The organism is Stenotrophomonas sp. Steno-Z10-BAI, assembly GCF_056393115.1.
This window is the reverse complement of the sequence record NZ_JBWJOZ010000003.1, coordinates 228,943-340,649: the sequence shown is the minus strand read 5'-3', so window position 1 is coordinate 340,649 and position 111,707 is coordinate 228,943. Positions and strand designations below refer to the sequence as shown.

The window sequence follows — 111,707 nt, the reverse complement described above, 5'->3', positions numbered from 1 at the left end:
GCGGTGGCACCCCGCAGGTACTGGCGATGCGCCCGGCCCCGGTGCAGATCAACTGGCTGGCCTACCCGGGTACCTCCGGCGCGCCGTGGATCGATCATGTGCTGGCCGATGCCTTCGTGCTGCCCGACGCGCTGGCACCGGCCTTCAGCGAGAACGTGCGGCGCCTGCCGCGCGCGTTCCAGCCCTCGGACAACACCCGCGTGCTGGAGCCGGTGCCCTCGCGCGGGGACTGCGGCCTGCCTGCGCAGGGCGTGGTGCTGTGCTGCTTCAACAACAGCTACAAGCTCAATCCGCGCAGCATGCAGCGGCTGTTCGCAGTGCTGCACGGCGTGCCCGGCAGCGTGCTGTGGCTGCTCTCCGGCCCGGGCAACGCCGACGCGCGCCTGCGCAGCGCGGCACGCCAGGCGCAGCTGGATCCGGCGCGACTGGTGTTCATGCCACGCCTGCCGCACCCGCAGTACCTGGCGCGTTACCAGCACGCCGACCTGTTTCTGGACACGCATCCGTACAACGCCCACACCACCGCCTCCGATGCGCTGTGGGCCGGCTGCCCGGTGCTCACCTGCCCGGGCGCGACGTTCGCCTCGCGCGTGGCCGGCAGCCTCAATCATCACCTGGGCATGCACGCGTTCAACGTGGCCGATGACGCGGCGTTCGTGGCCGCCGCCATCCGGCTCGGCAACGACCCGGCCGCGCTGCAGGCCGCGCGCGCCACGCTGGCGCAACGGCGCGAGGACAGCGGCCTGTTCGACATGGCCGGTTTCGCGCGCGACATCGCCGAGGTGATCCAAACGCTTGCGCGCGAACGCGGCTGGCAGGGCCCACACATCGCCTGAGCATCGGCTGCGCTAGGCTCGAGCTTCCCTGTGAATCACCGAGGCACGCCGATGGGCAAGCTCAAGCGCAAGGACTACCAGGCCCTGCTGGAACCGATGCAACTGGAACTGGCGGCGATGGCGCGCTGGGTGCAGCACACCGGGCAGCGCGTGCTGGTGCTGTTCGAAGGCCGCGACACCGCGGGCAAGGGCGGTGCGATCCAGGCGATCGCCGAGCATCTCAATCCGCGCCAGTGCAAGGTGGTCGCGCTGCCCAAGCCGACCGACCGCGAAAGCACGCAGTGGTATTTCCAGCGCTATGTCTCCCACCTGCCTGCGGCCGGCGAGATCGTGCTGATGGACCGCAGCTGGTACAACCGCGCGGGCGTCGAGCATGTCATGGGCTATTGCACCGAAGCGCAGTACCGCAGCTTCCTGGCGCAGACGCCGGTGTTCGAGAAGCTGCTGATCGACGATGGCATCGTGCTGTTCAAGTACTGGCTCAGCGTGGACCAGGCACAGCAGGAAAAGCGCTTTGCCGAGCGCCACCTCGATCCGCTCAAGGGCTGGAAGCTGTCGCCGGTGGACCTGAAATCACGCAGCAAGTACAGCGCCTATACCGAGAGCCGCGAAGCGATGCTGCGCGCCACGCATAACGATGATGCCCCGTGGACGCTGGTGGACTTCAACGACCAGAAGCGCGGGCGGCTGGGCCTGATCCGCAACCTGCTCGATCGTCTGCCCGATACCCGCGTGGACGAACCGGTACTGGCGCTGCCGCCGTTGAAGGGCAAGCTGCACAAGGAGCACTTCGGGGTCTTGAAGCCGATCGAACCCTTCGTCGTCGGGTAGATCCACGCATGGCGTGGATTTACCGGGCACAGCGAGGCACAGGCATGCCGGGTATCAGCCGGCACGCCCGTGAGGCTCAGCCTTCCTTGATCCGCGCTTCGATGTCATGCGCGGTGACCGGGCCGAGGAATTCCTTGGCGACCTTGCCGTCCGGCGCGATCAGGTAGGTCATCGGCAGGCCGCGCGGGATCGCGAAGTCTTCCGGCGGGTTGTACGTATCCACGATCACGATCGGATAGGTGACCGGACGCTTCTCCAGGAAGGCCTTCATCTCGGCCGGTTCGATGTCCTCGAAAGCCAGCCCGACCACCTCGATTTCATTGCGCATCGCGTGCAGCGCGGAGAGCTCGGGCATTTCCTTGCGGCACGGGGCGCACCAGGTCGCCCAGAAGTTCACCACCACCCACTTGCCGCGGTGCGCCGCCAGATCGTAGTCGGTGCCGTCCAGCGCCTTGGCTTTCAGCGTCGGCTGTTCGACGGTCTTGCGCTCGGTGGCCGGCACGGCGTCGGTCGGCGGCGCGGCGGGTTCGTTGATCGGGGCCGGGGCGGCAGGCGCGGTGGCCTCGCTCTGTGCGGCGGGCTTGTTGCAGGCGGCCAGCGTCAGCAGGCCAAGGGCCAGCAGCAGGGGCTTGGCGGTCATGGTTTGTCTCCGGGGGTCGAGTAGATGTCGCTGACGCGGCGTTTGAGCAGTTCGCGCAGCGGCAGGCGCAAGGTGTCCAGCGCGGCCACCGAGGCCGTGCCCAGGCTGTCGTCGCGATACGGCAGGTAGGCCTCCTTGATCGGGATCCGCATCTGCGTGGTCTCGTACAGGTCGGCCAGGGTGAGTTTGTCCAGGTCGCGCGCGAGCAGCCATTCGCCCTGCTCGTCGCGGCGCACCACGCGGATCGCTTCCAGATCGCAGAGCAGCGTCTGCAGCAGCGAATCGGTCAGCATCGGCTCCAGCCGCAGGATCTCGTCGTCATCCAGGCTGCGCCCTTCGGCACGCGCCTGGTGGAAGCGGCCGATAAGGCGCAGCAGGCCATAGATCTCATAGCCCACCGGCAGGCGCAGGTCGGCTGGCTGGTAGCGGAACGCGGCGATCGAGGAGGCGAGCGATGCACCGAGCAGCACCGAGACCCAGCACAGGTAGATCCACAGCAGCAGGATCGGCACGAAGGCGACGGTGCCGTAGAGCTTCTGGTAGGACTGGAAGCTCCCCAGGTAAGCGCCCATGCCCCACTTCACCAGCTCCAGCATGATCGCAGCCAGGATCGCGCCGGGGACGGCATGGCGCCATTTGACCGTGTGGTGCGGCACTACGCGGTAGACCAGCATGATGCAGACGAACTCGATCAGGATCGGCGCGACCGTCAGTGAGACGTTGGCCAGCCAGCGGCCTTCGCTGGTGCCGAAAAGCGGCAGCGCGAACACCCGCGCCGAGACCGCCAGCGAGGCCGCAGCGAGCATCGCGCCGAGGGTGAGCACGGTCCAGTACACGAGGAAGCGGGTCAGCTTCGGCCGGGTCGAACTCACCCGCCAGATCTGGTTGAAGGTTTCTTCCACGCTGTTGAGCGTGATCAGCAGCGAGACCACCAGGGCGATGAAGCCAGCGGCGGTCAATTGCCCGGCACTGGCCGAGAACTGTCGCAGGTAGCCTTCGGCGGCGCGCGCGGCGTTGGGCACGAAGTTGGAGAACACGTAGTCGCTGAGGGTGTCGCTCCAGCGGTCGAACACCGGGAACGCCGAGAGCACCCCGAACACCACGATGGCCAGCGGCACCAGCGCGAACACGGTGGTGTAGGCCAGCGAGGCGGCCGCCTGGAACAGGCGGTCATCCAGGAAGCGGCGCCACAGGAAGCGGCCGAAGCTGATCGTGCGCGCTCGGTCCCGGACGCGTTCGATCCACAGGTTGATCGTATCGAGAGGTTCCATCGGCGCAAGGGTACCCGATGACGGGTGTGGGGCATGCACGGACCTCGCCCTGAGCGGGCTGCGTTGCCATACTGCCCGCATCGGACGCAATGAGATGAAAGCGAAATGGCGGAGATCCTGGTGCTGTACTACAGCCGTGGCGGTTCAGTGGCACGGCTTGCCCGCCAGATTGCGCGCGGCATCGGCGAGGTGCCGGGCATGAGCGCGCGGCTGCGCACCGTGCCCCCGGTGGCGGCGGTGACGCAGACCGCGCTGCCCCCGGTGCCCGAGGATGGCGCACCGTATGTGAGCGTGGCTGACCTGGCCGAATGCACCGGGCTGCTGCTGGGCAGCCCGACCCGCTTCGGCAACATGGCCGCGCCGGTGAAGCACTTCCTGGACGGCCTGGGCGCGGAATGGGTCAACGGGACATTGGCCGGCAAGCCGGCGGGCGTGTTCACCTCGACGGCCTCACTGCACGGTGGGCAGGAGTCGACGCTGCTGTCGATGCAGGTGCCGCTGCTGCACCACGGCTGCCTGATCGTGGGTATCCCATTCACCGAGCCGGCGCTGAGCCATACCACCACCGGCGGCACGCCGTATGGCGCCAGCCATGTGGCCGGGGCGGACGACAACCCGGTGCCGAGCGAGGATGAGAGCATCCTGGCGCGGGCGCTGGGGCGGCGGGTGGCCGATATCGCACGGCGGCTGGCGTGAGTACGCGCGCCCAGGAGATCGTGCTGGCCCTGCTGCTGGTGGCGCTGGCGGTGCTGTTCGCGGTCTGGTTCGCGCAGGACAAGCATTGGCTGGCCACCCAGCTGGTGTTCACCCTGCCGCCGCTGCTGCTGGCGCTGGGCGTGCTGGTGCGGCGTGGAAAGGCGATGTTCTGGGCCGGCGTGCTGGCGCTGTTCTGGTTCAGCCACGGGGTGATGAGCGCCTGGAGCCATCCGGAGGTGGCGCTGTGGGCCTGGCTCGAGCTGGGGCTGGCCCTGGCGGTGATCGGGGTGGCCAGCACGCCAGGGCTGCGGCGCCGCTTCGGGCGCAGGACGCCGGCCGGCTGAGGCCGCTGCGGCGCGCGCCTGCATCGGGCGGGCGGCAGCCGTATCATCTACCGGTCGGCGCGGCGGTTCCGTGCCCTTCTGTCTGGTACCCAGGATGCTTGCAATGGAAGAACTACTGATCATCACCACCGGTGGCACGATCGACAAGATCTACTTCGACGACAAGTCGGACTATCAGATCGGTGATCCGCAGATCGGGATGATCCTGCGCGAACTGGGCGTGACCTTCCGTTTCAATGTGATCCCGATCCTGCGCAAGGATTCGCTGCACATCACCGACGATGACCGTGAGTTGATCCGGGCGACGATCGCCGCGCAGCCGACGCGCCATGTGCTGGTCACGCACGGCACCGATTCGATGGTGCAGACGGGCCAGGTGTTGAAGTCGATCACCGACAAGACGATCGTGATGACCGGTGCGTTGAGCCCGGCGCGCTTCCGCGGCTCGGATGCGGAGTTCAACATCGGGTGTGCGATCGGTGCGGTGCAGTCGTTGCCGAGCGGTGTGTACATCGCGATGAACGGCCGGATCTGGAATCCGGAACAGGTGCGCAAGAACGTGGCGGCCAACCGGTTCGAAGCGGCGTAATCACTGTTGATTGAACGAACGCCCCGGCATGCCGGGGCGTTCTGCGTTGGTGCGACAAAAAGCGATCAGTACTGCGCGGTGAGGGTGACCCCGGAGAAGGTCGAGTAGGCCTTCACCCGCACGTGCCAGGTGCCGGCCGCCGGTGAGGTGATCGTGCAGGTCTCGTTGTTGCCGCTGAGGTAGGGGCGGCAGGTGTAGACGGTGTCGGTCGGGGCGCTGCCGGAACGGACGTAGAGATCGGCATCGCCACTGCCGCCGGCGAGGGTGACCTTCAGCTGGCTGCGGCCGGACGGCACGGTCACGGTATAGGCCAGCGACGCACCGCTGGCGGCGCCAAGCCCGGTGACCGGGACGTTGTTCTGCAGCACGTTGCCGGTGCCCGGGTTCGGATTGGTCCCGCCCAGGGCGGCCGTCACCGCCGCGTCGGCATCGACGATGCCCGCGCCGCAGCCGCCGGAGCAGGCGCCCGGCAACGGCCGTGCGGTGCTCTTGAGCAGGCTTTCGATGGCCGCCGGGCTCAGCGCGGTGGGGGCGACGGACTGGATCAGCGCGACCACGCCGGCCACGTGCGGGGCCGCCATCGAAGTGCCGTTGTAGGAGGCATACGATGCGCTGCCCGGCACCGTGGTGCCGCTGTTGAGGGTGGAGAGGATGCCCTGCCCCGGGGCCGAGATGTCGATGCCGGTGCCGTAGTTGGAGAAGCTGGCGCGGGCGCCGGCCGAGGTCGTCGCGGCGACCGCGATGACGTTGGCGCAGTTGGCCGGCACCGAAGAGGACACGTTGGTATTGCTGTTGCCGGCCGCGACGACCACGGTAGTGCCGCGCGAGACGGCGCCGTTGATCGCGGTCTGGTAGGTGGTGGAGCAGCTGCCACCGCCGCCGAGCGACATGTTGATCACTTCGGCCGGGTTCGCGTTGGCCGGGACGCCACTGACGGTCCCGCCGGACGCCCAGACGATCGCATCGGCGATGTCGGAGGTGTAGCCGCCGCACTTGCCGAGCACGCGCACCGGGACCACCTTGGCGTTGAACGCGGTGCCGGCCACGCCGGTGCTGTTGTTGGTCACCGCCGCAACGGTGCCGGCCACATGCGTGCCGTGCCAGCTGGAATTGGAGGCCGGAATGCCCGCGCCACACTCGTTGGCGGCGTACCAGTCGCCTTCGTCGTTGGGGTTGTTGTCGCGGCCACCGCCGTCGCGCGCCATCGCCGCATCGCTGATGAAGTCATAGCCGGGCAGGATGTTGGCGTTGAGGTCGGGGTGGTTGGTGATGCCGGTGTCGATCACCGCGACCACCACGCCGGTGCCGGTGGCCTTGTCCCAGGCAGGGCGCACGTTGATCGAGGCGTTGCTGGTGCCGAAGCCCCACTGCTCGGAGAAGCGGGTGTCGTTGGGCACCAGGGTGGCCTGCATCAGCTGATCGACTTCGACGTATTCCACGCCCGGGTCGGCGGCCAGGCGACGCATCAGCAGCTCGGCTTCAGCACGGTCCAGTGGCCGGTCGGCCTTGACCACGGTCGGGCCGATCGCCAGCTGGCGCAGCTTCTGCAGGCCCAGCGCGCGGCCCTGGGCCGCCGGCACGGCAGCGGCGGCGGCCTTCAGCGAACTGGCCAGTGCAGTCGGGGTGGCGACCTCGCTGCTGCCATCCTTGTATTTCACGATGAAGCGCTGGTGGGTCGGCGCCGAGGACAGGCCGCTCAACTGCACATCGCCGGCGAACGCCGGCGTGGCCAGCAGCAGGGTCGACAGAACAGAGGCGCCCAGTACAACCAATGCACGCTGACGCAAACGGTGTTGCGAGACATGAGACATCGGATTTCCTTTCAGACAGTGAATGCCGTCGTCGCGGCTGAGAATCCAGGTCCGGTCCGGGGGCTGCTGAAGCGATGGCGCGGATCGGCCCGGTGAGTGAGTCGACGCTAATAGCTTGCTGGCGGATGAACAATGTTTCAGCCGTGCTTCCATGACATGAAATGTCGGATCTGTGACTTTCCGGGTCGAGGGTTTGTGAAAGTGAAGGCGCGCCGGCCATTTTGAACGGTCGAGTTACGTCAACGAATGTCCGAAATGGCTGTCACTGTCCCCGACACCCGGACAACGCTTGCGCATCAATGGCTTGCGACGTTGCCACCGCAGGACAGGCAATAAAAAACCCGCCTGTCGCCAGGCGGGTTTCTTTGCTGCGCTCGGATCGGCAGGGATCAGGCGTCCAGGCGGACCAGCCAGCCGTGGCGGTCCGGCAGGCGGCCGTACTGGATGTCGGTCAGTTCCTTGCGCAGGGACATCGTCACTTCGCCGGCCGGGGCGTTGATGTCGCCCACCGAGAAGCCCTCGCCCTTGAGCTGGCCGATCGGGGTGACCACTGCCGCGGTGCCGCAGGCGAACGCTTCCACGATCTCGCCGGAGGTCACGCCGTCCTTCCACTCCTCCAGGGTGACCTTGCGCTCTTCGACCTTCATGCCGCGGTCGCGCGCCAGCTGCAGGATGCTTTCGCGGGTGATGCCTTCCAGGATGCTGCCCGACAGCGACGGGGTCACCAGGGTGCCGTCCTTGTAGACCAGGAACACATTCATGCCACCCAGTTCTTCCAGGTACTTGCCCTCGACCGGATCCAGGAACAGCACCTGCGAGCAGCCCTGCGCCTGCGCCTTCTGCTGTGGCAGCAGCGAGGCGGCGTAGTTGCCACCGCACTTGGCCGCGCCGGTGCCGCCCTTGCCTGCGCGGGCGTAGTCGGTGGACAACCAGATCGCCACCGGGGCCACGCCCTTGGCGAAGTACGGGCCGGCCGGGCTGGCGATCACGTAGTAGCCGGCCTTGTGCGCGCCACGCACGCCGAGGAAGGCTTCATCGCCGATCATGAAGGGACGGAAATACAGGCTGGATTCGTCGGCCGACGGCACCCAGCTGGCGTCCACGGCGATCATCTGCTTGAGCGATTCGACGAAGATATCCACCGGCAGTTCCGGCAGCGCCAGGCGCTGGGCCGAACGCTGCAGGCGGCGGCCGTTGGCCTCCGGGCGGAAGGTCCAGATCGAGCCGTCGGCGTGGCGGTAGGCCTTGATGCCTTCGAAGATTTCCTGACCGTAATGCAGCACCGCGGCGGCCGGATCCAGCTGCAGCGGGCCATACGGGCGCACCACGGCATCGTGCCAGCCGGTGTCCTTGTCCCAACGCACTTCCACCATGTGATCGGTGAAGTGCAGACCAAAACCGGGGGCGGCCAGGATGCGCTCACGCTCCTCGCTGCTGCGCGGCTGGGCGGAACGGGTGGTGTTGAAGCTCACGGAAGACTGGGACACCGGATATTTCCTGTTCTGGTTACGGGGAACGCCGTGACGCCGGCTGGCGATGGGCGGTTACAGCATGCCGGTTTCGAGCCGGGCGGCCTCGGACATCATGTGACGGCCCCACGGCGGGTCGAACACCAGCTCGACGTCGGCCTCGGCCACCGTCGGGATCATTTCCAGCTTGCTGCGCACGTCATCGACGAGGATCTCGCCCATGCCGCAGCCGGGCGCGGTCAGGGTCATCTTGATGTCGACCTCGCGCTGGCCATCGTCCAGGTGCTTGAGGTCCACTTCATAGACCAGGCCCAGATCGACGATGTTGAACGGGATTTCCGGATCGAAACAGGTGCGCAGCTGCTGCCACACCAGTTTTTCGACCTCCTCGTCGGAGGCATCGGCGGGCAGCTCCAGCGCCGGGGGCGCCTCCTTGCCGATGGCATCGCCATCCTTGCCGGCGATGCGGAACAGATTGCCTTCGACAAAGACGGTATAGCTGCCACCCAGGGCCTGGGTGATATAGCCATAGCTGCCAGCGGGCAGCGTGACCGTTTCGCCCTGCGGGACCATGACGGCCTCGCAGTCGCGTTCGAAGTGGACAGGTTCACTGCTACGGGAATACATGTGGATCGATATGGGGGTCGCGGCCAATTCCCGCAAGGCGACCATTTTAGCCCAGTGGCCGCCCACGCGCCGGTCACCGCGCAAGCCGGTATCCTGTGGGGACTTACAGGAAGATTGCATGTCGCCCACGTCCGTGCCTGTCCGGAGCCGCCACTGGCTCTGGCCCCCGCTGTTTCTGCTTGGTGTCGTCACGGCCGTGCTGGCCTGGTTGTTCATCGCCCTGCTCACCGGCCGCCAGGCCGGCTGGATGGCGGTTCTGGCGGCGTTGGAGATTGCCTTCATGCTGCGTCTGGGCACCCTGCGCGCCGGTACCGCCCGGGTGGTGCTGACCCTGCTGGCCACCGTGCTGGTGGCGCTGGCAGCCAACTGGGGGATCGCTTCGGCCTACCTCGGCGGCGCGATGGGGCTTACCCCGTGGGAATCAGCGTTGCGCATGGGGCCCTATCTGGCCTGGACCCTGAGCGGCCTGGCCAACGGCGCGGTCGAATGGCTGTGGCTGGGCGTGGCGCTGGTCGTGGGTTGGTGGGTGGCGAGGTAATCGCCCCCTGCACGCTGCCGCCGAATGCGATCGGTAGTGGCGGCCCGCTGGCCGGCTCCTCATGACGTCGGTACGGCCACGCGCTGGCATTCACGTATCGCATTGAGCCGGCCAGCGGCCGGCACTACCGCAGATCCGGTTTCGCCGTAAATCCGGTTTCGCCGCAGGTCCGGTGCTGCTGCAGGTCACGACCGTTGGTCGTGACCGCTGCCTCCCGCCTCAGTGCCCGCCGTCGAGCGCCTTGAGCTCACTGACCAGCGCGCTCGCCGCACCCGCACCATCGCCGTACAGCATGCGGGCGTTGTCGGCATAGAACAGCGCATTCTCGATGCCGGCAAACCCGGTACCCTTGCCGCGCTTGATCACCACCACGTTGCGGGCGTTGACCACGTCCAGGATCGGCATGCCGTAGATCGGGCTGGCCGGGTCGGTGCGCGCGACCGGATTGACCACGTCGTTGGCGCCGATCACCAGCACCACGTCGGTGTTCGGGAATTCCGGGTTGATGTCGTCCATGTCGGCGATCAGGTCGTAGGGCACGCCCGCTTCGGCCAGCAGCACGTTCATGTGCCCCGGCATACGCCCGGCCACCGGATGGATCGCGAACTTCACCTTGATGCCGCGTTCGATCAACCGCTGCGCCAGCTCCCACACCTTGTGCTGCGCCTGGGCCACGGCCATACCGTAGCCGGGCACGATCACCACGCGCTCGGCGAAGGCCAGCATCGCAGCGACGTCGCTGGCCTCGATGGGCTTCTGCGCGCCGCTGATCTCCTGCGCGACACCGCCGCCGCCGAAGTTGGAGAACAACACGCCGCTGATCGGGCGGTTCATCGCCTTGGCCATCAGGCGGGTCAGCAGGATGCCCGCCGCGCCGACCATCATGCCGGCGATGATCAGCGCCTCGTTGCCGAGCACATAGCCTTCGAAGGCCACGGCCAGGCCGGTGAACGCGTTGTACAGCGAGATCACCACCGGCATGTCGGCGCCACCGATCGGCAGCGTCATCAGTACGCCCAGCGCGAGTGCGACCACGAAGAAGCTGATGATCGCCACCGGGCTCAGGGTGACCGCTGCCCAGATGCCCAGCACCACCATCGCCAGCGCGACCAGCAGGTTGAACACCTGTTGCCCCGGGAAGGTGACGCGGCGGTCGAGCCGACCATCGAGCTTGGCCCAGGCGATGATCGAGCCGGACAGCGAGACCGCACCGATCGCCGAACCGATCACGGCCAGCGCCAGCACGGTGGCCGACGGCTGGCGCGCGGCGAGATCGGCCAGTGCCTGCTCGCTCCAGTGCGTGGTATCGCGGTTGGTCAGGAACGAGAAGCGCAGTAGTTCGACCGCACCGATCGCCGCCGCCGAGCCGCCGCCCATGCCGTTGTAGAGCGCCACCATCTGCGGCATGTCGGTGATCGCCACGCGCTTGGCCGACCACCACGCCACGCCGGTGCCGATCGCCACCGCCGCCAGGATCAGCGGGATGTTGTGCAGCTCGGGCAGGAAGAACGTCGCCACCGTGGCGATCAGCATGCCCAGCCCGGCCCAGCGGATGCCGCTGCGCGCGGTCATCGGCGAGGCCATGCGCTGCAGGCCGAGCAGGAACAGGGTGGCGGCCACCAGATAGCTCACCTGGACCAGCCACTGCAGCAGTTGCGCGGTGGTCACGTTCAAGGCGTCTTCTCCCCGGCGTCGCGCTTGGCGCTGGGCTTGAACATGTCGAGCATGCGTTCGGTCACCACGTAGCCACCGGCCGCGTTGCCCGCGCCGAGCACCACCGCGATGAAGCCGATGATCTTCTCCAGCGGGGTCTGCGCGTGTCCCAGCACCACCATCGCGCCGATCAGCACGATGCCGTGGATGAAGTTGGAGCCGGACATCAAAGGGGTATGCAGGATCACCGGCACCCGCGAAATGATCACGTGGCCGGCAATGGCGGCCAGCATGAAGATATACAACGCCACGAACCCGTCGCTCATTGCAGTCAGTCTCCCAGGCGGTCATCCCGTCCCCTGCATCATAACCATGCGCTGAACCAATCGGGCGGGCCGGTCAACCGCGGCCGCCCTGGGGCGTTCTCACGGTATCCCCCTGCCGGACCGCTACCCTGTGCTGGTGAGCTCTCCCCTACCGTCGATGGATGCTGAACTGCCCGCCCCTGCCGAAGCGGCGCTGCCGGTGTCGCTGGATGCCTTCCTGGCCGGCATCGGCCCGCGCGCGTTCCGCTTCGCCGAGGCCGGCCTGCGCCAGCGCGACGACGCGCTGGATGCGGTGCAGGACAGCATGTTGAAGATGCTCGGCTACCGCGACAAACCCGCCGCCGAATGGGCACCGCTGTTCTGGAGCATCCTGCGCCGCCGCGTCGTGGATCTGCAGCGGCGCCGTGGCTTCCGCCTCAAGTTCTGGCGCAGCAGCGACGAGGCCGGCGGCGAGCATGACATCGACTGGGCCGACCACGCGCCCGGCCCGGCCCAGGCCCATGAGCAGCGCGATCAGTACGCACAACTGGTGCAGGCGCTGCGGGAGCTGCCCGCGCGCCAGCGCGAGGCCTTTACCCTGCGCGTACTGCAGGACCTGGACGGCGCCACCACGGCCAAGGCCATGGGCTGCAGCGAAGGCGCGGTCAAAACCCATCTTTCGCGCGCCCGCCAGGCGCTGCAGCAGTCTTTGGAGATCGCCCTGTGAACCGCCCCCTGCCCCCTTCGATGCATGACGATGCCGCCCTGCGGCAGCTGCATGCGCAGGCGTTGGATACGCTATCGCCGGCCACGCTGGCGCGGCTGCGCAGCGCGCGTCATGGCGCCTCGCCCGCCAAGCGACATGCGCCGTCCTGGTGGATGGCCACCGCCTGTTCGGCGGTGGTCGCGCTCGCGTTGGGCTACAGTTTCCTCCTCGGCGAATCGACCGCCCCGCCGACACCGGTGGTGGCGAGCGCGGCCGATGACGGCAGCGACGTTCTCGACGAAAATCCCGATCTGTATGTGTGGCTGGGCAGTACCGACCTGGCAATGGAGTGATGATGAAACTGCGACTGTCCCTGGGGCTGATGTTGCTGACGCTGAGTGCGGCCGGCTGGGCGCAGACCGCCCCGCTGCCGGACTGGGACACACTCAGCCCGCAGCAGCGCGAAGCGTTGATCGCGCCCGTGCGTGACCGCTGGAACGACGCGCCGGCGCCGCAACGCGAGCGCATGCTGCAGCACGGCCAGCGCTGGCTGGCCATGACCCCGGAGCAGCGCGCGCAGGCGCACCGGGGCCGCCATCGCTTCGAGAACATGACGCCGGAGCAGCGCGAGCAGGCGCGCGCACTGTTCGGCCAGATGCGCAGCATGACGCCGGAGCAGCGGCAGGCGCTGCGCGACCGCTGGGCGCGGATGACCCCGGACGAACGCAAGGCCTGGCTCAAGGCCAACCCTGCGCCGACGCCGCCACCGCCGCCGAAGCGCTGAGCCGTTAACGGGGACAGCCGTTAACGGGGACCGTTAACGGGGACGGAGGGGATTATTAACTACCTCCGTCCCTGTTATTTCAGGCGGCGACCCAGCGGGTTTTGGCGAGCAGTTCGTCGTCCCAGTCGAAGGTGACCGCGCCGTCTTTCAGGAACAGCGCAACGAAGTTGTAAACGTTGCGGGCGTACATCTCGCTGGCATGCACTGCGCCCTGGCTGGCCAGGTTGAGCGGGCCATCGATGAGCACGCCGTCCAGATCCACTACCTCGCCCGGTTGGGTGGCTTCGCAGTTGCCGCCGGTTTCGGCGGCGAGGTCGACGATCACGCTGCCCGGCTTCATCCCCCGCGCCATCGCGGTACTGACGATTTTCGGCGCTGGCCGCCCGGGCACCGCGGCGGTGCAGATCACCACGTCCACGGTGCGCAGGTGCTCGCCAAGGCGACGCTGCTGCTCGGCACGCTCTTCATCGGTCAACGGCCGCGCGTAGCCACCTTCGCCGACCGCGCTCACGCCCAGATCCAGGAATTTGCCGCCCAGCGATTCGATCTGCTCGCGGGTTTCCGGGCGCACATCGAAGCCTTCCACCTGCGCACCAAGACGACGGGCGGTAGCAATCGCCTGCAGGCCGGCCACACCGGCACCGACCACCAGCACCTTGGAAGGACGGATCGTGCCGGCGGCGGTGGTGAGCATCGGGAAGAAGCGCGGCGCGCGCTGGGCCGCGATCAGGGTGGCCTTGTAACCGGCCATGCCGGCCTGCGAACTGAGGACATCCATCGATTGGGCGCGCGTGGTGCGCGGCAGACGCTCCAGCGGGAACGCCTGCAGGCCACGTGACTGGATCAGGCCCGCGCGTTCGGCATCGGCCTGCGGGTGCAGCATGCCGATCAGGCTGGCACCGGATTTCAGCCGGGCAAGGCGGTCATTGGACGGTGGCTGCACGCACAGCACAATGTCGGCCTGGGCCAGGCGGGTGTCATCGGCGGGCTGGGCGCCCACGTCCTGATAGACCGCATCAGGGAAGCCCGCCGCCAGCCCGGCACCGGGTTCGAATGCGACGCTCGCCCCCAGCGCGATCAACTTGCGCGCCGTTTCCGGCGTCATCGCCACGCGCCGTTCCCCCGGCGCATGTTCCTTTACCACCAACACCTCGACAGCCATGCCTGTCCCCGACGATCAGCGGAATGTGGGCTGATCGTAACCTGATCGTCCGGCCAGAGTGGCCCCCGGGGTCAATGCACGGTGGCGTTCTTGGTATCCAGGCGATCGATCACACCCTGCATGGCACTGTCGAAGGCGCCATCGTCGATATGCGCGCGCAGGCGGCCCAGGCGCACCATCACGGCCAGTTCTTCCGGCGAGGCGACGCAGAACCGCACCCCGCGCCGGTTGACGAACAGCAGGCGCTGCGAAATCGGGCTCACCCAGGACAGCTTGCCGGCCTGGACCTTGCCGTCCTTGTCGACGAAATCCAGCCAGCTGCCGATCTCCAGGCCGCGGAAGCGGTCGGCATCGGCATTGTCGAAATCGCTGACATCCACCTTGCTGCCCAGCTGCACCGCCGCCGATTCCTGCGCCGGCGGCGAAGGCAACGCCACCTGCGGCAGCTCGGGCAGCGCGCGTTCCAGTTCGGGGCGCGATTCGGCGATGCCCTGCAGGGTGTCGTGCAGCGCGTCGATGGCACTGGTGGCCGCGTCGGCATGCACACCGACACTGGCGAAGACCTTGCGCAGCGCGGGGTGCCAGGCCTGCAGCCACGGCTTGCCGACGATATGCCGGCGCGCCTCGGCCACCTCATCCAGCATCCCATCGGCCAGGCCCAGTGCCTCACCGACCGAGGCGCCGTCTTCGCCTTCGCGCAGCACGGTCAGGGTCAGGTGGTGCTGCCAGGGCTGGCGCAGGAATTCACCGATCGCCTGCGGCAAGGTGGTGTCGCCAATCCGCCGGTCCAGCTCGGTGCTGGCCCGCTGGCGCGCCATTTCGAGCTTTTCCTGGCCGCGCTGGGTCTCGGCGGCACGGCGCTCGGCGATCTCGATCCGGCGCCGGTGCTGGGTCAGGAACTCGCGGAATTCTTCTTCCAGGGTCAGGAAGATCGCCAGGTTCTCGTTGAACTCGGCCACCAGGCGCTCGATGATCTCCTCGACCTTGCCCATCAGCACGCGCTCGGCCTGGCTTTCGCCGGTGTTGCCTTCGCAGGCCTCGGCCAGCGAGTTGAGCAGCTTGCGCGCCGGGTGGGTCTTCTGCACGAACATGCGGCGGTCGAGCATGGCCACCTTGACGAAGGGTACCACCAGCCGGCCGATCAGCTCGCGCGAGCGGCCCTCCAGGTCGCGCTCATCGAGCATCACGTCGAACAGCATGCCGACCAGATCGATCGCGTCTTCATCCTGCGGGTCCAGCCGCGCCTGCGCGGGATCGACCCCGAGCCGGGTCGCGCCGGACAGCACTTCACTCTTCAACCGCTGTGCCAGCGACTCACCGTCTTCACCGATCGCCGCGCGCAGGGTCGCACTGGGCGTGGCCTGCAGCAGCGACAGCACCGACATCATTTCGCGCTGGCTCAGCGGGCGTTGCTGGCCGACCGCGACGCTGGCCGCCGAGGTGGCGTCCTCGCGTACATGACGGGTCTGCTGCAGCAATTCGTGCAGGGCATCAAGCAGCATGCCCTGGTTGCCGCCGAGGCTGTCACCGCCCTCGCCCGGGCCTTCATGTGCTGCATGCGGTCCGCCCTGGAGGCGGCCACGGCTCTCGGCCCAGCGGTCGGCGAAGCGACGGGCCCAGGCCGGTGCCTGGCCCTCTTCGCCCGCCGATCCCATGCTGCTCTCGGGCTCAAAACCCTCGAAGGCATCGCGGTCCTCGCGCGGCGGCGATGGCGCGCGCGCGGCAGGCCGGCGCGCGGCCATCTGCGGCATCACGCCCGCTGCGGCCAGTTGTTCATCCAGGTACTCGTAACGCTTGCCGATCGGCTGCTGCAGATCGCGCTCGCACAACTTGATGAGCACCAGCCGCACTTCCGGGGCCAATTCACAATCGGCGAAAGCCTCGTGGATCGCCACACCGAGGTGCTCGGGGCTGATCGGATTGGTATCGGCCTGCAGTTCCAGCCCCCCGGCGATCATGCCCAGGCGGCGGTCCAGACGCGACAGTACCGGCTTGAAGTCACGCAGCAGCACGGTGGCGAAATTGCGCACCGCCAGCCGGGACTCCAGTACGTGTTCGGGCACCAGGCTCAGCCCATCCTCGATCTGGCCGGCCAGGGTGGCCTCGGCAGACAGCGGCTCGCCCCGCTCCAGCGCCTCCCAGGCCTGGGCCAGGTGGGCGCGGAAGCCAGCCACGATGTCGTCCCGGCGGCGGCGCAGCTCGCGCATGCCATCCAGGAACAGCAACTGCGACGCGCCGGCGGTACCGGCACGGTCAAACAGCACGTCATCGAAGCGCGCCAGCACCGTCGAGAACGACTCGACCAGCCCCGGCAGCACGGCCTCACGGGCCATCGTCAACAACGCCGGGTCACGGCCCGGGTGCCCCCCTACATTGGGCGTGGCAATCATGCGAAAAGGCTCCCCACCCTCGCAGGCACTGAGTACAACATGGATACAACGAACGCCGGCGCACCCCATGCGCCCACGTTCGGATGGTAGGCCGGCCGACCGGTCAGAGACAGTGAAACAGTCGACACTTTAAACCTCGTTACCGGTGGCCCGGCAGGCTTTGTATCGTAAGCGGAGCAGGCCGTGGAAGCGAGTACAGCCACGTGAAGGAAGTCCGCTGATTAGGTGATGTTCATCACGTTTTGTCGCAAATTGCACCGAGATCGCCCAAGGCCGTGTCACAAACGGGCGCGACTATAATCGGGGCACCGTGAAGCCAGATTGAGAGCCCATGTCCGTCCCCCCCGCTCTGCACGCCCTGGACGCCCGCCGTTCGGTCCCCGCCAAGCAACTGGGTGAACCCGGGCCCGACCCGGTGACCCTGATGCGGATGCTGGGCTCGGCCGTACGCGTGCCGGACCACGGCAAGCTGGTGCCGTACCGCTTCCTGCGGATTGCCGGCGATGCACGTCACAGTCTGGGCGCCTTCCTGGCCCAGCGCGCCGTCCAGCGCGACCCCCAGGTCTCACCGGCCCAGTTGGACAAAGACCGCCAACGCTTCTCCCACGCCCCGCTGATCATCACCGTCATCGCCAGCCCGCGCCCGAACCCCAAGGTGCCGGAGGCCGAGCAGCTGATGACCGCCGGCTGCGTCTGCTTCGCCCTGCTGCAGGCCGCGCAGGCGCTTGGCTTCGGCGCGCAGTGGCTGACCGCCTGGATGGCCTTCGACCCGGCGGTGCACGCCCACCTGGGCCTGGCCGAGGGTGAGCAGATCGCCGGCTTCATCCATATCGGCACGCCGAAGACCGCGGTCCCCGAACGCGAGCGCCCCGACCCGGCCGCGCTGCTGCAGGACTGGGAGGGCTGAGATGTCCGCCCTTCCCGCCGGCCCCGGCATGGCGCCGCCGCCGCTGCGTGCGCCGCTGTACCTGGTCGATGCCAGTCTGTACGTGTTCCGCGCGTGGCATTCGATGCCCGATGAGTTCCAGGATCAGCAGGGCTGGCCGACCAATGCCGTGCACGGCTTCGCGCGCTTCCTGCTCGACCTGCTCGAGCGCGAACGCCCCGCCAACATCGCCATCGCCTTCGATGAAGCCCTGGACAGCTGCTTCCGGCACCGGATCTACGCGGCCTACAAGGCCAACCGCGATCCCGCGCCGGACGCGCTGCGCCGCCAGTTCGCCCACTGCAAGGCGTTGTGCACCGCGCTCGGCCTGGCGGTGCTGGCCCACCACGAGTACGAGGCCGATGACCTGATCGGCAGCGCCCTGCATGCACGCCGCGATGCCGGCATGCGCGGGGTGATCATCTCCGCCGACAAGGATCTGTCGCAGTTGCTGTTCGAGCATGACGAACAGTGGGATTACGCGCGCAACCAGCGCTGGGGCATGGCCGGTGTCAAAGCCCGCCACGGCGTGCATGCGCACCAGATCGCCGATTACCTGGCCCTGTGCGGTGATGCGGTCGACAACATCCCGGGCGTGACCGGGGTGGGGGCTAAATCCGCTGCGGTGCTGCTGGCCCATTTCGGCAGCCTGGACGTGCTGTACGAGCGCCTGGATGAAGTGCCCTTCCTGCGCCTGCGCGGCGCGGCGCAGATGGCAGTGCGACTGCGCGAACAGCGCGAGCATGCGCTGCTGTGGCGCCAGCTGACCACCATCGCGCTGGATGCGCCGCTGGACGGTGCCGCCGTCGATTTCAGCCGGGGCGTGGCCGATGCACAGATGCTGCAGGGCCTGTGCGATGCACTGCGGTTCGGGCCGTTGACCCGCCGCCGCCTGTTCACCGCCGCCGGCCTGTCCGATTCCTCTTCCGTTGCCAGCGAGTTCGCATGAGCCCCAATACGCAAGCCCCGAAGGTCGTTTTTGAAGGCAAGTACCAGCGCATGGTGGTGCGCGGCACGTGGGAGTACAGCGAGCGCACCCACGCCGGCGGCCTGGCCGCGATCATCATCGCAGTCACCCCGGACGACACGGTGCTGTTCGTCGAACAGTTCCGCGTGCCGCTGCAGGCCAGGACCATCGAAATGCCGGCCGGCCTGGTCGGCGACATCGATGCCGGCGAGTCGATCGAGGTCTCGGCCGTGCGCGAGCTGGAGGAAGAAACCGGCTGGACCGCCGATCACGCCGAGGTGCTGATGATCGGCCCGACCTCCTCCGGTGCCAGCAGCGAAAAGATCGCCTTCGTGCGTGCCACCGGCCTGCGCAAGGTCGGCGAGGGCGGTGGCGATGCCAGCGAAGACATCACCGTGCACGCGATTCCGCGCACCCGCGCCGCCGCCTGGCTGGTCGAGAAGATGGGCCAGGGCTATGAGCTGGACGCCAAGCTGTGGGCCGGCCTGTGGATGATCGAACATCACCTGGACGGCACCCCGCGTGGCTGATGCGTTCACCCCTCCGCACACCGGGGCATCACTGCTGGGGCCGGCCGACCCGGCGCCGTTCACCGTGCATCAGGCGCAGGGCCGCTCGCCCTATCTGCTGATCGCCGACCATGCCGGCCAGCAGGTGCCGGCGTCACTGGCCGGCCTCGGCCTGCCGCAGCACGAGCTGGACCGCCACATCGGCTGGGACATCGGCATCGCCGGGGTCACGGTTGAACTGGCGCGCCTGCTCGATGCGTGGGCGATCACGCAGACCTACTCGCGGCTGGTGATCGATTGCAACCGGCCGTTGGCGTCGCCCACGCTGATGCCGGCGGTCAGTGACCTCACCGTCGTACCCGGCAACCAGCGCCTGTCAGCGCTGCAGCGCCAGCAGCGCATCGAGGAGATCCATGCGCCCTACCATGCACGCATCGATGCCGAGCTGGACACCCGCCAGGCGCAGGCCCGGCCAACGCTGCTGGTGATGATGCACAGCTTCACCCCGGCGATGAATGATGCCGCGCGGCCCTGGCATGCCGGCGTGCTGTACCACCGGGACACGCGCTTTGCGCTTGCGCTGCTGCAGGCGCTGCGCGAAGAAGGCGACCTCGTGGTGGGCGACAACCAGCCCTACGCGGTCAGCAGCACCAGCGACTATGCCGTGCCGGTGCATGGCGAAGGCCGCGGGCTGGTGCACGTGGAGCTGGAGATCCGCCAGGACCTGATTGCCGATGCCGCCGGCCAGTTGGCCTGGGCGCAGCGCTTGGCCCGCATCTTCACCGCCCTGCAGCCGCAGCTGGTCGCCTTGCCGCCTGGGTGATGCCGGCCGTCAGCCGGCGGCGCATCGAGGCGAGCCAAGGCGTATCCACGCATGGCGTGGATCTACGGGTGGGCCGCACGAACGCGCCCACCCGCGCGGGTTCATTCGAGGCACGGCCTGACAGGCACGGCCTCCGGCTGCGGCCGCAGCCACAGCGCCACGGCCACACCCAGCAGCGCGAACAACGCTGCACCGTACTGCGCATGGATCATGCCCTGCAGCGCCGCCTCACTGCTGGCGCCGGCACTGCCACGACCGGCATTGGCCACCATCACCAGCAGCGCCAGGCCCAGCGCGCCGCCAATCTGCTGCGCCGTGGCAGCCATGCCCGAAGCCACGCCCTGCTGCGCGGCGGGCACGCCCTGCCCGGCCACGATCCACATCGCCGTCCAGGTGATGCCCTGGCCAAGGCTGAGCACCACGATGCCCGGCAGCAGCGCCCAGTAGGTCGCGCCGTACGGCAGCGCGACGGCGACCGCGGCGATGCCGATCGCGCCGGCCAGCATGCCCACCGTCAGCACCTGGCGCGGCGAACGCTGCGCGAGCATGCGCTCGGCGATGCGGATGCCGAAGGTGCACACCAGGGTCGGCGGCAGGAACGCCAGGCCCGCCTGCAGCGCGCTCCAGCCGTAGCCATCCTGGTAGTACAGCGCCAGGAAGTAGTACTGCACGCCGTAGCTGCTCATGAACAGCATCGTCAGCAGCATCGCCGCACGCAGGCTGCGCAGGCGCAGCAGCGAGAACTGCATCAGCGGGTCGCGGCTGCGGCGTTCGATCTGCACGAAGGCGGCCAGCATCACTGCCGACACGAGCAGGCAGATCAGCGTGAGCGGCGCCGACCAGCCCCATTCCGGGCCCTGCACCAGGGTGGTCACCAGCAGGCTGCCGCCGAGGGTCACGGTGACGCAGCCAGCCAGATCGAACGAGCGGCCCGCCAGCGGCGCAGGATCGCGCGGCAGCCACCAGCCGCCCAGCAGCGCGCAGCCACCGGCGAACGGCACGATCACCAGCAGTACCGAGGCCCACCCGAAGCTCTGGGTCAGCACGCCGCCGAGCAGCGTGCCCAAGGCCAGGCCGCCGGCGCTGGCCATCGACCAGATCGCCAGCGCGCGATTGCGCGGCGCGCCTTCGGCGTAGATCGTGTTGATCAGCGCCAGCGTGGCCGGGAACAGCAACGCCGCGCCGATGCCCTGCACCGCGCGGGCCGCGATCAGCAGCCACGCACTGTTGCTGAAACCACCGACCAGCGAGGCCAGCGCGAACAGCGCCATGCCCAGCCGATAGACCCGGCGGCGACCGAGCAGATCAGCCGCCCGGCCGCCCAGCAGCAGGCACCCGCCGAAGGCCACCGTGTAGCCGCTGACGATCCACTGCAGCTGCTGGGCATTGATGCGCAGCTGCGCGCCCATCTCGTGCAGGGCGACGAAGATGATCGTGGAATCCAGCGCGATGATCAGCTGGGCGGTGGCCAGCAACGCCAGGGCCAGGCGAGGAAATGCGGGCGCCGGCGCGCCAGCGGGAGACAGGGGGGAGGTCATGCCGACTCGGTACTGCGTAAGAAGGTGGGCAGTCTCATTGATGACGCTGCAGAAATAAACCCGGATACTTCGATATCTGTCATGCATATCCGCATGAATCGGAGACATCCATGGACCTCAATGCCGTGCGCATGCTGGTGCAGGTGGCCGACGCGCGCAGCTTCACCGTCGCCGCCGGGCAGCTGGGGATCAGCCAATCCGGGCTGTCACGGGCGATCAGCCGGCTGGAGAGTGCCCTGGGTGTGCGGCTGCTTCACCGCAATACCCGCAACGTCAGCCTGACCCCGGATGGCCGCCAGTTCGTCGAGCACTGCGCGCCGCTGCTGAGTGGGCTGGAGGATGCCGAGCGCCGGCTGGGTGATCGCCCCTCCACACCCTCGGGCGTGTTGAAGCTGACGGCGCCCTCGATGTTCGGGCGCAAAGTGCTGGTGCCGCTGGCCGGGCAGTTGATGGCGGCGCACCCGCAGCTGCAGTTCGAGCTGGTGCTCAACGACCGGCTGGTCGATCTGGTCGAAGAAGGCTTCGATGCCGCACTGCGCACCGGGCCGATCAGCGACGTGCGGATGGTGGCCCGCCCCCTGCGGCCGTTGAACTGGGTCACGGTCGCCTCCCCGGCTTACATCGCGCAGCACGGGGAACCGGCCACGGTGGATGCGCTGCACGATCACGCCTGCCTGGCGGTGCGCAATCTGCGCAGCGGGCGGCTGGTGGATTGGCAGTTCCGCGAGGCAGAGGGCCAGCTGCGCGAGTTCACCCCGCCGGCGCGGACGGTGTTCGACAGCGGCGACCCGCTGGTGGAAGGGGCGCTGGCCGGGATCGGCATCGTGCAGGTGATGGATTTCGCGGTGGCCGATGCGCTGGCCGACGGGCGGCTGCAGCGGGTGCTGCAGCCCTTCGAGGGCCGCAGCCGGGTGCTGTCACTGGTGTATCCCCCCTCGCGGCAGGCCTCGCCGAAGCTGCAGGTGCTGGCGGAGGCGTTGTTGGCGGGGAACTGGTGATCTACCGCGCGACGCCAAGGTTGGCAGGGCGCCACCGCGCCGCGAGGGAACGCAGGACAAGTGCCGGCCGTTGGCCGGCACCCTCTTCCATCAACCCGCGAAACGATCCGTCGCCCGCACCAGCGCGTCGACATTCTCCGCTTCGAAGGCAGAGTGACCCGAGGCCGGGCTGATCTCCAGCGTCGAGTTCGGCCACGCCTTGTGCAGCTCCCACGCGCTCTGCAGCGGGCAGACCACGTCGTAGCGGCCATGCACGATCACGCCCGGGATATCGGCGATGCGGTGCGCGTCGCGCAGCAGCTGTTCTTCCACCTCGAAGAAGCCACCGTTGACGAAGTAGTGGTTCTCGATGCGGGCGAAGGCCAGCGCGAACTGCGGATCCTGATGGCTGTTCACGAAGTCGTCGTCCACGTGCAGGAAGCTGGTGGCGCCTTCCCACACACTCCACGCCTTGGCCGCGGCCAGGCGGGTGGCTTCATCGTCGCTGGTCAGGCGGCGGTGGAAGGCCGAGATCAGATCGTGGCGCTCCACGGCCGGGATCGGCTGGAGGTAGTACTCCCACGCATCCGGGAACAGGCGGTTGGCGCCTTCCTGGTAGAACCACTCCAGCTCCCAGCGGCGCAGCATGAAGATGCCGCGCAGGACCAGTTCGGTCACGCGCTGCGGGTGGGTCTGCGCGTAGGCCAGCGCCAGGGTCGAGCCCCAGCTGCCGCCGAAGACCTGCCAGCGGTCCACCTTCAGGTGCACGCGCAGTTTCTCGATGTCGGCGACCAGGTCCCAGGTGGTGTTGTCGACCAGGTCCGCATGCGGCGTGGAACGGCCGGCACCGCGCTGGTCGAACAGGATGATCCGGTACTTGGCCGGGTCGTGGAACTGGCGCATTTTGTCGCTGCAGCCGCCGCCCGGGCCACCGTGCAGCATCACCACCGGCTTGCCGTCGGGATTGCCGCACTGCTCGAAGTACAGCGTATGGCGGTCATCGACCTTCAGGGTGCCGACGTCGTAAGGGGTGATGGCGGGATACAGCGTACGCATGACAGGAACTCCATGTGGAATGACAGTCGCCGCATCACGCTGCGCGGCGGCCCGGTGGACAGGCCATTCTAGCCTCGGGGTCGCCGCAGGGCCGGCACGCACTCAGGCGGGCAGACAGCCCAGGCTCACCCGGTCGCGCTGTTCCAGATCGTGCTCAGTGGCGACCGACTGGAAACCGGCGTCCCGCAGCAGCGCGCGGATCGCCTCGCCCTGGTCCCAGCCGTGTTCGATCAGCAGCCAGCCGCCGGGAAGCAGGTGTGCTGCTGCACCGGCGATGATCAGCCGGATGTCGTCCAGCCCATCAAGACCGGCGGCCAGCGCGGTGGCCGGTTCGAAGCGCAGATCGCCCTGCGCCAGGTGCGGGTCGTCGCTGGCGATGTACGGGGGATTAGTGGCGATCAGATCGAAGCGCTCACCCGCCAGCGGCGCGTACCACGCACCCTGCCGGAACTGGACGTTGCCCAGTGCGTGGCGCTGCGCGTTGCGTGCCGCCACCGCCAGGGCCGCCTCGCTGAGGTCGGTCGCCACTACCCCGGCCTGCGGCCGTTCGCTGGCCAGCGCCAGCGCGATCGCGCCACTGCCGGTGCCAAGGTCGGCGACCCGCAAGGCGGTAGCGTCGGGCAACCGTGCCAGCGCCAGCTCGACCAGCAGCTCGGTCTCCGGGCGCGGGATCAGGGTGGCCGGGCTGACCTCAAGATCCAGGGTCCAGAAGCCGCGGCGGCCCAGCAGGTACGCCACCGGCTCGCCGGCCAGGCGTTTGGCCAGCAGCGCCTCGAACGCCGCCACCTGCGCCGGCTCGACCGGATCGGTGGCATGCGCGAACAGCCAGCTGCGCTCGCGTTCCAGCACGTGCAGCAGCAGCAGTTCGGCCTCATGGCGGCCTTCCACGCCGGGCAGGCGGGTGGCGGCGTCGGCGAGCAGCTGGCGGACAGGTGGCGGGGTGGCGGTCATGGCGGGACGGAGCAACATCGGGGCGCGCAGTGTAGTGCACCGGCCCTTGCGCCCCGAGTGCGCGCGCCGGCCGTCCGCGACCGGCAGCTTGATTGAATCCAAGCATGGCAACTCACATATACATGCATGTGCACTATCGGTTTCCGCCTGACATCGGGCCGGATCGGCACCGCGTCGCCTGCGATCGTTCAGCTTTCCCCCACAACGAATATGCAGAAGCTATTGCACTGATCACACGTTCCGGCGCCCTGGTCATTGCGCTGCAACGGTTCTGACGGATCTGGCCCTCATCATTCATCGCAGGATCAGACCACTTTGATAGCCTATGACTATCGCATAGATGCAATCAATGGATTGTTCTTATGGGAACGGAGCCGCTAACCTGTGTTGGTCGCTTCACCCACCCCCTTCACCAAGAGGAACAACGATGTCGCTCATCAACACCCAGATCCAGCCGTTCGAAGCCAACGCCTACCAGAACGGCGAGTTCATCAAGGTCTCCGACAGCACCCTGAAGGGTCACTGGTCCGTGCTGATCTTCATGCCGGCCGCGTTCACCTTCAACTGCCCGACCGAGATTGAAGACGCCGCCGATCATTACGCCGAGTTCCAGAAGGCCGGCGCCGAGGTCTACATCGTCACCACCGACACGCACTTCTCGCACAAGGTGTGGCACGAAACCTCGCCGGCCGTCGGCAAGGCCCAGTTCCCGCTGGTCGGCGATCCGACCCACCAGCTGACCAACGCCTTCGGCGTGCACATTCCGGAAGAAGGCCTGGCCCTGCGCGGCACCTTCATCATCAACCCGGAAGGCGTGATCAAGACCCTGGAGATCCACTCCAACGAGATCGCCCGTGACGTCTCCGAGACCCTGCGCAAGCTGAAGGCTGCCCAGTTCACCGCCGCCAACCCGAACCAGGTGTGCCCGGCGAAGTGGAAGGAAGGCGAAAAGACCCTGACCCCGTCGCTGGACCTGGTCGGCAAGATCTAAGCCGCTCCTCATCCCCATCCCCGCCCGCCGGGGATGGGGGTGAACCCAAGCCGGTGCCCCACGCGCCGGTTTCGGTTCACCCCCATGTCGCGCAGATGCACCCGCGGGGTGCGTCGACGCTGCCCCCTTGCCTGATTCAAGGAGTTTTTCGATGTTGGATGCCAACCTCCAGTCCCAGCTGAAGACCTATCTGGAACGTGTCACCCGTCCGATCCAGATCACGGCGCACGTGGATGACGGCGCCAAGTCGCAGGAAATGCTCGAGCTGCTGAACACGCTGACCACGCTCTCCACGCAGATCCGCCTGGACGTGCGTCGCGACAGCAACGAGCGCACGCCCTCCTTCGCACTGACCACGCCGGGCCAGGACATCCATCTGGTGTTCGCGGGCCTGCCGATGGGCCATGAGTTCACCTCGCTGGTGTTGGCGCTGCTGCAGGTCGGTGGTCACCCGTCCAAGGCCACCGCCGAGCTGATCGAGCAGGTGCGCAATCTGGAGGGCGAGTACCGCTTCGAAACCTATTTCTCGCTGTCCTGCCAGAACTGCCCGGACGTGGTCCAGGCACTGAACCTGGCAGCGGTGTTGAACCCGCGCATCCAGCACGTGGCGATCGATGGCGGCCTGTTCCCAGCCGAGGTCGAAGCGCGCCAGATCATGTCCGTGCCGACCGTGTACCTCAACGGCGAGGTGTTCGATCAAGGCCGCATGACGCTGGAGCAGATCGTGGCCAAGCTGGACACCGGCGCTGGCAAACGCGATGCCGAAAAGCTGAGCGCCAAGGCCCCGTTCGATGTGCTGGTGGTGGGCGGTGGTCCGGCCGGTGCAGCCGCGGCGATCTATGCCGCACGCAAGGGCATCCGCACCGGTGTGGCCGCTGAACGTTTCGGTGGCCAGGTGCTGGATACGATGGCGATCGAGAACTTCATTTCCGTCAAGGGAACCGAAGGTCCGAAGCTGGCCGCGGCGCTGGAACAGCATGTGCGCGAGTACGACGTGGACATCATGAACCTGCAGCGCGCCACCGCGCTGGTGCCCGCCGGCGATGACGGCCTGGTCGAGATCAAACTGGAGAATGGCGCGTCGCTGAAGTCGCGCTCGGTCATCTTGTCCACCGGTGCGCGCTGGCGCCAGATGAACGTGCCGGGCGAAGATCAGTACCGTAACAAGGGCGTGGCGTACTGCCCGCATTGCGACGGTCCGTTGTTCAAGGGCAAGCGCGTGGCGGTGATCGGCGGTGGCAACTCCGGCGTGGAAGCGGCGATCGATCTGGCGGGTCTTGTGACGCATGTGACCCTTCTGGAATTTGATGACAAACTGCGGGCCGATGAAGTACTGCAGAAGAAGCTGCGCAGTCTGGGCAACGTCACCATCATCACCAGCGCCCTGACCCAGGAAGTGCTGGGCGATGGCCAGAAAGTGACGGGCCTGGTCTACCAGGACCGCGTCGGTGGCGATTCGCACCGGGTGGAACTGGAAGGCATCTTCGTGCAGATCGGTCTTCTGCCGAATACCGAGTGGTTGAAGGACACGGTGGCCCTGTCACCGCGTGGCGAGATCCTGATCGACGACCGCGGCCAGACCAGCGTGCCGGGTGTCTTCGCCGCAGGCGATTGCACGACCGTTCCGTACAAGCAGATCGTCATCGCGATGGGCGCCGGTTCCACTGCGGCACTGAGCGCCTTTGATCACCTGATCCGCACCTCCGTTCCCAAGAGCAGCGGCGCTGTCGCCGAAGCTGCCTGAAACGTCCGGTTCCCGGTTCGCCGGGAACCTTGTCTGTCTGCTGGGTAAGCCACGCCATCACCCGGTCCATTACCGTTAGAGGTCCAAGGAAATGAACCTACGTGATTTGAAGTATCTGGTGGCGCTGGCCGACCACCGCCATTTCGGCAAGGCGGCCGCCGCCTGCTTCGTCAGCCAACCCACCCTGTCCACCCAGATCCGCAAGCTCGAGGACGAGCTGGGGTTGCCGCTGGTGGAGCGTGCACCGCGCAAGGTCATGCTCACCCCGGCCGGGGTGGAAGCGGCCGCGCGTGCCCGCACCATCGTGGCCGAGGTGGAGCAGATGAAAGAAGCCGCGCGGCGCAGTCGCGATCCGGAAGCCGGCACGGTGCGGCTGGGGATCTTCCCCACGCTGGGGCCGTACCTGCTGCCGCACGTGATCCCCAACATCCGCGAACGCTTCCCGCAACTGGAACTGCTGCTGGTCGAGGAAAAGAGCGACGAGCTGCTGACCCGCCTGCGCGAAGGCAAGCTGGATGCCGCCCTGTTGGCCCTGCCGCTGGATGATGACCAGCTGCACGCCGAGTTCCTGTTCGAAGAGCCCTTCCTGCTGGCGGTCTCCCAGCAGCACCCGCTGGCACGCCGCCAGCATCTGGATGTACAGGAACTGTCCTCGCAGAAGCTGTTGCTGCTGGAAGACGGGCACTGCCTGCGCGACCAGGCGCTGGCGGTCTGCCGGTTGTTCGGTGCCAACGAAAAATCGGAGTTCCGCGCGACCAGCCTGGAGACGCTGCGGCAGATGGTGGCCGCCGATGTGGGCATCACCCTGCTGCCGACGCTCTCGGTCAAGCCGCCGGTGCCGCGCTCGGACAACATCCGCCTGCTGGATTTCAGTGGCGATGACCGTCCCAGCCGCCGCATCGCGATGGCCTGGCGCCGCAGTTCGGCGATGACCGGCTTCCTGGAGCAACTGGCCCAGCAGTTCAAACGGCTGCCGCAGGGCCTGTTCGCACTGGAGACGACCGATGTCCCGGCGGTCGCGGCCACGCCGCTTCCACGCGCCGGCTGAGCCTGGCTGAACCGGCCGGCGGGGCCGATATGCCGGACGGGTCGCATCCGTCTACGATTGTCAGCACAATAGAACGAGGCGGTGCCAGCAGGCGCCGCCTTTTTGCATGGGTCTTCCACAAACGCAAGGAGCTACACCATGTCCACTTCCAGCGGACTGCCCCCTTCGATCATCGTTTCAAGCCACGACATGGACCGCCTGGATGCCATGCTCGAGTCTCCCGCCGTCAGCCAGACCCCGGCCGGGATCGCCCTGGCCGAGGAACTCAACCGCGCGACCGTTGTGGCGCCGGACCAGGTTCCCGAGGGCACCGTCATGATGCATTCGCGCGTAGAGTGCGAAGATGAGCTGCAGAACGAAAAGCACGTTCTGACGCTGGTCTATCCGCGTGAAGCCGATGTTGAACAGGGCAAGGTATCGATCCTGGCACCGGTGGGCACCGCCCTGCTCGGCCTGTCGATCGGCCAGACCATGGATTGGGTGGCACCGGGCGGGCGCAAGCTGCGCCTGCGGGTGACCGCCGTCCATCACCAGCCCCACGCCTGACCCTGCCTGCTGCGATCCGCGCAGGTTCCACCGTTTCGTCCCAGGAGTTGCAATGAGCACCGTTTCGCTGTCCAAACTCTCCCAGCTGCGTGATCTGTCCGTGGTGGTTGCCGATACCGGCGACTACGAGGCGATCAAGCGCTTGAAGCCGGTCGACTGCACGACCAACCCCACCCTGGTGAAGAAAGCGCTGGACCTGCCGGTGTATGCCGATCTCATCGAGAGCGCGCTGGCCTGGGGCCGCGAGCAGACGGGTGAGCGCGAGACCATCGTGCACGCGGTGGCCGATCGCCTGACCGTGGGCGTGGGCACCCTGCTCAGCACGCTGGTGCCGGGCCGGGTCTCGACCGAGGTCGATGCCGACCAGGCACATGACACCGCGGCCACGGTGGCCAAGGCGCGCCAGTTCATCGCCATGTACGAAGCGGCCGGCGTGCCGCGCAGCAAGGTGCTGATCAAGATCGCGGCAACCTGGGAAGGCGTGGAAGCGGCGCGCCAGCTGCAGGCCGAAGGGATCGACTGCAACCTGACGCTGATCTTCAATCCGACCCAGGCGCTGGCCTGCAGCGAGGCCGGGGCGTTCCTGATCTCGCCGTTCGTGGGCCGCATCCTGGATTGGTACGTGGCCAACGGCCAGGCGCCGGCCAGCATCGATGAAGACCCGGGCGTGGTGTTCGTGCGCGGCGTGTATGCCGAGTTCAAGCGCCGCGGTTCGCCGACGGTGGTGATGGGCGCGTCGTTCCGTTCGACGGCGCAGATCGAGGCGCTGGCAGGCTGCGATCGCCTGACGATTTCACCGGATCTGCTGGAAAAGCTGGACGCCGATCACGGTGAGTTGCCGCGCAGGCTGGTGGCCGGTGCGGCCGAGTCTGTGCAGGTGACGCCGATCGATGGTGCGCGGTTTGCGGCGGATCTGGCGGCCGATCCGATGGCGACGGAGAAGCTGGCGAGCGGTATCGATGCGTTCGCCAAGGATCTGGACGCGTTGCGGCAGACGATCCGCGAGCGGCTGTAAGCGCTGGCGGTTGGATGGCTGCACGACAAAAGGCCCCGCTCATGCGGGGTCTTTTGTTTTTGGCGCGTATGGCAACGGCAACGGCAACGGCAACGGCTCACTCTCGTTGGGGTTGGCGCGGTGTGGGTGGGTTTGCTGGACGCGCCGTCGACACATGGCTGGTGCGTTGGGGAGAGCAGTAGCGCGCGAGCCTAGGGCTGTCTGCTGGACCTGGTAGAGCCGACCGTTGGTCGGCTCTGGGGGTATCAGGCGTCCACGCCGATGGGGCAGCTGACGCCAGTGCCGCCGATGCCGCAGTAGCCGTTGGGGTTCTTGGCCAGGTACTGCTGGTGGTAGTCCTCGGCGTAGTAGTACGCGGGCGCGGGGAAAACGATATCGGTGGTGATGGGGCCGTAACCGCTGTCGTTGAGGCGCTGCTGGTAGGCGTCGCGGCTGGTCAGAGCGGCGTCGTGCTGGGCCTGGGTGGTGGCGTGGATCGCGGAGCGGTACTGGGTGCCGGTGTCGTTGCCCTGGCGCATGCCCTGGGTGGGGTCGTGGCTTTCCCAGAAGACCTGGAGAAGGCGTTCGAGGGTGACGATGGCGGGGTCGTAGACGACCTCGACGATTTCGGTGTGCCCGGTGAGGCCGGAGCAGACTTCTTCGTAGGTGGGGTTCGGGGTGACGCCGCCGGCGTAGCCGACCGAGGTCGAGTAGACGCCCGGGATGGTCCAGAATTTGCGCTCCGCGCCCCAGAAACAGCCCATGGCGAAGCGGATGCGCTCCAGGCCGGTGAAGCTGTCTTTCAGCGGGTGGCTGTTGACGTAATGCTGGTTGTGCAGCAACGGCAGGGGCTGCTCGCGGCCGGGCAACGCTTCTTCCGGGCGCGGCAGGCGCTGCTTGAAGGCGCCGATGCCCAACAGACCGTTTCCAAGACCCAACATGGCGTTCTCCTAGGCCGGCAACAGGCCGGCGCTTTCGTCTCCGTCGAATATGGGGTCGTCCGGGGCCGCGCCCAAGTCCAGCCGGGCGACGATGTCTTCCGCTTCGGGACGGGCCAGATCGGGGACACACACGCGCAGGACGCCGAACAGCGGGAGCTCGCCCATGCCACCCAGCAGCGATTCGCCGAAGACGAAGGCGGGGATGCCGGCGTCCTCCAGGGCGTGTTTGACCAGATGGGCGTCGAACAGGTTGTCGGCCTGGTAGATCACGTGCATGGGTGGGCTCCGGAGGGCATGGGCCCAGCATACGCCCGGGGGCTGAAGGCGTGCCGACCCAGCGAAGGAGCCGGGTGGTGCCGGCCTGCGAAAGGCGTGCCGACCAACGGTCGGCACCTACCCGTTTAGCCTGTCGCCTTGCGACAGGCTAAACTGTTGGTCTTTCTGCCTTTTAACTGCGACCGCGCATCATGTCCGAGCCTACCGCCGCCCCCACCGACGCCCTTCCGGAAGCCCAGGAAAAACGGGATTTCATCCGTCAGATCGTCCGCGAGGACCTGGCCGCCGGCAAGCATGCCGCGATCAAGACGCGCTTCCCGCCCGAGCCCAACGGCTACCTGCACATCGGCCACGCCAAGTCGATCTGCCTGAACTTCGGCATCGCCGGTGAGTTCAACGGCGTGTGCAACCTGCGCTTCGACGACACCAACCCGGCCAAGGAAGATCCGGAGTACGTGGCCGCGATCCAGGATGACGTGCGCTGGCTGGGTTTTGAATGGAACGAGCTGCGCCATGCCTCGGATTACTTCGATGCCTACTACCTGGCCGCGCAGAAGCTGATCACCGATGGCAAGGCGTATGTGTGCGACCTGTCGGCCGAGGAAGTGCGTGCCTACCGCGGCACGCTCACCGAGCCGGGCCGTCCGTCGCCGTTCCGCGACCGTAGCGTCGAAGAGAACCTGGACCTGTTCCGCCGCATGCGCGCGGGCGAGTTCCCGGATGGTGCGCGCACCGTGCGCGCCAAGATCGACATGGCCAGCGGCAACATCAACCTGCGCGACCCGGCGCTGTACCGGATCAAGCATGTCGAACACCAGAACACCGGCACTGCGTGGCCGATCTACCCGATGTACGACTTCGCGCACGCGCTGGGCGATTCCATCGAAGGCATCACCCATTCGCTGTGCACGCTGGAGTTCGAAGATCACCGCCCGCTGTACGACTGGTGCGTGGACAACGTCGATTTCGCCCATCACGATGCACTGACCCAGCCGCTGGTCGATCGCGGCCTGCCGCGTGAAGCCGCCAAGCCGCGCCAGATCGAATTCTCGCGGTTGAACATCAACTACACGGTGATGAGCAAGCGCAAGCTGATGGCGCTGGTCACCGAGCAGCTGGTGGATGGCTGGGAAGATCCGCGCATGCCGACCCTGCAGGGCCTGCGTCGTCGTGGCTATACCCCGGCCGCGATGCGCCTGTTCGCCGAGCGCGTGGGCATCAGCAAGCAGAACTCGCTGATCGATTTCAGCGTGCTCGAAGGCGCGCTGCGCGAAGACCTCGACAGTGCTGCCGCACGCCGCATGGCGGTGGTCGATCCGGTCAAGCTGGTGCTGACCAACCTGCCCGAGGGTCACGAAGAGACCCTGACCTTCTCCAACCACCCCAAGGACGAGGCGTTCGGGACCCGCGAAGTACCGTTCGCACGTGAGCTGTGGATCGAGCGCGAGGATTTCGCTGAAGTCCCGCCAAAGGGCTGGAAGCGCCTGGTGCCCGGCGGCGAAGTGCGCCTGCGCGGGGCCGGCATCATCCGCTGCGATGACGTGATCAAGGATGCCGACGGCACCATCACCGAACTGCGCGGCTGGCTGGATCCGGAATCGCGCCCGGGCATGGAAGGCGCCAACCGCAAGGTCAAGGGCACCATCCATTGGGTCAGCGCCGTGCACGCGGTGCCGGCCGAGATCCGCCTGTACGACCGTCTGTTCTCGGTGGCCAACCCGGACGACGAATCCGAGGGCAAGACCTACCGCGATTACCTCAATCCGGACTCGCGCCGCACCGTCACCGGCTATGTCGAGCCGGCCGCAGCCACTGCGGCCCCGGAGCAGTCGTTCCAGTTCGAGCGGACCGGCTACTTCGTCGCCGATCGCCGCGATCACACCGCGGCAACGCCGGTGTTCAACCGCAGCGTGACCCTGCGCGATACCTGGTCGGCGTAAGCTGCACCCGGCCGGTGCCAGGCACCGGCCGCCCGATGTCACCTGCGCAGCCCTGCCATGGCAGGGCCTGCGCTCCAGCTCCCCTGCGACCGGCGCAGCCCTGCGCCGGCGTGCGCGTGGCCGTGTTCAGCGCGGGCACGGCATCCCTACGCGCGGCCCGATACACTGCCGCTGCGCCATCTTTGAAGAGGTTCATGTCCCGATGCTGTACGCGCAAGTCCATCTCACCCTGCCCGCCTGGATCCACGACCAGATCGATCTGGGCCGTGTCTATCCCGAGGATGCCGACAAGGTCGCGCTGGCGATCGAATTGTCGCGCCTGAATGTCGAGGCGCAGACCGGTGGCCCGTTCGGCGCCGTGGTGTTTGGGCCGGACCATCGTGTGATCGCCGCCGGCGTGAACCGCGTGGTCCCGCATACGACCTCGCTGGCGCACGCCGAGAACATGGCCTACATGCTGGCCCAGCAACGCCTGCAAACGCCACGCCTGAACGATGTGCTGTCGCCGATCACCCTGGCGACCTCCTCCCAGCCGTGCTGCCAGTGTTACGGCGCCACCATCTGGGCCGGTATCGATCGGCTGCTGATCGGTGCCAGCGCGCAGGACGTGGAAGAACTGACCCCGTTCGACGAGGGTCCGCTGCCGGCGGACTGGGTCGGCGAACTCAACACGCGTGGCATCGAGGTCGTGCGCGACATCGAGCGCGACGCTGCACGCGCGGTCCTGCGCCAGTACGGAGAGATCAACGGTGCCCATTACTGATATCCGCGCTTCGGGCGCGATGCGATGAGCGGCCTGCTGTGTCTGTGCCGCCAGGGCTTTGAACCGGAACTGGCCGCCGAGCTGTCCGAGCGCGCGGCGTATGCCAACGTCGCCGGCTATGCGCGCACCCAGCGCAATGACGGCTACGTGGTGTTCGTCACCGAGGAAGGTGCGGCGTTGTCCAAGGCCTTGTCCTGGCGCTCGCTGATCTTCGCCCGGCAGAAGCTGCAGGTGCTGGCCGAGCTGCCGCAGCTCGATGCCGCCGACCGCATCACCCCGATCATTGCCGCGCTTCAGGGGCAGCAACGCTTCGGCGACATGTGGGTCGAGCATCCGGACTCGGATGAAGGCAAGCCGCTGGCCGGCCTGGCCCGCGCATTCGGCAATGCACTGCGCCCGGCGCTGCGCAAGGCCGGCCTGCTGACCGACAAGCCGAACACCGGCCTGCCGCGCCTGCACATCGTGTTCGTCGATGGTCGCCATGCGTTTGTGTGCGTGGCCGATACCCGCGACAGCGCGCCGTGGCCGCTGGGCATCCCGCGCCTGAAGCTGCTGCCCGATGCGCCTTCGCGCTCGGCGCTGAAGCTGGATGAAGCCCTGCTCACCCTGATGACGCCGGAAGAGCGCGAGCTGCTGGTCAAGCCGGGCATGCGCGCGGCCGATCTGGGCGCTGCACCGGGTGGCTGGACGTGGGTGTTGACCCGCCAGCACGTGAAGGTGATCAGCGTGGACAACGGCCCGTTGCGCGAGCATGTGCTGGAGACCGGCCTGGTTGAACATCTGCGCGCCGATGGCTTCCACTGGCAGCCGGAGACCCCGCTGGACTGGATGGTCTGCGACATGGTCGAACAGCCGCGCCGCGTGGCCGAGCGCATGGCCACCTGGTTCCGCGAGGGCTGGTGCAAGCATGCGATCTTCAACCTCAAGCTGCCGATGAAAAAGCGCTGGGATGAAACCCGCCTGTGCCTGGAGCTGTTCCAGGAGCAGGCCGGCAAACCGCTGCACCTGCGCGCCAAGCAGCTGTATCACGACCGCGAAGAAATCACGGTGCTGGCTTCGCCGCTGCGCTGACCCACGCGCACCACCGGTAGAGCCGGGCACCCGGCGCCCCCACCTCAGATATACGGAGTTTCCATGCGACGCATATCCAGCCTCACCGTGCTGCTGTCCCTGCTGCCCGCGCTCGCCCTGGCCCAGGTCCGCACCCCGCCGCCGGCGGTCAGCGAACCGCTGCGCGAGGTGCCGGCCAGCGTGCGCGCGCAGCCGCTCTCGCAGGGAGAGGTGACCCATCAGGTGACGCTGGCCGCACCGGCCGGCGAAGCCGCGGTGACGGTGCGTTCGGTGCAGCCGGTGAGCGTGGTCGGTCAGTACCGCATCGCGTTCGCGGCGCTGGATGTCGACGGCGATGGCTTCATCAGCCGCGCCGAGGCGCAGGCCAACCCGACGCTGGCCGATGAATTCAACGCGCTGGACGTGAAGCGGCGCGGCACGCTGGACCGCGCCGATCTGGCCGGCTGGCTGATCGACTGAGCGCGCCGGTCACAGCCCCGCCGCGCGTTTCCAGAACATCGACACCAGCGGCGGCAGCTTGCCGGCGCAGCCCAGCGCACGACCGCGCGCCAGGGTCAGGTGCATCTCATCATTGGAGAACACCGTGTTGATCGCATCGAAACTGTACGCAGCGACGGTGTTTTCACTGCGGCGTTCGCGTGCCCAGCGCTGCAGGCGGTGCGGTGACATCCAATCCTGGCGGCGCTGCTGTGCGGCCAGCACCATCGTCCGCAACGCGGCGACATCGCGCAGGCCCAGATTGACGCCCTGCCCGGCCAACGGATGCACCACATGCGCCGCATCGCCGAGCGCGAGCACGCGGCCAGCGACGTAGCCGGTCGCCAATTGGCGGCGCAGCGGGAAGGCCGCGCGCCTGGAGGCCAGGGTCATCGCCCCCAGCCGCCCGGCAAAGGCATGGGTGAGCTCACGGCCGAAGGCGGCCTCGTCGAGTGCCAGCACGCGCTCGGCCTCGGCCTCGGGCAGCGTCCACACGATCGAACTGCGCTGCGCGCTGATCGGCAGGACCGCCAGCGGGCCGGTCACCAGGAAGCGCTGCCACGCCGTGGCTTCATTGTTCTTTTCGGTATCCACGTAGGCAACCACGCCACGCTGGCCGTAATCCTGGCGGGTCACCTCCAGCCCGGCCAGGCGGCGCAGGGTGGATTCGGCCCCGTCGGCGGCGATCGCCAGCGACGCGTCGAGCCGACGGCCGTCGTCCAGGCGCAGGCGTACCCCGTTGGCGTCCTGCTCCAGCGCTTCCACCCGCGCCGGGCAGCACAGCTGCACGCCGGCCGCGGGCAGTGCCGCCCACAAGCGGTCCACCAGCAGATCGTTCTCGACGATCCAGCCCAGGTGTTCGTGGCCGAGCGTATCGGCATCGAAACGCAGTTCATCGCCGCCGGCCGCATCCCAGACCCGCATGCGGCGGTAGGCACAGGCGCGTGCGGCAGTCACCGCCGGCCACACGCCGAGCGCGGCCAGCAGCTGGGCGTTGTCCGGCGCGAACGCATACACGCGCAGATCCGGTTGCTGCGGCTGCCAGGCGGCTGGCTCGCGACCTTCGACCAGCGTCACCGTCAACCCGGCATCGGCCAACGCCAAGGCACAGGCCGCGCCGACCACGCCGCCGCCGACCACCACGACATCCTGCGGGCGCCGGCTCACAGGCCGGCTCCGCGGCACAGCGCCGGCACCTGGCCACGGAAGCCCATCGCGCCGCCGACCAGCATCGACTGCATCGGCGTCGCCTGCGCAGCCAGCAAGCCGAGCGACCGCAAGGGCCGCATCAGTGGCGCCGGGTTGCTGGTCAGGCGTGCCAGACCGCCGGAGAAGGCGATGGTCTGCTCGCGGTCTTCCAGACGTCGTGCCACATGTTCGCGCAGCAACGCATCGCTGCCGGCATCGTCAGCCCCGGCGACCAGCTCGGCCAGGGTCAGCGCATCGCGCAGGCCCAGGTTGAAGCCCTGTGCGCCCAGCGGATGGATGGTCTGCGCGGCATTGCCAAGCAGGACGGCGCGCTCGCCGACCAACGCCTGCGACAACACTTGGATCAACGGATACGCGCTGCGCGGCCCGCTCTCCAGCAGGCGGCCGGCACGCCAGCCGATCGCGCTCTGCAGGCGGCTCACCCAGCCGGCATCGTCCAGCGCCATCACCGCCTCGGCCTGATCGCGGGCAACGCCGTGCACCGCGCCGAAGTGACGATCACCCCGTGGCAGCAACGCGGTCGGGCCGGTGTCGGTGAAGCGCTCGTACGCGGTGCCGTCCGGCGCACGGGCGGCACGCACCCGCGACACAAACAGGGTCTGTCGGAAATCATGCTCGTCCACGCCGATGCCCAGCGCGTCGCGCACGCCACTGCGGGTGCCATCGGCACCCACCACCAGGCGGGCCGACAGGCAGCGCTCACCGCTGTCATCGGCGATGAACACCTGGCGGTAGCCGTCCACCGTGGCGCCCAGGCGCACGAACCGGGCCGGACGATAGCGGGTCAGATGGGTCAGCGTCTGCAGCCGCGCCTCCAGCGCCTGGCCGAAATCGCGGGCCACGACCACCTGGCCGAACCACGGGCGCTGGTACTGCGCGGCCTCCATCTGCACCCGGCCGAAATCGCCGGCACGGCTGACATGGATACGGGTGATCGCGCCCGGCGCAGCGGCCAGCGCCTGCATCACGCCCAGCGCGGTCAGCGCATTGACGGTGGCCGCAGCAAAGCTGAGGTTGCGCTGGTCGAACACCGCCGGCAGCGTACCCAGCGGCGAGGCCTCGACCAGGCCGACATCGCGGCCGGCACGGTCCAGGGCAATGGCCAGGCTGGCACCGACCAGCCCGCCACCTACGATCACTACATCATGTCGTTCACTCATGCCCGCCATGATAAGGGTTCGCCCGTTCCGGCGGCGTGCGGCGGGCTGCCGCAGCAGGCGCTAGAATGAATGCCTGCCCTTACCCGTCACCGCCATGACCTCCACTGCCCAACGCGCCTTCGTCCTGTCCGTGCTCGTGCTGCTGATGGCGGCGACCCGGGTCAATCATTTCGCGGCGATTCCGGATGCGTCCTGGGCGGTGTTCTTCATCGGCGGCTTCTACCTGCGCCAGTGGACCCGCTGGGCGTTCCCGCTGCTGATGGCGTTGGCGGTAGTGGTCGACTGGATCGTGATCCGCCGCAGTGGCCTGGATTTCTGGCAGCACTACTGCGTCTCCCCCGGCTACTGGATGCTGCTGCCGGCGTACTTCGCCATGTGGGGCGGCGGCATGCTGCTGCGCGGCGGCTATCACGGTGCCACCTGGGCCGCGCTGGGCAAGGGCGCGCTGTTGCTGGTCGCGGCGGTGGCGGTCTGCCATCTGTTCGCCCAGGGCGGCTTCTACTGGATCAGTGACAACGTGGCCGCCCCCACCCTCGGTGGCTGGGCGAAAAACTACAGCGACTGGTTCCTGCCCTACCTGCGCACCGCCGCGGTCTACGTCGGCCTGGCCGCCGCCCTGCAGCTGGCGACCGAACAGGTCGGCAAGCTGCTGCAGGCGCGCCGCGACGTGCTGCACTGAGCGCGGCAGGGCTCCCCGATGGGCAACCGCCTTTCCCGTATCTATACGCGCACCGGTGACGATGGCAGTACCGGGCTGGGCGATGGCAGCCGCGTGGCCAAGGACGACGCCCGCGTCGCCGCCTACGGTACGGTCGATGAGGCCAACTCTGCGCTCGGGGTGCTGCTCGCGGCACCGCTGCCCGACGACGTCCGCGCCCTGCTGACGGTGATCCAGCACCAGCTGTTCGATCTGGGCGGCGAGCTGTGCATTCCCGGCCATGCCGCCATCCACGCCGCCGACATCCAGGCGCTGGAGCAGCAGCTGGACCACTACAACGCCGATCTACCGGTGTTGAAGGAATTCATCCTGCCGGCCGGTGGCGAAGCGGCCGCCCGCTGCCACCTGGCCCGCACCATCGTGCGCCGGGCCGAGCGTGAGACGGTCACGCTGGCGCGCCGGGAGACGGTCCGCCCGGAAGCGCTGCACTACCTCAACCGCCTGTCGGACCTGCTGTTCGTGCTCGCGCGCGTGCTGGCCCGCGCCGACGGCCACGGCGAGGTGCTCTGGCGCCACGAGCGCCGCCACGCCTGAGCGGCCCTGCCGCCCCACCCGGATATCCTGCCCGCATGCTGGTTTTCACCCACCCCGCCTGTCTGCAACACGATCCCGGCCGGGGCCACCCCGAATGCCCGGCGCGCCTGCAGGGCGTGCTCGATGCGCTCAAGGCGGCCTATCCGGACCAGCTGGACTGGCGGCAGGCGCCCCCGGCCAAGCTCGGTGAGCTGGCCCGGGTCCATGACAGCGAACTGATCGACCTGGTCCTCACGCCGCAGACCGAGCCGCTGCGGCTGATCGACATGGACACCATGACCTCGCCCGGCTCGGCCAGTGCGGCCCTTCACGCGGCCGGTGCCGGCGTGGCGGCGGTCGATGCGGTGATGCTCGGCGAAGACCCGGTCGCGTTCTGCGCCGTGCGCCCGCCGGGCCACCATGCCAGCGCCAACACGGCGATGGGCTTCTGCCTGTTCAACAACATCGCCATCGCCGCGGCCTATGCCCGCGACCGCTATGGACTGGAGCGGATCGCCATCGTCGATTTCGACGTGCACCACGGCAACGGCACCCAGGACATCTTCATCGCCGATCCCGGGGTGGCCTACTACAGCACCCACCAGGCCGGGTTGTTCCCCAATTCCGGCCTTCGCCGCGACCGTGGGGCCGGCAACCTGATGAACATCCTGCTGCCCCCGGGCAGCGGCGGCTTCCGCTTCCGCAACACCTGGGCCGACGAGATGCTGCCGGCCATCGATGATTTCCGCCCGCAGCTGCTGCTGATCTCGGCCGGCTTCGATGCGCACATGCGCGACCCGCAGGCCGACCTGATGCTGGAAACCGAGGATTTCGCCTGGATCACCGCCGAGCTGCGCGGGCTCGCCCGCCGCCACGGCGCCGGCCGGATCGTCTCCATGCTCGAGGGCGGATACGACCTGCAGGCCTTGGCCGAGTGCAGCGTGGCGCACGTCGGCGAGCTGCGCTGAGGCGGCCCGGCCCGGGTTGCGAATGAACCCGGCCCCCTGCATCGGCGCGACCTTCATTGCCCCTATGCAAGGGATGGGGCAAGCTACGATCCGTTTTCTCCCGAATCCGATACCGCGTGCGCCGAGCCCTCCGCCTGCTGCCTCTCCCCCTCAGTATCGCCATCTGCTTGCCGGCCCTGGCCGACGACAAGCCGGTCAACTGGGGCCTGTGCCCGGTAACCGACGTGCTGCCCGTGTTCGACGATGCGCCCAAGGCCGACAAAGCCGCGGCCGCCACGCGTGGCCAGCAGCCGACCGATATCGAGGGTGACCAACTTTCCGGTACCTCCGTGGTGCCCAACTACCAGGGCAATGTCGCGCTCAAGCGTGGCGACCAGTTCCTGGGGACCGACAACCTGAGCTTCGATACCGAGAGCGGCAATTACGTCGCCGAGGGCAACGTCCGCTACCAGGACTCCTCGATCCGGATGAAGGCCCGTCGTGCCGAGGGCAACCAGGAAAGCGATACCCACAAGATCAGCGACATCCAGTACCAGCTGGTGTCCCGCCGGGGCAATGGCGGTGCCGAGTCAATCGACCTGCAGGGCGCGGTGGGCCAGATGCATCGCTCCACCTACACCACCTGCGATCCCTCGCAGCCGGTGTGGAAGCTCTCGGCACCGCAGATCGAGGTCGATAACGACGCCGGCTTCGGCACGGCGCGCAACGCGGTGCTGCGCATCGGCAAGGTGCCGGTGCTGTGGGCGCCGTACTTCAAGTTCCCGATCGACGACCGCCGCCAGACCGGCCTGCTCTACCCGCAGATCGGCCTGTCCGGCCGCAACGGCTTCGACTACACCCAGCCGATCTATCTGAATCTGGCGCCGAACTTCGACGACACGCTGATGCCGCGCTACATGAGCAAGCGCGGTTTCATGCTGGACAACGAATTCCGCTATCTCTACGACGGCGGCCGCGGCGAGCTGCTGACCGCCTACCTGCCCAACGACAAGCTGCGCGACAAAGATCGCGGCCGCGTGGAATTCAGCGGGTACCACAACATCAACGCCAACTGGCAGGCCCGTGCCAGCCTGGCCTGGGTCAGCGATGAGCGCTATCTGGAGGATTTCTCCAACCGGCTGCTCGGCGTGACCACCTCCAACCTGCAGAGCCAGATCGGCATCTACGGTACCGGTGAGAACTGGACCGGCGGCCTGATGGCCGACTATTGGCAGCTCACCGATTACACGCTGACCGAAACGTCCCTGCCGTATGCCCGCCAGCCGCGCCTGTTCGTCAATTGGGACAAGCCGCTGCTGCCGTGGCTGGAAACCGGCGTGTATGCCGAAGCGGTGAACTTCACCCATCTGGACGTGCACGAGAAGTTCGGCGTGGAACAGGAATACGAGCGCACCGGCGTGTCACGCGCCGTGGATGGCGGCTCACGCCTGGACGTCAAGCCGTATGTCTCGATGCCGTTCAGCGGCGCGGCCTGGTATGTCACCCCGACCCTGGCCTACCGCTACACCGGGTATGACCTGGAGCGCGGGCTGGCCGATGACATCCGCCGGCAGAACCTGATCGCGGCCGGTATCGATCCGGCCACCGCGACCCCGGACCAGCTGCGCGGCAACACCTCGCCGAGCCGCAGCCTGCCGATCGGCACCATCGACGCCGGCCTGTTCTTCGACCGCGAGACCACCATCGGCGACACCCGCTTCCTGCACACACTGGAACCGCGCCTGTTCTACCTGCGTACGCCTTACCGCGACCAGAGCGACCTGCCGGTGTTCGATACGCGTGACTTCACCTTCAGCTGGGGCCAGCTGTTCCGCGATTCGCGCTACTCCGGCGCCGATCGCCAGAATGACGCCAACCAGCTGACCATGGCGGTGAGCACCCGCTTCATCGACCAGGACACCGGCAAAGAGCGCTTCTCGGGGAGCCTCGGCCAGATCCTGTACTTCGATGATTCGCGGGTCACGCTCAACAGCAGTGAAACGCCGGTCGAGCAGGGCAAGTCGGCCTGGATCGCCGATACGAACTACATGATCAACGACCGCTGGACCCTGGGTGCCACCTATCAGTGGGATCCCAAGTACAAGCGTGAGGATCTGGCCAGCGTGCGCGCGCGCTACCTCATGTCCAACGACGGCATCGTCAACCTGACCTACCGCAGCCGCTTGAATCCCCAGGCCTCGACCACGGCGACCCGCCGCGACCGGACGCTGCTGGAGCAGGCCGACCTGTCCTTCCTGTACCCGCTGAACGAGCGCTGGAGCCTGGTCGGACGCTATTACTACTCCATCCAGGACCGCGCCCCGCTGGAAATCATCGGTGGCGTGCAGTGGGACAGCTGCTGTCTGGCCGTTCGCGCCATCGCCCGCCGCTACGTGCGCAATCGCGAAGGTGAACTCAACAACTCCTTCCAGATCGAGTTCGTGCTCAAGGGCCTGAGCTCCATCGGCCAGAACACGGACCGCACCTTGCGCCGTGCTATTCTCGGGTACTACCGAGACGACCTCTATCTGGTGCCGCCCAGCAACACCGGTGCAGCCCGCGACGACTACGATCCGAATCAGATCCCATGACCAAGACCCTTCCCGTACTCCTCGCCTCCCTGCTGGCGGTCTCCTCCGCGACGGCCCCGTTGCAGGTGCTGGCCCAGCAGGGTCAGCCGCTGGACCGCATCGCGGCGATCGTCGATGAGGACGTCGTGCTGCAGAGCGAACTGGACCGCGCCGTCCAGAACATCAAGGCCCAGTACGCCGGTCGTGAAAACCAGCTGCCGCCCGATGATGTGCTCAGCCGCCAGGTGCTCGAGCGCCTGGTGCTGGTGAAGCTGCAGGTGGCGCGTGCCGAGAGCAGTGGCATCAAGGTCAGCGATCAGGAACTGAACCAGGCCATCAACGCCATCGCCCAGCAGAACGGCTCCACCCTGGATGCCCTGCGCCAGCGTCTGGCCAGCGATGGCCTGGATTTCAACGATTTCCGCGATTCGGTGCGTGACGAGATCACCGTCCAGCGCCTGCGCCAGAGCTTCGCGCAGAGCCGCATCACCGTCAGCGAAGGCGAAGTGGATGGCGCGCTCAAGCAGCAGGCCACCGTGGGCACCCAGTACCACCTGGCCCACATCCTGATCGGCCTGCCGGAAGGCGCCACCGCCGAGCAGATCACCACCGGCCAGAAGAAGGCCGATGGCGTCAAGGCGCTGCTGGACAAGGGCGAGATCGACTTCAACGCCGCCGCCGTCCGTTATTCGGACAGCCCCAACGCGCTGGAAGGCGGCGACCTGGGCTGGCGTTCGCTGGATGAAATCCCGAATGCCTTCGCGCAGATGATGAAAGAGATGAAGTCCGGCGACGTGGTCGGCCCGCTGCGTGGCCCCAGTGGCTTCCAGCTGCTGAAGCTGGTCGAGGTGCGTGATGCCAGCGCGGCCGCTGAAGGCGGTCACACCATCACCGAATACCACGCCCGTCATATCCTGGTCCGCATCACCGACCAGCAGGACAATGCCGCGGCCAAGGCCAAGATCGACACCCTGCGTGCCCGCATCGCCGGCGGCGCCGAGTTCGATGCAGTGGCCAAGGAATCCTCGGAAGACAACAACAGCAAGGGCCAGGGCGGCGATCTGGGCTGGTTCCCGGCCGATGCCTTCGGCCCGGATTTCGGCAAGCAGGTTGAGGGCATCACCGACGGCGGCGTGAGCCCGCCGTTCCGTACCGATGCCGGCTGGCACATCGTCCAGCGCGTCGCCACGCGCCAGACCGATGCCACCACCGACAACCAGCGCGCCCAGATCCGTGAAACGATCGGCCGCCGCAAGCTGGAGGAAGAGTACAACCGCTTCCTGCAGGAACTGCGTGGCGAAGCCTACGTGGATATGCGCGGCTATGCCCCGGGTGCCGCGGCGACCACGCCGCCGCAGTCCTGATCCATGCTCCCGCAGCTCGCGCTGGTACCGGGCGAGCCGGCGGGGATCGGCCCGGAGCTCTGCCTCCGTCTGATCCAGCAGCCGCGCACCGATTGCCGGCTGCTGGCCTTCGCCGACCCGGACACGCTGCAGGCTGCCGCCGCTGCGCTGTCGCTGCCCCTGCAGCTCCTGCCTGAAGACACCATCGCCCGCCAGCCGGGCGATCTGCCGTTGCGCGCGGTCCCCAATGCCGTGCCCTCGCGCTTCGGCACGCCGGATCCAGCCAACGCCGGGGCCGTGATCGGCGCACTGCGCCAGGCCGGGCAGGCGTGCCTGTCCGGTGAACTTGCTGGCGTGGTCACCGGCCCGGTGCACAAGGCGGTCATCAACGAGGGCGGCATCGCCTACAGCGGCACCACCGAACTGCTGGCCGACCAGGCCCGCACCCCGGTGGTGATGATGCTCGCCAATGACATCGTCCGGGTCGCCCTGGCCACCACCCACCTGCCGTTGCGCGCGGTGGCCGATGCGATCACGGCCGATGGCCTGGCACTCACCCTGAAGATCATCCACGACGCCCTGCAGCGCGATTTCGGGCTGGCCTCGCCGCGCATCGCCGTGCTCGGGCTCAACCCGCACGCCGGCGAAGACGGTCATCTGGGGCGCGAAGAACTGGACCTGATCATCCCGCTGCTGGCGCGCCTGCGCGCCCAGGGCATGGACCTGGCCGGGCCGCTGCCGGCCGACACCGCCTTCCTGCCGGCCAAGCTGGCCGGGTTCGACACGGTGCTGGCCATGTACCACGACCAGGGCCTGCCGGTGCTCAAGTACAGCGGCTTCGAGCAGGCCGTCAACATCACCCTGGGCCTGCCCTACCCGCGCGTCGCGGTCGACCATGGCACCGCCCTGGATCTGGCCGGCCGCGGCCTGGCCGACCCGTCCAGCCTCCTCGCTGCCACCGCGCTGTGTGCCCGGCTGGCGCGCCAACGTACACTGGTGCCATGACTTCTTCGTATTCCTCCTCCGGCGCGCCCGGTTTTTCCGGCCCCGCCAAGAAGCAGCTCGGCCAGCACTTCCTCGCCGACCGCAGCTACATCGACAAGATCGTGCTGGCGGTCAGCCCGAAAGACGGCGACCGCCTGGTCGAGATCGGCCCGGGCCAGGGCGCGATCACCTTGCCGCTGCTGCGCCGCCACCCGAAGCTGACCGTGATCGAGTTCGATCGGGATCTGGTCGGCCCGCTGGCCGCCGCCGCCGAACCGCTGGGCGAGATGACCATCATCCACCGCGACGTGCTGCAGGTGGATTTCACCGAGCTGGCTGCCGGCAGCCCGATCCGCCTGGTCGGCAACCTGCCCTACAACATCTCCTCGCCGATCCTGTTCCATGCGCTGGACCACGCCGCGATGATCACCGACATGCACTTCATGCTGCAGAAGGAAGTGGTCGACCGCATGGCCGCCGATCCGGGCAGCAAGGTGTATGGCCGGCTGAGCGTGATGCTGCAGGCGTTCTGCAAGGTGACCTCGCTGTTCGTGGTGCCGCCGGGTGCGTTCCGCCCGCCGCCCAAGGTCGATTCGGCGGTGGTGCGGCTGGTCCCGCGCGATCCGGCCACGGTCGGCATCCTGGACCGCAAGCGCTTCGCCCATGTGGTCAAGGCCGCCTTTGGTCAGCGCCGCAAGACCCTGCGCAACGCGCTGCAGAACGTGTGCACGCCCGAGCAGTTCGAAGCGGCCGGCGTGCGCAGCGATGCCCGCGCCGAGCAGCTGGACGTGGCGCAGTTCATCGCGCTGGCCAACGTCCCGTACGAGGCTGACGCGCCGCAAGGTTGAGCGCGCCACCTCGTGGCCAGCACCGGCCGCGCGCACGTGGAACCGCCTGACATCCATGACGGGGGCGCTGCCAGCTTGGGCAGCACTCATCTCATCGTGCACAACATTCACTAAACTGCCTGCATGAACGACGCTGCAAACTACGCGATCTCCGTCGAGGTCGCCCCCCGCTTCCTCGATGACCAGTCCACCCCGGAGGACGGCCGCTACGCGTTCGCCTATACGATCCGCATCCTCAACCGGGGTCGCGTCGCGGCACGGCTGGTGGCCCGCCACTGGCGGATCACCGATGCCAATGGCCGCATCGAGCATGTCGATGGCGATGGGGTGATCGGCGAACAGCCGCGGCTGCGCCCCGGTGAAGACTTCCGTTACACCTCCGGTGTCATGCTGGAGACCGAGCACGGCACGATGCAGGGGCACTACGACATGGTGGCCGACGACGGCACCGAGTTCGCCGCCCCCATCGCGCCGTTCGTCCTGACCGTTCCGCGCACACTGCACTGATGGAGGCGCACGCATGAGTGTCTGGGCCATCGGCGACCTGCAGGGCTGCTACGACGTCACCCAGCGGTTGCTGGAAAAAATCAAGTTCGACCCCGCCGTCGACACGCTGTGGTTCTGCGGCGATCTGGTCAACCGCGGTGGGCAGTCGCTGGAAACCCTGCGCCTGGTCCATTCGCTGCGCGAGAGCAGCGTGATCGTGCTGGGCAACCACGACCTGTCCCTGCTCGCGGTCGGTGCACGCACCGAGGAAGAGCAGCGCAAGGTCAACCCGGATCTGCTGCGCATCGTGCAGGCCGAGGACCGCGACGAGCTGCTGGACTGGCTGCGTCTGCAGAAGCTGGCCCATGTGGACCGCGAGCTGGGCTGGATGATGATCCACGCCGGGCTGGCCCCGAAGTGGACCACCCAGCTGGCCGAAAAGCATGCCCGCGAGGTCGAGCAGCAGCTGCACGGCAGCGGCTACCGCAAGCTGTTCCGCAACATGTATGGCGACAAGCCCAGCTGGTCCCCCGGGCTGGCCGGCTACGACCGCTCCCGCGCGATCATCAATCTGTTCACCCGGATGCGTTACTGCACCCCGCGGGGCCGGATCGGGATCGAAGACAAGGGCACGCCGGGTACGCAGGAACAGGGCCTGTACCCCTGGTTCGAAGTACCGGGCCGCGCCGAGCGCGATCTGAAGATCGTCTGCGGGCATTGGTCCGCCCTCGGCCTGACCATCACCCAGGGGGTGCATGCGATCGATACCGGCGCGGTCTGGGGTGGCAAGCTCACCGCACTGCAGCTGGATACCGAAGAACTGCGCGTGGTGCAGGTGCCGGGCCGCGATGTGCCCAAGCCGGTGTCCGCGCCGCGTCCGCCGGCTCGCCGGCCGGCTGCCGAGGGTGCGCAGCCGAATGGGCGTCCACCGCGCCAGGGCCAAGGCCAGGGGCGCGACCGTGGCCGGGGCGGCCAGGGCCGACAGGGCGGTGGTGCGAAGCCCGCGCAGAACACCGAGCAACAGCAACAGCCGCAGAACAACGACGTCACCAGCGACGCCGAATGAGCCGCAGGCCGGTCAGTACGACCGGCCTGCCTGCAGCGCGCGCTCAGGCGCGGCGGTAATCCACGAAATCGAACGCGAACGCGTGCCGCTCGTCGGCCGCGTGGTGTTCGCGCGCCACCTCCACCCACAGCGCCGGATCGACCGGCGGGAAATGGGTATCGGCCGGTACAGTGGTCTGTACCCACGTCAGGTGCAGATCGGTGGCCTGGGCCATGGCCAGGCGATAGATCTCGCCGCCACCGATGACGCACAGCTCTTCGGCCCCCGCAGCGCCCGCTGCCTGCAGCGCCTGCTCGATCGAGGCCACCGCCTGCATGCCGTCGAACGGCACCTGCCCACTGCGGGTCAGCACCAGATTCAACCGGCCCGGCAAGGCACGGCCGAGCGACTGCGCGGTCTTGCGCCCCATCAGGATCGGCTTGCCGACGGTCAGCGCTTTGAAGCGCTTGAGATCGTCCGGCAGCTTCCATGGCAGGTCGTTGTCACGGCCGATGCCGTGGTCGGTGTCCAGCGCGGCGATCAGGGAGAGCGTCATGCGCGTGTTGCTCACACCGCCACCGGGGCCTTGATCGCCGGGTGCGGGTCGTAACCATCGATGCGGATGTCATCGAACTGGAAACCGAACAGATCGGTCACGTCGGGGTTCAACCAGAGTTTCGGCAGCGCGCGCGGCTCACGTGCGAGCTGTTCGCGGGCCTGCTCGAAATGGTTCGAGTACAGGTGCGCATCGCCCAGGGTGTGCACGAAATCGCCGACGCCCAGCCCGGTCGCCTGCGCCACCATGTGGGTCAGCAGCGCGTAGCTGGCGATGTTGAACGGCACGCCGAGGAAGATGTCGCCGCTGCGCTGGTACAGCTGGCAGCTGAGCTTGCCGTCCACCACGTAGAACTGGAACAGGTTGTGGCACGGCATCAACGCCATCTGCGACAGCTCGCCCACGTTCCAGGCACTGACCACCAGCCGGCGCGAATCCGGGTTGCGCTTGATCTCGTCCACCAGCCACTGCATCTGGTCGATCGCCCCGCCATCGGCGGTCGCCCAGCTGCGCCACTGCTTGCCGTAGATCGGGCCGAGGTCGCCGTTGGCATCGGCCCATTCGTCCCAGATCCGCACCTGGTGCTCCTTGAGATACCCGATGTTGGTATCCCCCTTCAGGAACCACAGCAGCTCATGGATGATCGAGCGCAGGTGCAGCTTCTTGGTGGTGACCAGCGGGAAGCCGTCATTGAGATTGAAGCGCATCTGCCAGCCGAACACGCTGCGCGTGCCGGTGCCGGTGCGATCGGACTTTTCCGTGCCGTGCTCCAGCACATGCTCAAGCAGCTCCAGGTAGGCCTTCATGCCTTGGCGCCCGCGGTAGCGACCGGCAGGACCGGCTGCAGCACCGGCGCACGGCGCGACAGCGCCAGCAACACCAGGCCGAAGGCCACCAGCGGCAGGCTGAGCAGCTGGCCACGGGTGAACCAGTCGAAGGCGAGGTAGACGCCGTTGTCGGGCATGCGCACGAACTCGACCGCGAAGCGGAAGATGCCGTACATCAGCGCGAACAGGCCGGCGATCACATAGCGATGGCGCGGCTTGGCCGATACCGCCCACAGCACCACGAACATCACCAGGCCTTCCAGCAGCGCTTCATACAGCTGCGAGGGATGGCGGGCGTAAGGGTTGAGCGCGCCGGTGGCGAACTCGGCCTTGAGCGTGGCCAGGTCCAGCCCGTTCAACGGCGCCGGCAGGCCGCTCGGGAACACCACGCCCCAGGTGCCATCGGTGTACTTGCCCCACAGCTCGGCGCCGATGAAGTTGCCGATGCGGCCGAAACCCAGGCCCAGCGGCACCAGCGGGGACATGAAATCGAGGGTATCGAACAGGTGCAGGCGATGCTTGCGCGACCACCACCACGCGGCGAACAGCACGCCGAGCAGGCCACCGTGGAAGCTCATGCCGCCGTCCCAGACCTTGAACAGCAGCAGCGGGTTGTGCAGGAATTCCGAGGTGGCGTAGAACAGCATGTAGCCCACGCGGCCACCGACGACCACGCCGAGCATCGCGTAGAACAGCAGATCGGAGAAGCCGTTGGCATCGACCCCGGGCAGGCGCCCGGCCGCGATCCGCTTGCGCCCCAGCCACCAGGCGGCAGTGAAGCCGAGCAGGTACATGATGCCGTACCAATGCACCTTGATCGGCCCAAGCGAGATGGCGATGGGGTCGATGTCGTGGAAATAGATCATGGGCGATGCCTTGCAGGGATGCCGATATTCTAGCGCCGCCCGGGAGCGGCCTCGCGGTGGCCCCGATCACGCGATTGCCGGGCTTCAGCCCAGCATCTGCGGCGTGTCCGGCAGGCCGTCATCCTGTGACCCCGGAACGGGCGGATAGTGCCCGGCCAGCAGGTCGGAAACCTCTTCGATCGCCAGCAGCACGCCCTCCTGCAGCGCGCCCTCGCGCAGCCGCTGCTGCATGTGCGCGCAGATCGCCTGCCACTGCGCCTCACCGATGCGCCCACGCAGCCCGCGGTCGGCGACCAGCTCGATGGCATGGTCGGCCAGCAGCAGGTAGATCAGCACGCCGTTGTTGTGTTCGGTATCCCAGGTGTGCAGCTGTGCGAAGGCCTGCTGTGCGCGCTGCTGTGCGGTGATGCCCTGCCACAACGCGGCCAGCGGCAGAGCCGCTTCCACCGCGAACATCACCTGGCCACCGTGGCGCCGCTCGCCGGCAGTGATCGCATCGGTGATCGCCTGCAGATGTGCGGGTGGGAAGGCGCGCCGCACCGACGGGGAAAACACGTGCCGGAGCCAGCGCATCACCAGCCTCCCGAGGCGCCACCGCCTCCCGAACGTCCACCCCCTCCACCCCAGCCGCCTCCACCGCCGCCGAAGCCCCCGCCGCCGCCACCGAACCCGCCACCGCCCCAGCCGCCACTGCGCGCGAACACGCCGCCGCGACCGGCCGACGTCAGGCCGACCAGCAGGCCCACCACGGCGGCCGCGCCACTGGCGACCACCAGCGAGGTGAACAGGAACGCGGCCACCCCGGCCCCGGCACCGCTCGCCAGCGCGCGCAGCGGTCGCGGCAGCCAGCCCAAGATGCCGCGCAGGAACAGACCGGCAAACAGGCCGATGCCCAGCGCCATCGTCCAGTTGCCACCGGCCGGGGTGTCCTGGGCGCGATGTGTACTGACCGGCGCGGGCAGCGCCTCGCCGTCGATCAGCTTGACCAGCGCGGCGCTGGCGTCGGTGAGGCCACCGGCATAGTCATTGGTGCGGAAACGCGGGGCCAGGTACTCCTGGATCACCCGGTTGGCGATCGCATCCGGAATCGCGCCTTCCAGGCCATAGCCCGGCTCGATGCGGACCCGGCGATCGTCCTTGGCCACCACCAGCAGCACGCCGTCATCCACGCCCTTGCGGCCGATGGACCACTGCTCGAACACCCGCTGGGTGTACTGCTCGATGGTTTCCGGCGCGGTGGTCGGCACCATCAGGATCTGCAGCTGGCTGCCCTTGCGCTGCTGCAACGCCAGCGCCTGCGCCTCCAGCGCCTGGATCTGCGCGGCATCCAGGGTGCCGGTGGTGTCCACCACCGGCGAGGACATCGCCGGGATCGCGGCCTGGGTCTGCGCCCAGGCCGGCAGCGCCAGGCAGAACAGCAGCAGGCAACGCAGCAGGCGCGTGGTCACGGGCTCAGTTCGCCGGCTGCGGCTGCGGCTGCGGCTGCGGCTGCGGCTGCTGCGGGGGCGCCTGCGGTGCGGGTGCCCGGGCCGGGGCCGGTGGCTGCGAACCGAACTTGACCGCCGGCGGCTGCGAGATCTGCGCTTCGTTCTCCACCGTGAAGTTCGGCTTGGTCGCATAGCCGAACAGCTTGGCGGTGATCACCTGCGGGAACTGGCGGATGTAGGTGTTGTAGTCCTGCACCATCTGGATATAGCGGCCGCGCGCCACGGTGATGCGGTTCTCGGTGCCTTCCAGCTGTGCCTGCAGATCGCGGAAGCCCTGGTCGGACTTCAGGTTCGGGTAGTTCTCGGTGACCACCAGCAGGCGCGACAGCGCACCGCTCAGCTCGCCCTGGGCCTGCTGGAACTGCTTGAGGGAGTCGGCATCGTCGGCATTGACGTTGACCTGCCCCACGCGCGCACGGGCGTTGGTGACATCGGTCAGCACCTGGCGTTCCTGGTTGGCATAGCCTTCCACGGTCTGCACCAGGTTGGGGATCAGATCGGCGCGGCGCTTGTACTGGTTGAGCACCTCGGCCCAACCGGCCTTGACCTGCTCATCCTTCTGCTGGATGGCGTTGTAGCCACAACCGGACAACAGGGAGGCCAGCACGGCCAGGCACAACAAACGGGAGAACGATCGCATGGCCGGCTCCGGATCTCGATGAACGGGATCCGGAGCATGCCATGTTCCGGGTAAAGCGGATGTGGGTACCGACCAACGGTCGGCACCTCCCCCTTACCAGTTGCCGGCACCCGGCACGTTGTGCGCCACGGCGCGGCGGCGCATCAGCAGGTTCAGCCATTCCACCAGCACCGAGAAGCCCATCGCGGCGTAGATGTAGGGCTTGGGCACGTGCACGCTCAGGCCGTCCAGGATCAGCACCACGCCGATCAGCAGGATGAAGGCCAGGGCCAGCATCTTCACGGTGGGGTTGGCATCGATGAAGCGGCCCAGCGGGTTGGCGGCCAGCAGCATCACGGCGACCGACAGCAGGATCGCAGCGACCATCACCGGGATGTGGTCGGCGATGCCCACGGCGGTGATCACCGAATCCAGCGAGAACACGATGTCGATCACGGCGATCTGCGCGATCACCATGCCGAACACGGCCGAGGCCTTGGTGGTGGTGGGGTCTTCGTCTTCGCCGCCGGTGATCAGCTCGCGGATCTCCATGGTGCCCTTGATGATCAGGAACAGGCCACCGAGGATCAGCACCAGGTCGCGGATGGAGATGCCCATGCCGGCGATGGTGAACAGGTTGGCTTCCATGTGGGCCAGATAGGCCAGCGAGACCAGCAGCAGGATGCGGGTGATGCAGGCCACCGCGATGCCGAGCTTGCGCGCGAACGGACGGCGCGCCTCGGGCAGCTTGCTCACCGCGATCGAGATGAAGACCAGGTTGTCGATGCCCAGCACGATTTCCAGCGCGCTCAGCGTAAACAGGGTCAACCAGACATTGGGGTCGGACAACAACTCAAGGAACATGGACTTCCATCCTTACAGGGGGGATGACGCGCGTGACGCGCCAGAAGTGTTACGTCAGAAGATCTGCGGCAGCAGGATCAGGACCCAGCACACCAGTACGTTCATCATCAGCACGAACACGGCGGCCGAGCCCATGTCCTTGGCACGCCCAGCGAGCTCGTGGAACTCGGCGCCGTAGCGTTCGATCACCGCCTCGATCGCCGAGTTGGCCAGTTCCATGGCCAGCACCAGCAACACCGAGCCGATCATCAGCGCACGCTCCACCGGAGTCTGGCCGAGCCAGAGCGCCAGCGGGGCGAGCACGATCAGCAGGTAGACCTCCAGCCGGAACGAGGACTCGTGCAGCCAGGCCGCACGCAGCCCCTGCCAGGACCAGACCGCGGCCTTGAAGATGCGCTTGGGGCCGCGCGGCAGGTGGCCGATTTCATCCGCCATGGGTAGGCACCCCGGTCGGCAACGCGGGCCGGAACGGCAGGAACAGCACACGGCAGACAGTCATGGGCATCGCTGAATGGGGCAGGCAATCGCTCATTTTGCCATAAGCCGGCCAAGGCATTGTCGAAGGCGGCCAACGCCCGTCCGTGGTAAAGCGCGGCCCGGCGGCAGCTTTTATGATGGACGCCTGCCCGTCCGGGCACCCGAGCGGGTGCCCCACCCCAGGAGTTGCCCATGCTGCATCGCTGCGCCCGCCCCGTTCTGCTCGCCCTTGCCCTGGGCGCCGCCCTGCCCGCGTTGGCCCGTACCCCGGGCCCCGCTGCGCCGCAGGTACCCACCCAGGTCTCCAACGTGGCCTGGGCCGGCGACATGGCGCAGTTCGCGGCCCAGGATGCGGCCAACCCGCCGCCGCGCGGTGGCATCGAATTCATCGGCAGCTCCTCGATCCGCATGTGGGAGAGCCTGGCAGCTGATTTCCCGGGCCAGCCGGTGTTCAACCGCGGCTTCGGCGGCTCGGAGGTGCGCGACAGCACCTGGTATGCCGATCGCATCGTGATCCCGTATGCGCCGTGCAAGGTGTTCTTCTACGCCGGCGACAACGACCTCAACAGCGGCCGCAGCCCGGCCCAGGTCAACGACGACGTGGTCGCCTTCGTCAAGCGCGTGCACCGCGATCTGCCCAGGACCACGGTGGAGTACATCTCGATCAAGCCCAGCCCCTCACGCGCCAACCTGCTGCCGGCGATCAACGAGGCCAACGCGATGATCAAGGCCACGCTGGCCACGCTGCCCAACACCGGCTACACCGATGTCTACACGCCGATGCTCGGTGCCGACGGCCAGCCGCGCGCCGCGCTGTTCCGCGAGGACATGCTGCACATGACGCCGGAAGGCTATGCGATCTGGCGCAAAGCGCTGGCACCCAAGGTGCAGTGCAACTGAGCCACGCCGGGAGGCGCAGCGCCTCCCCGACTCAGCGGTAGTGGATCGTGGCCTGGGTACCCTGCCCGGGCTCGCTGGTCAGGGCGATCTTCCAGCCGAAGCGGTCGCACAGCCGGCGCACGATCGACAGCCCCAGCCCGGTGCCCTGTGGGCGGCTGGGCTCGGCACGATAGAACGGCTCGAACGCGCGCCCGAGTGCTTCGGCGGACATGCCGATGCCGGTATCGCGCACGACCACGCGATCGTCTTCGACATCGACGTCGATCCGGCCTTCGTCGGTATAGCTGCAGGCATTGCGCAGCAGGTTGCTGACCACCACCTGCAGCACCCGCGGTGGCGCGTGCAGCATCACCGGGCCATTGCTGTGCAGGTGGATCTCCACGGGCCGCCCGGCGATCAGCTCGCGGGCGTTGTCGACCTCGTAGCGGACGATCTCGTTGACGTCGAACAGCTCGACCTGCGGCTCGACATCGGCCTCGCGGGCGAGGATCAGGAAGGCATCGATCACCGCCTCCATGTCACGCCCGGCGCGCTGGATGCGCTGCAGGCCGCGGCGCAGGCGCGGGGTCATGTCCTGGTCGCCCAGCGCCATGTCGCTGGCCACCCGGATCACGGTCAGCGGGGTGCGCAGCTCATGGCTGGCATCGCGGGTGAAGTTGCGCTCGCGCGCGACGTGCGCGGTGACCTTGGTGGCCAGCGAGTGCAGCGCGGCGGCCAGCTGGCGGGTCTCGCCCTGCATGTCGGCCGGCAGCTTGGCCGGGGCCAGATCGGCCGCTTCCGGATGCCCGGGGTCCCAGCGCGAGACGCGCCTGGCCAGCCAGTTCACCGGTGATACCAGGCGTTTGGAGGCGCGGTAGGTGATCCATGAGGCGCCGTAGACGGCCAGCAGGGTCAGCAGCACCGGCACGATGCCGAACCAGAACGCCAGCATCTCCGCGCGCGAACGCAGGAACACCAGATAGAGGCGGCCTTCCGGACGCGCATCGACCAGCACCAGCTGGTCGTCGTCCTTGAGCTCATGGAAGCCGGGGGGGAGCGTGCGCAGGTTGGCCGGCAGGCTCAGCGGCGACTGCCCGGTTTCGAGCAGGTAACCGCGGATGTTCTGGGTATTGGGCGGGGGCTGCACCGGCGAGGCCTCGTGCAGTTGCCAGTAGTAGCCGGCCTCCTCCTGCAGCGCGCTGCTGACCAGGCTGTGCTTGATCACCAACGACACCAGCCAGGCGCCCAGCAGGATGCCCAGGCTGGCGAGCACGGCTTGGAGGATGAAGACGATGCGGATCTTGCGCGGCAGACCGTGCGGCATTACGGGGTCCAGGGCGGTTCGCGGCGATTATAGGAAAGCTTGCCGTGAGTCCATCGTGCAAACCATGACAACGGCCCGGCAGAGGCCGGGCCGTCATGCTCCAGAGGGTACCGGAGGATCGGATCGCTCATGCCGCCCGCAGGCGGCCGAGCGGCGATCGACCGCCCATCAGCTCATCGGCTGGGCGATATCGGCAATACGGTAGCCGGCGCTCTGCACGGTGTGCAGCAGCGGGCGGTCGAACGGCTTGTCGATGATCTTGCGCAGGTTGTACAGATGGCTGCGCAGGGTGTCCGAATCGGGCAGGCCATTGCCCCAGATCTCGCGTTCGATTTCCTGGCGGGTCACCACACGCGGCGATTCGCGCATGAGGATCGTCAGCAGGCGCAGGCCGATCGGCGAGAGCTGCAGTTCGGTGCCGGCACGCGTCGCGCGCATGCTGACCGGATCGAGCACGAGGTCGGCGACCTTGAGCACTTCCGAGCCGACCTGGCGACGCTCGCGGCGGATCAGCGCACGCAGGCGGGCTTCCAGTTCCTGGATCGCGAACGGCTTGGTCAGGTAGTCATCGGCGCCGAAGCCCAGGCCGGTGAGCTTGTCGTCCAGCGTGTCGCGCGCGGTCAGCATCAGCACCGGCGTGGACTTGCGCGCGTCGTTGCGCAGGCGGCGACAGACTTCGATGCCGTCCAGACGCGGCAGCATCAGGTCCAGCACGACCACGTCGTAGCTGTTCTCGGCCGCCAGACGATAACCGTCCAGCCCATCCTGGGCGTAGTCGACTTCGAAGCCGCGCCCTTCCAGGTACTCGCCGATCATCTCGGAAATATTACGGTTGTCTTCGACCACCAGCACCAGGCCGGAGGTCTCCTTTGTCTGACGCATGGGATTCCCTCTTTCTTCAGCTTTGTGAAACATGCCGCATCGCCAGTGGACGCGGTGTGAAGTTCCTCACACACCGATCAAAGCAAGGGTTTTAGCAACGGCCAGACGTTGTCCAGCACCTGCGGCTGCGCAGCGGCGGTGGGGTGCAGCCCGTCGGCCTGCATCAGGTTCGGCTTCAAGGCCACCCCCTCAAGCAGGAACGGCAGCAGCGGCACGCCGTACTGTTTGGCGAGCTCGGCATAGGTCTGGCGCAGGCGCTGGCGGTAGGCCGGGCCATAGTTGGGCGGCACGTCGATGCCCAGCAGCAGCACCTTGGCGCCCGCCTTCTGGCTGGCCACGATCATCTTTTCCAGGTTACCGCGCAGTTGCGCCGGGGTGAGCCCGCGCAACGCATCGTTGCCGCCCAGTTCGATCACCACCACGGAGGGCCGGTGCTTCTCCAGCAGCCCTGGCAGGCGGGTCAGCGCGCCGGCGGTGGTTTCGCCGCTGATGCTGGCGTTGATGATCGCCGGCGGCGCCTTGATCTGTTGTTTGACCCGCTGCTGAAGCAGGTTTACCCAGCCCGACGCGGCCGGGATATTGTGGGCGGCACTGAGGCTGTCGCCGACCACCAGCACCGCCGCACGGGTGTCCGGAGCTTTGGCACAGGCCAGCATCGGCATCAGCAGCAACCCTGCCAGCAGCCAGCCCATCGAGGCCACGCGGCCCATTCCACTTGCTTGGTTCATTGGAGAATCCTCATCGACAGCCTGTCCCCCCGCAGCGCGCCCGTCGCCATCGCCGCCCACAACGTGGGCAAGTCCGCACGTGGCCCGGAGGGTGAAGTCCACATACTGGACAACATTGACATGACCGTCCATGAAGGCGAGAGCGTGGCCATCGTCGGCGCTTCAGGTTCGGGCAAGACCACCCTGCTCGGCCTGCTCGCCGGGCTGGACCTGCCCAGCCACGGCACCATCGCGCTGGCCGGTGCCGAGCTCAACACGCTCGATGAGGAAGCCCGCGCGCAGCTGCGCGCACGCGAGGTCGGCTTTGTGTTCCAGAGCTTCCACCTGCTGCCGGCACTGACCGCCGAAGAGAACATCGCGCTGCCGCTGGAACTGGCCGGCCGCGAGGATCCCGCGCGGGTGCGCGAGGTGCTGGAACAGGTCGGCCTGGGCCATCGTGCACGTCACTACCCGCGCCAGCTTTCCGGTGGCGAGCAGCAGCGTGTCGCACTCGCGCGTGCGTTCGTGGCGCGGCCGCGCATCCTGTTCGCCGATGAGCCGACCGGCAGCCTGGACCAGACCACCGGGCAGCAGATCAGCGACCTGTTGTTCGCGCTCAACGCCACCAGCGATACCACCCTGGTGCTGGTCACCCATGACCTGCGCCTGGCGCAGCGCTGCGAGCGCATCTACCAGCTCGACGGTGGCCGCCTGGCCGACACCGTTGCCGGTGCAGGTGCAGGTGCAGGTGCAGGCGCATGAATGTCGTGCGCCATGCGGCGCGTGCGCTGCGTCGCGAATTCCTGGCCGGCGATCTGCTGACGGTGTTCGCTGCGCTGGTATTGGGCGTGGCGGTGATGACCGCCGTCGGGACATTGGTCAACCGCGTGACCCTGGCACTGACCGGCAGCGCGGCGGAGATGCTTGGCGGTGATCTGGGCCTGAGCGGCCGTGAAGACATCCCGCAGACCTTCGCCGATGCAGCGCGCGAGCGCGGCTTGGCCAACACGCGCATGGTCAGCTTCCCCAGCGTGCTGTTCCATGGCGATGACAGCCAGATGGCCAACATCAAGGCGGTGGCCGATGGCTACCCGCTGCGCGGTGAACTGCAGGTCAGCCGCACGCTGCATGACAGCGCCAGCGAAACCGCGGGAACGCCGCCGCCGGGCGAAGCGTATGCCGATCCCCGCCTGATGCAGGCGCTGGGCCTGCAGGTGGGCGATGCACTGGAATTCGGCGCGGGCACGTTGAACGTGACCCGCGTGCTGCAGGCCGAGCCGGACACCTCCGGTGAGCTGATGCAGCTGTCGCCGCCGCTGCTGGTGAACCGCATCGATGTGGATCGCGCCGGCCTGCTCGGGCCGGGCAGCCGCGCGTCCTATCGCATGATGTTCGCGGGTGACCAGGCGCAGATCGAGGCGTTCCGCGAATGGCTCACACCGCAGGCCAAGGGCTACCGCATTGTCGGCATCGCCGATGCCCAGCGCGGTGTGCGTGGCGCGTTCGATCTGGCCGGTCGCTTCCTGTCGCTGGCCGCGCTGCTGGCGGTGTTGCTGGCTGGTGTCGCCACCGCGCTGGCCGCCAACCGCTTCGCGATGCGACGCATCGATCAGGTCGCGATCCTGCGCTGCCTGGGCGCGCGCCAGCGCGACATCCTCACTGCGATGGCACTGCAGCTGGTGATGCTGGCGATACCGGCCTGCCTGGTCGGTATCGGGCTGGGCATGGCCGCGCAGGCCGGGCTGGTGCAGGCGCTGGGGGGATTGATCCCGAACCGCCTGCCCCTGCCGCAAGCCACGCCGGCACTGAGTGGAGCCGGCATCGGGCTGGTGCTGCTGCTGGGCTTTGGTCTGCCGCCGCTGCTGCGCCTGCGCAGCGTGCCGCCGATGCGCGTGCTCAACCGCAGCTTCGCCGCGCTGCCGCCGAGTTCGATGCTGGTCTATGCCGCAGCATTGGCGGCCACCGTGGCACTCACCGTGCAGGCCACCGGCGATGTAAAGCTGGCCGCGTGGGTGCTCGGCGGGCTGGCTGCACTGGCCGCCCTGGCCGGCGCGCTCGGTGCGCTGCTGCTGTGGCTGCTGCGCGGGCTGCAGCCGCGCCTGCGCGGGCGCTGGAAGCTGGGGCTCGCCTCGTTGACGCGCCGCCGCGGTCTGGCGGTGATGCAGCTGGTCGGCCTGTCGCTGTCGCTGTGTTCGCTGCTGCTGCTGTCGGTGATCGGTCCGGGGCTGTTGGCGCAGTGGCGCGATCGCTTGCCGACCGATACGCCGAACTACTTCCTGATGAACATCCAGCCCGAGCAGCGCGATGCCGTGCTGGCCACGCTGGGTGGGCTGGGCGTAGCTTCACCGGGCATCGAACCGTTCAGTACCGGCCGCCTGCTGGCGGTCAATGATCGGCCGCCGCAGCGACAGGCGCGCGAGGACAACAGCAACGAGGATGACGATGCCAACCGGCCGGTCAATTTCTCGTGGCGGCATGATTTCCCGCCGGCCAATACGCTGCTCAGCGGGACGTTCTGGAAGGCGGGCAGCACGGCGGCAGAGGCCTCGATCGAGCAGGGCTGGGCCGAGCGCTACGGGATGACGCTGGGCGACACGGTGACGCTGCAGATGGGCGATCAGGAGCGCAGTTTCACGATCACCAGCATCCGCAAGGCGGACTGGGATTCGTTCCGGGTCAACTTCTTCCTGCTGCTCAACGAAGGCGCGGTTGCCGATGCGCCGTACAACCTGATCACCGCCTTCCATCTGCCACGCGCGCAGGCACCGGCGCTGGCTGGGCTGACGCGGGAGTACCCGAACATTTCACTGTTGGATATCGACGGCATCCTTGAGCGGGTGCGCGAGGTGGTGGATCGGGTGAGCCAGGCGGTGCAGCTGGTGATGGGGTTCAGTCTGCTGGCCGGGCTGCTGGTGCTGCTGGCGGCGTTGCAGGCGACGGCCGGTGAGCGGCGCTACGACAGTGCGGTGCTGCGTACGCTGGGGGCGACGCGCCGTCAGCTGCGCGGTGCGGTGCTGGTGGAATTCGGTGCGCTGGGGCTGTTGTCGGCGTTGCTGGCGGTGGGTGCGGCGGCGCTGCTGGGCTCGGTGGTGGCGCGGCAGGTGTTCGAGTTGACGCTGAGTCCGCCGTGGGGCCCGTTGTTGGTGGGCGGTGGGTTGGGTGTGCTGTTGAGCATGGCGGCCGGCTGGTGGGGGACGCGACGGATTCTGCATACGCCGCCGGCGTTGGCGCTTCGGGAGGCGTGAGTTTGGGGCGCCGTTGCATTGAAAGCGAAAGCGACGGCGTCCATGCGTCCACTGCCTGAAGGCTGGCGGGCAGCCCCGCCCAGGACGCGCCGTAAACCCATCCCTGGGGGCTCGTGGGCGCCATCCTTGGCGCCCTGACGGTCCTGGGCAGGGCTACCCGCCATCCTTCTCGAGGGATGGCCTTGGGCGGAGGGGAGAGCGGCGGGTCTACCGTTGGGCTCGAGTTGGCACGACCATCGATGCGGCAATGTGCTGCTTCGAGGTTTGGCGATGGACGCGTGCGCCACCGATGGCGTCGGTGTCAGCGCGCGCTTTCTGGCGGTGCTTTTTCTACCCACTGTTGGAAGACGGCGTCGATCTCTGTGTCCACCACGGTCTTGCCGTCCTGGATGTCCTGGGCCTGGGTGAACAGCGGGATGATCATGGCCATGCCGTCGGGTTTGGTTTTCAGGTGCACGCCCGGTGCCTGCCCGAGGAAGTCGTCCCAGCGCTGGCGCACCTTCGCCCAGTAACCCGCGGTGGCGGTCCAGTAGGCGTAGGCGGGGGTGAAGTCCACCTCGGTGGTTTTGTTGTACTCGTTGAAGCCGAATTCGCGCGCGATCGGTGTCTGCGTGCCGTCGGGGCGCCGCTGGATCTTGGTGTTGAACTGCTCGTGGGTCCAACCGTTGGGCGTGCGCGTGTGCCGGTTGATCACGGCCAGGGCGTTGTAGTCGCTGCGGCGGGTGTATTCGCGGCGCGGCAAGGGGCGCCAGCTGAGGTCGCTGGTCCACGCGGCGATGCCGTTGTCGTAGCGCCAGGCGCCGGTGCCGCAGTAACGCGGTGCGTCGCTGACTTCGTAGACGCATTGGGTCCAGGCGCCGGTGGTGAGCGCTGCCGGTATCGGACGCACCTGCCAGGTCTGGTCGGCGCTGAACTCGAACCGTGTCGGTGCGTGGTAGACCCAGTCCTGGCGCCAGTGCTTGGTGACGTGGCCGCTCTTCGGTTCGACCAGCAGGTGCTGCAGCACCACCCGCTTCGGGGTGTCTTCGACCACGATCACCACTTCGTTGCCACCGGTGCGCACGGCCGGGGCGCGTTCGTAGCCGGGTTTGAGCAGGACGGTCTCGTCGAAGGCGAAATCGACGGTGTATTCGCCCTGCATGGCCAGGATGCTGGCGCGGTCGCGCGCGGGGTCGGCCGGTGTGGCATGCGCACTGGCGGCGAGCGCGAGCAGCAGCGCTGCCAGGGCGAGCGAGTCCGTCATTACAGCTGGATCACCGGCATGCCGTCGGCCGTCCATGGTCCGCTGCGGCGGGCCGCGGTGGCGCAGCAGCAGTCGTCGACCCAGAGCTCGCCTTCGGCACCTTCAACGTTGCCGATCCGGCGCGCGGTGGTGGCGCCCAGGGACGACAACGAGGCCAGGCTGGCGGCCAGTTCGCGGCCTTCGCCGACCTGCAGGCGCAGCGCGCACATGCGCCACGCGTCGTTGCCCAGGCGCACGGCGAGGCGTCGCCACAGGCGCTCGGCGACACCGGCGTCGTTGACCGGTTCGGGCCGTGCGGGAAACGCGGACACGAGGCGATCCCAGGCGAGGAAATCGCTGTCGGGCAGCAGATACAGGCGCCAGCAGCAGCGGCCGCGGGCGTCGACGAAGCAGAGGCTTTCGCGGATGCCTTCGCTGTCCATGCCCTGGCAGGCATGCGCGGAGACAGCGTGTTTCCAGCCACCGAGTTCACTGCTGTCCGGGCGGTACAGGCACAGCACGGTACCCAGCGAGGCCAGTTGCGCGGCCGATGGCAGGCCGGCGATGGGATGGCGGCCCGGTGGGCGGCCGACGGAAAGGGCACGGCTCATGGCGGTCTACCTGCAATCGACGGTTGCGAGGGGAGACCCTCGACCCACGCCGTGGACCGGAGTCGACGGCGGAGTGTCGAGGGGGAGAGAGCTGGGGGAGGAAAGGCCGTTACTTGGTCAGGATCAGCTTGTCGTTGCTGGTATGACGCAGGCGATAGAAACGATCGCCGTGCTGGATCAGGATTTCGCGGCGCCCCTTGAGCAGGGCTTCGCTGTCGATCACTTCTTCCGGCGGGACCACGCGGACCGGACGGTCGCGGAGGGTCAGCGTTTCGGGGCGCAGCAGTACAGCAGCTTGAGTGTTCATCGTCTGGACTCGTTGCGAGGGGCGAGTCAAATGATAATGATTCTCAGTTGACAATCAACAACCATTCTCACTTTGATAGATGGCATTAATGATCGAACATCGACTTTTGATAGCCACTATCAATCGCATAGCGCGCTCGCGTCCGGCGCGAGGGTTGCAGAGCCGGCCAGCGGCCGGCACTACTCTGGCTGGACGGCGCCTGTTCCAAGCGCCGTGTCCCGTTCTGCCAGCCATCCGGGCGCTGCTGGGGTCCCGTTCTATCTACCCCCGCCGCAGGATCGGTAGTGCCGGCCACTGCCCGGCTCCCCCGGATCCCGGCAGACGGGATCAGGCAAAGACCGCTTCCACCTGCTGCCAGATGCTCTCATCAAGCTGCTCGAACAGCGCCAGTGCGCCCAGGTTTTCTTCCAGCTGGCTGACCCGGCTGGCGCCGAGGATCACGCTGGAGACATTCGGGTTGCGCAGGCACCAGGCGATCGCCAGCTGCGCCGGCGAGACGCCCAGCTGCGCGGCCAGCGCGGTATAGCGACGGACCCGCTCCAGGCGGTCGCTGCCATCGTCCAGCACCTGCGCCTTCAGCCAGCCCAGCTGTTCCTGGCCCAGCCGCGACTGCGGGTCCACGCCGGCGTTGTACTTGCCGGTCAGCAGGCCCGAGGCCAGCGGCGACCAGATGGTGGTGCCCAGGCCAGCCTCGGCATACAGCGGCGCGTACTCGCGTTCCACCCGCTCGCGGTGCAGCAGGTTGTACTGCGGCTGCTCCATCGAGGGCGCATGCAGGTTGCGCGCGCCGGCGATGTCCACCGCCTCCTGGATCTGCGCGGCCGACCACTCCGACGTGCCCCAGTACAGCACCTTGCCCTGGCGGATCAGGGTATCCATGGCCTGCACGGTTTCGGCGATCGGGGTATCCGGGTCCGGGCGATGGCAATAGTAAAGGTCCAGATACTCCACCCGCAGGCGCTTGAGCGCGGCGTGGCAGGCGTCGGTGACATGCTTTCGCGACAGGCCGTGCTGGGTCGGGCGCGGGTCGTCGACGGCGCCGAAGAACACCTTGCTGGAGACGCAGAAGCCATCGCGCGGCAGGCGCAGGTCGGCGATCACATCGCCCATCACCTGCTCGGCGCGGCCGCGGGCATAGCCTTCGGCGTTGTCGAAGAAGTTGACCCCGGCATCCCAGGCGGTGGCGATCAGCTTGCGGGCCTCATCGCGGCCGATCTGGTCGCCGAAGGTCACCCAGGCGCCGAAGGACAGGGCCGAGAGCTTCAGGCCGGTGGAGCCAAGACGGCGATAGAGCATGTGGTTCTCCTGCTGCGGGCCCGCGACCGGGCCGGATCGATGCCGGTAAGTGTAGAGCGGGGCGGCACAGTTCCGCGCGGCTTACCGCGGCAGCGGTCTCACGGCCCATGACACGCCGCACGGAAAGCACGCCATGCCTTGCCGATACAGGCCCGATCACGACCGATCGGCTCGCGGACGCTGCTTTTCCTTGCCCCGCCCCTGCCGCTGCTCTAGGCTTCCCGTTTTTCGCGGCGCCCCAAGGGAAGTCTCATGGTCGAAGGTTTGGGCAGGATTGGCTTCGGCCTGTTCGGGTTGGCAGTGCTGATCGGCATTGCCTGGTTGTTCTCGAACAACAAGCGGGCTGTCGACTGGCGCCTGGTCGTCACCGGTATCGCACTGCAGATCGCCTTCGCGGCGGTGGTGCTGCTGGTCCCGGGTGGCCGTGATGTGTTCGACGCGCTGGGCAAGGGCTTCGTCAAGATCCTGGAGTTCGTCAACGCCGGCTCGGGCTTCATCTTCGGCAGCCTGATGGACACCAGCCAGTTCGGTTTCATCTTCGCCTTCCAGGTGCTGCCGACCATCATCTTCTTCTCAGCGCTGATGGGGGTCATGTACCACCTCAACGTGATGCAGATGATCGTGCGCGGCATGGCCTGGGCGATCACCAAGATCATGCGCGTGTCCGGTGCTGAAACCACCAGCGTCTGCGCCAGCGTGTTCATCGGCCAGACCGAAGCGCCGCTGACGGTGCGCCCCTACATCGCCAAGATGACCCAGTCCGAGCTGATCACCATGATGATCGGCGGCATGGCGCACATTGCCGGCGGCGTGCTGGCCGCGTATGTGGGCATGCTTGGCGCCGGCGATCCGGTCGAGCAGGCCTTCTACGCCAAGCATCTGCTGGCCGCGAGCATCATGGCCGCCCCGGCGACCCTGGTGGTGGCCAAGCTGCTGGTGCCCGAGACCGGTACCCCGCTGACCCGCGGCACGGTCAAGATGGAAGTGGAGAAGACCTCCAGCAACATCATCGACGCGGCTGCCGCCGGTGCCGGCGACGGCCTCAAGCTGGCACTGAACATCGGTGCGATGCTGCTGGCCTTCATCGCCCTGATCGCCCTGATCAACGCCCCGCTGACCTGGCTGGGTGACATCACCGGCCTGGCCGCGCTCATCGGCCGCCCGACCGACCTGTCCACCCTGTTCGGCTTCCTGCTGGCCCCGATCGCCTGGGTGATCGGTACCCCGTGGGCCGATGCCACCACCGTGGGCTCGCTGATCGGCCAGAAGGTCGTGATCAATGAGTTCGTGGCGTATTCGGAACTGGCCAAGATCATCCGAGGCGAGGTACCGGGCACGGTGCTGTCGGCCGAGGGCCGCCTGGTCGCCACCTACGCGCTGTGCGGTTTTGCCAACTTCAGCTCCATCGCGATCCAGATCGGTGGTATTGGTGGGCTGGCGCCGGAGCGTCGCCACGATCTGGCCAAGTTCGGCCTGCGTGCCGTGCTCGGCGGTACCATTGCCACCTTCATGACGGCGACCATCGCCGGCGTGCTGACGCATTTCAGCTGATATCCGTTCCCTGAGAAACAGTCTTTATGAGTAGCAGTGTCGTCGTAATCGGTTCCTTCAATGTGGATCATGTCTGGCGTTGTGAGTCGCTCCCGGCCCCGGGTGCGACCATCGCCGGCCGCTACAGCACCGGTCCCGGCGGCAAGGGCTTCAACCAGGCCGTGGCCGCCCGCCGTGCCGGCGCGCCGACCACGTTCCTGTGCGCGCTGGGCGATGACGCCGGCGGTGCGATGGCCCGCGGCCTGGCCGAGCAGGACGGCTTCGCGCTGACCGCCGAGGCCAGCAGCGAGCCGACCGGCACCGGCGGCATCTATGTCGACAGCCGCGGCCGCAACACCATCGTGATCGGCCCGGGCGCCAACGCCGCGTTGAGCCTGGACTTCGTCGAACAGCAGCGCGCGCTGCTGGCCGGCGCCAAGGTGGTGCTGGCGCAGCTGGAATCGCCGGTGGAAACCATCGAAGCGGCGCTGGCGATCGCGCGTGAGGCCGGTGCCACCACCGTGCTCAACGTGGCGCCTGCCGATGCGCCGTCCAGCATCGGCCTGCTCAAGCTGGCCGATGTGCTGACCCCGAACGAGACCGAGTTCGCTGCCCTGCTCGGCCGTCATGTCGGCGAGCGCGTGGATGCCAACGACGTCGCCGCGCTGGATGGCGCCAGCCTGCATGCCCTGTGCCGCAAGCTGGTCGGCAACGGCACCGTGGTGGTGACGCTGGGTTCGGTCGGTGTGTTCGTGTCGCACGCCGAAGAGAACCTGCGTGGCGATACCCAGCCGTACTACCGCGTCGGCGCAGAGCAGGTGCAGGTGCTGGACACGACCGGTGCGGGCGATGCGTTCAACGGTGCGCTGGTGGCCTCGATCGCGCAGGATCCGGACGCGGCGTTTGCCCGCCACGTGCGTTTCGCCAATCAGTTCGCCGGTCGTTCAACCGAGAAGGAAGGCGCCGCCGCGGCGATGCCGCACTTCACCCCGGGTGATGCCGAGAACAAGTAAGCGTCACCGGTGTGGATACCAAGAGGCCAGCGTTCGCGCTGGCCTTTTTTGTTGCTCCACCAGCGTCTCGCTGTGAATCTGGGCGTGTCTCCGCTGGGGTCTGCCGCGAGCGTGAGGGCCCCGTAGCGACCGTGGTCTGGACACGTGGGGCGCGATGTCCTTGTGGGCGAAATCAAGGAGGAGGGGTCGGCCGCAGGCCGGCACCGGGGGACATTCGCCGGCAAGGGCATCGCGCCCCAGCGCTCGACCCACCGGCCGCCGCCGCACCCGGAATCGCAGTCGCCTGCAGTCAGCCGGTACGCCCCAACGTGGGCGGCATGCAGCGCGTGATCCACAGCGCCAGCGCGCCGACCAGCAGCCCGGCAAGCACATCCAGCAGATCGTGCTGCCAGGTAGTGAGCGTCGAGACCAGGATCAGGCCACAGGCGCCGTGCCACAGCCAGCGCACCGCTGCCGCATTCGCCTGCAGCGACTGCCGCCATGTCTGCCAGACCACCACCAGTACCGCAGCGTGCAGCGACGGCGCCATGTTGAAGGGCGCTTCGAACGCGCGCAGTTGTGCGAACAGCAGGCCGCTCGCGCCCTCCGGCTGCGGCAGCACACGCACATTGCCGGTCGGCCAGCACACGAACGCGAGCATGCAGGCAGCCTGCACCAGCGCGATGGCCAGCGCATGGCGGCGCAGGGCGGATCGGGTCGGGCAGAGGAAGAACGTCAGCGGGTACAGCAGGTTCAGCGCCAGGTACGGCCAGATCGTCCACGCCCAGAACGGGATCGCCTCGTCCCAGCGACCATGCAGGCTGCAGGTCTGGGCCTGGCTGGCGGCCCAATGGTTGGTCCAACTGTAGCCATGGATGAACATCGCGCCGAGCAGCAGCATCCACAGCATCGCCTCGCGCCAGGGCGGCTGGGGGACGGAAGCGGTGGCAACAGGCGGCGTGGGCACGCGCGCACCGTAGCAGAACGTGGCCCGCCTGTTTGCCGCTATCCTTGCGGTTTCGCGGATACACGGACTGTACGCAGTGGCAGCAGCAGGCAGTCAGCAACACGCACGCCCACACGCGGGCGAACCACGCTGGACGCGCAATCCGGCGTGGGCGCTGTTTGCGCAGACCCATGCGCAGCGCCAGCTGCTGCTGGTGTCCGGTGGCGCCGACGAACTGTATGTGGTCGATGAGGCCGATACCCCGACGGTCATCGAACGGATCCTCGGCCACTGGGAAAACGACACCCTGGCGATCCTGCAGGACGATGCCGAGTGCGGCCCGGCGGTCCGCCAGCTGATACGTCTCGGTGTGCTGGTGCCGTTGCGCGCTGCGCGCAGAGTGACGCGCTACGCACTCGACTGGCTCGGCGAACCGCTGCCCGGGTTGGCCGACGCTTTCGACCAGCATGCCAGTGCGGATCTGCAGCGCGTCGATGCGGTCGCCGATGCCGACCTCCTCGTGCTGGTCCGGCACGGGCTGGGCTGGGAACAGGCCTTGGCCCGCTACCGCACGCAGATGCCGGCACAACCGCATCTGCTGCTCGACCTCAGCTATCACCACACGCTCGCGCTGGGCCCCTATGTGGTGCCCGGCCAGAGCGCCTGTGTGTATTGCCTGGGCAACCGGGTGCTGCGCCGCTGGGGCGAAGCACCCGTGCCGGCGATGCCGACCGTCGCAGCGCAGCCGGCACGGATTGCGGCGCTGGTCGCGCCGTTGCTGGATCAGCCGCCGCTGTTGCTGGGCTATCTCGAACGCAGCGTCTGGCTCGACCTGCATCGCCTGCACGGCGAGCGCGACCGGGTGCTGCGGCTGCCGTGGTGCCCCGCCTGCCAGGGCGGCGAAGTGTCGCTGCCGCCACCGCTGTCCTTGCCTTGGGACACCGGGCGCCCGTGATAATGTGCGCCACGCGCCGGGCGTTTCCGCCCCGGTCAATGGAGTGACCCATGTATCGCCTGCCCACCCAGTTCGATGCCAGTGCTTCACGCCAGGACCTTGCCGCGGCAGGCGGCGGCTCGACGTCGACCACCTGCAGTTCCTGCATCGTCACCCTGCTCGGTACCTCGGTGCTGTCGGCGGTGGTGCTTGGCAAGCTGGACCCCGTAATACCGGCAGCCGTCAGCAGCGACACACACCCCGCGGCCACCAGCGTCGACACCCGTACGGACCTCCACCCCCAGCCACCTGCGTTGCCGCAGGCACCGATCAGCGCTGCGACGCCGGAGCGTCCGCAGACACCCGTTGCTGTCGTGCCGGCGGCCGGGTTGAGCCGCACCAGTCGGGTGTTGCTGGGGCTGTTCGCCTTGCCGCTGGCCGCGATCGGCGGCGGCATTTTCATGAGCACCGCCAACCCGATCTTCGGCCTGTTCGTTGCCGTCGGGCTGTATGTCGGGATTTACGCCCTCGTCTACGAGCGCTCGGGGCGCTCGCTCGGGCGCGGCATCGGGATCGGCATTGCCCTGCTGCTGGGCCTGTTCGCCGTCGGCGCCCTCGAGATGATGTTCTGGCTGAGCGTGATGAAATGAGCCGCGCCGCCGTGCAGGCGGCGCAGCCGGAAACGCCCACGCTGTCCTCGCACCTGCTGCATGGCGCGGCGCGTTCGCGTTGTGGTCTGGTGCGCCCGGCGCAGCCGATCGAGGCCAGCCCCTGCGATGCAACCGGGCCCTTGTTCCAGGGACGGCGCGTGCACAATGCCGCCACGCCGGCCGACCCGGCCAATCCCTGGCAGGGGGTTTCGGGCGCGGTCGCCCTGGATGCCGAGGCGGCCGCCGATGGCGCGGTCGCCGAGGCACTGGAGCGGCTGGCGGCGGCGCAGGCGAGCGTGGAAGTGCGTCGCCGCGATGCGCTGACGCCCGCACAACGTCTGGACGAATCGGCGTTCGCGCTGTTCTCGGCGCGCCAACGCGCCACGCCGGGCTTCCCGTGGCCGATGCCCGAACACGATGACGATCTGTTCGCGGCGGTGCATGCGCTGGATGACAACCGCAGGGTCTGGGTGCCGCAGGAACTGGTCGGACTGGGTCCGCGCCGCGGCCTGGCGCGTCTGCCGTCGACGTCCAGTGGGCTGGCAGCGTGGCGCGATGGGCGCGATGGCGCCTGGCTGGCGCTGTTGCGGGCCGCCCAGGAGCTGCTGGAGCGCGATGCACTGGCGGTAACATGGCTCAATGGCGTGGCCGGCCGGCGGATCGCGTTGCCGGCCCAATGGCAGGCCTTCGCGCACGAGCGCGGTGGCGAACTGCAGGCCTTCGACCTCACCCAGCACTGGAACCCGCACCCGGTGATCGCCGTCGCGGGCGGCATCCCGTTCGAAGGCCGCCCCCGCCACGTGCTGGGCATCGCCTGCCGCGCCGAGCCGGGCGAGGCGCTGCACAAAGCGCTGCTGGAATGGCAGCAGGCGCTGACCTTTGCCGCGCATCTGTGTAGCCGCGAAAGCGCCCGGCTGCCGCGCGATGCCGCAGCACTGCGCAGTTTCGATGAACATGCCGCGTTTTACACCCTGCGCCCCGAGCTATGGCCGCAGCTGCCGCTGTTCGGGGAGGCGGGCGACAGCACCTTGCAGCTGCCCCCGCCAAGCGCAGCGCTCCGGCCCGCCGCACCGCGCGCCATCGCCGAGCTGGATCTGCTGCGGCGCCGGCTGGGCCGTGCCGGCATCGCGCTGTACTACCGCGAGTTGACCACCGCCGATGTGGCCGCGGCCGGCCTGCGGGTGATGCGGGTGGTGTCGCCGCAGCTCAGCGGCCTGCACGCCGACGAGCGTGCGCCGTTCCTTGGTGGCCGCTGCCGGGACGTGGCCTGGCGTTATCCCGGCGTGCCGCACGGCGGCGCGTTTCCCAACCCCTTTCCGCATCCATTGGGCTGACCCCCGAGGACCGCATGCCGTCACCGCCTTCCCCCTGGGACGATGCCCCGCTGTTCCATCTGTTCTGGCACAACGGCGAACTCAATCCCGCGCGCGCGGACGTGATGCGCGCGCGGATCGCCGAAGATGCCGCACGCGCCTGGTCGCCGCCACGGCCGTTGCATGCAGCCGCCGGCGTCGCCTTGCCGGACCCGGTACACCCCGGCGATGCCCTCGCGCAGCGCCACAGTGGCCGCCGCTTCGGTGACGCGCGCTGGGGCGCCAAGGAACTGGGGCGCGTGCTGGCCCCGCTGCGGGCCCGGCCCGGCGACAGTGACACGCGGCGTCTGCCATCCGGTGGGGCCAAGTACCCGATCCAGGCCTATGCCGCGCTGTACGGCAACGACGATGCGACCGCGGCAGCGCCGGGCATCCATTGGTACGACCCGCTCGAGCACGCGCTTGTGCCGGTAGCGCCCTGCCCCGCATGGCCGGCGCTGTCCAGGCTGCTGGGCGTGGACTGGCCCGAACGCCCTGCAGTCGTGCTGTTCCTGATCGCCGAGCCGGCCGGCACGCTGGCCAAGTACGGCGAGCGTGGTGGCCGCTTCGTGTTGATCGAGGCCGGGGTCTGGCTGGGGGCGCTGGGGCAGGAAGTGGCGGCGATGAATGCCGCCGGCTGCGCGATCGGCTCGTTCGAGGATGCCGCCGTGCTGGCCCTGCTCGGGCTCGACCCGCGGCGGCATCTGGCGGTGTTGGCCTATGCGTGTGGTCCGGCGCCCTGAACGATCGCCGGAATCGCGGAGAGCGTTGACGGCCGTGGCCGGACCGTCTGCGCTGCGTATCGACTGTTGGTCGCTGTGCCTTCCCGCGTGCGACCACGACCGGAAATTGCCAGCGAATGGCCGCTGGCTGGGTTGCCCCGATGCTGCAGCCACTCGACCATGAGCTCCCCCGCTCACGGACGACGCACGTTATGACCGACACCCCCTTCTGGATGCTGCTGGCCGCCACCGGCACCGCGCTTGCCGTGCTGCTGCACATTGGCTGCATCGCCTTCGGCGCGCCGTGGTATGAATTTTTCGGCGCCGGCCAACGCATGGTGCGACTGGCCCGGGCCGGGCGTGCCGAACCCGCCGTGATCACGGCCGCGATCACCCTCGTGCTGGGCATCTGGACGCTGTACGCCTTGTCGGCCGCCGGCTGGGTCCGCCCGCTGCCCGGCACCCGCTGGGTGCTGCTGGGGATCATCGGCATCCTCGGCGGCCGGGGCCTGGCCGGGCTGATCATCGGCCGGGTCCGCCCGGGCTACAACGGTGCGCGCTTCTGGTATGCCAGTTCCCTGACCTGCCTGGCGCTGGCCGCCCTGTACGTCGCCGGCACCCTGACGCGGTAGTACCCGCCGGCAGCCCCTGAGCACGCGATGGCCGGCCAGCGGCCGGCGCTACCGGTAACCGGCCAGCATCCGCCGCCGCTGGGGACGACGGAAGCAATCGTCAAGCATATGCTCATGACCGGTGCGCATCAGGCCCTTCCGGATCGGCCTGAACAGGCGCGCGGTGGGGGCGGCCGGCACCGGCGCAGCGCTCTACAATGGGCGCATGCAGATTGGCCCCTACAACATCCAGCCCAACGTGGTGCTGGCGCCGATGGCCGGTGTCACCGACAAGCCCTTCCGCCTGCTGTGCAAACAGCTGGGTGCAGGCTTGGCTGCCTCGGAGATGACCATCTCCGATCCGCGCTTCTGGAACACCCGCAAATCGCTCCACCGCATGGACCATGCCGGCGAACCGGACCCGATCAGCGTGCAGATCGCCGGTACCGAGCCGCAGCAGCTGGCCGAGGCGGCGCGCTACAACGTGGACCACGGCGCGCAGATCATCGACATCAACATGGGCTGCCCGGCCAAGAAGGTGTGCAACGCCTGGGCCGGTTCGGCGCTGATGCGCGATGAGGATCTGGTCGCGCGCATCCTGACCGCGGTGGTCAACGCGGTGGACGTGCCGGTCACCCTGAAGATCCGCACCGGCTGGGACTGCGACCACCGCAATGGCCCGCGGATCGCCCGCATCGCCGAAGACAGCGGCATCGCCGCGCTGGCCGTGCACGGCCGTACCCGCGACCAGCATTACACCGGCACCGCCGAGTACGAGACCATCGCCGCGATCAAGGCGGCGCTGTGCATTCCGGTGATCGCCAACGGCGACATCGATTCGCCGCAGAAGGCCGCGCAGGTGCTCAAGCAGACCGGCGTGGATGCGGTGATGATCGGCCGCGCCGCGCAGGGCCGCCCGTGGATCTTCCGCGAGGTGGCGCATTACCTGACCACCGGCGCGCTGCTGGCGCCGCCGTCGGTCACCGAGGTACGCGACCTGCTGCTGGGCCACCTGCATGCGCTGCATGATTTCTATGGCGAGCAGCAGGGCGTGCGCATCGCGCGCAAGCACCTGGGCTGGTACGCCAAGGACCGGCCGGAAAACGCCGCCTTCCGTGCGGTGGTCAACCGCGCCGAGGATGCCGCCAGCCAGGTCGCCCTGACCACCGAATATTTCGACGCCCTCGCCGCCGGCGAATCGTTGTCGTCCGCTGCCTGAGCCTTCGCCATGACCCCGCCCATCACTGCACCGACCTATCTCCACGGCTTCTCCGATACCGAGCAGCACCGCCTGGTCACCCAGTCGCGCCTGTTCGAATCGAGCATCTTCAGCGGCATCGATTACGGCGGTGCCACGCGCCTGCTGGAAGTCGGCAGCGGCGTGGGCGCACAGACGGACATCCTGCTGCGGCGGTTCCCGGAGCTGCACGTCACCGGCGTGGACCTGAGCGAGGCGCAGCTGGCCACCGCCGCCACCAACCTGGCCAGGACGCCATGGTGCCGCGAGCGCTACACGCTGCTGCAGGCCGATGCCGGCAACCTGCCGTTCGGCGCGCGCGAGTTCGATTCGGCCTTCCTGTGCTGGGTGCTGGAGCATGTGCCCTCACCGGCGCGGGTACTCAACGAAGTGCGACGCGTGCTGGTGCCGGGTTCGCCGGTGTATGTCACCGAAGTGATGAACGCCTCGTTCCTGCTCGATCCGTACTCGCCGCATATCTGGCGCTACTGGATGGCCTTCAACGATTTCCAGTACGACCACGGTGGCGATCCGTTCGTCGGCGCCAAGCTCGGCAATCTGCTGCTGGCCGGTGGCTTCCGCGATGTGCACACCGAGATCAAGACCATCCACCTGGACAACCGCGAACCGGCCCGTCGCAAGACCATGATCGCGTTCTGGGAGCAGCTGCTGTTGTCGGCCGCCGATCCGCTGCTGGAGGCCGGCCTGGTCGACCAGGAAACGGTGGACGGCATGCGCCGCGAATTCAGCCTGGTCCAGAACGACCCGAACGCGGTGTTCTTCTTCTCCTTCGTGCAGGCCCGCGCAACGGTGTATTGATCGCGGCGCGGCGCTAGCGCGTTGCCCAGGCGACCAGGGTCACCACGACCGCTGCCGCCAGCAACACCCAGATACCCAGTCCGCCCCGATCCCCCGGGGCCACCGTGCTGCCACCGGCGGTGTTGCGGGCGCCTTCGCGCGGGCGTGCGGTGGGTGTGTTGCCCACTTCCAGGGTGCCGGTGGCCGGCCGCTGGCTGCGCTCGGTGAGTTTGTTCTGCATGCGTCGCGCGCGCTCGGGATCGACCTTGCGCAGCTCGTCCAGCAGCACCTGCTGCTGGCGTTCGCGGTCCGGCTGCGCCTTGGCCTTGCGCAGGATCTCGCGCAACGGCACCGCCGGCTGCTCGGCGGAGCGGCCCGGGGCCAGCTCCAGCAGCAGCGCGCGATACTCCGGCGGCACATCGGCCAGCCGGGTGTAGCGCGTGCCATTGATTTCCATGTCGAACCGCTCGATCACGGTGCCTCCGTCCAACCTGCCTTCGGTGCCATCACATCGGTGCCCGGCGGCGCATGCCAGATGCGCTGCCACAGGGCCGCGAACCGGCGCTTCAGCATCGACCTGCCCTGCTCCCCTTCATACGCCGGGCGCAGCTGTCGCGGTGTGATCGCGGCCCAGCCCTCGCCCTCGGCCCGCGCGACCGCGAAGGTGAAGGTGTACTCCGGCTCCAGGCCCATGCGCAGATCGCTGAGCCGCAGTTCGCCATCGACCACCTGGGCACGCATGAAGCCGCGGTTGAACCAGTTCAGCCGCTGCACGGCCGGCAGCTCAGCCGCCTGGCGCAGGGCCTGCACATGGGAGGGATGGCCCTCGAAGGTCATCGGTCCGTGGTCGGCGATCAGCGAACGCTCGCCGATCACGTAGCCGTTGGGCGTCATCGCCACCACCTGCCAGAGCAGCGTGTTGAACGGCATCGCCACCGAGAAGCGCGGCGCATCGCCCAGCCCCATCGCCGCCAGTGCGCGGTCGGCTTCGCGATCGACGGTGTGCTTGGCCAGCAACGACCAGCCCAGGTAGCCACTGCTGAGCACCAGCCCGGCCACCAGCGCCTTCTGCGCCAGCGGGCGCGCCCGCGCGAACCACGCCACTGCGCAGGCGAGCAGCAGCCACACGGTGTACAGCGGGTCGATGATGAAGACGCTGGCCCACATCGTCGGGTGCGGGGTGAACGGCCACCACAGCTGGGTGCCGTAAACGGTGAAGGCATCCAGCAGCGGATGGGTGATCAGCGCCAGCAGCATCGCCCAGAACCAGCGCCCCGGCGCCTGCGCCACGCGGCCGTGACCGAACCGTTTGAACAGCCACCAGATCAGCGCGGCCACCCACGGCAGCACCAGCAGCGAGTGGCTGTAGCTGCGGTGTTCGACCATCAGCGCCACGGGATCGGCAGCCGTGAAGGCCAAGACCAGCGCATCCAGGTCCGGCAGGGTGCCGAGTGCGGCACCGGCCAACAGGGCAGCGCGGCGATGGCCGGCCGGGGCGATGGCGGCGGCGACCGCGCCGCCGAGAACGATCTGGGTAAAGGAGTCCATCGGCCGATGCTAGCAGCCGGGACTGGCCCTGCGCCTCTGCCCTTCTGCTCAGGCCGCTCTGGCTAGTGCGGCGCTGCCGGGAAGCGCCGCCAGGGTCTGCCCGGTGTGATCCAGCAGCCGCAGGCTCCCATCCGGCTCTTCGGCCAACGCGGTCAGGCTTTCCACCCAGTCGCCGTCGTTGGCATAGATCAGCCCGTCGCGTTCGACCAGCGCGGCGCGGTGGATATGCCCGCAGACGATCCCGTCCAGTCCGCGCCGCCGCACATCCGCAAGCCCGGCCTGGACGAAACGTTCGATGTAACGCTCGGCCGCGCCGCTGCGCTTCTTGAGGAATTCGGAGAGCGACCAGTAGCGCTGGCCGAGCCGTCGTCGCACGGCGTTGAGCAGGTGGTTGCCGGTGAGGATGCGGTAGTACAGCCAGTCCCCGAACTTCTCCTGCAGACCACCGAAGTGGGTGACACCGTCGTAGTCATCGCCGTGCACGACCAGCAGCCGGCGCCCGTCCGCGGTCACGTGGATCGCCCGCCGACGCACCTGCATGGCCGGCAGCATCAGCCCGCAGACCTTGCGCAGCGAGGCATCGTGGTTGCCCGGGATGTAGATGATCTCGGTGCCGGTGCGCTGCAGCGCGTGCAGCGCCTGGATCACCTCGCTGTGGGCCGGCCGCCAGGCGGCCCGGCGGTGCGCCATCCACCACAGGTCGATGATGTCGCCCACCAGATACAGGCGTTCGCAACGCAGCTCGGCCAGGAACCGGGCCAGTTCGGCGGCATGGCAGTGGCGTGAGCCCAGGTGCACGTCAGACAGGAAGACGGCCCGCCGATGGGGCGCCAGGGTCGTCACGGGCCGCGTGGCAGCCTCCCGCGCGTCGCGCTGCTCGAATGCGTGCATGGCGTGCTCCTCAGGTCCGGCGGCCGGATGCGCCGAAGCCTGCACGGCCCCGGCGACAGCCCGATGGCGGTTTGACGACGGGCCGGTGACACGCCTCCGGCCTCGCGAGCATCCGGGCGCCGGCGCATCGGCGTTGGCGGCAGGCCATTTGTCACGCCCGTGGAACACTGGGCGGCGACGCTGGGCCCCAATCCCGTCACACAGGGCCCTGCGACGGGCACGCGGGCTTAACCACGGGCAACCCGTGCTGACGCACAATGCAAGTGCGCGACTTGCCGTGTATCATTCGCGGCCATCTTTCCATCCGAATCAAAGGATATTACGCCTGATGTCCAGCTACCTGTTCACCTCCGAATCGGTCTCCGAAGGCCATCCGGACAAGATTGCCGACCAGATCTCCGATGCGGTGCTGGACGCGATCCTGACCCAGGACAAGCGTGCGCGCGTGGCCTGCGAAACCATGGTCAAGACTGGCGTGGCCATCGTCGCCGGTGAAATCACCACCAGCGCCTGGATCGACCTGGAAGCCTTGACCCGCAAGGTGATCCTGGACATCGGCTACGACAGCTCCGACGTCGGCTTCGACGGCGCGACCTGCGGCGTGTTGAACCTGATCGGCAAGCAGTCGCCGCACATCGCCCAGGGCGTGGACCGCAAGAAGCCCGAAGAAATGGGCGCTGGCGACCAGGGCCTGATGTTCGGTTATGCCACCAACGAGACCGACAGCTACATGCCGGCCGCGATCCACCTGTCGCACCGTCTGGTCGAGCAGCAGGCCAAGATCCGCAAGAAGAAGAACTCGCCGCTGTCCTGGCTGCGTCCGGATGCCAAGAGCCAGGTCACCCTGCGCTATGAAAACGGCGCCGTCTCGGCCATCGACGCGGTGGTGCTGTCGACCCAGCACGCCCCGGGCGTGAAGCAGAAGGACCTCATCGAGGCCGTCCGCGAAGAGATCATCAAGCCGGTGCTGCCAGCCAAGTGGCTGCACAAGGGCACCAAGTTCCACATCAACCCGACCGGCAAGTTCGAGATCGGCGGCCCGGTGGGCGACTGTGGCCTGACCGGCCGCAAGATCATCGTCGACACCTACGGCGGCTGGGCCCGTCACGGTGGTGGCGCGTTCTCGGGCAAGGATCCGTCCAAGGTCGACCGTTCGGCGGCTTACGCGGCCCGTTACGTCGCCAAGAACGTCGTTGCCGCCGGCCTGGCCGACCGTTGCGAAGTGCAGGTCTCCTACGCCATCGGCGTGGCCGAGCCGACCTCGATCTCGGTCACCACCTTCGGCACCGGCAAGATCAGCGATGACAAGATCGAGAAGCTGATCCGCAAGCATTTCGACCTGCGCCCGTACGGCATCATCCAGATGCTGGACCTGATCCACCCGATGTACCAGCAGACTGCGGCCTACGGCCACTTCGGCCGCAAGGCCAAGGAGTTCAGCTACACCAACGGTGCTGGCGAACAGGTCAACGCGACCGCCTTCTCCTGGGAGAAGACCGATCGCGCCGCCGCCCTGCGCGCGGATGCGAAGCTGAAGTAAGACCTCGAAAGGGCCGCGAAAGCGGCCCTTTCACTTTGTAGGTAGTGCCGGCCGCTGGCCGGCTGGCCGCGCGCAGCGCGGCAACTATCGAAGAAGCAACGACGGGCCGCGATAGCGGCCCGTCGTCGTTTCAGCCTGCCGGCCAGCGGCCGGCACTACCGGGCCTGCCATCGCCCGCTACACTCCCCCCATGCCCGAATTCAAATCCAACCAGCTGTCCATGACGGTGCTGATGTCGCCGGACATGGCCAATTTCTCCGGCAAGGTGCACGGCGGCGCGGTGCTGCGCCTGCTCGACCAGGTCGCCTACGCGTGCGCCAGCCGCTATGCCGGCAGCTACGTGGTCACCCTGTCGGTGGACCAGGTGATGTTCCGCCAGCCTATCGCGGTCGGCGAGCTGGTCACCTTCCTGGCCTCGGTGAACTACACCGGCACCTCCTCGATGGAAATCGGGGTCAAGGTGGTGGCCGAGGACATCCTCAAGCGCAGCGTGCGCCACGCCAACAGCTGCTTCTTCACCATGGTCGCGGTGGATGACGACGGCAAGCCGACCCCGGTGCCGCCATTGGTGCTGGAAACTGCCGACGAACGCCGCCGGCATGCCGCCGCGTTGATCCGCCGCCAGCTGCGCGAGGAGATGGAGCAGCGCCACCTGGAGCTGCTGGCATCCAATCCGCCCGCACCGGGCGATCTGGTCGAGCAGGTCTGAACCCTGCGCCATGACCCACGGTCATGGCCTGCCGGGCAGGTATCGACCGTGGGTCGATACCTGCCAGATGGCGCGCGCTGCCGGCCAGCGGCCGGCACTACCCCGTCATGGCCTACCCGGTGTTCTGTACGCCCTGAGAAACACCGTTCACACACGCCACCAGCGCGCGCAGTACGTCATCGTCTTCGCCCCCGCTTTCACGCCAGCGGCGCAGCAGGTCCACCTGCAACACGCTGATCGGATCGATGTAGGGGTTACGCAGGCGGATCGACAGTGCCAGGCGCTGATCGTGCTGCAGCAGTTCATCCTGCCCGGTCAACGCCAGGATCCACTGCGAGGTGAGCTCCAGCTCGCCCTGGATCTGCGGGAAGAAGCGGCCATGCAACGCACCGGACAGCTGCGAGAACTGTTCGGCGATGGTCAGGTCGCCCTTGGACAGCACCATCGCGATGTCGTCCAGGAAGGTGCTGAAGAACGGCCAGTCGCGCGCCATCTCTTTCAGGAGGCCTTCGTGACCAGCGTCGATCGCCGCCTGCAGGCCACTGCCGACGCCATACCAGCCCGGAATCACGGCCCGCGCCTGGCTCCAGGCGAACACCCACGGAATCGCGCGCAGGTTGGTCAGTGCGGCATCCTCGCCCAGACGGCGCGAAGGGCGTGAGCCCAAGGTCATCCGCTCGATCACGTCGATGGGCGTGGACAGGCGGAAGTACTGCATGAAGTCTTTCTGGCCGACGAAGGCGCGGTACGCCTCCGAACTCTTCTGCGCGATCAGGTCCATCACCGGGCGCCACTGTTCCTCGCGCGGTTCCGCTGCGCGCGGACGCAGGCTGGAGCGCAGCACCGCACCGGTGGACTGCTCCAGTGAGCGCAGCGCCAGTGCACGGATGCCGTACTTGCGATGGATCACTTCGCCCTGCTCGGTCACGCGCAGACGGCCGTCGATGCTGCCACGCGGCGAGGCATCCACGGCGTGCGTGGTCTTGCCGCCGCCGCGGCTGATCGAGCCGCCACGGCCGTGGAAGAAGGTCAGCCGGATGTCGTTCTCGGCGGCCACATCCAGCAGTTCCACCTGGGCACGTTGCAGGCCCCAGCGCGAGGCCGCGATACCACCGTCCTTGCCACTGTCCGAATAGCCGAGCATCACCATCTGCACATCACCGCGCGAGGCCAGATGGGTGCGGTAGACCGGGTCGGCCAGCAGATCGCGCAGGGTGTCGGTACCGCGCTTGAGATCGTCCACCGTTTCGAACAGCGGCGCGATGTCCAGCGGCACCGCGCCGGCGTCATCGACCAGGCCGCCGCGACGGGCCAGCGCAAGCACGGCGAGCACATCGCTGCGATCATGCGCCATCGAGATGATGTAGCTGCCCAACGCGTCGGCGCCGTGCCGATGACGGGCATCGGCCAGCGCCGCGAACACTGCATCCAGCCGTTCGCCGCCTTCTTCGTTGCTCGCGGGCAGCGCCTGCTCGCCACTGGCGAACGGGGCCAGGCGCGCCGCGCGGGTGACCGCATCAGCGGCGTCCCAGGCCTCCTGCCCATCCAGCACGCTGGCCAGCGCCCGGCCGTGCACGCTGGACTCCTGGCGCACATCCAACCGCGCCAGGTGGAAGCCGAAGGTGCGTACCCGCCACAACAAGCGACGCACCGCGAAACCGCCGGCATGGTCGCCCTTGTTGTCGTGCAGGCTGCGCAGGATCAGCTCGATGTCGTCGGTCAGCTCCTGTGGGGACGCATACGCACCGTCCGCATCGTCCATCGTCGCCTGCACGCGTGCGCGCATGCGGTCGTTGAGCAGGCGATAGGGCATATCGGCGTGACGCGGCCGCGAGGTGACCTTGGGCAGCAGCGTTTTGTAATGGTCCACGCGCGCCTGCAGCGCATCGCTGACCGCCACCCGCTCGGTGGACTGGCTGAGCAGGCTGGCCAGCTGCAGCAGGTCTTTCTGGTAGCGGCCGAGTACGGCCTGGCGCTGCGCATCGAGCGTGTTGCGGATGGTGCCGGCATCCACGTTGGGATTGCCGTCCATGTCACCGCCCACCCACGTGCCGAAGCGCAGCAGGCGCGGCAGCGGCAGTTCCTCGCCGTAGGTATCCAGCAGCGCCTGCTGCAGCGATTCGTACAGCACCGGAATCACCCGGTACAGCACCTGCACCAGATAGAAGCCGACATGCTCCCGCTCGTCGTCCACGGTGGGGCGCACGGGCGAGGAATCGGTGGTCTGCCACGACGCCGTCAGGGCCATGCGGAAACGCGCCGCGTCGGCGGCGGCTTCACCCGGCGTGCGCTGGCCGTCCAGGTTGTCGACCAGGCTGGCGACCATCAACTGCTCTTTTTCCAGCAGCGCGCGGCGGACTGCTTCGGTCGGATGCGCGGTGAACACCGGCTCGATATCGATGCGCGGCAGCCACTGCGCCAGCTCGGCCAGGGTCACGCCCTGCGCTTTGAGCTTGACCAGTGCGTCCTGCAGGCCATCCGGCTGCGGCGTGGCCGTACCGGCACGCTGGTAGTCGCGGCGGCGGCGGATGCGGTGCACGCGCTCGGCGATGTTCACCACCTGGAAGTAGGTGCTGAAGGCACGCACCATCGCTTCGGCGCGCGCCGGCGGCAGGCCGGTCAGGACGTCGTTGAGATCGGACAGCGGGGCGTCGCTTTCGCGGCGGGCGATGGCGCGCGTACGCACCTGTTCCACATCATCGAAAAACTGCGTGGAGACCTGCTCGGCGAGCAGGTCGCCGACCAGTGCGCCGAGTCGGCGTACATCGTCACGCAGGGGAATATCGGGAGTGGCAAAAACGATGCTGCTACGGTACTCGTTCATCTGCGACGCACTGGCCTCGGGAACGGAATCCGCTCAAGCCTAACCCACAATGGGGTCATTGCTGCGTCGCGCAAATAGTTACATCTGGTAGTGCCGGCCGCCAACGGCCGGCACTCCCCATCCTTTCCCGTACCGGCCAACGGCCGGTACCTCCCGCCTCAGCGCTGCTTCTTGATCGGCTTGCCCGGACCGACGGTCTGCTCCAGCCAGCGCTCGCTCTCGGCCAGCATGGTCATGATCGATTCGCGTGCACGGTAAGCATGCGATTCATTGGGCAGCATCACCAGGCGCGAGGTACCGCCCAGCCCCTTCACCGCGGCGAACATGCGCTCGCTCTGGATCGGGAACGTGCCGGAGTTGTTGTCGTCCACGCCGTGGATGAAGAGGATCGGGTCCTTGATCTTGTCGGCGTAGTTGAACGGCGACATCTTCTGGTAGACGTCCTGCGCCTGCCAGTAGTTGCGCTCTTCGGCCTGGAAGCCGAACGGAGTCAGCGTGCGGTTGTACGCACCGCTGCGCGCGATGCCGGCCTTGAACAGGCGGGTATGCGCGAGCAGGTTGGCGGTCATGAACGCACCGTAGGAGTGGCCGCCGATCGCGATGTGCTCACGGTCGGTCACGCCACGCCGCACCACTTCATTCACGGCCGCCTCGGCATTGGCGATCAGCTGCGGCAGGTAGGTGTCGTTCGGCTCCTTGTCACCCTCGCCGATGATCGGCATCGAGGGGCTGACCAGCACCGCGTAGCCCTTGGCCAGGAACGCCTGCGGGCCCCAGTAGCTGATCGCGTTGAAGCGGTACGGGGAATCGGTGACCTGGCTGGCCGCTTCGGCGGTCTTGAACTCGCCCGGGTAGGCCCACATCAGCAGCGGCAACGGACCGTCCTTCTTCGCGTTGTAGCCCGGCGGCAGCATCAGCGTGGCCGTCAGGTCGACGCCATCGTTGCGCTTGTAGCGGATCTGCTCCTTGCTCACCCCACGCAGCTGCGGCAGCGGGTGCTGGAAGTGGGTCAACGCCGTCGGGGCGGCGGTGGCATCGGCCAGCGACTGCACGTAGAAGTTGGCCGGCTCATCGGGCGACTCGCGGGTCAACAGCAGCGAGGTGCCTTCCTGGTCGAGCAGCGCCACCGGCGCGGCGTAGGACGGCGCCTGCGAGTGGAACAGGCGGGTGGTCTGCTTGCTGTCCAGATCAAGGCGATCCACGAACGGACGGTCGCCTTCCGGCGAGGCGCCCAGCCCGTACAGGAAGATGCTGCGGCCATCTGCGCTGACCTGCAGCCGCGAGCGACCGTTGACGTCGCGCACCAGGCCCGGGCGGCCCGGGTCGTTGTAGCGGTCCTGCGAGGAACGCGCCGACAACAGCTCGGCCGCCTTCTCCGGCTGGTCAGGCGCGATCCGCCACTGCTTGACCTCGCGGTTCTTCCACCACGATTCGTTGAGCAGCGCCAGATCGCCACGGCCCCACTGGATGCCCGCATAACGGCTGCCCAGCTGCGCCAGCGTGACCGGCGGCTTATCGAACGGGGCCGCCTGCATCAGCACCGCGTCGCGCACCTTGGCCTCGCGGTTCGGGTCGCCGCCGTCCTGGGCTTCGGCCCAGACCAGGGTCGCCGGGGCATCGGCGCGCCAGTCGATCCGGCGCACGCCGGTGGCCACCGCATCGTTGCCGGTCGGCAGGCCTTCCTTCAGCGGCAGGTCGGCGACGGTGTGTTCGAGCTTGCCGTCCACCGCGGACAGCACTTCGATGCGACGCGCGAACGCGCTGGCGGGCACCAGGTAGGAGTACGGACGCACCACCCGCTCGCTCAGCAGGTAACGGCCATCCGGGGAGAGGGTGACATCCCAGTACACCCCACCGGTGGACAGCGGCGTGGTCACGCCGTTGAGCGCGACCTTGGCCGGCTGCGCGCTGGCGTAGTAGTCGAAGAGGCGGGCATCGGCCTCGTTCTTGAGCATGTCCTGGTAGGTGCGGATCGTGCGCACACCGGCGTCGGCCTCGGTCTGCTGGATCGCCGGGCCGGTCGGAATGCCGCCAGCAGCCGGTGCCGCACCCTGGCCCTTGAGCTGCTGCATCACCAGCAGGCCACGGCTGTCGGGCTGCCAGCTGTAGCCATCGCCCATCACCGTGTTCAGATCACCGACCAGGCGGCGCGCCGAACCGGCGTCGACATCGACGATCCACAGTTCATTGGTGTGGGTGGCCGCGTGCACCTGATTGAAGGCGATGTACTTCTGGTCCGGCGACCAGGCAAAGGTGGCGATCGACAACGGCTGCGGCAGCCCGCTGATCTGGCGCTCCTTGCCATCGGCCACGCTCATCAGCCACAGCTTGTCGGCGAAGCTGAAGCGGCTGGCCGACTGCGTGGCCGGGTTGATGCGCAGGCCGGCCAGCTTCAGTTCGGGCTGGGCGACGTCGCCAATCGACGGCAGCGGCGGCGTCTGCAGCAGCGCGGCCAGATCACGGCGCGGGGACAGGCTCAGGGTCGGGGCACGCGGTGCATCGACAACAGCCTGCAGGGCCGGCGAAGGCAGCTGGTAGCCGCCCTGATCGCCCTTGGCGGCGGCTGCGGTCGGCGCAGTGGTCTTCGCGGCCGGGGCGGCGGCCAGCGCCAACGGCGGCACCGCCAGCAGGGCCAGGCCGAGGATCAAGGTATGGCGCCACTGAGCGCGTCGACCGGGGGTGCGTGTCATGTTTTGTGCCTGTGCTGATACGAACCCCCGACCTTAACAGCCGCGCGCCGATCGCCCCCCTGCCGATGGTTGGGGGCAGGGACCGATTCATGCCAATGCAACCGGCCACGATATAATGGGTGACCCTCCACCGAGGGGCGCTGCGACCGTTCCGGACCTTGTCCGGGGGCGGCCAGGCTCGGTGGCCAGGATTGGTTCCAACGGCGCCCGGCGAACACGAGTATCGACTCGTCATTACACCGGAGCTTTGAATGAACGCTGTTGCCAAGAACTTCTCCACCGAAGGCGATTACAAGATTGCCGATATCTCCCTGGCCGATTGGGGCCGCAAGGAGCTGGACATCGCCGAGCATGAAATGCCGGGCCTGATGTCGATCCGTCGCAAGCACGCCGCCACCCTGCCGCTGAAGGGCGTGCGCGTGACCGGCTCGCTGCACATGACCATCCAGACCGCGGTGCTGATCGAGACCCTGAAGGACATCGGCGCCGACGTGCGCTGGGCCTCGTGCAACATCTTCTCGACCCAGGACCACGCGGCTGCGGCGATCGCCGCCTCGGGCACCCCGGTGTTCGCCTGGAAGGGCGAGACCCTGGAAGAGTACTGGGACTGCACCCTGGACGCGCTGACCTTCACCCTGCCCGACGGCACCCTGACCGGCCCGGAGCTGGTGGTGGACGACGGCGGCGACGTGACCCTGCTGATCCACAAGGGCTATGAGCTCGAAAACGGCAGCACCTGGGTCGATGAAACGGCCGCCTCGCACGAAGAGCAGGTCATCAAGAACCTGCTCAAGCGCGTAGCCACCGAGCGTCCGGGTTACTGGGCCCGTGTGGTCAAGGACTGGAAGGGCGTCTCCGAAGAGACCACCACCGGCGTGCACCGCCTGTACCAGCTGGCCCAGGCCGGCACCCTGCTGATCCCGGCGATCAACGTCAACGACTCGGTCACCAAGAGCAAGTTCGACAACCTGTACGGCTGCCGCGAGTCGCTGGCCGATGGCCTCAAGCGCGCGATGGACGTGATGCTGGCCGGCAAGGTCGCCGTGGTCTGCGGCTACGGTGACGTGGGCAAGGGCTGCGCCGCTTCGCTGCGCGCTTACGGCGCGCGCGTCGTGGTCACCGAGATCGATCCGATCTGCGCCCTGCAGGCCGCGATGGAAGGCTTCGAGGTCAACACCCTGGAATCCACCCTGGGCCGTGGCGACATCTACGTCACCACCACCGGCAACAAGGACATCATCCGCATCGAGCACCTGAGCGCGATGAAGGACCAGGCCATCGTCTGCAACATCGGCCACTTCGACAACGAGATCCAGGTCGATGCGCTGAACGCGCTGGCGGGCGTGCAGAAGATCAACATCAAGCCGCAGGTCGACAAGTACATCTTCGACAACGGCAATGCGATCTTCCTGCTGGCCGACGGCCGTCTGGTCAACCTGGGCTGCGCCACCGGCCACCCGAGCTTCGTGATGTCCAACTCGTTCGCCAACCAGACGCTCGCACAGATCGACCTGTGGGCGAACAAGGACAGCTACGAGAAGAAGGTGTACCTGCTGCCGAAGAAGCTGGACGAAGAAGTGGCGCGCCTGCATCTGGAAAAGATCGGCGTGAAGCTGACCACCCTGAGCCAGGAACAGGCCGATTACATCGGCGTGCCGGTGGAAGGTCCGTTCAAGCCGGAGCATTACCGCTACTGATCGGCATGCCGGTCCAGTTGCGTTGAAAACAGACGGGCGCCGGAAGGCGCCCGTTTTTTTTGTGGGTTGAGCGCCATCACGACCAACGATCGTGACCTGCCAGGCGGGCGGCACCGACCGTGGGTCAGTGCGCAGAACGAGGTAGGTACCGACCGTTGGTCGGTACGCCTGGTCCGATAGGCTGGGTCAAGCCGACACGCCGCACCCCACGCTACGATGCGCCCATGACCCCTGCCATCAACCTGCTCAAGACGCTCGGCATCGCGCACAGCGTGCTGTCCTACCACCATGACGCCACCGCCACGTCCTATGGTGGCGAGGCAGTAGAGCAGCTCGGGCTGGATCCGGCGCAGGTGTTCAAGACACTGCTGGCAAGCACCGAGAAGCACGAGCTGCTGGTGGCGATCGTGCCGGTGAGCGGCACCCTGGACCTCAAGGCACTCGCCGCAGCGGCCGGCTGCCGGAAGTGCGAGATGGCCAACGCCGAGGCGGCGCAGCGCGCGACCGGTTACCTGGTCGGGGGGATCAGCCCGCTGGGGCAGAAAAAGAAGCACCGCACCTTCCTGGAGGCGAGCGCGCAGATGCTGCCGACCGTGCACGTCAGTGCCGGGCGGCGTGGGCTGGAGGTGGCGCTGGCACCGGCCGATCTGATGCAGCTCACCGGCGGCAGCTACGCAAGCATCGGCAAAGCCCGTTGACCGGTAGTGCCGGCCGCTGGCCGGCTCCCCGTGACGCTTGCCTCATGCGTCAGACAGACTGAAGAGCCGGCCAGCGGCCGGCACTACCCCGTCGTCTTCGATCAACGTGCCATCGCTGCGGCTCCAGCGCCTCAGGGCCGCCAATTGGCGTTGCGGTCCCAGAACGCCACCGCGCGCTGATACGCCTCGCGATCCAGCGGCACGCCGGAGCCACCCTCTTCCACCCCCAGCGCGTTGCGCATCATGGTGATCGGGGCCATCGGCACTTCCTCCGGCTCGGCGGTGTAGATGCAGCCGACGATGCCCCACTCCGCATCGATGGGGGAGCCCTCTTTGGCCAACTGCTCGGCGCTGTACAGGATCACCACCAGGTAGTTCGCGCGCGGCGATTCCACGCCTTCAAACCAGCGCACCAGCACCGGCAGTTCCTCGCGGTTGCGCGCTTCATAACCACTGCGCAGCTGGTGACGGTTGGCCTCCGTGATCGGTACGGTCAGGCAGCGCGTGGAGGTCCAGTTTTCGTACACATGCAGTTTGCAGAAGGGCGCGTAGCCATCGAGCACCTTGAACGGCGCATGCGTGTTGAGGTGCTGTTCGAACTGCTCGGCGCTGCAGTCCTGGATGGTGTTGCCGCGCGGCACGCGGGGAAACAGTCGGGGCCGGGCGAACGCAGTGAGGACGATGGACATGGGCACAATCAGGCGGCGGAGATCCCACACAGGGTAACGCGTGCGGCACGCGCCCTACAGCGCCAGCCGCTCACGCAGCTCGCGGGCCTGCCGCCGCGAGACCTCCACCTGGCTGCCATCATCGAGGGTCAAGTCATATCCGTCACTCAGCGAGGGCTCGATCGCACGCACGCGACGCAGGTTGACCAGGGTGTTGCGGTTGGCGCGGAAGAACAGCGCCGGCGACAGCCGTGCCTCCAGCGTGCTGAGGCTGCGCGCCAGCACCGCGTTCTGGTCGCGGAACCACAGCCGCGCGTAGTTGCCGTCGACGACGACCTTGCGGATCTCCCCGAGCGCCACGAACCAGCAGCGCTCCCCATCGCGCAGGAACACCTGATCCTCGGCACCCAGCGCATCGCGCACGCTGTCCGTCGCAGCGGGGGCGGCCGGTGCCGAGAGGCGCTCCCGACCGCGTTCCAGCGCCGCCTGCAGGCGGCCTGCCTCCACCGGCTTGACCAGGTAGTCGAGCGCGTTGGTTTCGAAGGCGCGCACCGCGTACTGGTCGTAAGCGGTGACGAACACCACCATCGGCACCGTCTCCAGTCCGTCGAGCACATCGAAGCCCTCGCCCGAGGGCATCTGCACATCGAGCAACACCAGATCGGGCTGTTCGCGCAGGATCGCCTCGCGTGCCGCGGGCACGTCGTCGGCCTCGCCGACACACGCCACCCACGGGATCGCCGCCAGCAGGGTGCGCAGCTCGCGGCGCGCCAGTCGCGCGTCATCCACGATCAACACGCGAAGTGAAGCACTCATTGCTGCACCTCCAGGCGGGCCAGCATGCGCTCGCCCAGTCGTTCCAGCAGGAACGTGCCCCGGCTGGATGAAGAGGGCGCCGCGTCGCTGCCCAGCTGCGCGCGCAGATAGGCCAGCCCGATGCCGTGGCCTTCGCTGGTGGCGTCGTGCGCGGCCGGATTGTCCACCGCCACCCGCAGCCAGCCACCATCGAGGCGCACGCGGATCGTCAGCTCGCCGCCGCCGGGATGGACTGCGATGCCGTGCTTGATCGCATTCTCCACCAGCAGCTGCAGTGCCATCGGCGGCAACCGCGCGGACAGCGCGGCCGGCTCGATGTCGGTGTGCACCCGCAGGCGGTCTTCGTAGTGGATCGCTTCCACCGCCAGGTAGTCCTGCACCACGCGCCACTCCTCGGCCAAGGTGACCCAGCCCCCGTCGGTATGCACCAGGGCGTGGCGCAGCGTACTGGATAGATGGGTGACCATGTCGCGCGCACGCGCCGGGTCTTCATTGATCAGTGCACGCAGGTTGTTGAGCGCATTGAACACGAAATGGGGATTGAGCCGCGCACGCAGCGCCTGATGCTCCAGCGTCGCCCGCTGCGCTTCGGCGCGCAGCTGCGCCATCTCGCTGTGCCGGGCACGCTGCAGCGCGCGGCGGCCGGTCCACAGCGCGCACCACACGCTCAGCACGATGGCGGTATTGAACCAGTAGCCGAAGACAGCGGCCGGGCGATAGTTTGCGCGCTGTCCCGGCAGCTGCACCCAGTCCCAGGCCAACGCGGGCAACAGCGCGGCGGCGGTGAGCACCTGGGTGGCCACCGCCACGATCACCACCGCGAGCAGCAGCCGCCACGTCAATCCCAGCAGATCGCGCTGCAACCAGTCATGCCGCAGCGCATAGCCGCGGATGACCGCGCTGCCCACCCACAGGGAAAGCGACACCATCACAGAGATCAGGACGATGCCGGACCAGTGCCCGCCGTAGGTGAACCCCAGCAGCAGGCTCACGCCAAGGTAGGCCAACCAGACCGCGCTGTTGCGCCACCAGAAACCGGTATCGCGTGCTGCCCGCTTCTCGCTCATCGTCTCCACGCCGGTCTCGATCAGGGCGCTGCAGGCAGCTCGAGGAAGCCCCGGATCTGCGTCTGCAGCCAGCGCGGATCATCCCACATCAGGAAGTGGTAGCCCGCGCGGCTCATCTCGATCCGCACACCGGGCAGCGCGGCGTACTGGGTGGCGAATACCTGCCGCGTACTGGCTTCGGTCGCACCATACGGCTGATAGGCCGCCCACGCGCCCAGCACCAGCACCGGGGCCGTGATGCCGGCGATCGGCTGGCGCAGGTCGGTCATCGTCATGGAGTACATCGCGTTGGCGGTGGTGGCGCGATCGCTGTCGCGTCCCCACTGCTTCAAGGTCGCAACATGCTCGGGGGCGTGCGCCATGTTGGCGACCGCCGCGTCGGTCTGCGCCGCGTACTGCGTGGCGTCGGCGGCAAGCATGCCGGCCCGCATCTGCTCGGCCATCGGCGTGAGCGTGGCCGGTGTCGCGGCCGGATTCTGGACCGCGCCGAAGTACGGCAGGGCATCGACGATCACCAGTGGCCCGACCTTCTGCGGCGCCGCGATCGCCATCTGCAGCGCCAGCACACCACCGAGGCTGTGGCCGATCACGGCCGGATGATCGAGCTTGCGGTCCGCACTGTAGGCCAGCAGGCGATCGCGCATGGCGCTCAGAAAGTCTTCGCTGACCACCGCAGGCGCACCGGCAAAGCCCGGCAGCTGGATCAGGTGGCATTGCACCTGCGGCTGCAGCGCGGCGCAGGTCTCGCGCCAGACGTCGGCACCGCTGTTGAGGCCCGGGATCATCAGCACCGGCCGGCCGCTGCCGATCACCTCGACCTGCAGATCCTGGAAGCGCTCGGTGCCCGCATGGGCGGGGCTGACCAAGGTGGCCCATGCGGTCAGCGCAAGCGCAGTCAACGGGGCGATGGAGTAGATGCGGCGGGGACGGACGGTCGACATGGCAGGCTCCTGCTGGGTGAGCATGAAGCGTGGCGCGGGTCGACGCGGCAGGGGCAATTACATGAGCAGCGGCCGCAGACCGGCGATGAGCGGTCGGCAGCGGCGGATGAACATCCGCGCCTCAGCGATCCGGCGCGCCCACGATGGCCTGCAAGGCCGCCGGCAGCGATGGATACTGGAAGACAAATCCCTCCGCCAAGGCGTGCACCGGCTGCACGTTCTGCCCGGTCAGCAGCAGCCCGCTCATTTCACCGAAGCCCAGTTTCAAGGCAAATGCCGGGGTGGTCAGCCGCGCCGGACGGTGCAGCACCTCGCCCAGCGTGGTGGCGAAGGTCCGGTTGCTGACCGTGCCGGGCGCCGTGCCGTTGTAGGCGCCGCGTGCCCGGTCGGTGGTGAGCAGCCACAGGATCATCCCGACCAGGTCCTCGCGATGGATCCAGCTCATCCACTGCCGCCCATCGCCCATCGGCCCGCCGAGCCCCATCCGGAACGGCGGCAGCATCTTCTGCAGTGCGCCGCCCTCACGTTCGAGCACGATGCCGGTCCGCAGCACGCAGGTGCGCACGCCAAGGTCCTCGGCTTTGAGCGCCTCGGCCTCCCACTGCCGGCACAGCATCGCGGCGAAGTCGTGGCCGGGCGAGGCGGTCTCATCCAGCGGCGCGCTGTCGCGGGGACCGTACCAACCGATCGCCGAGCCGGACACCAGCACCTTCGGCCGTTCAGGCAGCGCGGCCATCCAGGCCAGCAGCGCCTGCGTCGTGCCGATCCGGGAATCGCGCAGCGCCTGTTTGCGTTCATCGGTCCAGCGGCCCTCCATCAGCGGCTCGCCTGCCAGGTTGACCACCGCCTGGACCGGGCCGACTTCCTCCAGCGCTGCAACGCTGCGCACGCCCTTCTGCGGGTTCCGGCCGGGCCGGCGGGTGAGGACGATGGGGTCATGGCCCGCGGCCAGCAGCCGCGTGCACAGGCGGCTGCCGATGAAGCCGGTGCCACCGGTGACGAGAATCTGCATGGCGGGTGCTCCGATGAAGTCACGCTCAGTGTAGGCGGCGCGATGTGCAGACGACTGTCACGCACTTCACATTCATCGCGATGAAGAGATATGATTAAACCACACCCGCCGACGCGCCCCGCCCATGACCGCCATCAGCTTCGAGTTCTATCCGCCCAAGACCGACGAGCAGCGTGCCCAGCTGGACCGGACCGCGGCCAAGCTGAAGGTGTTCGCGCCGGAGTACGTGTCGTGTACGTTCGGTGCCGGCGGCTCGACGCTCAGCTACACCTCCGAGACGGTGCGTCACCTCAAGCAGCACCATGGCTTCGAGGCGGCACCGCACCTGTCCTGCGTCGGTGGCAGCCGCGAGGAGATCCGCGAACTGCTCAAGCTGTACCGCGCGATCGGCTGCCGCCGCATCGTCGCCCTGCGCGGTGACCTGCCCTCGGGCATGGGCCACCCCGGCGACCTGCGGTATGCCTCCGAGCTGATCAGCTTCATCCGCGCCGAGCATGGTGATGCGTTCCGGATCGAAGTAGGCGCGTATCCGGAGACCCACCCGCAGGCCAATGACGCGCTGCTGGACCTGAAGCACTTCAAGACCAAGATCGACGCCGGTGCCGATGCGGCGATCACCCAATACTTCTTCAACGCCGATGCCTACTTCCACTTCGTCGATGCGGTACGCAAGCTGGGGGTCACCGTGCCGATCGTGCCAGGCATCATGCCGATCTCCAATTTCAGCCAGCTGCGGCGCTTCTCCGAGCAGTGCGGTGCGGAGATCCCGCGTTGGATCGGCAAGCGCATGCAGGCCTACGGTGACGATGCCGAAGCGGTCCGCGCGTTCGGTGCCAAGGTGGTGGCCAGCCTTTGCGAACGCCTGGTCGCTGGCGGCGCGCCGGGCCTGCACTTCTACACGCTCAACCTGGCCAAGCCGACCACCCAGGTGCTGAAACTGCTGCGCGGGTGAGGCCGCCACGCATCGCTTGCAGATAACGCCCACGCCGCTACGCTGCTGCGATGAAACCGTTCGTGTGGCTCCTGCTGTGTGCGCTGTGCCTGCCTTCGCCCCCCGTCCTGGCGCAGGCGCCGCAGCGCGTGAACCGCTGCACCACGGCCCAAGGCGAAACCGTCTTCACCGATCGCCGCTGCGATGCACTGGGGGCCACCGCCCGTATGCCCCCGCGCACCGCGAGCGTCGGCAACACCGGCATCTACCGCGCCGGCTGCGCGCGCCGGCTCAGTGAACTGACCGGGCAGATCCGCGACGCGGTCAGCGCGCAGGACGTCAACCGGCTGTCGTCGATCTACCTCTGGAGCAACGTCTCCAACGCGACCGCCAACACCATCATCGGTCGGCTGGAATCGGTGGTGAAACGCCCGCTGATCGACATCGCGCCGGTCTACCCGGATACGGCTCCGCCGCTGGTCGATCCGGCACTCGCCACGGCGGGCAGTGCCGAGCCCCCCTCACGTCCCCGTCCGGTCGGCCTGCGCATCGAACAGACCCTCGGCAGCGCCGCCACCCCGGCCCGTACGGTATTCGGCCTGCGCCGTCAGTACGGCTGCTTCTGGATCACGCTGTAGCCGGCCACAGCGACCGGATCGCCGCGATGCCCTGCGCCCCATGGCGGCGCGCCTGCTCGATATCGCCGGGTGTCATCCCGCCCAGCGCATACAGCGGCAACGACACCTGCTCGCGCAGCGCCTCGAAGGCCGCCCAGCCCAGCGGCGTGGCATCCGGGTGGCTGGTCGTCGCCTGCACCGGGCCCAGCACCGCGAAATCACATCCCAGCCGCTGCGCCGCCTGCAACTGCGCCAGATCGTGGCAGGACGCCGCCACCAGCTGACCCGCCGGCAGCGGCCGCTCGCCCAGCGCCAGCAGCTGCTCACTGCCAAGATGCACCCCGACCCCCAGCCGCCCGGCCAGGTCGATGTCCCGGTTCACCAGCCACTGGGTCCGTGGTCCATGCTGCTGGATCACGCGTTCGGCCAGCGCCACCCGCGCCGGGCTGGACGGCGTGCGCAGCTGTACGCGGCGCACCCCGCTCTCCAGTGCCTGCGCCAAGCGTCCCAGCCAGGCCTGGTGGACGCTGTCCTCCTCGCCCTCCAGCTCGGGGGTGATCAGGTACCGGTCCGGCTGCCGCAACGCCGCGACCACCGGCAGGTCCGCCGGCGGCATCGAATACCGGTGGAGCTTGTCCGGCGCCACCCAGGTGATCGCCTGCCCCTCGCGGCCCCGCGGCGAGCCCTTCCAGCCCTGGACCCGGCGCACCTCAAGACGGAGCCGCTTGTCCGGGTAGATCTGCGGCACCTCCATGATCCACTCACCGATCTCCGCCTCGATCCCCAGCTCCTCGCGCAGCTCCCGCACCAGCGCCTCCTCGGAGGTCTCGCCGGCTTCCCGCTTGCCGCCCGGGAATTCCCACAGGCCGGCCATATCGCGGTTCTCGGTACGACGGTTGAGCAGAATGCGGCCACGGGCATCGGTGATGACGCCGGCCACGACATGGATCGAACGAAGGGGAGATGACATACCCGGAGGATGCCCAAAGCCGACCCGATGACGCAATGCCCCCGCGGGTGTCGTCGAGGTGCAGTGCGGACCGTCATGTGTCTCCGTTCGCGTCTGCCGCGACCGTAAGGGCCCCGCAGCGACCGGCAGGCCCCTCGGCAAATGTCCCCCGGCCGCCGCCTGGCGGCGACGGCCTCCTCCTTGATTTTGCCCAGGATCCTGCCGGCCGCTACGGCGCTCGCGTGTGGTGGGAGTGCGCAAAGCGGTCCTTGATCTACCCACCGCTACCGCAGCCTACTGTCACGAGGCGACCGGGCTGCTCCGGGAAGGACCGTCACCCGCATGGATGCGGGTGTCGAGCCTACAAGGAGGTATTTACGGCGTGTCCTGGACGGGGCTGCCCGGTCGCCTCACGCCATGGACATTCGAGGCGCCACGCCGTTGGCGACGAACCACAAAAAAGCCCCGCACCAGGCGGGGCTTCTTCAGCACTTCCAAACAGCCGATCAGTCGATCAGCCAATCAACCGATCAGCTCAGCTGACCATGGCAGTGCTTGTACTTCTTGCCGCTGCCGCACGGGCACGGATCGTTGCGGCCGACCTTCGGCTCATCGCGGCTGACCTGCGCCACGCCGTTCTGCGCCGCCTCCACCTGCGCAGCCTCTTCGTCCGCACCGTAACCGCCCGCGTCCTGGTGCTGGAACTGCGACTGCAGCAGACGTGCCTCCGCCTGCTGGCGCTCGGCCTGCTCCAGCGCCGCCACTTCCTCTTCGCTGCGGATACGCACGCGCGCCAGCAACGTCACCACTTCGCGCTTCACGTTCTCCAGCATCTCCGAGAACAGTTCGAAGGCTTCCTTCTTGTATTCCTGCTTCGGCTGCTTCTGCGCATAACCGCGCAGGTAGATGCCCTGGCGCAGGTAATCCATGCGTGCCAGGTGCTCCTTCCAGCTCTGGTCCAGCACGGTCAGCATCACGTGCTTCTCCAGCGCGCGCATGGTCTCGTCGCCCACGCCGGCTTCCTTCGCCGCGAAATGCTCGTCGACCTTGGCCTGCACCTTCTCGGCGATGCCCTCGGCATCCAGCTCTTCGTGTGCCTTGACCAGTTCGGTCAGCGACATGTCGATGCCGAAGTCCGATGCCAGCGTTGCTTCCAGACCCTGCAGGTCCCACTGCTCGTCGATCGAGTTCGGCGGCACGAAGCGCGCCACCACATCGAAGATCACATCGCCACGGATGCCATCCACGTTGTCCTTCACCGATTCGGCATCCAGCAGCTCATCGCGCTGGCTGTAGATCACCTTGCGCTGATCGTTGTTGACGTCGTCGAAGTCCAGCAGATTCTTGCGGATATCGAAGTTGTGCGCTTCGACCTTGCGCTGCGCCTTTTCGATCTGGCGGCTGACCAGACGATCCTCGATGACGTCGTCTTCCTTCATGCCCATCATGCGCATCGCCTTCTGGACCCAGTCCGAGGCGAAGATGCGCATCAGGTTGTCTTCCAGCGACAGGTAGAAGCGGGACGAACCCGGATCGCCCTGGCGGCCCGAACGGCCACGCAGCTGGTTATCGATACGGCGCGACTCATGGCGCTCGGTGCCGACGATGTGCAGGCCACCGGCCGCCTTGACCGCATCGTGGCGGACCTGCCATTCGGCCTTGACCTGGGCACGCTGTTCCGGCGTCGCCTCTTCGCCCAGCTCATGCAGCTGCGCTTCCAGCGAACCGCCCAGCACGATGTCGGTACCACGGCCGGCCATGTTGGTGGCGATGGTCACCGCGCCCGGCATGCCGGCGTTGGCGATGATGGTCGCTTCGCGGTCATGCTGCTTGGCGTTGAGCACTTCGTGGTGCACACCGGCCTTGCGCAGATGCTCGGACAGCATCTCCGAGGTTTCGATCGAGGTGGTACCCACCAGCACCGGCTGGCCGCGCTCGTTGCAGGCCTGGATATCGGCCAGCACGGCGTTGAACTTGCCGTTGCGGTTGAGGAACACCTGGTCCGAACCGTCCTTGCGGATGGTCGGGCGGTTGGTCGGGATCACCACCACTTCCAGGTTGTAGATGCTCTGGAACTCGTAGGCTTCCGTATCGGCCGTACCGGTCATGCCGGACAGCTTCTTGTACATGCGGAACAGGTTCTGGAAGGTGATGCTCGCCAGCGTCTGGTTCTCACGCTGGACCGGCACGCCTTCCTTCGCTTCCACCGCCTGGTGCAGGCCATCGGACCAGCGGCGGCCGGCCAGGGTACGGCCGGTGAATTCATCCACGATCACCACTTCGCCATCGCGCACGATGTAATCCACGTCGCGCTGGTAGATCGCATGCGCACGCAGCGCCGCGTTGAGGTGGTGCACCACGGTCAGGTTCTGCGCGGCGTAGAGGCCTTCGGTCTCGGCATTGAGGATGCCGGCTTCCACCAGCAGTGCCTCGGCATGCTCCATGCCCGCTTCGGACAGATGGACCTGCTTGCCCTTCTCGTCGACCCAGAAATCGCCTTCGCCTTCCTCGGCCTCCTGCTTGATCAGGTGCGGAACGACGCGGTTGACACGGATGTACAGCTCCGGGGAATCATCGGCCGGGCCGGAGATGATCAGCGGGGTACGGGCTTCATCGATCAGGATCGAGTCGACTTCATCGACGATCGCGTAATGCAGGCCGCGCTGGTAGCGGTCCGCACGGGACAGCGCCATGTTGTCGCGCAGGTAATCGAAGCCGAATTCGTTGTTGGTGCCGTAGGTGATGTCGCTGGCATACGCCTCGCGCTTGTCGCCATGCGGCATGCCCGGGTAGACCACGCCCACGCTCATGCCCAGCCAGTTGTAGAGCTTGCCCATCTGCGCCGAGTCACGGCGGGCCAGGTAGTCGTTCACGGTGACCACGTGGACGCCCTTGCCTTCCAGCGCGTTCAGATACACCGGCAGCGTGGCGACCAGGGTCTTGCCTTCACCGGTGCGCATTTCCGCGATCTTGCCCAGGTGCAGGACCATGCCGCCGATCAGCTGTACATCGTAATGGCGCATGCCCAGCACACGGCGGCTGGCTTCACGGCAGACCGCGAACGCTTCGGGAAGCACCTTGTCCAGGGCCTCACCGTCAGCGATGCGCTGCTTGAATTCCGGGGTCTTGGCCTTGAGCTGCTCGTCGGAGAGCTTTTCGATTTCCGGCTCCAACGCATTGATCTTGGCGACGATGCGGTTGAGCTGGCGCAGCTGTCGTTCATTACGACTGCCGAAGACGCGGGTAAGCAGGCTGTTGATCATTGAAGGAACCGGTTGGAATGAGACGCCCCAACGGCGGCGCTCTCCCCAGGGGATGCGCACGCCGCAAACGAAACAGGGCGCACCGCGCCCTGTCTATGGCAACACCCATTGTAGCTTGGGACGGGGGTCCGGCGTTTCAAGCACCCCCGTTCAAGTTCGTTACCGTGATCAGCCCCGCGAAACGCGGCCGACCGGGGTATTGCCGCCATCACCGAGGAACTTGCGCGGATTGACCACCTGGCCGCGTTCCCAGACCTCGAAGTGCACGTGGGCACCGGTGGAACGGCCCGTGGAACCGGCCTTGGCCACTTCTTGGCCGGCCCGGACCAGATCGCCCGGCTTCACCACCAGGCGCGAATTATGCGCATAGCGGGTCACATAGCCATTGCCATGGTCCACATCGACCACATTGCCGTAGCCGCCCTTCACACCGGCGAAGCTGACCACGCCGTCGGCCACCGACATCACCGGGTCACCGACCTTGGCGTGGAAATCCATGCCCTTGTGGGTGGCCGCACCACGACCGAACGGATCGCTGCGGGTCCCGAAGTTGGAGGTGATGTAGGTGTTGCGGATCGGCATGCGCGAGGGCACGGCGTTCTGTTCGAGCTGGTGGTCGAACATCAGCGACTCCATCACCGACAGTTGGCGGCCTGAAGCAGCAAAGCGCTGCTCCAGCACCTGTAAGTCGGCGTTGACCGCGCTGACCGGGATGTCCTGGGTCGGGCCGGGCTCGCCTTCACCGAGGCCGGGGGTCTCGTTGAAGTCGAATTCACCGTCTTCCAGTTTGCCCATCTGGGTGAGGCGTTCGCCCAGCGCATTGAGACGGGTGGCCTGCGCCTGCAGCTCGCCCATCCGCGCAGCCAGCGCGTTGACCTGGGTCTGAGCGTCCTTCTGGGCCTGCGCCAGCTCGCGTTCCTGCTGTGCGACCTTGGCGTGGAGCCGGGAATCGTTGAACATGCTGCCACCGATACCGGCACCGAAGCCGATCAGGCAGCCCACCCCCAGCACACTGCCCAGCAGGGCCCGGGGGGAATCTTCGAAGTAGAAACGCAAACGCGCCAGCGGCGTCTTGGCCTGTCCTTCACGCGTTTTGATTACGATCTTTTTGAATGCCATCAGTGAGTTTTCATGTCTGAGCCGAAATCCAGTGCCCGTTCCCCATCCACGCCGAAGCCGGCGCTGGATGCGGTCATGGCGGACAAAGCCGGTAACCCGCTGCGTCGTGCCTTGTGGCTCGACGCGCTGGACCGTCAATTGCGCCCCCATTTGCCGCCTGCACTGGCCACCCGTTGCCGGCTGGCGAATGTAAACGGCGAGCACCTCGTTTTTCTCGTCGAATCTCCCGTGTGGCACGCCAAGGTCCGGCTTGCCGAAGCACAGTTGATCGACGCGGCCCGGTCCATCGGGCTGAAGGTCACCAAGGTGACCGTCAAAACAGCATCTGCCCCTCCCCCACGCTCCCCAGCGATCGACAACAGGAATGGCCCCCACGCTGTTTCAGCCGCCACGCACAAAGGGCTACGCGACGCGTTGGCTTGTCTGCGCGATGTGGATTCCTCCAAATCGTGAAGCCATCGGGGCATCCCGCCCCTTCCCGGCCGCGTCACGATCACGTGAACTTTGGCTGGGAGCCGGTCTGCACTGTAGCGGCGGAACCGCCGCCAGTCGTTAGTGTTTTATTAAATTAACGTTAAATTCGGTAGAAACCTTGATGAGGTTCACAAATCTGTGCGCTGTGCACCCCCACGGTTCATTGACGTCAAGGTCACGCCGCGCTCCGCGCCTGCGCAGCCCTGAACGCAGAAACGGCGCCGTGGGCGCCGTCTCGTTTCCTTTTAAATCAATGGCTTGCGCCCACACCTGACTCAGGCGTACGCCGGCAGACCGTAGACGACCGGTGCGGCGGCCGCGGGCGAGTCATAGCTGACCCACTCCCATGCACTGGCATCGGCCAGCAGCGCGCGCACCAGCTTGTTGTTGAGCGCGTGGCCCGACTTGAAGCCTTCGTACGCGCCCAGCACCTGGCCGCCGGCCAGATACAGATCGCCGATCGCATCGAGGATCTTGTGGCGCACGAACTCATCGGCGTAGCGCAGGCCGTCGTCGTTGAGCACGCGGAACTCGTCAAGCACGATGGCGTTGTCCATCGAACCGCCCAGGCCCAGGTTGCGCTCGCGCATGTACTCCAGATCCCGCATGAAGCCGAAGGTCCGGGCGCGCGAGATTTCCTTGGTGTAGGCCAGGGTCGAGAACTCGATTTCCGCCCGCGACTGCTTGGCCGGGATCATCGGGTGGTTGAACTGGATGGTGAAACCGAGCTTGTAGCCTTCGTACGGCTCGAAGCGGGCGACCTTGTCGCCATCGGTGACTTCCACCGTCTTGAGAATGCGGATGAAGCGTTTCGGCGCGTTCTGCTCGGCGATGCCCGCCGACTGCAGCAGGAAGACGAACGGGCCGGAGGAACCGTCCATGATCGGCAGCTCGGCCGAGGACAGTTCCACGATGATGTTGTCCACACCCAGGCCGGCCAGGGCCGACATCAGGTGTTCGACGGTCTGGATCTTGGCCTCGTGATAGGTCAGGCCGGTGCACAGGGTGACTTCGGTGACCAGATCCGCACGCGCAGGCACTTCCACCACCGGGTCCATATCGACGCGACGGAAGACGATGCCGTGGTTGACCGGGGCCGGGCGCAGGGTCATGTAGACCTTGTCACCACTGTGAAGGCCAACGCCGGTGGCGCGGATCGTGTTCTTGAGGGTGCGTTGCGGAATCATCGGGGTGCAGGACCAGAAAGCGCGCGGTCAGCGCGGCTGTGACAAACAAGAATAACACGCACTACCGCTGTCCCTTCCGTGAACCGTGGTGCGTCGACAGCACTGCCCGGACGTGCGCGATGCACGACGGCGGTCAGACTGCCGGGCCGATCCTGGCCCGGCAGCATGGGACATGGAGGTGCTTACCGGGGAGGACAAGGCCCCGGCACGCAGTACTCAGTCCGCCTGGCGGCGCAGGAACGCCGGGATGTCCAGGTAATCGTTCGGCAGTTCAGCGGCGGCCGGACCCGATGCGCTCGGGGCCGACGGGGCCACGGTGTCGGCGCTCGGACGACGCAGGCCCATGCCCATGCCCATCCCGCCCACGGCCTTGGAGACCGCATCGCCGCCGTTGTCGAACTCGCCGAACTCCGGCTGGCCGGTGGTGGCGTTGCGGACCAGCTTGATCGGTGCGCGCTCGCCCGGACGCTGGGTCTTGGCGGTGACGGCACGGTTCAGGCCGGTGGCGACCACGGTCACGCGGACTTCGTCCTGCATGTCCGGATCCAGCACGGTACCCACGACCACGGTGGCATCTTCCGAAGCGAAGCCATCGATGGTGCGGCCGATCTCGTCGAACTCGGCCATCGTGAAGTCGGCGCCGGCGGTGATGTTGACCAGGATGCCGTTGGCACCGGCCAGATTCACATCGTCCAGCAGCGGGTTCTGGATGGCGGCTTCGGCAGCGGCCTGGGCGCGGTCATCGCCACGCGCGGTGCCGGTGCCCATCATCGCCAGGCCCATTTCGGACATGACGGTGCGCACGTCGGCGAAGTCGACGTTGATCAGGCCCGGCCGCACGATCAGGTCGGCGATGCCCTGCACGGCGCCCTGGAGGACGTCGTTGGCGGCACGGAAGGCCTGGATCATGGTGGCGTTGCGGCCCAGCACGGTGATCAGCTTTTCGTTCGGGATGGTGATCAGCGAATCGCAATGCTGGCTCAGTTCTTCGATGCCCTTCAGCGCGACCTGCATGCGGCGACGGCCTTCGAACGGGAACGGCTTGGTGACCACGGCGACGGTCAGGATGCCCATCTCCTTGGCCAGCTGGGCCACGACCGGGGCTGCACCGGTGCCGGTGCCGCCGCCCATGCCGGCGGTGATGAACACCATGTCCGCCCCCTGCAGGGCGTCCATGATGCGCTCACGGTCTTCCAGCGCGGCCTGGCGGCCGACTTCCGGGTTCGCGCCTGCGCCCAGGCCCTTGGTGACGTTGGTACCCAGCTGCAGCTGCAGCTTGGCACCACAATTCTTGATGGCCTGCGAGTCGGTGTTGGCGGTGATGAATTCCACGCCGTCCACACTGGTGCTGACCATGTGCGCCACGGCGTTGCCGCCGCCGCCGCCCACGCCGATCACCTTGATCACCGCATTGGGTGCCATCTTTTCAATCAGTTCGAAATGCGCCATGTCCGTGTCCTCTTGTTGCCGTTTACGCGGGACGGGGGCTTCGGAGATTCCTTCTCCTGTCCTCCCCACCGTCGTACCGGCGAGTTGTAGTTGGTATGCCCGGCTGGATAGAGCCAACCGCGGCGGTATTGCCTGCTTCAAAGAACGACCCGTGGGCCGGTGTTGCTACTTCGCACTGCGGGGTGTTGCCTGTGTTGCGTGGACTACGTGGATTTTTCGGGAACTGCTTATCGCGTATTGCATGTGTACTGCGTGTTGCGAACCGCGATCAGAACTCGCCGCGGAACCAGGTTTTGAGCTTCTTGAACATGCTGCCGGCGCGGCCGGTGGGCAGCGACGGGCGACGCGGGTGTTCGATCTGGCTGCCCATCAGCAGCAGGCCCACGCCGGTGGCATGCACCGGGTTGCCCACTACTTCGCCCAGCCCGGTGACGTGCTGCGGAATGCCCACGCGCACCGGCATCTGCAGCATTTCCTCGGCCAGTTCGACCACGCCTTCCATCTTCGAGGCGCCACCGGTGAGCACCATGCCGGCGCGCACCAGTTCCTCGAAACCGGAACGGCGCAGTTCGGCCTGCACCATCTCGAAGATTTCCTCGTAACGGCCCTGCACCGCCTGGGCGAGTGCGTGGCGCGGCATCCGGCGCGGCGGACGATCGCCGACGCTGGGCACCTGGATGCTCTCCTCGGCGGTGGCCAGCTGGGCCAGGGCGCAGGCATAGCGCACCTTGATCTGCTCGGCTTCCGGGGTCGGCGTGCGCAGCATGTGCGCGATGTCGTTGGTGACGTGGTCGCCGGCGATCGGCAGCGAGGCGGTGTGGCAGATCGCGCCCTGCACGAACACGGCCAGGTCGGTGGTGCCGGCGCCCATGTCGACCAGTACCACGCCCAGCTCACGCTCGTCGGCGGTCAGCACGGCCACGCTGGAGGCCAGTGAGGACAGCACCAGGTCATCGACCTGCAGGCCGCAGCGCTGCACGCACTTGGAGATGTTGGCCGCGGCCGACTGTGCGCACACCACCAGGTGGGCATGCACTTCCAGGCGCACGCCGGTCATGCCGACCGGGTTGCGGATGCCTTCCTGCGAATCGTCCAGCACGTACTCGCGCGGGATCGCATGCAGGATCTTCTGGTCGGCCGGGATCGCTACCGCCTTGGCCGCATCCAGCACGCGATCCAGGTCGCCCCAGGTCACTTCGCCGTCGCGGATCGGCACGATGCCGGGCGAGTTCTTGCACTGCACGTGGTTGCCGGAGATCGAGGCATACACCGAGCGGATCTCGCAGCCGGCCATCAGCTCGGCCTCTTCGACCGCACGCTGGATGGACTGCACGGTCGATTCGATATCCACCACCACGCCGCGCTTTAGACCGCGCGATTCGTGCGAGCCGATGCCGATGACCTCGATCGGATTGCCGGGCGAATACTCGCCGACCAGCGCCACCACCTTGGAGGTGCCGATATCCAGACCAACGATCAGTGATTTGTCACCCTTGCGATTCATGTCCTGTCCTGCGTCCTGTGCGCCACAGTGGCCGGCGTGGCCGGTGCGGCCGGAACCGGGGTACCCCAGCTCAGCGTGAAACCATTGGTGTATCGGAGGTCGGCGCGCTCGATCGGCGCCGCTTGATTGGCCAGCTGCGGCAGCACGCGTACGAAGCGCTGGAGGCGCGAACGGGCATCGTCGCGGCCGACGACGACTTCGGTGCCATTGCTCAGCACCAGCGACCAGCTGCCGCGTGCGTCCATGGTGACCCGCTTGACGTCCACGCCGGCCGGCGCGAACAGCGCGCGCGCATCGTTGTAGAGCGCCACCACTTCTTCGGTCTGGCTGTCCGGCCCATCCAGGTCGGGCAGTTCCAGGTCCTGCAGCTTCTTCGGCGTGGCGAACAACTTGCCCTGCTCGGAGAGCAGGCGGTCATGGCCCCAGCGCGCGAACGGCTTGTGCTCGACCAGGGTGATTTCCAGCACGTCCGGCCACTGCTTGCGGACCTGCGCGCTCTCCACCCACGGCAACGTCTCGATGGCGTCCTGCGCATCCTGCAGCTTGACCGCGAAGAAGCCGGACTTCGCATACGGCAGCACCACCTGCTGCAGCTGCTCGGCCGGCACCCGCTTGAACTCACCGTGCACGCGCAGCTTGGCCAACGGCCACCGCTCGGCACCGACCCAGCCGTTGAGCACCGCCACCACCGGCAGTGCCACGACCGACAGGGCCAGCAACCAGACGAAGATGCGCAGCACCGCGTTCATGCGTGGCGGTGCTCCTGTGCTGCGTGACCCGGCAGGGTCTGTTCCAGCACGCGCCAGACCAGCTCTTCGAAGCCGATCCCGGCCTGGCTGGCCGCCTTGGGCACCAGCGAATGGCTGGTCATGCCCGGCGCGGTGTTCACTTCCAGCAGGTAGAAGCCGCCGCTGCTGCGGTCGCGCATCACGTCCACCCGGCCCCAGCCACGGCAACCGGCGGCGCGGAACGCGGCCAGTGCGAGGCGGCGGATCTCGATTTCATCCTCGCCCTCCAGGCCCGGGCACAGGTACTGGGTGTCCTCGGCGATGTATTTGGCGTTGTAGTCGTACCACTGGCCCTTGGGCACGATGCGGATCGACGGCAGCGCCTGGTCGCCCAGGATCGCCACGGTCAACTCGTCGCCGACCACCATCTGCTCCATCAGCAGCTGGCCGTCATAGCGCACCGCCAGCGCGACCGCCTCATCCAGGCCGGCCTCTTCCACCACGCGGCTGATGCCGACGCTGGAGCCTTCATTGGCCGGCTTGACCACCACCGGCAGGCCGAGCTCGGCCGCGGCGGCGTGGACGTCGGAGGCCTGGTCCAGCGCGATGAAGCGCGGGGTCGGCAGGCCGTGCGACAGCCACACCTGCTTGGTGCGGATCTTGTCCATGCTCAGCGCCGAGCCCAGCACGTCCGAGCCGGTGTAGGGCACGCCGAAGGCTTCCATCAGGCCCTGCACGATGCCATCTTCGCCACCGCCGTTATGGCCGTGGAGAATGTTGAAGACGCGGTCGAAGCGCTTCTCGACCAGCGCGAGCGCCAGGGCCGGGATGCCGTCGACCGCGATCGCATCGACGCCGCGCGCGCGCAGCGCTTCGATCACGTTGCGGCCGGAATCCAGCGAGACGTTGCGCTCGCTGGAGGTACCCCCCAGCAGCACGGCGACGCGGCCGAACATGGCCGGGTCGGTGAGGCGCAGCGGCGGGAAGGTCAGCGCGTTCATGCCGCCGGGGTCTCCTGGAAGCCTTCGCCGGCGATCTGCTGGGCGATGTAGCCGATGTCGCCGGCCCCCATCATCAGCAGCAGGTCACCGTCCTGCAGGACATCGGGCAGCACGTGCGCCAGTTCGGCAGCGTTGCCGACCACGACCGGCTCGCTGCGGCCGCGCGCACGGATGGCGCGGGCCAGCGAACGCGAATCGGCGCCCGGGATCGGCGCTTCGCCGGCCGGGTACACCTCGCTCAGCACCAGCGCATCCACTTCGGACAGCACCGCGGCAAAGGCATCGAACTGATCGCGGGTGCGGCTGTAACGGTGTGGCTGGAACGCCACGACCAGGCGCTGGCTCGGCCAGCCACCCCGGGCAGCAGCGAACACGGCGGCCAGCTCACGCGGGTGGTGGCCGTAATCGTCGATCACGCGGACCTTGGCACCGGTGTGCGTGGTGACGATGCCCAGGTCATTGAAGCGGCGGCCGATGCCGGCAAAGCTCTCCAGCGCACGCGCGATCGCCTCCGGCGCCACGCCCAGCTGCCAGCCCACGGCGGCGGCGGCCAGCGCGTTGAGCACGTTGTGCTCGCCCGGCAGGGCCAGCGTCACCGGGTGGCTGCTGCCTTCCGGCAGGCGCAGGGTGAAATGCATGCGCGGCCCGTCCTGGACCACATCCTCGGCACGCACGTCAGCGTTGCTGCTCATGCCATAGCTCATGACATGGCGTGGCGTCTGCGCGGCCAATGCGGCCACTTCCGGATCGTCGATGCACAGCACCGCCAGCCCGTAGAACGGCAGGCGCTGCAGGAACTCGGCGAACGCGGCCTGGACGCGGGCAAAATCGTTGCCGTAGTTTTCCAGGTGGTCCGAATCGATGTTGGTGATCACCGAGACCAGCGGGTTCAGGCGCAGGAAGCTGCCATCGCTTTCGTCGGCTTCGGCCACCAGCCACTGGCCACCGCCGAGCTTGGCGTTGGCACCGGCGGCGAGCAGCTGGCCGCCGATCACGAAGGTCGGGTCCAGCCCGCCTTCGCTCAGCACCGCGGCGGTGAGGCTGGTGGTGGTGGTCTTGCCGTGCGTGCCGGCCACCGCGATGCCGCGGCGGAAGCGCATCAGTTCGGCCAGCATCGCCGCGCGCGGCATGATCGGAATGCGCTGGCTGCGCGCTTCCATCAGTTCCGGGTTGTCATCGCGGATCGCGCTGGAGACGACCACGCAGTCGGTGCCAAGCACGTTGGCGGCCGAGTGGCCACGCATCACGCGCGCACCCAGGCCGGCCAGGCGGCGGGTCGCGGCGTTGTCGGCATTGTCCGAACCGGACACTTCATAGCCCAGCGTCAGCATCACTTCGGCGATGCCGCTCATGCCGGTGCCGCCGATGCCGACGAAGTGCACGCGCGGGAACGCGCGTACCAGGTCGTTGGTGTCGTGGAGGCGGCGGATCATGCGCGGCCTCGCGCCAGGCTGGCGCGCGTAGCGGTGTTCATTTGGATTCCTCGAGAATGATGTCGGCAATGCGCTCAGCGGCATCGACCTTGGCCAGGGCACGCGCGGCGTTGGCCATCTGCATGCGTCGGGCGGAATGTTCGGACAAATCGCGCAACACGCCTTCCAGCTGCGTCGCCAGCGTTTCATCCTGCTTCAGCAACACCGCGGCGCCGCGCTCGACCAGATACTCCGCGTTGCGGGTCTGGTGATCGTCGACGGCCGCAGCGAACGGCACCAGCACGCTGCCCACACCGACGGCGCACAGCTCGGCCAGGGTGGAGGCGCCGGAGCGGCACACCACCAGATCGGCCCAGGCGAACGCCTCGGCCATATCGGCAATGAACGGTTCCACGCTGGCCTGCACACCGGCATCGGCATACGCCTGCAGCGCTTCGGCATGCAGCTTCTCGCCGCTCTGGTGGCGCACCTGCACCGGCATGCCAGCGCCCAGTGCGGCCAGTGCCTTGGGCACCGCGTTGTTGAGCGCGCGTGCGCCCTGGCTGCCGCCGAGCACCAGCAGACGCAGCGGCCCCTGACGGTTGGCCAGGCGCAGCTCCGGCGGCGTGATCGCAGCGATCTCGGCACGCACCGGGTTACCGACCGCTTCCTCGCGTTTGGCGAAGCTGCCCGGAAAACCGGCCAGCACGCGACGGGCGAAGCGCGACAGCACGCGGTTGGTCAGGCCCGGTGCGCGGTTCTGTTCGTGCACCAGCAGCGGCAGGCCATGCAGGCGCGCGGCGATACCGCCGGGGCCGGAGGCGAAGCCGCCGAAGGCGATCACCGCCCGCGGCTGGCGATCGCGGATCAGGAAGCCGGCCGCACGGATCGCACGCAGCAGCCGCAGCGGTGCGCCGATCAGGGCCAGCTTGCCCTTGCCACGCAGGCCGGCGATGGCCAGCGTATCAATGTGGATATCGTGCTGCGGCACCAGGCGCGTTTCCATCGCGCCATCGGCACCGAGCCAGGTGACCGGCACGCCACGTTCGCGCAGTACCTTGGCCACGGCCAGGCCGGGGAAGATGTGCCCACCGGTACCGCCGGCCATGATCATGACCGGGCGCTGGGACGGATCGAGGCGAGGCGTGCTCATCCCATTCTCCCCAGCGTCGGTTCGATGCGCTGCTGCATGCGGCTGGTGCCACGGGTGGCGCTGTCACGCGGTGCGGTGTCGCGGTTGCCGCTGTCCTGCATCGCCGCGGCGACCGCGCTGGCGCTGTCGGCCTTGGGAACATCGCCGGGCAACGGGCCATCCTGGTCGGCGCCCATGCGCACGGCCTGGCGGCGCTCGGCGCGGTCCAGTTCATAGGAAACGCGCAGCAGCAGGCCCATCGCCACGCAGGTCATCAGCACGCTGGAGCCGCCGGAGGAAATCAGCGGCAGGGTCAGGCCCTTGGTCGGCAGGATGCCGAGGTTGACCCCGATCGAAACGAAGCTCTGCATGCTGATCCACAGGCCGATGCCAAAAGCGATGTAGCCGGAGAAGTGGCGCTTCATTTCCACGCAGCGCATGCCCAGCCAGAAGGTGCGGCCGACCAGCAGCGCATACAGCGAGATGATCAGGCAGGTGCCGAGGAAGCCCAGCTCCTCGGCGGTGACCGAAAAGATGAAGTCGGTATGCGCTTCGGGCAGGTAATAGAGCTTCTGCACCGAGTTGCCCAGGCCCACGCCGGTCCACTCGCCACGGCCCACGGCCATCAGCGCATTGGAGAGCTGGTAGCCGTCGCCCTGCTGATCGGCCCACGGATCCAGGAATGAGGTGATGCGGCGCATGCGGTACGGCTCGATGATCGCCAGCGCGCTCATGCCGACCATGCCGATGATCACCGGCATGGACATGCGCGGCATGTTGACCCCGCCCAGCACCAGCATGCCGGCGGTGATCGCCAGCAGCAGCGTGGACGAGCCGAAGTCCGGCTGCAGCAGCAGCAGCACCACCAGCGCGCCGGCCACGCCGAGCGGCTTGAGCATTGCCGGCCAGGTCGCGTTGACCTCATCGCGGAAGCGGACCAGATAGCTGGACAGCCACACGATGTAGAGCACCTTCACCGCTTCGACGGTCTGGAACTTGGAGATGCCCAGGTTGATCCAGCGGCGGGCACCGTTGACGCTGCTGCCCAGGCCCGGGATGAACACCACCACCAGCAGCGCGAAGCAGCCCAGCAGCAGGATCTGGTTGTACTGCTCGATGCTCTTGAGCTCGGTGCGCATGGCGATGATCGCCAGGCCGATACCTACCGCCAGGAAAATCAGGTGGCGGTTGAGGTAATAGAACGGGCTGCTCATCAACGCGATCGAGCTCGACGCGACCATCACCACGCCCAGCCCGGTGAGCGCGATGATCGCACCCAGCAGCCACTTGTCGAAGTGGCCTCCGATGGCTTCCAGGCGGGTGGCTTGGCGCGACAGGTCGTTCATCAGCGGACCTTCAACGTGGCCAGGCCGATCAGGACCAGCACGACGGAGATGATCCAGAAGCGCACGATCACACGCGGCTCCGGCCAGCCCTTCAGTTCGAAGTGGTGGTGGATCGGCGCCATGCGGAACACGCGCTTGCCGGTCAGCTTGAACGAAGCGACCTGGATCATCACCGACAGCGTCTCGATCACGAACACGCCGCCCATCACCACCAGCACCAGTTCCTGGCGGGTGATCACCGCGATCGTGCCCAGCACCGCACCCAGCGCCAGCGCGCCGATATCGCCCATGAAGACCATGGCCGGATAGGTGTTGAACCAGAGGAAGCCCAGGCCTGCGCCGGCGATCGCCGCGCAGATGATGACCAGCTCACCGGCGCCCGGGATCTGCGGGATCTGCAGGTAGCTGGAGAACACCACGTTGCCCGAGGCATAGGCGAACACGCCCAGCGCGCAGGCGACCAGCACGGTCGGCATGATCGCCAGCCCGTCCAGGCCGTCGGTCAGGTTGACCGCGTTGGAGAAGCCGACGATCCAGAAATACGCGATGGCCACGAAGCTGATGCCGGCCAGCGGCAGCGCGATCGATTTGAACATCGGGATGTAGAACGTCATCGCCGCCGGGACATCGGCGGTGTAGAACAGGAACAGACCGGCCGCCAGACCGAAGATCGACTGCAGCAGGTACTTCCAGCGCGACTTCAGGCCGTTCGGGTCGCGGCGGACGATCTTGATCCAGTCGTCGTACCAGCCGATCGCGCCGAAGCACAGCATCACGGCCAGCACCAGCCAGACGTAACGGTTGCGCAGGTCAGCCCACAGCAGCACCGACAGCGTGATCGTCAGCAGGATCAGCGAGCCGCCCATGGTCGGCGTGCCGGCCTTGGCGAAATGGGTCTGCGGACCATCCGTACGGATCGGCTGGCCGCCCTTGAACTGGGCCAGCTTGCGGATCATCGCCGGGCCGAGCCACAGCGACAGGAACAGGGCGGTCAGCGCCGCGAGGATGCCGCGCAGGGTCAGGTAGCCGAACAGCCCGAACAGGCTCTCCAACTGCTGCAGCCATCGGGCCAGTTCAAGCAACATTGGGGGTTTCCTCTCCTTGCGCGAGCAGCGCTTTGACGATCGTGTCCATGGCGCTGCCACGCGAGCCCTTGACCAGGCAGCGCACGCCGGCATGCAGTTCGGCGGCGAGCGCGGTGGCCAAGGCCTGATGGCTCTGGAACTGCTGGCCGCCTTCACCGAAGGCGGTCGAGGCGGCGGCGCTCAGCGGGCCGAGCGTGTACAGCCGCTTCAGGCCGGCATCGCGGGCGCGGCGACCTGCCTGGGCATGCAGCGCCTCGCCGTCCGGGCCGAGTTCGCGCATGTCGCCCAGTACCAGCCAGCCCTCGTCCTTCGAGGCAGCCAGGGCATCGATGGCGGCGGCCAGCGAACCGGGGTTGGCGTTGTAGCTGTCATCGATCAGCACCGCGCCGCTGGGCAGCTGGTGCGCGATCTGGCGGCCGGGCACCGGCTCGGCGCGGGCCAGGCCGGCGGCGATCTGCGCCACCGCAATGCCCGCGGCCAGCGCCAGCGAGGCAGCGGCCAGCGCGTTGCTGATGTTGTGCCGGCCCGGCAGGCCCAGCGTGATCTCGGCATCGCCCGCGGGCGTGGACAGCACGAATTGGCTGCCCTGCGCGGCCGGGCGGATCGCACGCGCGGTGACATCGGCGGTGTGCTCCAGGCCGTAGCGCAGCACGCGGCAGCGCGGCGGCTGGCCGACGATGTGCTGTTCGAACCAGATCCCGAAGGCGTCATCGGCATTGATCACGGCCACGCCATCGGAAGGCAGCGCCGCGTAGATCGCGCCCTTGGTGGTGGCCACGCCCTGCAGGCTGCCCATGCGTTCCAGATGCGCCGGGGCGATGTTGTTCACCAGCGCGTAGTGCGGGCGCACGATCTCGGTGAGGTAGGCGATGTCGCCCGGCTTGCCGGCGCCCATCTCGTAGACGGCGTAGTCGGCATCTTCCGGCGCATCGAGCACCGCCAGCGGCAGGCCGATCTCGTTGTTGCGGTTGCCCGGGTTGGCGTAGACCACCTTGCGGTCGTCACGTGCCACCTGTTCCAGGATCGCCAGCAGCAGGCTCTTGACGCTGGTCTTGCCGTTGCTGCCGGTGATCGCGAAGACCGCGGTGTCGCGGTCGCGCTGCATGCCGGCGGCGATGCGGCCCAGGGCGTGTTCGCTGTCGGCGACCACGATCTGCGGCAGGGCGACATCGAGCAGGCGCTCGACCAGCATCGCCGAGGCACCGCGCGCGAGCGCGTCGGCCGCGAAGTCATGGCCATCGAAACGCTCGCCACGCAGCGCCACATACAGGCTGCCCGGCGCGAGCGTACGGGTGTCATTGCTGATGGCATCGATGGCGGTATCCTCGCCATGGATCTCGCCACCGGCCCAGTGAGCGATCAGCGACAGGGGGGTGCGCTTCATGGTGCCTCCATGCGCGGCGTGCCCGCGTTGTCTACGCGCGCGGCCAGCACACGGCCGGCCACCTCGGTGTCATCGAAGGTGTGCTTGACCCCGTGGATCTCCTGATAGGGCTCGTGACCCTTGCCGGCGATCAGCACGATATCGCCCGCACCGGCCTGGCCGATCGCGGTGGCGATCGCGACGGCTCGGTCGCGCTGCACGGTGACGGCAGCGGGTGCATCAAATCCCTTCAGGATGTCGGCCACGATCACGTCGCCGTCTTCGCCGCGCGGATTGTCGTCGGTGACGATCACCACGTCGGCGTGTTGCTCGGCGATGGCGGCCATCTGCGGGCGCTTGCCGGTATCGCGCTCGCCGCCGCAGCCGAACACGCAGATCAGGCGCCCGGCCAGATGGCCCTGCACGCTGGTCAGCGCCTGTTCCAGCGCATCCGGGGTGTGCGCGTAATCGATCACGACGGTGGGCAGGCCACCCTCGCCGCCCAGGCGGTTCATGCGCCCGGCGATCGGCTGCAGCTGCGAGAGCAGCGCGGCGATCGCCTCCGGGGCGTGCCCCAGCGCATACAGCGCACCGGCCACGGCCAGCAGGTTGTCCACGTTGAAGCGGCCCAGCAGCGGCGACTGCACCGGGTGGCGCTGACCGTCCACGACCAGATCGAAGGCGATGCCGCGGCCATCCAGGGCGAGTGAATCAGCGCGTACGGTGGCCTGTGCGGCACCGCGCGAGCTCACGCCGATCGGACGCACGGTCTCCCCGACGGTGCGCAGCAGTTCGCTGCCGAAGCTGTCATCGAGGTTGACCACGGCGGCCGTGAGCCCGTCGCGGTGGAACAGCTTGGCCTTGGCCGCACCGTACTGCGCCATGTCGCCGTGATAGTCGAGATGGTCGCGGGTGAGATTGGTGAACACCGCAACGTCGTAATGCACGGCATCCACGCGGCCCTGATCGAGCGCGTGCGAGCTGACTTCCATCGCCACGGCCTGGGCACCCCCGTCGCGCAGCTGCGCCAGCACCTCATGCATCTGCAGCACCAGCGGCGTGGTGAAGCCGGTCGGCACCACGTCGCCATAAAGGCCGACGCCCAACGTGCCGATACTGCCGCTGCGGGTGCCGAGCAGGTGCCAGGCCTGGGCCAGCAGCTGCACGGTGGAGGTTTTACCGTTGGTGCCGGTCACCCCGACCATCGTCATCGCGTGCGAGGGGTGGCCGTGGAACTGATCGGCCATCGCGCCCATGCGGTGGCGCAGGCCCGGCACGGCAATCGCATCGGCCGGGGCCGGCAGCTCGGCCGGGGCCGGCGGCTCGAACAGGATCGCCCCGGCGCCGTTGGCGCGGGCCTGATCGACGAAGCCCAGCCCGTGCGCGCCGAAGCCGGCGATCGCCACGAAGGCATTGCCCGGGCGCACCGCACGGCTGTCCAGCACCAGGCCGGTGATGGTCGGGTCGTGGCTCAGCACCACATCGGGAAGCAACTGCGACAGCAACATCATCTGGCTCATTGCGTGCCTCCCTGCGCGGGCGGCACTGTGGCGTGCGCGCTGGGCAGCGCGGCATCGAATTCTGCGGCGGCATCGGGCGCGATCACCGTTTCCGGCGGCGGCATCGGCAGCACCGAGGCCGAGTGACCCATCTTTCCGGACTGCTGGGCGGCCAGCCACGACTCGATGTCGTCCGGCGGCACGTCCATCAGGCGCAGCGCGCCCTCCATCACGTTGTGGAACACCGGCGCGGAGACCAGGCCGCCGTAATACTTGCCGCCCTGCGGGTCGTTGATGACGATCACCGTGGCGAAGCGCGGGTTGGTGGCGGGCACCACGCCGGCGAACAGCGCGTTGTAATGGCCACGCTCGTAACCGCCGGGGCCGGCCTTGCGGGCGGTGCCGGTCTTGCCGGCCACGTGGTAACCCAGCACCGCCGCCTGCTTGGCGCCGCCCTGGGTGACCACGGTTTCCATCATCGCCACGACTTCCTTGGCGATCTTCTCGTCGATGATCTGCTTGCCTTCGTTGCGCTGGCCCTTGACGAAGGTCGGCGCGATCAGCTTGCCGCCGTTGCCCAGCGCCGAGTAGGCG

Annotated in this window: 108 protein-coding genes and 1 riboswitch (2 of these 109 only partly in view); of the genes, 51 read left to right on the top strand and 57 right to left on the bottom strand. The window is 67.7% G+C overall.

Annotated features, from left to right (window positions below; translation table 11 throughout):
• Together AC06E9_RS10380 and ppk2 are read left to right on the top strand one after the other, a co-directional pair.
• Nucleotides 1-836: the final stretch of an O-linked N-acetylglucosamine transferase, SPINDLY family protein gene (locus AC06E9_RS10380; protein ID WP_478056015.1), read on the top strand. It extends 874 nt beyond the left edge of the window; the window shows 836 of its 1,710 coding nt (coding positions 875-1,710); its start codon lies beyond the left edge, outside the window; its stop codon occupies nt 834-836.
• 51 nt (nt 837-887) lie between these two features.
• Nucleotides 888-1,667, top strand: a complete 780-nt coding sequence (ppk2, locus tag AC06E9_RS10375) for a polyphosphate kinase 2 (protein WP_121044572.1) — start codon at nt 888-890, stop codon at nt 1,665-1,667.
• A 76-nt stretch (nt 1,668-1,743) separates the two neighbouring features.
• Here the strand turns inward: ppk2 and AC06E9_RS10370 are convergent, their stop codons facing one another.
• Nucleotides 1,744-2,307 (bottom strand): TlpA family protein disulfide reductase, encoded by a 564-nt coding sequence (locus AC06E9_RS10370; protein WP_461770605.1) that lies wholly within the window; start codon nt 2,305-2,307, stop codon nt 1,744-1,746.
• Nucleotides 2,304-3,578: a YihY family inner membrane protein gene (locus tag AC06E9_RS10365; RefSeq protein WP_121044578.1), complete on the bottom strand. Its 1,275-nt coding sequence runs from the start codon at nt 3,576-3,578 to the stop codon at nt 2,304-2,306. The genes AC06E9_RS10370 and AC06E9_RS10365 overlap by 4 nt, the downstream gene beginning before the upstream one ends.
• Before the next feature lie 105 nt (nt 3,579-3,683).
• Between AC06E9_RS10365 and wrbA the strand changes: the two genes are divergently transcribed.
• The 3 genes from wrbA to AC06E9_RS10350 all read left to right on the top strand — a co-directional run bounded on the left by wrbA (nt 3,684) and on the right by AC06E9_RS10350 (nt 5,207).
• Complete coding sequence (gene wrbA, locus AC06E9_RS10360) at nt 3,684-4,274, top strand: NAD(P)H:quinone oxidoreductase (protein WP_019186096.1); 591 nt, start codon at nt 3,684-3,686, stop codon at nt 4,272-4,274.
• Entirely contained in the window at nt 4,271-4,618 is a 348-nt protein-coding gene (locus AC06E9_RS10355) for a DUF2069 domain-containing protein (protein WP_121044581.1), read from the top strand. The genes wrbA and AC06E9_RS10355 overlap by 4 nt, the downstream gene beginning before the upstream one ends.
• 103 nt (nt 4,619-4,721) lie before the next feature.
• Nucleotides 4,722-5,207, top strand: coding sequence for an asparaginase domain-containing protein (locus tag AC06E9_RS10350; protein ID WP_121044584.1), 486 nt, complete (start codon nt 4,722-4,724; stop codon nt 5,205-5,207).
• A gap of 65 nt (nt 5,208-5,272) precedes the next feature.
• On the opposite strand, the gene AC06E9_RS10345 is transcribed toward AC06E9_RS10350, so the two are convergent.
• From AC06E9_RS10345 to sufT, 3 genes are all read right to left on the bottom strand, one after another.
• Nucleotides 5,273-7,018 (bottom strand): S8 family peptidase, encoded by a 1,746-nt coding sequence (locus tag AC06E9_RS10345; RefSeq protein ID WP_478050554.1) that lies wholly within the window; start codon nt 7,016-7,018, stop codon nt 5,273-5,275.
• Nucleotides 7,019-7,407: 389 nt separating this feature from the next.
• Nucleotides 7,408-8,505, bottom strand: coding sequence for a branched-chain amino acid aminotransferase (locus tag AC06E9_RS10340; RefSeq protein WP_121044587.1), 1,098 nt, complete (start codon nt 8,503-8,505; stop codon nt 7,408-7,410).
• 57 nt (nt 8,506-8,562) lie between these two features.
• Complete coding sequence (gene sufT, locus AC06E9_RS10335) at nt 8,563-9,114, bottom strand: putative Fe-S cluster assembly protein SufT (RefSeq protein ID WP_019182393.1); 552 nt, start codon at nt 9,112-9,114, stop codon at nt 8,563-8,565.
• A gap of 118 nt (nt 9,115-9,232) precedes the next feature.
• Here sufT and AC06E9_RS10330 point away from each other — a divergent pair, with 118 nt between their 5' ends.
• A complete protein-coding gene (locus tag AC06E9_RS10330) occupies nt 9,233-9,652 on the top strand; it encodes a hypothetical protein (RefSeq protein WP_121044590.1) in 420 nt (139 codons plus the stop codon).
• 219 nt (nt 9,653-9,871) lie between these two features.
• On the opposite strand, the gene AC06E9_RS10325 is transcribed toward AC06E9_RS10330, so the two are convergent.
• Both AC06E9_RS10325 and AC06E9_RS10320 read right to left on the bottom strand, forming a co-directional pair.
• Nucleotides 9,872-11,326: an NAD(P)(+) transhydrogenase (Re/Si-specific) subunit beta gene (locus tag AC06E9_RS10325; RefSeq protein WP_478056014.1), complete on the bottom strand. Its 1,455-nt coding sequence runs from the start codon at nt 11,324-11,326 to the stop codon at nt 9,872-9,874.
• Entirely contained in the window at nt 11,323-11,631 is a 309-nt protein-coding gene (locus AC06E9_RS10320; protein WP_121044596.1) for an NAD(P) transhydrogenase subunit alpha part 2, read from the bottom strand. Before AC06E9_RS10320 ends, AC06E9_RS10325 begins: the two co-directional genes overlap by 4 nt.
• A 130-nt stretch (nt 11,632-11,761) precedes the next feature.
• On the opposite strand from AC06E9_RS10320, the gene AC06E9_RS10315 reads away from it, so the two are divergent.
• The 3 genes from AC06E9_RS10315 to AC06E9_RS10305 are packed head-to-tail and all read left to right on the top strand — an operon-like array spanning nt 11,762 to nt 13,100.
• On the top strand, nt 11,762-12,337 hold the full coding sequence (locus AC06E9_RS10315; protein ID WP_478056013.1) for an RNA polymerase sigma factor: 576 nt from the start codon (nt 11,762-11,764) through the stop codon (nt 12,335-12,337).
• Nucleotides 12,334-12,669, top strand: a complete 336-nt coding sequence (locus AC06E9_RS10310; protein ID WP_478056011.1) for a hypothetical protein — start codon at nt 12,334-12,336, stop codon at nt 12,667-12,669. Before AC06E9_RS10315 ends, AC06E9_RS10310 begins: the two co-directional genes overlap by 4 nt.
• Complete coding sequence (locus AC06E9_RS10305; protein WP_478056010.1) at nt 12,669-13,100, top strand: DUF3106 domain-containing protein; 432 nt, start codon at nt 12,669-12,671, stop codon at nt 13,098-13,100. The genes AC06E9_RS10310 and AC06E9_RS10305 overlap by 1 nt, the downstream gene beginning before the upstream one ends.
• 79 nt (nt 13,101-13,179) lie before the next feature.
• On the opposite strand, the gene AC06E9_RS10300 is transcribed toward AC06E9_RS10305, so the two are convergent.
• Together AC06E9_RS10300 and AC06E9_RS10295 are read right to left on the bottom strand one after the other, a co-directional pair.
• Nucleotides 13,180-14,262 carry an NAD(P) transhydrogenase subunit alpha gene (locus tag AC06E9_RS10300; protein ID WP_152153908.1) on the bottom strand — a complete coding sequence of 361 codons (1,083 nt, stop codon included), beginning with the start codon at nt 14,260-14,262 and terminating at the stop codon, nt 13,180-13,182.
• A gap of 71 nt (nt 14,263-14,333) precedes the next feature.
• Nucleotides 14,334-16,652 carry a DUF1631 domain-containing protein gene (locus AC06E9_RS10295; RefSeq protein WP_152153906.1) on the bottom strand — a complete coding sequence of 773 codons (2,319 nt, stop codon included), beginning with the start codon at nt 16,650-16,652 and terminating at the stop codon, nt 14,334-14,336.
• A 331-nt stretch (nt 16,653-16,983) separates the two neighbouring features.
• Between AC06E9_RS10295 and AC06E9_RS10290 the strand changes: the two genes are divergently transcribed.
• From AC06E9_RS10290 to AC06E9_RS10275, 4 genes are read left to right on the top strand one after another with little or no spacing between them, the layout of a single operon-like run.
• The gene (locus AC06E9_RS10290) at nt 16,984-17,559 is read left to right on the top strand and encodes a nitroreductase family protein (RefSeq protein WP_478056009.1); all 576 of its coding nucleotides are present in this window, start codon (nt 16,984-16,986) and stop codon (nt 17,557-17,559) included.
• 1 nt (nt 17,560) lies between these two features.
• A complete protein-coding gene (locus tag AC06E9_RS10285; RefSeq protein ID WP_226956695.1) occupies nt 17,561-18,526 on the top strand; it encodes a 5'-3' exonuclease in 966 nt (321 codons plus the stop codon).
• A complete protein-coding gene (locus tag AC06E9_RS10280) occupies nt 18,523-19,074 on the top strand; it encodes an NUDIX hydrolase (protein WP_121044619.1) in 552 nt (183 codons plus the stop codon). The genes AC06E9_RS10285 and AC06E9_RS10280 overlap by 4 nt, the downstream gene beginning before the upstream one ends.
• Nucleotides 19,067-19,876: an N-formylglutamate amidohydrolase gene (locus tag AC06E9_RS10275; protein WP_478056008.1), complete on the top strand. Its 810-nt coding sequence runs from the start codon at nt 19,067-19,069 to the stop codon at nt 19,874-19,876. Before AC06E9_RS10280 ends, AC06E9_RS10275 begins: the two co-directional genes overlap by 8 nt.
• A gap of 101 nt (nt 19,877-19,977) precedes the next feature.
• Here the strand turns inward: AC06E9_RS10275 and AC06E9_RS10270 are convergent, their stop codons facing one another.
• Nucleotides 19,978-21,414 carry an MFS transporter gene (locus tag AC06E9_RS10270; RefSeq protein WP_121044623.1) on the bottom strand — a complete coding sequence of 479 codons (1,437 nt, stop codon included), beginning with the start codon at nt 21,412-21,414 and terminating at the stop codon, nt 19,978-19,980.
• Between the two features lie 110 nt (nt 21,415-21,524).
• On the opposite strand from AC06E9_RS10270, the gene AC06E9_RS10265 reads away from it, so the two are divergent.
• Entirely contained in the window at nt 21,525-22,412 is an 888-nt protein-coding gene (locus AC06E9_RS10265) for a LysR family transcriptional regulator (RefSeq protein ID WP_152153898.1), read from the top strand.
• Between the two features lie 90 nt (nt 22,413-22,502).
• Here the strand turns inward: AC06E9_RS10265 and pip are convergent, their stop codons facing one another.
• A complete protein-coding gene (gene pip / locus AC06E9_RS10260) occupies nt 22,503-23,447 on the bottom strand; it encodes a prolyl aminopeptidase (RefSeq protein ID WP_478056007.1) in 945 nt (314 codons plus the stop codon).
• 102 nt (nt 23,448-23,549) lie between these two features.
• Complete coding sequence (prmC, locus tag AC06E9_RS10255) at nt 23,550-24,398, bottom strand: peptide chain release factor N(5)-glutamine methyltransferase (protein WP_478056049.1); 849 nt, start codon at nt 24,396-24,398, stop codon at nt 23,550-23,552.
• A gap of 427 nt (nt 24,399-24,825) precedes the next feature.
• Here prmC and ahpC point away from each other — a divergent pair, with 427 nt between their 5' ends.
• The 5 genes from ahpC to AC06E9_RS10230 all read left to right on the top strand — a co-directional run bounded on the left by ahpC (nt 24,826) and on the right by AC06E9_RS10230 (nt 29,742).
• Nucleotides 24,826-25,389, top strand: coding sequence for an alkyl hydroperoxide reductase subunit C (gene ahpC, locus AC06E9_RS10250; RefSeq protein ID WP_121044636.1), 564 nt, complete (start codon nt 24,826-24,828; stop codon nt 25,387-25,389).
• Between the two features lie 151 nt (nt 25,390-25,540).
• Nucleotides 25,541-27,133, top strand: coding sequence for an alkyl hydroperoxide reductase subunit F (gene ahpF / locus AC06E9_RS10245; protein WP_478056006.1), 1,593 nt, complete (start codon nt 25,541-25,543; stop codon nt 27,131-27,133).
• A 91-nt stretch (nt 27,134-27,224) separates the two neighbouring features.
• Complete coding sequence (oxyR, locus tag AC06E9_RS10240; RefSeq protein WP_121044642.1) at nt 27,225-28,181, top strand: DNA-binding transcriptional regulator OxyR; 957 nt, start codon at nt 27,225-27,227, stop codon at nt 28,179-28,181.
• Between the two features lie 138 nt (nt 28,182-28,319).
• On the top strand, nt 28,320-28,727 hold the full coding sequence (rnk, locus tag AC06E9_RS10235) for a nucleoside diphosphate kinase regulator (protein WP_019182413.1): 408 nt from the start codon (nt 28,320-28,322) through the stop codon (nt 28,725-28,727).
• Nucleotides 28,728-28,779: 52 nt separating this feature from the next.
• Nucleotides 28,780-29,742: a transaldolase gene (locus AC06E9_RS10230; RefSeq protein WP_478056005.1), complete on the top strand. Its 963-nt coding sequence runs from the start codon at nt 28,780-28,782 to the stop codon at nt 29,740-29,742.
• A gap of 245 nt (nt 29,743-29,987) precedes the next feature.
• On the opposite strand, the gene msrA is transcribed toward AC06E9_RS10230, so the two are convergent.
• Together msrA and AC06E9_RS10220 are read right to left on the bottom strand one after the other, a co-directional pair.
• The gene (gene msrA, locus AC06E9_RS10225) at nt 29,988-30,641 is read right to left on the bottom strand and encodes a peptide-methionine (S)-S-oxide reductase MsrA (protein WP_183073807.1); all 654 of its coding nucleotides are present in this window, start codon (nt 30,639-30,641) and stop codon (nt 29,988-29,990) included.
• A gap of 30 nt (nt 30,642-30,671) precedes the next feature.
• Nucleotides 30,672-30,938, bottom strand: a complete 267-nt coding sequence (locus AC06E9_RS10220) for a putative signal transducing protein (protein ID WP_121042819.1) — start codon at nt 30,936-30,938, stop codon at nt 30,672-30,674.
• A gap of 191 nt (nt 30,939-31,129) precedes the next feature.
• Between AC06E9_RS10220 and AC06E9_RS10215 the strand changes: the two genes are divergently transcribed.
• The 4 genes from AC06E9_RS10215 to AC06E9_RS10200 all read left to right on the top strand — a co-directional run bounded on the left by AC06E9_RS10215 (nt 31,130) and on the right by AC06E9_RS10200 (nt 35,171).
• Nucleotides 31,130-32,878 carry a glutamine--tRNA ligase/YqeY domain fusion protein gene (locus tag AC06E9_RS10215; protein WP_121042817.1) on the top strand — a complete coding sequence of 583 codons (1,749 nt, stop codon included), beginning with the start codon at nt 31,130-31,132 and terminating at the stop codon, nt 32,876-32,878.
• Between the two features lie 202 nt (nt 32,879-33,080).
• Complete coding sequence (locus AC06E9_RS10210; protein WP_121042815.1) at nt 33,081-33,641, top strand: nucleoside deaminase; 561 nt, start codon at nt 33,081-33,083, stop codon at nt 33,639-33,641.
• A gap of 24 nt (nt 33,642-33,665) precedes the next feature.
• The gene (gene rlmM / locus AC06E9_RS10205) at nt 33,666-34,712 is read left to right on the top strand and encodes a 23S rRNA (cytidine(2498)-2'-O)-methyltransferase RlmM (protein ID WP_121042813.1); all 1,047 of its coding nucleotides are present in this window, start codon (nt 33,666-33,668) and stop codon (nt 34,710-34,712) included.
• A gap of 63 nt (nt 34,713-34,775) precedes the next feature.
• Nucleotides 34,776-35,171: an EF-hand domain-containing protein gene (locus tag AC06E9_RS10200; RefSeq protein WP_478056004.1), complete on the top strand. Its 396-nt coding sequence runs from the start codon at nt 34,776-34,778 to the stop codon at nt 35,169-35,171.
• Nucleotides 35,172-35,180: 9 nt separating this feature from the next.
• Here the strand turns inward: AC06E9_RS10200 and AC06E9_RS10195 are convergent, their stop codons facing one another.
• The gene (locus AC06E9_RS10195; RefSeq protein WP_478056003.1) at nt 35,181-36,356 is read right to left on the bottom strand and encodes a UbiH/UbiF family hydroxylase; all 1,176 of its coding nucleotides are present in this window, start codon (nt 36,354-36,356) and stop codon (nt 35,181-35,183) included.
• Nucleotides 36,353-37,558, bottom strand: coding sequence for a 2-octaprenyl-6-methoxyphenyl hydroxylase (gene ubiH, locus AC06E9_RS10190; protein ID WP_121042807.1), 1,206 nt, complete (start codon nt 37,556-37,558; stop codon nt 36,353-36,355). The genes AC06E9_RS10195 and ubiH overlap by 4 nt, the downstream gene beginning before the upstream one ends.
• Nucleotides 37,559-37,652: 94 nt before the next feature.
• Between ubiH and AC06E9_RS10185 the strand changes: the two genes are divergently transcribed.
• From AC06E9_RS10185 to AC06E9_RS10145, 9 genes are all read left to right on the top strand, one after another.
• Complete coding sequence (locus tag AC06E9_RS10185; protein WP_478056002.1) at nt 37,653-38,237, top strand: hypothetical protein; 585 nt, start codon at nt 37,653-37,655, stop codon at nt 38,235-38,237.
• An 18-nt stretch (nt 38,238-38,255) separates the two neighbouring features.
• On the top strand, nt 38,256-38,810 hold the full coding sequence (locus AC06E9_RS10180; protein ID WP_152154477.1) for a cob(I)yrinic acid a,c-diamide adenosyltransferase: 555 nt from the start codon (nt 38,256-38,258) through the stop codon (nt 38,808-38,810).
• A gap of 35 nt (nt 38,811-38,845) precedes the next feature.
• A complete protein-coding gene (locus AC06E9_RS10175) occupies nt 38,846-39,757 on the top strand; it encodes a histone deacetylase family protein (RefSeq protein WP_152154479.1) in 912 nt (303 codons plus the stop codon).
• Nucleotides 39,758-39,873: 116 nt separating this feature from the next.
• On the top strand, nt 39,874-42,327 hold the full coding sequence (gene lptD, locus AC06E9_RS10170; protein ID WP_121042800.1) for an LPS-assembly protein LptD: 2,454 nt from the start codon (nt 39,874-39,876) through the stop codon (nt 42,325-42,327).
• Entirely contained in the window at nt 42,324-43,670 is a 1,347-nt protein-coding gene (locus tag AC06E9_RS10165; protein ID WP_478056001.1) for a peptidylprolyl isomerase, read from the top strand. Before lptD ends, AC06E9_RS10165 begins: the two co-directional genes overlap by 4 nt.
• A gap of 3 nt (nt 43,671-43,673) precedes the next feature.
• The gene (pdxA, locus tag AC06E9_RS10160) at nt 43,674-44,654 is read left to right on the top strand and encodes a 4-hydroxythreonine-4-phosphate dehydrogenase PdxA (RefSeq protein ID WP_121042796.1); all 981 of its coding nucleotides are present in this window, start codon (nt 43,674-43,676) and stop codon (nt 44,652-44,654) included.
• Nucleotides 44,651-45,481 carry a 16S rRNA (adenine(1518)-N(6)/adenine(1519)-N(6))-dimethyltransferase RsmA gene (rsmA, locus tag AC06E9_RS10155; RefSeq protein ID WP_121042794.1) on the top strand — a complete coding sequence of 277 codons (831 nt, stop codon included), beginning with the start codon at nt 44,651-44,653 and terminating at the stop codon, nt 45,479-45,481. The genes pdxA and rsmA overlap by 4 nt, the downstream gene beginning before the upstream one ends.
• Nucleotides 45,482-45,604: 123 nt before the next feature.
• Nucleotides 45,605-45,988: a Co2+/Mg2+ efflux protein ApaG gene (gene apaG / locus AC06E9_RS10150; RefSeq protein ID WP_121042792.1), complete on the top strand. Its 384-nt coding sequence runs from the start codon at nt 45,605-45,607 to the stop codon at nt 45,986-45,988.
• A 13-nt stretch (nt 45,989-46,001) separates the two neighbouring features.
• Entirely contained in the window at nt 46,002-47,033 is a 1,032-nt protein-coding gene (locus tag AC06E9_RS10145; protein ID WP_478056000.1) for a symmetrical bis(5'-nucleosyl)-tetraphosphatase, read from the top strand.
• Nucleotides 47,034-47,076: 43 nt separating this feature from the next.
• Here the strand turns inward: AC06E9_RS10145 and AC06E9_RS10140 are convergent, their stop codons facing one another.
• The 8 genes from AC06E9_RS10140 to AC06E9_RS10105 all read right to left on the bottom strand — a co-directional run bounded on the left by AC06E9_RS10140 (nt 47,077) and on the right by AC06E9_RS10105 (nt 52,666).
• Nucleotides 47,077-47,568 carry a dihydrofolate reductase gene (locus tag AC06E9_RS10140; RefSeq protein WP_152154485.1) on the bottom strand — a complete coding sequence of 164 codons (492 nt, stop codon included), beginning with the start codon at nt 47,566-47,568 and terminating at the stop codon, nt 47,077-47,079.
• Between the two features lie 11 nt (nt 47,569-47,579).
• Nucleotides 47,580-48,374, bottom strand: coding sequence for a thymidylate synthase (locus AC06E9_RS10135; RefSeq protein ID WP_478050245.1), 795 nt, complete (start codon nt 48,372-48,374; stop codon nt 47,580-47,582).
• Entirely contained in the window at nt 48,371-49,261 is an 891-nt protein-coding gene (gene lgt / locus AC06E9_RS10130; RefSeq protein WP_121042784.1) for a prolipoprotein diacylglyceryl transferase, read from the bottom strand. The genes AC06E9_RS10135 and lgt overlap by 4 nt, the downstream gene beginning before the upstream one ends.
• 84 nt (nt 49,262-49,345) lie before the next feature.
• Nucleotides 49,346-49,834, bottom strand: a complete 489-nt coding sequence (locus AC06E9_RS10125) for a TPM domain-containing protein (protein ID WP_282263113.1) — start codon at nt 49,832-49,834, stop codon at nt 49,346-49,348.
• Nucleotides 49,834-50,709: a TPM domain-containing protein gene (locus AC06E9_RS10120; protein ID WP_478055999.1), complete on the bottom strand. Its 876-nt coding sequence runs from the start codon at nt 50,707-50,709 to the stop codon at nt 49,834-49,836. The genes AC06E9_RS10125 and AC06E9_RS10120 overlap by 1 nt, the downstream gene beginning before the upstream one ends.
• Before the next feature lie 4 nt (nt 50,710-50,713).
• Complete coding sequence (locus AC06E9_RS10115) at nt 50,714-51,388, bottom strand: LemA family protein (protein ID WP_152152332.1); 675 nt, start codon at nt 51,386-51,388, stop codon at nt 50,714-50,716.
• 93 nt (nt 51,389-51,481) lie between these two features.
• Complete coding sequence (locus AC06E9_RS10110) at nt 51,482-52,231, bottom strand: TerC family protein (protein WP_088433998.1); 750 nt, start codon at nt 52,229-52,231, stop codon at nt 51,482-51,484.
• A 54-nt stretch (nt 52,232-52,285) separates the two neighbouring features.
• The gene (locus AC06E9_RS10105; protein WP_019182439.1) at nt 52,286-52,666 is read right to left on the bottom strand and encodes a diacylglycerol kinase; all 381 of its coding nucleotides are present in this window, start codon (nt 52,664-52,666) and stop codon (nt 52,286-52,288) included.
• A gap of 234 nt (nt 52,667-52,900) precedes the next feature.
• Between AC06E9_RS10105 and AC06E9_RS10100 the strand changes: the two genes are divergently transcribed.
• Nucleotides 52,901-53,608 (top strand): SGNH/GDSL hydrolase family protein, encoded by a 708-nt coding sequence (locus AC06E9_RS10100; protein ID WP_478055998.1) that lies wholly within the window; start codon nt 52,901-52,903, stop codon nt 53,606-53,608.
• Between the two features lie 31 nt (nt 53,609-53,639).
• Here the strand turns inward: AC06E9_RS10100 and AC06E9_RS10095 are convergent, their stop codons facing one another.
• From AC06E9_RS10095 to AC06E9_RS10085, 3 genes are all read right to left on the bottom strand, one after another.
• Nucleotides 53,640-54,911: a sensor histidine kinase gene (locus AC06E9_RS10095; protein ID WP_121042774.1), complete on the bottom strand. Its 1,272-nt coding sequence runs from the start codon at nt 54,909-54,911 to the stop codon at nt 53,640-53,642.
• Nucleotides 54,912-55,079: 168 nt separating this feature from the next.
• A complete protein-coding gene (locus tag AC06E9_RS10090) occupies nt 55,080-55,793 on the bottom strand; it encodes a response regulator transcription factor (protein WP_019182442.1) in 714 nt (237 codons plus the stop codon).
• A 77-nt stretch (nt 55,794-55,870) separates the two neighbouring features.
• A complete protein-coding gene (locus AC06E9_RS10085) occupies nt 55,871-56,521 on the bottom strand; it encodes an arylesterase (protein WP_193222787.1) in 651 nt (216 codons plus the stop codon).
• A 120-nt stretch (nt 56,522-56,641) separates the two neighbouring features.
• On the opposite strand from AC06E9_RS10085, the gene AC06E9_RS10080 reads away from it, so the two are divergent.
• Nucleotides 56,642-57,262: an ABC transporter ATP-binding protein gene (locus AC06E9_RS10080; RefSeq protein WP_478055997.1), complete on the top strand. Its 621-nt coding sequence runs from the start codon at nt 56,642-56,644 to the stop codon at nt 57,260-57,262.
• Nucleotides 57,259-59,745, top strand: coding sequence for an ABC transporter permease (locus AC06E9_RS10075; RefSeq protein WP_478055996.1), 2,487 nt, complete (start codon nt 57,259-57,261; stop codon nt 59,743-59,745). Before AC06E9_RS10080 ends, AC06E9_RS10075 begins: the two co-directional genes overlap by 4 nt.
• Before the next feature lie 301 nt (nt 59,746-60,046).
• Here AC06E9_RS10075 and AC06E9_RS10070 read toward each other — a convergent pair whose 3' ends face one another.
• The 4 genes from AC06E9_RS10070 to AC06E9_RS10055 form a co-directional block, all read right to left on the bottom strand.
• Entirely contained in the window at nt 60,047-60,988 is a 942-nt protein-coding gene (locus tag AC06E9_RS10070; RefSeq protein ID WP_478055995.1) for a DUF6607 family protein, read from the bottom strand.
• Entirely contained in the window at nt 60,988-61,578 is a 591-nt protein-coding gene (locus AC06E9_RS10065; RefSeq protein ID WP_123728380.1) for a ChuX/HutX family heme-like substrate-binding protein, read from the bottom strand. Before AC06E9_RS10065 ends, AC06E9_RS10070 begins: the two co-directional genes overlap by 1 nt.
• A gap of 109 nt (nt 61,579-61,687) precedes the next feature.
• Entirely contained in the window at nt 61,688-61,885 is a 198-nt protein-coding gene (gene hemP, locus AC06E9_RS10060; protein ID WP_019182448.1) for a hemin uptake protein HemP, read from the bottom strand.
• A 327-nt stretch (nt 61,886-62,212) separates the two neighbouring features.
• Entirely contained in the window at nt 62,213-63,181 is a 969-nt protein-coding gene (locus AC06E9_RS10055; protein ID WP_121042762.1) for a potassium channel beta subunit family protein, read from the bottom strand.
• A gap of 252 nt (nt 63,182-63,433) precedes the next feature.
• Between AC06E9_RS10055 and AC06E9_RS10050 the strand changes: the two genes are divergently transcribed.
• Together AC06E9_RS10050 and AC06E9_RS10045 are read left to right on the top strand one after the other, a co-directional pair.
• Entirely contained in the window at nt 63,434-64,732 is a 1,299-nt protein-coding gene (locus tag AC06E9_RS10050) for a NupC/NupG family nucleoside CNT transporter (protein ID WP_121042760.1), read from the top strand.
• Between the two features lie 26 nt (nt 64,733-64,758).
• Nucleotides 64,759-65,724 carry a ribokinase gene (locus AC06E9_RS10045; protein WP_088433986.1) on the top strand — a complete coding sequence of 322 codons (966 nt, stop codon included), beginning with the start codon at nt 64,759-64,761 and terminating at the stop codon, nt 65,722-65,724.
• 289 nt (nt 65,725-66,013) lie between these two features.
• On the opposite strand, the gene AC06E9_RS10040 is transcribed toward AC06E9_RS10045, so the two are convergent.
• On the bottom strand, nt 66,014-66,613 hold the full coding sequence (locus AC06E9_RS10040; RefSeq protein WP_121042758.1) for a phosphatase PAP2 family protein: 600 nt from the start codon (nt 66,611-66,613) through the stop codon (nt 66,014-66,016).
• Nucleotides 66,614-66,746: 133 nt separating this feature from the next.
• Here AC06E9_RS10040 and AC06E9_RS10035 point away from each other — a divergent pair, with 133 nt between their 5' ends.
• The 7 genes from AC06E9_RS10035 (at nt 66,747) to AC06E9_RS10005 (ending at nt 72,974) form a co-directional block, all read left to right on the top strand.
• Entirely contained in the window at nt 66,747-67,604 is an 858-nt protein-coding gene (locus AC06E9_RS10035) for a hypothetical protein (protein ID WP_478055994.1), read from the top strand.
• Between the two features lie 50 nt (nt 67,605-67,654).
• The gene (locus AC06E9_RS10030) at nt 67,655-68,233 is read left to right on the top strand and encodes a hypothetical protein (protein WP_478055993.1); all 579 of its coding nucleotides are present in this window, start codon (nt 67,655-67,657) and stop codon (nt 68,231-68,233) included.
• Nucleotides 68,230-69,567: a YcaO-like family protein gene (locus AC06E9_RS10025; RefSeq protein ID WP_478055992.1), complete on the top strand. Its 1,338-nt coding sequence runs from the start codon at nt 68,230-68,232 to the stop codon at nt 69,565-69,567. The genes AC06E9_RS10030 and AC06E9_RS10025 overlap by 4 nt, the downstream gene beginning before the upstream one ends.
• A 14-nt stretch (nt 69,568-69,581) precedes the next feature.
• The gene (locus tag AC06E9_RS10020; protein ID WP_282262424.1) at nt 69,582-70,328 is read left to right on the top strand and encodes a SagB/ThcOx family dehydrogenase; all 747 of its coding nucleotides are present in this window, start codon (nt 69,582-69,584) and stop codon (nt 70,326-70,328) included.
• Nucleotides 70,329-70,519: 191 nt separating this feature from the next.
• On the top strand, nt 70,520-70,939 hold the full coding sequence (locus tag AC06E9_RS10015; protein WP_461770629.1) for a hypothetical protein: 420 nt from the start codon (nt 70,520-70,522) through the stop codon (nt 70,937-70,939).
• Nucleotides 70,940-71,144: 205 nt separating this feature from the next.
• On the top strand, nt 71,145-72,137 hold the full coding sequence (dusB, locus tag AC06E9_RS10010) for a tRNA dihydrouridine synthase DusB (protein ID WP_478055991.1): 993 nt from the start codon (nt 71,145-71,147) through the stop codon (nt 72,135-72,137).
• Between the two features lie 9 nt (nt 72,138-72,146).
• Nucleotides 72,147-72,974 carry a methyltransferase domain-containing protein gene (locus AC06E9_RS10005; RefSeq protein WP_121042748.1) on the top strand — a complete coding sequence of 276 codons (828 nt, stop codon included), beginning with the start codon at nt 72,147-72,149 and terminating at the stop codon, nt 72,972-72,974.
• 13 nt (nt 72,975-72,987) lie between these two features.
• Here the strand turns inward: AC06E9_RS10005 and AC06E9_RS10000 are convergent, their stop codons facing one another.
• From AC06E9_RS10000 to AC06E9_RS09990, 3 genes are read right to left on the bottom strand one after another with little or no spacing between them, the layout of a single operon-like run.
• Entirely contained in the window at nt 72,988-73,428 is a 441-nt protein-coding gene (locus tag AC06E9_RS10000; protein WP_461770631.1) for a hypothetical protein, read from the bottom strand.
• Nucleotides 73,425-74,501: a metal-dependent hydrolase gene (locus AC06E9_RS09995; RefSeq protein ID WP_461770632.1), complete on the bottom strand. Its 1,077-nt coding sequence runs from the start codon at nt 74,499-74,501 to the stop codon at nt 73,425-73,427. Before AC06E9_RS09995 ends, AC06E9_RS10000 begins: the two co-directional genes overlap by 4 nt.
• A gap of 48 nt (nt 74,502-74,549) precedes the next feature.
• Nucleotides 74,550-75,392, bottom strand: coding sequence for a UDP-2,3-diacylglucosamine diphosphatase (locus AC06E9_RS09990; RefSeq protein WP_282262438.1), 843 nt, complete (start codon nt 75,390-75,392; stop codon nt 74,550-74,552).
• Nucleotides 75,393-75,720: 328 nt separating this feature from the next.
• Here AC06E9_RS09990 and metK point away from each other — a divergent pair, with 328 nt between their 5' ends.
• A complete protein-coding gene (gene metK / locus AC06E9_RS09985; protein ID WP_019182462.1) occupies nt 75,721-76,932 on the top strand; it encodes a methionine adenosyltransferase in 1,212 nt (403 codons plus the stop codon).
• Between the two features lie 190 nt (nt 76,933-77,122).
• Nucleotides 77,123-77,641, top strand: coding sequence for an acyl-CoA thioesterase (locus AC06E9_RS09980; protein ID WP_121042740.1), 519 nt, complete (start codon nt 77,123-77,125; stop codon nt 77,639-77,641).
• A 112-nt stretch (nt 77,642-77,753) separates the two neighbouring features.
• On the opposite strand, the gene ppc is transcribed toward AC06E9_RS09980, so the two are convergent.
• Nucleotides 77,754-80,465, bottom strand: coding sequence for a phosphoenolpyruvate carboxylase (ppc, locus tag AC06E9_RS09975; RefSeq protein ID WP_478055990.1), 2,712 nt, complete (start codon nt 80,463-80,465; stop codon nt 77,754-77,756).
• A 158-nt stretch (nt 80,466-80,623) separates the two neighbouring features.
• Entirely contained in the window at nt 80,624-83,155 is a 2,532-nt protein-coding gene (locus tag AC06E9_RS09970) for an alpha/beta hydrolase family protein (protein ID WP_478055989.1), read from the bottom strand.
• Nucleotides 83,156-83,281: 126 nt separating this feature from the next.
• A riboswitch (S-adenosyl-L-homocysteine riboswitch) is annotated at nt 83,282-83,371 on the top strand.
• Nucleotides 83,372-83,406: 35 nt separating this feature from the next.
• Here AC06E9_RS09970 and ahcY point away from each other — a divergent pair.
• Both ahcY and ybaK read left to right on the top strand, forming a co-directional pair.
• Nucleotides 83,407-84,852 carry an adenosylhomocysteinase gene (gene ahcY / locus AC06E9_RS09965; protein WP_478055988.1) on the top strand — a complete coding sequence of 482 codons (1,446 nt, stop codon included), beginning with the start codon at nt 83,407-83,409 and terminating at the stop codon, nt 84,850-84,852.
• Between the two features lie 224 nt (nt 84,853-85,076).
• Nucleotides 85,077-85,550: a Cys-tRNA(Pro) deacylase gene (gene ybaK / locus AC06E9_RS09960; RefSeq protein WP_121042730.1), complete on the top strand. Its 474-nt coding sequence runs from the start codon at nt 85,077-85,079 to the stop codon at nt 85,548-85,550.
• Nucleotides 85,551-85,681: 131 nt separating this feature from the next.
• Here ybaK and AC06E9_RS09955 read toward each other — a convergent pair whose 3' ends face one another.
• From AC06E9_RS09955 to AC06E9_RS09935, 5 genes are all read right to left on the bottom strand, one after another.
• Nucleotides 85,682-86,239 carry a DUF3228 family protein gene (locus AC06E9_RS09955; protein ID WP_152152360.1) on the bottom strand — a complete coding sequence of 186 codons (558 nt, stop codon included), beginning with the start codon at nt 86,237-86,239 and terminating at the stop codon, nt 85,682-85,684.
• Nucleotides 86,240-86,293: 54 nt separating this feature from the next.
• Complete coding sequence (locus tag AC06E9_RS09950) at nt 86,294-87,034, bottom strand: LytR/AlgR family response regulator transcription factor (protein WP_121042726.1); 741 nt, start codon at nt 87,032-87,034, stop codon at nt 86,294-86,296.
• The gene (locus AC06E9_RS09945; protein ID WP_478055987.1) at nt 87,031-88,101 is read right to left on the bottom strand and encodes a sensor histidine kinase; all 1,071 of its coding nucleotides are present in this window, start codon (nt 88,099-88,101) and stop codon (nt 87,031-87,033) included. The genes AC06E9_RS09950 and AC06E9_RS09945 overlap by 4 nt, the downstream gene beginning before the upstream one ends.
• A 20-nt stretch (nt 88,102-88,121) precedes the next feature.
• A complete protein-coding gene (locus AC06E9_RS09940) occupies nt 88,122-89,042 on the bottom strand; it encodes an alpha/beta fold hydrolase (RefSeq protein WP_478055986.1) in 921 nt (306 codons plus the stop codon).
• Between the two features lie 121 nt (nt 89,043-89,163).
• On the bottom strand, nt 89,164-90,054 hold the full coding sequence (locus AC06E9_RS09935; protein WP_461770635.1) for a TIGR01777 family oxidoreductase: 891 nt from the start codon (nt 90,052-90,054) through the stop codon (nt 89,164-89,166).
• 124 nt (nt 90,055-90,178) lie between these two features.
• On the opposite strand from AC06E9_RS09935, the gene metF reads away from it, so the two are divergent.
• Entirely contained in the window at nt 90,179-91,006 is an 828-nt protein-coding gene (metF, locus tag AC06E9_RS09930) for a methylenetetrahydrofolate reductase [NAD(P)H] (RefSeq protein WP_478055985.1), read from the top strand.
• 50 nt (nt 91,007-91,056) lie between these two features.
• Complete coding sequence (locus tag AC06E9_RS09925; RefSeq protein WP_282258209.1) at nt 91,057-91,623, top strand: hypothetical protein; 567 nt, start codon at nt 91,057-91,059, stop codon at nt 91,621-91,623.
• On the opposite strand, the gene AC06E9_RS09920 is transcribed toward AC06E9_RS09925, so the two are convergent.
• From AC06E9_RS09920 to AC06E9_RS09910, 3 genes are all read right to left on the bottom strand, one after another.
• Nucleotides 91,613-92,572 (bottom strand): Nudix family hydrolase, encoded by a 960-nt coding sequence (locus AC06E9_RS09920; RefSeq protein ID WP_152152370.1) that lies wholly within the window; start codon nt 92,570-92,572, stop codon nt 91,613-91,615. The genes AC06E9_RS09925 and AC06E9_RS09920 overlap by 11 nt on opposite strands.
• A 509-nt stretch (nt 92,573-93,081) precedes the next feature.
• Nucleotides 93,082-95,814 (bottom strand): preprotein translocase subunit SecA, encoded by a 2,733-nt coding sequence (gene secA / locus AC06E9_RS09915; protein ID WP_152152372.1) that lies wholly within the window; start codon nt 95,812-95,814, stop codon nt 93,082-93,084.
• A 168-nt stretch (nt 95,815-95,982) separates the two neighbouring features.
• Complete coding sequence (locus AC06E9_RS09910; protein ID WP_019182479.1) at nt 95,983-96,933, bottom strand: M23 family metallopeptidase; 951 nt, start codon at nt 96,931-96,933, stop codon at nt 95,983-95,985.
• A gap of 12 nt (nt 96,934-96,945) precedes the next feature.
• On the opposite strand from AC06E9_RS09910, the gene AC06E9_RS09905 reads away from it, so the two are divergent.
• A complete protein-coding gene (locus AC06E9_RS09905) occupies nt 96,946-97,386 on the top strand; it encodes a DciA family protein (RefSeq protein WP_026069663.1) in 441 nt (146 codons plus the stop codon).
• A gap of 296 nt (nt 97,387-97,682) precedes the next feature.
• Here the strand turns inward: AC06E9_RS09905 and lpxC are convergent, their stop codons facing one another.
• The 12 genes from lpxC to AC06E9_RS09845 all read right to left on the bottom strand — a co-directional run.
• Nucleotides 97,683-98,594: a UDP-3-O-acyl-N-acetylglucosamine deacetylase gene (gene lpxC / locus AC06E9_RS09900; RefSeq protein ID WP_461770637.1), complete on the bottom strand. Its 912-nt coding sequence runs from the start codon at nt 98,592-98,594 to the stop codon at nt 97,683-97,685.
• A 216-nt stretch (nt 98,595-98,810) separates the two neighbouring features.
• Nucleotides 98,811-100,043, bottom strand: coding sequence for a cell division protein FtsZ (gene ftsZ / locus AC06E9_RS09895; protein WP_019182482.1), 1,233 nt, complete (start codon nt 100,041-100,043; stop codon nt 98,811-98,813).
• A gap of 268 nt (nt 100,044-100,311) precedes the next feature.
• Nucleotides 100,312-101,547: a cell division protein FtsA gene (ftsA, locus tag AC06E9_RS09890; protein ID WP_017355446.1), complete on the bottom strand. Its 1,236-nt coding sequence runs from the start codon at nt 101,545-101,547 to the stop codon at nt 100,312-100,314.
• Nucleotides 101,544-102,296, bottom strand: coding sequence for a cell division protein FtsQ/DivIB (locus AC06E9_RS09885; protein ID WP_121042710.1), 753 nt, complete (start codon nt 102,294-102,296; stop codon nt 101,544-101,546). Before AC06E9_RS09885 ends, ftsA begins: the two co-directional genes overlap by 4 nt.
• Complete coding sequence (locus AC06E9_RS09880; protein ID WP_478055984.1) at nt 102,293-103,276, bottom strand: D-alanine--D-alanine ligase; 984 nt, start codon at nt 103,274-103,276, stop codon at nt 102,293-102,295. Before AC06E9_RS09880 ends, AC06E9_RS09885 begins: the two co-directional genes overlap by 4 nt.
• A complete protein-coding gene (gene murC / locus AC06E9_RS09875; protein WP_121042706.1) occupies nt 103,273-104,709 on the bottom strand; it encodes a UDP-N-acetylmuramate--L-alanine ligase in 1,437 nt (478 codons plus the stop codon). Before murC ends, AC06E9_RS09880 begins: the two co-directional genes overlap by 4 nt.
• A 37-nt stretch (nt 104,710-104,746) precedes the next feature.
• Complete coding sequence (murG, locus tag AC06E9_RS09870) at nt 104,747-105,841, bottom strand: undecaprenyldiphospho-muramoylpentapeptide beta-N-acetylglucosaminyltransferase (protein WP_121042704.1); 1,095 nt, start codon at nt 105,839-105,841, stop codon at nt 104,747-104,749.
• Nucleotides 105,838-107,166: a putative lipid II flippase FtsW gene (gene ftsW, locus AC06E9_RS09865; protein WP_121042702.1), complete on the bottom strand. Its 1,329-nt coding sequence runs from the start codon at nt 107,164-107,166 to the stop codon at nt 105,838-105,840. The genes murG and ftsW overlap by 4 nt, the downstream gene beginning before the upstream one ends.
• The gene (gene mraY / locus AC06E9_RS09860; protein ID WP_088433957.1) at nt 107,166-108,251 is read right to left on the bottom strand and encodes a phospho-N-acetylmuramoyl-pentapeptide-transferase; all 1,086 of its coding nucleotides are present in this window, start codon (nt 108,249-108,251) and stop codon (nt 107,166-107,168) included. Before mraY ends, ftsW begins: the two co-directional genes overlap by 1 nt.
• Nucleotides 108,241-109,635, bottom strand: a complete 1,395-nt coding sequence (locus tag AC06E9_RS09855) for a UDP-N-acetylmuramoyl-tripeptide--D-alanyl-D-alanine ligase (RefSeq protein WP_282258183.1) — start codon at nt 109,633-109,635, stop codon at nt 108,241-108,243. The genes mraY and AC06E9_RS09855 overlap by 11 nt, the downstream gene beginning before the upstream one ends.
• The gene (locus AC06E9_RS09850) at nt 109,632-111,134 is read right to left on the bottom strand and encodes a UDP-N-acetylmuramoyl-L-alanyl-D-glutamate--2,6-diaminopimelate ligase (RefSeq protein ID WP_478055983.1); all 1,503 of its coding nucleotides are present in this window, start codon (nt 111,132-111,134) and stop codon (nt 109,632-109,634) included. The genes AC06E9_RS09855 and AC06E9_RS09850 overlap by 4 nt, the downstream gene beginning before the upstream one ends.
• Nucleotides 111,131-111,707, bottom strand: the end of a protein-coding gene (locus tag AC06E9_RS09845) for a peptidoglycan D,D-transpeptidase FtsI family protein (protein WP_121042695.1). It continues 1,268 nt past the right edge of the window; the window shows 577 of its 1,845 coding nt (coding positions 1,269-1,845); the start codon falls outside the window, past its right edge; it ends in the stop codon at nt 111,131-111,133. The genes AC06E9_RS09850 and AC06E9_RS09845 overlap by 4 nt, the downstream gene beginning before the upstream one ends.

Bases quoted from the DNA above. Each gene is read 5' to 3' on its own strand.
- ppk2 (WP_121044572.1), top strand. From the start codon at position 888: ATGGGCAAGCTCAAGCGCAAGGACTACCAGGCCCTGCTGGAACCGATG.
- AC06E9_RS10370 (WP_461770605.1), bottom strand. From the start codon at position 2,307: ATGACCGCCAAGCCCCTGCTGCTGGCCCTTGGCCTGCTGACGCTGGCC.
- AC06E9_RS10365 (WP_121044578.1), bottom strand. From the start codon at position 3,578: ATGGAACCTCTCGATACGATCAACCTGTGGATCGAACGCGTCCGGGAC.
- wrbA (WP_019186096.1), top strand. From the start codon at position 3,684: ATGGCGGAGATCCTGGTGCTGTACTACAGCCGTGGCGGTTCAGTGGCA.
- AC06E9_RS10350 (WP_121044584.1), top strand. From the start codon at position 4,722: ATGGAAGAACTACTGATCATCACCACCGGTGGCACGATCGACAAGATC.
- AC06E9_RS10345 (WP_478050554.1), bottom strand. From the start codon at position 7,018: ATGTCTCATGTCTCGCAACACCGTTTGCGTCAGCGTGCATTGGTTGTA.
- sufT (WP_019182393.1), bottom strand. From the start codon at position 9,114: ATGTATTCCCGTAGCAGTGAACCTGTCCACTTCGAACGCGACTGCGAG.
- AC06E9_RS10330 (WP_121044590.1), top strand. From the start codon at position 9,233: ATGTCGCCCACGTCCGTGCCTGTCCGGAGCCGCCACTGGCTCTGGCCC.
- AC06E9_RS10320 (WP_121044596.1), bottom strand. From the start codon at position 11,631: ATGAGCGACGGGTTCGTGGCGTTGTATATCTTCATGCTGGCCGCCATT.
- AC06E9_RS10305 (WP_478056010.1), top strand. From the start codon at position 12,669: ATGATGAAACTGCGACTGTCCCTGGGGCTGATGTTGCTGACGCTGAGT.
- AC06E9_RS10300 (WP_152153908.1), bottom strand. From the start codon at position 14,262: ATGGCTGTCGAGGTGTTGGTGGTAAAGGAACATGCGCCGGGGGAACGG.
- AC06E9_RS10295 (WP_152153906.1), bottom strand. From the start codon at position 16,652: ATGATTGCCACGCCCAATGTAGGGGGGCACCCGGGCCGTGACCCGGCG.
- AC06E9_RS10290 (WP_478056009.1), top strand. From the start codon at position 16,984: ATGTCCGTCCCCCCCGCTCTGCACGCCCTGGACGCCCGCCGTTCGGTC.
- AC06E9_RS10285 (WP_226956695.1), top strand. From the start codon at position 17,561: ATGTCCGCCCTTCCCGCCGGCCCCGGCATGGCGCCGCCGCCGCTGCGT.
- AC06E9_RS10280 (WP_121044619.1), top strand. From the start codon at position 18,523: ATGAGCCCCAATACGCAAGCCCCGAAGGTCGTTTTTGAAGGCAAGTAC.
- AC06E9_RS10270 (WP_121044623.1), bottom strand. From the start codon at position 21,414: ATGACCTCCCCCCTGTCTCCCGCTGGCGCGCCGGCGCCCGCATTTCCT.
- AC06E9_RS10265 (WP_152153898.1), top strand. From the start codon at position 21,525: ATGGACCTCAATGCCGTGCGCATGCTGGTGCAGGTGGCCGACGCGCGC.
- pip (WP_478056007.1), bottom strand. From the start codon at position 23,447: ATGCGTACGCTGTATCCCGCCATCACCCCTTACGACGTCGGCACCCTG.
- prmC (WP_478056049.1), bottom strand. From the start codon at position 24,398: ATGACCGCCACCCCGCCACCTGTCCGCCAGCTGCTCGCCGACGCCGCC.
- ahpC (WP_121044636.1), top strand. From the start codon at position 24,826: ATGTCGCTCATCAACACCCAGATCCAGCCGTTCGAAGCCAACGCCTAC.
- ahpF (WP_478056006.1), top strand. From the start codon at position 25,541: ATGTTGGATGCCAACCTCCAGTCCCAGCTGAAGACCTATCTGGAACGT.
- oxyR (WP_121044642.1), top strand. From the start codon at position 27,225: ATGAACCTACGTGATTTGAAGTATCTGGTGGCGCTGGCCGACCACCGC.
- rnk (WP_019182413.1), top strand. From the start codon at position 28,320: ATGTCCACTTCCAGCGGACTGCCCCCTTCGATCATCGTTTCAAGCCAC.
- AC06E9_RS10230 (WP_478056005.1), top strand. From the start codon at position 28,780: ATGAGCACCGTTTCGCTGTCCAAACTCTCCCAGCTGCGTGATCTGTCC.
- AC06E9_RS10220 (WP_121042819.1), bottom strand. From the start codon at position 30,938: ATGCACGTGATCTACCAGGCCGACAACCTGTTCGACGCCCATCTGGTC.
- AC06E9_RS10215 (WP_121042817.1), top strand. From the start codon at position 31,130: ATGTCCGAGCCTACCGCCGCCCCCACCGACGCCCTTCCGGAAGCCCAG.
- AC06E9_RS10210 (WP_121042815.1), top strand. From the start codon at position 33,081: ATGCTGTACGCGCAAGTCCATCTCACCCTGCCCGCCTGGATCCACGAC.
- rlmM (WP_121042813.1), top strand. From the start codon at position 33,666: ATGAGCGGCCTGCTGTGTCTGTGCCGCCAGGGCTTTGAACCGGAACTG.
- AC06E9_RS10200 (WP_478056004.1), top strand. From the start codon at position 34,776: ATGCGACGCATATCCAGCCTCACCGTGCTGCTGTCCCTGCTGCCCGCG.
- ubiH (WP_121042807.1), bottom strand. From the start codon at position 37,558: ATGAGTGAACGACATGATGTAGTGATCGTAGGTGGCGGGCTGGTCGGT.
- AC06E9_RS10185 (WP_478056002.1), top strand. From the start codon at position 37,653: ATGACCTCCACTGCCCAACGCGCCTTCGTCCTGTCCGTGCTCGTGCTG.
- AC06E9_RS10180 (WP_152154477.1), top strand. From the start codon at position 38,256: ATGGGCAACCGCCTTTCCCGTATCTATACGCGCACCGGTGACGATGGC.
- AC06E9_RS10175 (WP_152154479.1), top strand. From the start codon at position 38,846: ATGCTGGTTTTCACCCACCCCGCCTGTCTGCAACACGATCCCGGCCGG.
- AC06E9_RS10165 (WP_478056001.1), top strand. From the start codon at position 42,324: ATGACCAAGACCCTTCCCGTACTCCTCGCCTCCCTGCTGGCGGTCTCC.
- pdxA (WP_121042796.1), top strand. From the start codon at position 43,674: ATGCTCCCGCAGCTCGCGCTGGTACCGGGCGAGCCGGCGGGGATCGGC.
- rsmA (WP_121042794.1), top strand. From the start codon at position 44,651: ATGACTTCTTCGTATTCCTCCTCCGGCGCGCCCGGTTTTTCCGGCCCC.
- apaG (WP_121042792.1), top strand. From the start codon at position 45,605: ATGAACGACGCTGCAAACTACGCGATCTCCGTCGAGGTCGCCCCCCGC.
- AC06E9_RS10145 (WP_478056000.1), top strand. From the start codon at position 46,002: ATGAGTGTCTGGGCCATCGGCGACCTGCAGGGCTGCTACGACGTCACC.
- AC06E9_RS10140 (WP_152154485.1), bottom strand. From the start codon at position 47,568: ATGACGCTCTCCCTGATCGCCGCGCTGGACACCGACCACGGCATCGGC.
- AC06E9_RS10135 (WP_478050245.1), bottom strand. From the start codon at position 48,374: ATGAAGGCCTACCTGGAGCTGCTTGAGCATGTGCTGGAGCACGGCACG.
- lgt (WP_121042784.1), bottom strand. From the start codon at position 49,261: ATGATCTATTTCCACGACATCGACCCCATCGCCATCTCGCTTGGGCCG.
- AC06E9_RS10125 (WP_282263113.1), bottom strand. From the start codon at position 49,834: ATGCGCTGGCTCCGGCACGTGTTTTCCCCGTCGGTGCGGCGCGCCTTC.
- AC06E9_RS10115 (WP_152152332.1), bottom strand. From the start codon at position 51,388: ATGCGATCGTTCTCCCGTTTGTTGTGCCTGGCCGTGCTGGCCTCCCTG.
- AC06E9_RS10110 (WP_088433998.1), bottom strand. From the start codon at position 52,231: ATGTTCCTTGAGTTGTTGTCCGACCCCAATGTCTGGTTGACCCTGTTT.
- AC06E9_RS10105 (WP_019182439.1), bottom strand. From the start codon at position 52,666: ATGGCGGATGAAATCGGCCACCTGCCGCGCGGCCCCAAGCGCATCTTC.
- AC06E9_RS10100 (WP_478055998.1), top strand. From the start codon at position 52,901: ATGCTGCATCGCTGCGCCCGCCCCGTTCTGCTCGCCCTTGCCCTGGGC.
- AC06E9_RS10095 (WP_121042774.1), bottom strand. From the start codon at position 54,911: ATGCCGCACGGTCTGCCGCGCAAGATCCGCATCGTCTTCATCCTCCAA.
- AC06E9_RS10090 (WP_019182442.1), bottom strand. From the start codon at position 55,793: ATGCGTCAGACAAAGGAGACCTCCGGCCTGGTGCTGGTGGTCGAAGAC.
- AC06E9_RS10085 (WP_193222787.1), bottom strand. From the start codon at position 56,521: ATGAACCAAGCAAGTGGAATGGGCCGCGTGGCCTCGATGGGCTGGCTG.
- AC06E9_RS10080 (WP_478055997.1), top strand. From the start codon at position 56,642: ATGACCGTCCATGAAGGCGAGAGCGTGGCCATCGTCGGCGCTTCAGGT.
- AC06E9_RS10075 (WP_478055996.1), top strand. From the start codon at position 57,259: ATGAATGTCGTGCGCCATGCGGCGCGTGCGCTGCGTCGCGAATTCCTG.
- AC06E9_RS10070 (WP_478055995.1), bottom strand. From the start codon at position 60,988: ATGACGGACTCGCTCGCCCTGGCAGCGCTGCTGCTCGCGCTCGCCGCC.
- AC06E9_RS10065 (WP_123728380.1), bottom strand. From the start codon at position 61,578: ATGAGCCGTGCCCTTTCCGTCGGCCGCCCACCGGGCCGCCATCCCATC.
- hemP (WP_019182448.1), bottom strand. From the start codon at position 61,885: ATGAACACTCAAGCTGCTGTACTGCTGCGCCCCGAAACGCTGACCCTC.
- AC06E9_RS10055 (WP_121042762.1), bottom strand. From the start codon at position 63,181: ATGCTCTATCGCCGTCTTGGCTCCACCGGCCTGAAGCTCTCGGCCCTG.
- AC06E9_RS10050 (WP_121042760.1), top strand. From the start codon at position 63,434: ATGGTCGAAGGTTTGGGCAGGATTGGCTTCGGCCTGTTCGGGTTGGCA.
- AC06E9_RS10045 (WP_088433986.1), top strand. From the start codon at position 64,759: ATGAGTAGCAGTGTCGTCGTAATCGGTTCCTTCAATGTGGATCATGTC.
- AC06E9_RS10040 (WP_121042758.1), bottom strand. From the start codon at position 66,613: ATGCTGTGGATGCTGCTGCTCGGCGCGATGTTCATCCATGGCTACAGT.
- AC06E9_RS10030 (WP_478055993.1), top strand. From the start codon at position 67,655: ATGTATCGCCTGCCCACCCAGTTCGATGCCAGTGCTTCACGCCAGGAC.
- AC06E9_RS10025 (WP_478055992.1), top strand. From the start codon at position 68,230: ATGAGCCGCGCCGCCGTGCAGGCGGCGCAGCCGGAAACGCCCACGCTG.
- AC06E9_RS10020 (WP_282262424.1), top strand. From the start codon at position 69,582: ATGCCGTCACCGCCTTCCCCCTGGGACGATGCCCCGCTGTTCCATCTG.
- AC06E9_RS10015 (WP_461770629.1), top strand. From the start codon at position 70,520: ATGACCGACACCCCCTTCTGGATGCTGCTGGCCGCCACCGGCACCGCG.
- dusB (WP_478055991.1), top strand. From the start codon at position 71,145: ATGCAGATTGGCCCCTACAACATCCAGCCCAACGTGGTGCTGGCGCCG.
- AC06E9_RS10005 (WP_121042748.1), top strand. From the start codon at position 72,147: ATGACCCCGCCCATCACTGCACCGACCTATCTCCACGGCTTCTCCGAT.
- AC06E9_RS09995 (WP_461770632.1), bottom strand. From the start codon at position 74,501: ATGGACTCCTTTACCCAGATCGTTCTCGGCGGCGCGGTCGCCGCCGCC.
- AC06E9_RS09990 (WP_282262438.1), bottom strand. From the start codon at position 75,392: ATGCACGCATTCGAGCAGCGCGACGCGCGGGAGGCTGCCACGCGGCCC.
- metK (WP_019182462.1), top strand. From the start codon at position 75,721: ATGTCCAGCTACCTGTTCACCTCCGAATCGGTCTCCGAAGGCCATCCG.
- AC06E9_RS09980 (WP_121042740.1), top strand. From the start codon at position 77,123: ATGCCCGAATTCAAATCCAACCAGCTGTCCATGACGGTGCTGATGTCG.
- ppc (WP_478055990.1), bottom strand. From the start codon at position 80,465: ATGAACGAGTACCGTAGCAGCATCGTTTTTGCCACTCCCGATATTCCC.
- AC06E9_RS09970 (WP_478055989.1), bottom strand. From the start codon at position 83,155: ATGACACGCACCCCCGGTCGACGCGCTCAGTGGCGCCATACCTTGATC.
- ahcY (WP_478055988.1), top strand. From the start codon at position 83,407: ATGAACGCTGTTGCCAAGAACTTCTCCACCGAAGGCGATTACAAGATT.
- ybaK (WP_121042730.1), top strand. From the start codon at position 85,077: ATGACCCCTGCCATCAACCTGCTCAAGACGCTCGGCATCGCGCACAGC.
- AC06E9_RS09955 (WP_152152360.1), bottom strand. From the start codon at position 86,239: ATGTCCATCGTCCTCACTGCGTTCGCCCGGCCCCGACTGTTTCCCCGC.
- AC06E9_RS09950 (WP_121042726.1), bottom strand. From the start codon at position 87,034: ATGAGTGCTTCACTTCGCGTGTTGATCGTGGATGACGCGCGACTGGCG.
- AC06E9_RS09945 (WP_478055987.1), bottom strand. From the start codon at position 88,101: ATGAGCGAGAAGCGGGCAGCACGCGATACCGGTTTCTGGTGGCGCAAC.
- AC06E9_RS09940 (WP_478055986.1), bottom strand. From the start codon at position 89,042: ATGTCGACCGTCCGTCCCCGCCGCATCTACTCCATCGCCCCGTTGACT.
- AC06E9_RS09935 (WP_461770635.1), bottom strand. From the start codon at position 90,054: ATGCAGATTCTCGTCACCGGTGGCACCGGCTTCATCGGCAGCCGCCTG.
- metF (WP_478055985.1), top strand. From the start codon at position 90,179: ATGACCGCCATCAGCTTCGAGTTCTATCCGCCCAAGACCGACGAGCAG.
- AC06E9_RS09925 (WP_282258209.1), top strand. From the start codon at position 91,057: ATGAAACCGTTCGTGTGGCTCCTGCTGTGTGCGCTGTGCCTGCCTTCG.
- AC06E9_RS09920 (WP_152152370.1), bottom strand. From the start codon at position 92,572: ATGTCATCTCCCCTTCGTTCGATCCATGTCGTGGCCGGCGTCATCACC.
- secA (WP_152152372.1), bottom strand. From the start codon at position 95,814: ATGATCAACAGCCTGCTTACCCGCGTCTTCGGCAGTCGTAATGAACGA.
- AC06E9_RS09910 (WP_019182479.1), bottom strand. From the start codon at position 96,933: ATGGCATTCAAAAAGATCGTAATCAAAACGCGTGAAGGACAGGCCAAG.
- AC06E9_RS09905 (WP_026069663.1), top strand. From the start codon at position 96,946: ATGTCTGAGCCGAAATCCAGTGCCCGTTCCCCATCCACGCCGAAGCCG.
- lpxC (WP_461770637.1), bottom strand. From the start codon at position 98,594: ATGATTCCGCAACGCACCCTCAAGAACACGATCCGCGCCACCGGCGTT.
- ftsZ (WP_019182482.1), bottom strand. From the start codon at position 100,043: ATGGCGCATTTCGAACTGATTGAAAAGATGGCACCCAATGCGGTGATC.
- ftsA (WP_017355446.1), bottom strand. From the start codon at position 101,547: ATGAATCGCAAGGGTGACAAATCACTGATCGTTGGTCTGGATATCGGC.
- AC06E9_RS09885 (WP_121042710.1), bottom strand. From the start codon at position 102,296: ATGAACGCGGTGCTGCGCATCTTCGTCTGGTTGCTGGCCCTGTCGGTC.
- AC06E9_RS09880 (WP_478055984.1), bottom strand. From the start codon at position 103,276: ATGAACGCGCTGACCTTCCCGCCGCTGCGCCTCACCGACCCGGCCATG.
- murC (WP_121042706.1), bottom strand. From the start codon at position 104,709: ATGATCCGCCGCCTCCACGACACCAACGACCTGGTACGCGCGTTCCCG.
- murG (WP_121042704.1), bottom strand. From the start codon at position 105,841: ATGAGCACGCCTCGCCTCGATCCGTCCCAGCGCCCGGTCATGATCATG.
- ftsW (WP_121042702.1), bottom strand. From the start codon at position 107,166: ATGAACGACCTGTCGCGCCAAGCCACCCGCCTGGAAGCCATCGGAGGC.
- mraY (WP_088433957.1), bottom strand. From the start codon at position 108,251: ATGTTGCTTGAACTGGCCCGATGGCTGCAGCAGTTGGAGAGCCTGTTC.
- AC06E9_RS09855 (WP_282258183.1), bottom strand. From the start codon at position 109,635: ATGAAGCGCACCCCCCTGTCGCTGATCGCTCACTGGGCCGGTGGCGAG.
- AC06E9_RS09850 (WP_478055983.1), bottom strand. From the start codon at position 111,134: ATGAGCCAGATGATGTTGCTGTCGCAGTTGCTTCCCGATGTGGTGCTG.